Raw genomic sequence first — 115,343 nt, forward strand, 5'->3', positions numbered from 1 at the left:
GGCCGCTCCGACTCGCTCACCAAGGCCTTCGCCGAGGAGTCCGAGCAACTGGTCGACCTCGAAGTGAGGTCGAACATGGCCGGCCGCTGGCGCATGGCCGTCATCACCATCGTCATGGCCGCCATGCCCGCCTTCATCTACTGGACCGCGGGAATGGCCCTCCAACTCGGCGGCCCACAGGTCTCCATCGGCACGATCGTCGCCTTCGTCTCGCTCCAGCAGGGCCTGTTCCGGCCGGCCGTCAGCCTGCTGTCCACCGGCGTCCAGATCCAGACCTCGCTCGCGCTCTTCCAGCGCATCTTCGAGTACCTCGACCTGCCCATCGACATCACCGAGCGGAAGGACCCCGTCCACCTCGACCGCGTCAAGGGCGAGGTCCGCTTCGAGAACGTCGAGTTCGACTACGACGGCAAGGGCGACGCCATCCTCGACGGCATCGACCTCACCGTCCCGGCCGGCGGCAGCCTCGCGGTGGTCGGCCCGACCGGCGCCGGGAAGTCGACGCTCGGCCATCTCGTGCCGCGGCTGTACGACGTGACCGGCGGCCGGGTCACCCTCGACGGGGTCGACGTGCGCGACCTCGACTTCGACACCCTCGCCCGCGCGGTCGGCGTCGTCTCGCAGGAGACGTACCTCTTCCACGCCTCCGTCGCCGACAACCTGCGCTTCGCCAAGCCGGACGCCACCGACGAGGAACTGCACGCGGCGGCACGGGCGGCCCAGATCCACGACCACATCGCGGCGCTGCCCGACGGCTACGACACGGTCGTCGGCGAGCGCGGATACCGCTTCTCCGGCGGTGAGAAGCAGCGCCTGGCCATCGCCCGCACCATTCTGCGCGACCCTCCGGTCCTCATCCTCGACGAGGCGACCAGCGCCCTGGACACCCGCACCGAGCACGCCGTCCAGGAGGCCATCGACGCCCTGTCGGCCAACCGCACCACCGTCACCATCGCGCACCGGCTGTCCACCGTTCGGGGTGCCGACCAGATCGTGGTGCTCGACGCGGGGCGGGTCGCCGAACGGGGCACGCACGAGGAGTTGCTGGCGCGGGAGGGGCGCTATGCGGCGCTGGTCCGCCGGGATGCGCAACTGGAGCCGACGGGGTGACGATATGCCAGGTTTGTGAGCATGTGCGGGTTACCGTGCCCGCATGTACTTGAACACTCCGCCACGGAGCACGATTCGACTGACGCCCCGGGGACGTATGGCCCTCATCGCCGCCGGCGCCGTCGTGGCCGGCACCGCCGTGGCGGTGCCGCTGCTGGTCATGGGCGAGGAGGAGGCGGCCCGGCCGACTTCGCTGGTGATCCCGGAGGGCTGGCGGGCGAGCCAGGTCTACGCCGCCGTCGACAAGGCCCTCGCCCTGCCGTCCGGCACGACGAAGAAGTCCCTCGCGAAACTCGACCTCAAGCTGCCGAACGACGCCGACGGCAACCCGGAGGGCTACCTGTTCCCGGCGACGTATCCACTGGAGGAGAACGGGAAGAAGGCGACGCCGGACTCCCTGCTGTCGGCCATGGTCGACACCGCCAACAAGAAGTTCAGCGGCGCCCCGATCGCCGCCGGCGCGCAGCGCAACGCCATGAACGTCTATCAGGCGGTCACCATCGCCAGCATCGTCCAGGCCGAGGCCGCCACCAAGGCCGACATGGGCAAGGTCGCCCGGGTCATCTTCAACCGGCTCGAACGCGGCATGCCGCTCCAGATGGACTCCACCATCAACTACGCGCTGAACCGCTCCACGCTCCGCACGACCGAGGCCGACACCCGGATCGAGAGCCCCTACAACTCGTACCAGCGCATGGGCCTGCCGCCCACGCCGATCGACAACCCCGGCGACGACGCCATGCGCGCGGCGACCAGTCCGGCCGCGGGTGACTGGCTGTACTTCGTCACGGTCAAGCCGGGCGACACCCGCTTCACCGCCGACTACGCGGAACACCAGCGCAACGTCGCCGAGTTCAACGCCCAGCAGAAGGCGAGCCCGAAGCCGGCCAAGTGAGCCGACGGGACGTCATACGGTCCCGGTCCGTCCAGTGCCCTACGCGGCCACCGGCTCCTCGGTCAGCAGCCGCCTGATGTCCCGTACGGCCGCGCGGCCGGCCCGGTTGGCGCCGATCGTGCTGGCGGAGGGCCCGTAGCCCACCAGGTGGACACGGGGGTCGGCGACCGCGCGCGTGCCGTCCACCCGGATGCCGCCGCCCGGCTCCCGCAGGCGCAGCGGGGCCAGATGGTCGATCGCGGCCCGGAACCCGGTCGCCCACAGGATGACGTCCGCGGCCACCCGCCGCCCGTCCTCCCATTCCACGCCGTCCGGTGTGATCCGGTCGAACATGGGCAGCCGGTCCAGGACGCCGTCCGCGAGCCCCTGCCGCATGGCGTCGTTCAGCGGCAGCCCCGTGACCGACACGACGCTCTTCGGCGGCAGCCCCTGCCGGACCCGCTCCTCGACGAGCGCGACCGCCGCGCGGCCCACGTCCTCGGTGAAGGGGCCCTCGCGGAAGACGGGCGGACGCCGCGTGACCCAGGTCGTGGCCGCCGCGTACGGGGCGATCTCCAGCAGATGCTGAGTGCCGGAGGCCCCGCCGCCCACCACCACGACCCGCTGACCCGCGAACTCCTGCGGGCCGGGGTACTGAGCGGTGTGCAACTGCCGTCCCCGGAACGTCTCCTGACCTCGGTAGCGCGGCCAGAACGGCCGGTCCCAGGTGCCGGTCGCGTTGATCAGCGCCCGTGTCACCCACGTCCCCGCCGAGGTCTCGACCAGCAGTCGGCCGTCCGGTCCCTCGCGCACGGCACGCACGTCGACGGGCCGCCGGACACGCAGGTCGAAGGTGCGCTCGTAGGCGTCGAAGTACTCGGCGATGACCTCGGACGACGGCCGCCCGGGATCGGCGTCGGTCAGTTCCATGCCGGGCAGCGAGTGCATCCCGTGCACCTTGCCGTACGTCAGCGACGGCCACCGGAACTGCCAGGCGCCGCCCGGACCGGGGGAGTGGTCGAGGACGACGAAGTCACGGCCCGGTTCGAAACCGGTGCGCCGCAGGTGGTAGGCGCTGGCGAGCCCTGCCTGGCCGGCGCCCGTGACGACTGCGTCGACTTCTTTGACTGCCCCAGTGTCGTTCACGCTTCTACTAACTGCCGGGAAGACGCGGATCTTCCCGACGCGTGAACTCCCGTGCATGGGTGAGGATGGAGGGCATGTCAGACGCCTTCACCACCCGAGTCCTGAACGTCGCCTCCGGCTCCTCGGAGCGGGTCGTGGACATCACCCGCGACTGCGAGGCCTTCCTGCGGGAGGCGGCGGCCGACCGCGACGGCCTGCTGAACGTCTTCGTGCCGCATGCGACGGCCGGTGTCGCGATCATCGAGACGGGCGCCGGCAGCGACGACGACCTCCTGGCCGCCCTGCACACCCTGCTGCCCGCCGACGACCGCTGGCAGCACCGCCACGGCAGCCCCGGCCACGGCCGCGACCACGTCCTGCCGGCCATCGTCCCGCCGCACGCCACGCTGCCGGTGCTGAGCGGGCGACTGGAACTCGGGACGTGGCAGTCGGTGTGCCTGGTGGACACCAACCGGGACAACCCCCATCGGCAGGTGCGGTTGTCGTTCCTTGCGTGACGAGGGTGCCGACTGTAGGTCTGAAGTCCGGCAGAACCAAACGAGTCTGGCTCGCACTTCGCAGTCCACCCGCAGCTGACATCGAGCAATGCGGTTAACGATGAAGCCGAAGGCGGGGGTGCTGCTGTTTTGTCCGAGCAGCGTGCCTTGTCTCTGTTCGGCCGTGGTTCGGATGGGCTGGACGTAGCAGCGGACTCATAATCCGTCGGCCGTGGGCTCGAGTCCCCCGCCCTACCCGTGCAGGGCTGTGACCTGCGAAAACGTTCCTTGTGAGGTGTCGGACCGTCAACTTTGGCTCAGCAGGGAAAATCCGCTCCGCGTTCTTGGGAGCGCCGTGTCACGTGCCCCTCGCGCTGAAGCACGACTCTGTGACCTGCGGCGATGTAAGCGATCAATGTTGCTATTGGCCTCGGGGTTGGCGATTGTCCGGCTCGAAACCAAGATCGAGGGACCGTACAGGGACCAGGACGGCGCTGGCGTGCCCGCGCGGTCGGGCCGGGAGGCAGTTCGTTCTCTGACCTGCTGCTGCGGGCCTTGCCGGTGCTGACGAACGCCGAGTTCTCCCGGTGACCGACGATCACCCCGCGACGATCACTGGCCCGCTGGCCGCAGCATCCCACCCCGAATGCTCACACCAGACCCGTGATCTGCGACTTCAAGATACAAGATCGTGAATGCCCTCATGTCTTGGCGGAAGCGAGCTTCCGGTTGCGGGAAGCTCGCTTCCGCCAAGACATGAGGGCAAGGTCTAGTGCCAGTTGCTGATCTTGACGTCGTGCGGCGCGGGTTCGCCCTTCCCGGTTTCGATCAGTTTCTTGAGGCTCATCAGGAAGGTCGCCCACTTGGTGCTGCAGTGGTACATGAACTCCACCGGCTCCTTCCAGCCTTCGTGCCGGAACAACACGATCGTGAAGCCGTCCTCCTGCTTGATCTCGAAGCGGATCTGCGTGCCGATCCACTCCTCGGGTCCGTCGACGACCTCCCAGCGCACGCGCTCGGAGGGCTGAGCCTCCAGGACCTTCATGTCGAACCCGCCGGGCTCGAAGCGGAACCGGATTACTCCCCCGACATTGCCGTCGCCGTCCGTGTCCTGAGTCCACCAGCTCGCCAGCCCATCGACCGTGGTCAAGGCTGCGTAGACAGCGTCGGGAGACGACGTGACTCCGATCCTGTGCAGGATGTCCACCATCTCCATACCTCTTTCTCGTACCGGCGCCCGCAATCGGGCGCGGTTCACCAGTGCCGCCACGGATGTGGCGACGTTTGTTCGTGAGGGGTCAGCCCTCCTGGCTGCGCTGTATGGCTTCGGCGATCCGCTTGATGCGATGCAGCCGGGCATCCCAGCTGGCCCCGACCGACGACAACTGCGCGACCGCGCGGGCGAGCTGGGCCTCGTCCACCTCGTAGAGGCGCTCGCGTCCGGACGGCGTGACGTGGACCAGCCCGACCCGGTGGAGTACACCCAGGTGTTTGGCGACCGCCTGCCGTGTGACCGGCAGCCGCTCACTCAGCGTGGTCGCCGTCCCGCCGCCGTCCCTCAGCAGCAGGTCGAGCATCCGCCGCCGGGTCGGGTCCCCCACCGCCGACCAGAGCTCGTCGTCAATGGTGACGCTCATGGTGCCGACACCAGCCGAGCGACGTACGTGACGAGGCGGGGCAGGAAGTAGTCCCAGCCGGTGACATGCTCGCGGTACTGCTCCTCGAGCACGGCCGCCTCCCAGCCCTTCTCCCGGAACCCCGTCTCGGTGAAGCGCAGCAGCGTGCTCGTACCCGAGGGGACGAGCACGAAGGTCACCAGGAGCGAGTTGGCCGGTGTCGCGGCCTCATCCTCGTCGTACACCCACCGGAAGGAGAACCGCCGGGGTGGGTCGGCCTCGATCACCGTGATCGGTACGACATTCGCCTCCGGCGCAGTCCTGTCGCCGAACGAGATGACCCCGGTCGCACCGGGCACCGGCTCGAGCTCTGCTTCGTCCGGCCACCACTCCCGCAGGTGTTCGGGTCTGCTGATGACCGCGTAGACCACCTCGGGCGTGGCTTCGATGCGGATCTCCCGCTCGATGCTGCCGTACTCCATCCCGCTCTCCTCATCTCGCAACCTTTGGTTGCGTATAACTGTAGAGCCTTCCTTCAGTATGCGCAACCTTTGGTTGCTCTAAGGGTTCGCCGGCAGCAGATCCGTCGTCTGCGTCGCCGCTGCCCCTCGTGGTACTCAACACGCACCTCGATGGCCACCTCGCGAATCCGGTCGAGCGCAATCCCGTCGCACTGGATGGCATCCAGGGCATCAGCGAGCAGCGAGCGCGACACCCTTGCGTACGCCGGTGCCGGAACACGTCGGACTCTTCGGAGCGCAGGGGAGTGACTACCGGTCGCGTCGGTGGTCCGGGGGTCCGTGGCCTGACCTGACGGACGATTACCCCGGAGCGATCACGCCATCGACCAGCCGAAGCATCCCACTTACTGCTCACGCCAGAGCCGTGGTCTGCACCTTCAAGAGGAAACAGGCCCAGTGGGAGATGTCGCCGAGCATCCGTCGGAAGGCTTCCACGTCATCAGGCCGAATACCTCTGCCTCGAGGTGGCAGGGCCGCCAACGGCCACGGCCACGGCCACGGCGGCGTCGGGGCGGCGCGCGGGCTCGCCGCAGATGTGGGGCGGTGTTGCTGGTGTCGGTCGCAGAGAACATCGCCCTGGGCACCGTGTATCCGCGGCGCGCCGGACTGATCTCCTGGCGGCGCCGCCTCGTCAGCCAAGGCTCGCCGGCGGACCCCCCGCCCGCCTGGGGCACGTCATCGGCGAGGAACCGGCTGACCACCGCCTCACCACGGTCCCGCCCGGCGGCCCGGCCATCCTGGCCTTCGGCAGCGTCCAGCGAGCAGAGCACCAGGCGGCCACCGTGCCCGAACTGCTGTCTCCGCAGCGCCGGCAGACCGTCGACGAGTTCAACCAAGCCTTCTCCGACCGTCGGCCAGCGGATATGTGGCCCCCTTCCACATCACTACGGCCGCCGACAGGGACAGTGCCAGGACCTGGGACCGTCGAGTTACCAGGGGGCGTACCGGAAGATCTGGGCAGGGGACACCGGGGTTCGGAGAGCCTGCTGCCTCACGGCGACGGGCCGGAGTCGGCGTGCGCGGACGCCGGCTTTGTCGCCGTCTGCGGTGGCGGGGCGTACTCGGTGAGCAGGAGTGCGATGTCGTCCGCCCTGTCGGCGGAACGGCGGGCGTTCCGCAGCAGCGCGTCGGCCAGATCCTCCAGGCGGCCCCCGCCCATGCGGGCCAGTGACGCCCGGAGCCGGTCGATGTCGGAATCGATGTCCGAGTCACGCCTCTCGATCAGTCCGTCCGTGTACAGGGCCAGGACCGACCCGGGTACGAGGCGCAGCGCCGACTCCGGAAAGTGTGCCGCTGGGTCGATGCCGAGCAGAGGGCCGCCGGGCACATCCAGGACTTCGGCCCGGCCGTCGGGCAGGCGTAGCAAGGGCAGGGGGTGGCCGGCACGGACGATGCGCACGACCCCCGAGCGAGGACGGAGGCGGGCGTAGCAGCAGCTTGCGAGGAGCGCCGGGTCGAGGTCCATGTGGAGCCGGTTGGTGTTGGCGACGACGTCGCTCGGCCGGTGGCCGGCGGTGGCGAAGGCACGCACCGCGCTTCGCAACTGGCCCATGGCGGCCGCGGCGGCGACGTTGTGCCCCTCGACGTCCCCGACGATCAGCGCGACCTCGTCGCCGGTGGGGATGACGTCGTACCAGTCGCCGCCGATGTCCATCCCTCGGGTGCCCGGAAGATAGCGCCCGGTGACGTCAAGGCCCGGCAGTGCGGGCAGCCGGTGCGGCAGCAGCGCGTTCTGCAGGCCGCGGGCGAGGGCGAATTCCGCGTCGTAGAGCCTGGCGCGTTCCAGGGCTTGGGCGATCAGGCCGCCCAGTGCGGTGAGCACGCCGCGTTCCTCGTCGGGAAATCGGTGGACGTCGTTGAAGCCGAGCAGGCAGACGCCGACCGGGCGGTTCGAGGCGATCAAGGGCAGGAACGCCCAGGAGTTGGACTGACTGACCATGATCCCGGGGTACGTTTCGAGAAGCTCCTCACGCGACTCGACGAACAGCGGGGCACCGGAGGTCAGCGCGTCGGTCACCGGCAGCCGGGCATGCAGCGGAGTGCCTTCAAACCGGGCGAGAAAACGCTTCGAGTAGCCGCGCTGATCGAGCAGGTGCAGGCGCCGCTCCTCCACCACGGCGATCGCCAGCTTCTGACCGCCGAAAGCGGGCAGCAGCTGCTCGGCGACGGCCTCGAACACCTCGTGCGCGGTGACCGCCTCGGTGAGCGCGCTGCCCAGCGTGAGCACCCGGTAGAGGGAACCCACGCGCGGGGCCGCGGGCGGAGGCGACCAGGAGGCGGGCGGCCCCCCTTCCCCGAGGGGTGCCCCGGGTCCGGTGTCGGCCGGTACCGGCTGTCGCACGGGTGCCGCCCACCCCGTCATGCCCTGAGCGCCCGGGTGGAGGGAGAAGACCAGCCATGTGGCCGGTGGGCGGCGGACCAGGAAGGAGACCGCTTGCTGGGAGATCAGGGCGGCCCGGTAGCGGTCCTCGTACACGGGATCGGCCAGCCAGGGCAGGACGTCCCAGGGGCGTCGGCCGAGCAGTTCGTCCTGGCGGACCCCTAGCAGATCCTCCATGCTGTGGTTGGCGTAGGCGACGCGTCCGTCGGGTGAGAGCGCGAAGAAGCCGTCCGCGAGCCGCTCGATCGCCGCCACGGCGGCCATGCGGCTCCCGGAGTCGAGTACGGCGCCGACCATATGGGCCGGGGCCTGACGGTCGGCAGGGCTCTCGGGCACCCTGCCCCACAGCTCGACGGTGTGGTGGCCTCCGCGGCCGTCCCGGATGCGCAGGCAGTGTGCCAGTACGTGGCGTTCCTGGACCGCGGCACGGGCAGCGGACCGGAAGCCGGGCAGATCCGCGGGCTCGATCATGGCCGCCAGGGTGGCCGCCCGTCCGTCGAACTCGCGGAGCGGCATTCCGAAGATCGCGCACAGCTCGTCGTCGGCCGTGAGGGCTCCGGTGCCGAGATTCCAGTCGAACAGGCCCACCCGGATCACCGGAGTGGATGGCAGCGGGACCACTACCGGGGCCGTCCGTTCGTCGTACTCACCGAGCGCGCCGCGGGCCCGCAGTCCGGCGAGGGTGGTGCCCAGCCGGTCGGCCGCGGAGCGCAGCATCCGGCGTTGCGCCCTCGACAGCCCTGCCCCGTCGGGCTTGGCCGTCCACACCACGGCCATGGTGCCGAACGTCCGCTCGCCCGCCCGTACGGGGACCGATGCAGAACCGAACGGGTAGGGCAGGGCGACCGAGAGCTGCGGGAAGCGCCGCATCGTCTCCTCCGCGCCGGCCAGATGGACCATGCGCCCGGAGCGGTACGCCTCCGCCACTGGCAGACCGCTGTTCACCGGGATCCGACGCCACCCGCTGAGCAGGGAGGGCGGCGACCCGCACGACGCGGCCACTATGAGCGAGCGGTGGTCGCCGGAGAGCAGAAACACGCTTCCGGTATGCGCTCCGGTCCGCTCCACGGCACCGACGATGGCCCTGACCAGCGCTTCGTCGCGCTCGGGCGCTTCGCCGACACTTGCGGCGCCGAACGGGTACAAGTTCGATGCCACACCGTTGGCCGACACGTTGCCCTCGATCATCGATGGATAATTTGTTCCATTTTAGGACTGTTCATAGCTCCCCGTGGGCAGGAGCCGGGCCGGGAAGGCCGTCCAGCGTCCGCGGACCCAGCGGCAACCGGGAGGCGTGATTCCGATGACGTATCCCGTGGAGATCCCGCGGCCGGATACCTTGGTGGTTGTCCTAACGGAGTTTGGCGGACACCAACCGGGACAACCCCCATCGGCAGGTGCGCCTCAGCTTCCTGGGCTGAGCGACCGGCGCGCGGCCGGGCGCGGCCGGGCCGGCACTCCCGCACGCGTCACCCGGTGACGTACTCGCGCACCAACTGCGGGCGGCCGAGCGGCCGTTCCGTCGGCGTGGGCCGGCCGTGCGCGGCGGGTGCGCCGTGCCCCTGGAGGCGGGACAGTTCGCCCGCGCAGCGCTGCAGGGCCACTTCCAGGACCTCCGGCATGTTCAGGGCGCCGGTGCCGTCCGGCGGGACGAGCCAGCGCAGTGCGCCCCAGCGGCAGTGCGGGGCGGGCGCGGCGATCCACGTCCCCGCACTGAGCAGCCGCACGCCGGTGCCGATCCACACGGTCTGCGGCTCCGGGGGCAGCAGGAAGCCCACATGGCGGCGCCGGGCGTCCAGGAGACAGGGGCCCGATTCGAGCAGCGGCAACTCCTCCAGGAGGTCGGCGACCCGCAGGCCCAGTTCCTCCGGCACGATCAGCACGTCCCAGAAGCGGCCCGCCTCCAGAAGCGCGATCCCGGTGCTGCCGTTCTGCCACTCCTGCTTGCAGGCGCCGGGGTCCTCCGACGCCGCGGCCAGCCACTCCATCGACCTCGTCCACTCCGTGAGTGCCATAAAGAGCCTCCCTGTGGTGCGCTGACGCCCGGTTGATGCCTTAGTGCACCGGGTGGCAGGTGTCACGGCCATACGGCGGGAGCCAATTCCCCGTATGGGGCGAGCGCCCGCGCTTCAAACAGGCAGGTAGCAGGGCGTGCGCCCCCGTACTGACGGAGCGCGCCGGAGCCGGTCGCGGGCGGCGGGGGCGCCGGGCGATCCGTGCACCGTCTGTGAAGGTTTTTCCCCGTTCTAGGGTGTTTGTTGTGGTGCGCTGGTTCCAGTCGTTTCATCGACGGCCGACGGTGCGGCCCGTCGCCGCCTCCGGCGACGTACCCGAGCAGGACCTCGCCGTGCCGACCCGGCTCGCCGCGCTGCGCCCCGCCCTGGCCGGGATCGGCACCACGCTGGACGAGGGCGCCACCTGCGCCGAGCTGACCCGGGAGGCGGTCCGGCAGGTGGGCGGCGCGGCCGCGGTGCTGGGTGTCGCCGACGAGCCCGGGGTGGCGTACGAGGCCGTCGCGGGGGATCCGGCGCTGCTGCCCGACATCCGGTGGGCCATGGCCGCGGCGCGGCAGGAGAGCGCCCTGGGCGAGGCCGCCCCGCCCATCCCGTACGCCTCCCACGGGGGCGCCCGACCCGGGCTCTGCGTTCCGCTGGCCACCGACGGACATCCCTACGGCGGGCTGGTCTGCGCCCGCGAAGGCACACCGTTCACCGCGGAGGAGGCCGAGTCGCTGGCCCTCCTCGCCGAACGCGCCGCGTCCCACATCCGGCATGCCCGGGAGCACGAGCGCGTCAGCGGGATCGTCGGCGATCTCCAGCGGGCCCTGCTCGCCGAGCCCGGCCGCCCGCACCCGAACCTGGACGTCGCCATCCGCTACATGCCCGTCGGACAGAGCGCCCTCGTCGGCGGCGACTGGTGCGAGACCGTCCGGCTGCACTTCGGCCGGACGCTGCTCGTCGTCGGCGACGTCATGGGGCACGGTCTCGAAGCGGCCGTGGACATGACCGCGTACCGCTCCTCGCTGCGCTACATCGCCTCCGCCGACCTGCCCCCGCACCGTGTGCTGCGCCAGCTCGACGACAGCGCCTCCGCGGAGCCGGACCGCCGCCCCGCCACCTGTCTGATCGCCCGCGTCGACCCCAACCGCGCCCAGGTGACCCTGGCCAGCGCGGGCCACCTTCCCCCGGCGGTGATCGACGAGAAGGGCCGCACCTCACTGCTCCCGGTTCCGGTCGGCCCACCCCTGGGCACGGGCCTCGGCGGCTACGAACCGGCCACCTACCAGCTGGACCCGCCCCAGACGCTGGTGCTGTTCACCGACGGGCTCGTCGAGCACCGCGGCGAGGACATCGACCATTCCCTGGACCGGCTGGCGAGCGTCGACTTCGAGGCCGCCGCGGGCGTCGAGCAGGTCATCGACACGGTGCTGGCCCGGCTCGATGCCCGGCACGCCGAGGACGACGTCGCCGTACTCGCCGCCCGGCTGCGACGGCGCGACCCGCGCGACGGCGAGGCGCGCTGAGCTCAGTCGTCGCCGTCGTACTGGGCTCCCGAGACATACGGGTCGTGCCGACGCGACGCCGACTTGGACGGCCGGCCCGTCGGTGGCAGGCTCGCCTCCCGCAGCGCGTCGCACCACGGGCAGTCGACGGTCTCGTCCTCGCTGTCGCTCGGTTCCATGCGATCGGCTCCTGTCTCTGTTCGAGGGCGAGCGGTCCGCCCTGCCGCCATCCGAGGGATGTGCTCACTCGACTGGGTGGTGGTGGGGGCGGCCGGCGTACCACCGGCGCACGCCTTGGCGTTGCCCCGGCATGGACAGCACTGATCCGGCGCGGCGCGTCCTGGGAGGCGATGCCGCACCCGTGTCATACGTCGTACCGGCCACCGGCATCCGGGGCCGGCCGTCGATCTACGCGGAACTGGTCGCCGAGTGGCGTGCCAAAGGGCGCGCCGTTCCGGGCCGCCGCGACACGGCCTGGGACCACGCCACGGCCGCCGACGGCCGGCCGACCGCCGTCACCTCCTCGGCGGTCGGGCCGTGCGCCGGCCTGGCCCCGGCCGCCGACGCCGAACCGGCGGGTGAGCCGCACGCCGACGAGCCCGGGCACGTACCGGCGATCCTCGTCCCCCGGGGCCTTCCCGGGCCGGTGTTCGTGTGGGAGGGGAGCGCCTGCGGCGGACGTGTCGGCGTCGCCGGCCCACTCAAGGCCGACTGACGCGCACCGGCGCGCCGCGCACGCCGCCGGCCTTGCGCAGCGCCAGCCGGACGGCATCGGGGTCGTACAGGGCGCCGGTCCCGTCGGGCGGCAGCAGCCACTCCAGGCGCCAGCCGCCGGACTGGTAGGGCGGCGGTACGGCGACCCACGACCCCCTGCGGACATGGCGGACCCCGGGTCCGGGCCACTCGGTGGCCGGTGCGGGCGCGATGAAGAAGCCGACGCGGCGTGCCCCGCAGTTCATCAGGACGGGTCCGGACGCCCGCCGCCGCGTACGTCCGAGCAGCTCCAGGGCGCCCAGGCCGAGGTGCTCGGGGACACTGAGCACGTCCCAGAGCCGCCCCGCCTCCAGCAGCACCGCGTCCTCGCCCCGGTCCCACCGCTGCTTGCACGACCGAGGATCCGTCGCCGCCGCCGCGAGCCACTCGACGGCCTGCTTTCCCATGGCGCGCTGCATGTCCTACCCCCAGCACTCTCAGCTCTCCCCGCCGTTCAGGGCCCCTCATGCTGGTGGATATTTCTATGTGCCGGAAGGGGTGGCGTGGCCTGGCGTTTGCACTCGATCCGTACGACCGTCGCAGCCCTGTTCGACTGCGGCGCGCCACGTCTGCGTGTAGCTGACGAGTGAGACGATTCAGGCGCTTTACGGTAGTTCGATGCGACTCGTTCCTAGATGGGCTCTGTTCTCGTCGGGATGCGCGCCGGTCGTACTGATCGGCGGCTGGACGGTCGCGGCGCGGCTGGAGGGTCCCGCCTACGACCCCGCCACACAGACGATCAGCGTCCTGGCGGCCTACGGCGCCGCGGGATTCTGGGTGATGACTTCGGCGCTGGCCGCCCTCGGCATCTGCCATCTGCTCACCGCCCTGGGGCTGCGCGCGGCCGCACTGCCCGGACGGGTGGCGCTGGGCGCCGGGGGAGTGACGGCGTTCGTGGTGGCCCTGCTCCCGCCGCCGAGCAGCGGAGGCTCCCTGCGCCACGGCGCGGTCGCCGCCGTCGGCTTCGCCTTCCTCGCCCTGTGGCCGGTCCTGGCCGCCGATCGCCGCAGGGCCGCACCCTGGGGGCTGCGGCTCGTGCCCTCCACCGCGGCGACCCTGCTGATGGTGGTCAGCGCCGCCTGGTTCGTGGTCGAGATGCACTTCGGCGATGCGGCCGGCACCGCCGAACGCCTGGTGACGTCCATCCAGTCCCTGTGGCCGTTCGTGGTCGTCGCCTCCTGCCTCCGGCACCGGTACGACACCGGGCCCGCGCGCTGACCGCAATGGCCCGCGAGGTCCGGGAACTCCCTGCCCGGCGGACCCGACTCCTGTAGCGGTACGCACGTCAGGAGGCCGGTGATGAAACAACCCCAGCAGTCCTCTCGCGGGGCGGGCACGGTGCTGCGCGCACTCGCGCCGCCGCCCGCCCTCTGCGGGTTTCTGCTGCTGCTCGCCCTGATCTTCACGGTGTCGTACGCCGTCGGAGCCACCGCCGGGCCCGTCGCGCCCGGCATGCACCGCTCCGGAACGAGCGGCGGCACGGACATGGGAGACATGGACATGCGGCACGGGAGCGGCGGCTGATGGCCACGGAGCCGGCACCCGCGGTCATCACCACGACGGACCTGACCGTCGGCGGAATGACCTGCGCGGCCTGCGTACGACGGGTGGAGAAGAAGCTCGCCAAGCTGGCGGGCGTGACCGCCACGGTCAACCTGGCCACCGGACGCGCCCGGGTGAGCCATCCGCCCGACGTCAGCCCCGAAGAACTCGTGGCGACCGTGGAACAGGTGGGATACACGGCCGCGTTGCCCGAACCGCCCAAAGCGGCCGAGCCCCGGGGTGAAGGAGGCGGCGCGGGCGGGGAGAAGTCCGAGGACATCCGGCGGGAGCGGGACCGGCTGCTGGTCACCGCCCTGCTCGCGGTGCCGGTGCTCGTGCTGTCGATGGTGCCGGCGTGGCAGTTCCGCAACTGGCAGTGGCTGTGCTTCGCGCTGGCCGCGCCGGTCGCCCTGTGGAGCGCCTGGCCGTTCCACGTCCGGGCGCTGCGCGGGCTGCGGCACTCGACGGCGACCATGGACACGCTGGTCTCCCTGGGAGTGGCGGCGTCCTTCTCCTGGTCGGCGTACGCCCTGTTCCTCGGCGGCGCGGGCGCGCCCGGGATGCGGATGCCGTTCAGCCTGCTCCCCTCCGCCTCGGACGGCATCGCGCACGTCTACCTCGAAGCGGCCGTAGGCGTGCCGCTGTTCGTGCTGGCCGGCCGGTTCCTGGAGGCGCGGGCGCGGTCCGGCACCGGGGCGGCGCTGCGCTCCCTCGCCCGGCTGGCCGCGAAGGAGGTGTCGGTGCGCGAGGACGACGGCACCGAACTCCTCGTGCCCATCGAGGAGCTGACCGTCGGGCGGGTCTTCCTCGTCCGGCCCGGCGAGCGGGTCGCCACCGACGGTGAGGTGGTGGAGGGCAACTCCGCCGTGGACCTGTCGCTGGTGACCGGGGAGAGCGAGCCGGTCGAGGCCGGGCCCGGGTCGGCCGTGGTGGGCGGCGCCGTCAACGCCGGCGGGCTGCTGCTCGTACGGGCCACCGCCGTCGGTGCGGACACCCAACTCGCCCGGATCACCCGGCTGGTGACGGAGGCCCAGGCCGGAAAGGCACGGGCGCAGCGGCTGGCCGACGCCGTGGCCGGGGTGTTCGTGCCCGCGGTGCTGGCGCTGGCCGTCACCGTGCTCGGGTTCTGGCTCGGCGCCGGGGCCGATCCGCAGGCGGCGGTCACCGCATGCGTGGCCGTCCTGGTCGTGGCGTGCCCCTGCGCGCTGGGCCTGGCCACCCCGACCGCGCTGATGGCCGCCACCGGGCGCGGCGCCCAGCTCGGCGTCCTGATCCGGGGCCCGCAGGCACTGGAGGGGCTGCAGCACATCGACACCGTCGTCCTCGACAAGACCGGCACCCTCACCTCCGGGCACATGAGCGTCGCCCGCGTCACGGCCGTTCCCGACGGGCTCGGCACGCGGGCCGCGCTGCGGCTGGCCGGGGCGGTGGAACAGGGCTCGGAACACCCGCTGGGCCGTGCGATCGTCGCGTACGCCCGCAGGACGCTGCCCGAACAGGGGCCGCTGCCCGAGGTGCGCGACTTCCGGGCCGAGGCGGGCCGGGGCGTGCGCGGCCGGGTCGAGGGCCGGATCGTCGAGGTCCTCGCGCCGGACGACGAGTTGCCCACGGCCCTCGCGGACGCGCTCCCGGCGGCCGAGGCGGCCGCGCACACGCCCGTCCTCGTCTGTGTCGACGGGGTGACCGAGGCGCTGATCGAGGTCGGGGACGTGGTACGCCCCGGCAGCTACCGGGCCGTGCACCGGCTGCGCCGCCTCGGCGTGCACCCGGTGCTCGCCACCGGCGACCGGGAGGCACCGGCCCGGGCGGTCGCGTCCGCGCTCGGCATCGACGAGGTGCACGCCCGCCGCACCCCCGAGGACAAGGCCGACCTCGTACGGGAGCTGAGGGAGCGGGGCCGCCGGGTCGCCGTCGTCGGGGACGGCGTCAACGACGCGGCGGCGCTGGCCGGCGCCGACCTCGGCATCGCGATGGGCAGCGGCACGGACGTGGCGATCGGCGCCGCCGACGTGACCCTGGTGCGCGGCGACATCGAGGCGCTCGGGGACGCCGTACGGCTCGCCCGGCGCACCCTGGCCACGATCCGCGTCAATCTGCTGTGGGCCTTCGGCTACAACGCGGTCACCGTGCCGCTCGCCGTGGTCGGCCTGCTCAACCCCATGGTCGCCGCGGTGGCCATGTCGCTCAGCTCACTGCTCGTGGTGGGCAACAGCCTGCGGCTACGGGCCTGGCAGCCGGCGCCGGCGCACAGCCGTCAGCATGCCGCGCGCCCGGGCCGAGAGACCGTCGCGGCCGGAGGTGGCACCCGATGATCCTTCCCACGGCCGGACCCACGGCAGAACCCACGACCGACTCCACGGCCGACTCTATGGCCGATCGAGCGGCCGGTCCCACAGCCTGGCGCCCGACCCGCCGCCGGATCACCGACGGCCTGCTCGCCGCGCTCGCCCCGATCGCCGCGTGCGCCGTCGCCCTGGGCGGCCTGACCACCTGGGTGGGCTCGGGCAACGCGGGCAGCCCGGCGCGGGTCGCCGTCACCGACGGGCAGGTCTTCCTGCCGTACGGCGATGTCCGGGACACCGCCGCGTTCTTCCGGATCACCAACACCGGGGGTGCCGACGACCGGTTGCTGAAGGTGACGTCGTCCGCCGTCGGCGGCGACATGACGCTCAGCCGGCACCGCATGACCAACGGCAGGGCGGCGTACGCGCAGACGGTGGACTCGGCCCGCGTCCCGGCCGGAGGCGGTCTCGAAATGTCCCCCTTCGGGCTGGACGTGACGCTGCGGGCCGAACCCGAGTGGCGGACGGGCACCTATGTGCCGTTCACCCTCCACTTCGAGCGGGGCGGGCGGATCGAGGTGCGGGCGAAGGTCGTCCGCCCCGGCGAGAACGGGTGATGAGTGTGGACAGCCCACACCTTTAGTCGTCGGTCGATGCGCGTGCCCGGTTCCCTCCCGTTGATGTGTCCTGTATCACTCTGCTGGGCTTGAGTGCGGGACGGGGGTGTGGTGCGTACCCACCCGTGACGCGTGGGCCCAGGATGCGAGGATGAGGGCCGTCATGACTGCTGGGTGGTGTGTGCGCACGATACGGGCCGCGGTGTTCGCGTCCGTCTGTGTGCTGCTCGCTGCCCTCGGCCACGTCCTGATGTCGGGCGTGACCGTCCCGTGGTGGACGCTGGCCGCCGGTGCTCTGGTCACGGGCGGCACGGGCTGGTGCCTGGCGGCCCGGGAGCGCGGCCTCCCCCTGGTCATGTCCGTCGTGGTCGTCGCCCAGGGCGGGCTGCACGCGGCCTTCGAGTTCGCGCAGTCGTCGGCCGCGACCGGGCACGCCATGGGCTCCATGCCCATGGACCCCACGTCCATGGATCCCCTGCCCATGGCCTCGATGGGCGCCATGGGCAGCGGGCACACGGGTGTGGGCCACATGAGCGTCGGCCACATGAGCGTCGGCGACATGGGTGCGGGCCACACAGGGCTCGCCACCACAGACCTCGGCCACACGGACCTCGCCAACATGGGTCTCGGCCATACGGGCATGGGCCACGACATGGGCGGCACGTCGTCGCTCGCCATGTTCGCCGCCCACACCCTCGCCGCGCTGCTGTGCGGCCTGTGGCTGGGCCACGGCGAGCGCGCCGCGTTCCGTATCCTGCGGGCCGTCGCCGGATGGCTGGCTGCCCCGCTGCGGCTGTCGCTCGCCCTGCCGGCGCCGCCGCACCGTCCGCGGCTGCGTCCGCGGCGCACCCGCTCCGACCGGGCGCCGCGGCTGCTTCCGCTCGTCCACACGATCACCTCTCGGGGGCCGCCGGTGGGGATCGCTGTCGTCTGAGACAGCCGGTTCCCCGAGGCCGCACGGACACGGACGTCGCACCGTCGACGCCGCCGGTGCCTCGGGCCCCGGCCGTACCTGTCGTACGGCCGCATCCCTTGCTTCCCCGGACTCTCCGGTACGGCGTGCCCGCACGTGTCGCGCGGCCGGGCCCCGCGCCCGGCGGTGACGCCGTCGTGCCCGCCTCCGTGCCGGAGTCCGGACTACCCGAGAAGGAACCAGGTGATTACTCCTGCCCTGCCCTCCCGCGACGAGTCGACGACCGCGTGGGCGCTGGCCGCCGGCGGAGGCGACCCGGAGGCGACGGACCGTTTCGTCCGCTCGCTGCACCGCGACGTCGTGCGCTACGTGGCGCATCTGTCCGCCGATCCACAGGCCGCCGACGATCTGGCGCAGGACACGTTCCTGCGTGCGCTCGGCAGCCTGCACCGGTTCGAGGGCCGCTCCTCGGCGCGTGCGTGGCTGCTGTCCATCGCGCGTCGCGCGGTCATCGACAGTCACCGGTACGCGGCCGCCCGGCCGCGGCTGTGCGACACCGACGACTGGGCGCTGCTGGCGGAACGCGCCCAGCCGACCGGTCTGCCCGGCTTCGACGACGGCATCGCCCTGCTGGACCTGCTGGACACGTTGCCGGAGGAGCGTCGTGAGGCGTTCGTCCTGACCCAGCTGGTGGGCCTGCCCTACGCGGAGGCGGCCGAGATGAGCGACTGCCCGGTCGGCACGGTCCGCTCCCGCGTGGCCCGCGCCCGGGCGACCCTCGTCGAGCTGTTGATGGAGGCCGAGCCCGGGACGGAGGTCGCGGCCGACGCCGTCGCCGCCTGACCGGGAACCCGGTGTCCGTTCCCCCGCCGGGAACTGGCACCGGGTTCGCCCCGACTACTGGATCGGGCGGCGGAGATCCGCCGGCGCCTTCAGTGGATCAAGGGGAGTTTCGATGCGTTCTCGTGTGGGGCGGGCCACGACGGCCGCGGTGCTCGGCGGCCTTCTGGCGGCAGGCTGCGGCAGCGGGAACAGCGACCCGGCGAGCTCCGCCGCCGGCCAGGGCGACTCCGCGGGCCACCCGGTCACCGTCACCGACTGCTCGGGCGCCGAGACCACCTTCACCAAGGCCCCCGAGCGCATCGTCACCAGCAACGCCTCCAGCCTGGAACTGCTGCTGCGGCTCGGTGCCGGGGACAAGGTGATCGGCACCGGCTTCCCGCCCGGCGCGGGCACCCTGCCGAACGGCCTCGACGCACAGGCGCGGCAGGTGAAGGTGCTCAGCGAGACCGTCATCCCCAAGGAGAAGCTCCTCGGCTCCGGCGCCGACCTCTACATCGACACCTTCGCCGCGATGAACATGGGCGGAGGCATGGGCGACACGCCGACCGAGGAGGAGTTCAGGGCGGCCGGCATCAAGCACACCTTCCTGAAGTCCACGGCCTGTGCCGCCCTGAGCAAGAGCCCCGTCACCGACCTGTCCGCCGTCGAGGACGACATCACCTCCCTCGGCGCGATCACGGGTACGAGCGCGAAGGCGAAGGAACTCGTCGACGGGATGAAGGAGAAGGTGGCCGCCGTCCGGAAGGCGGTCGGCGACACCCCCGAGAGGGAGCGGCCGACCTACTTCTTCTTCGACTACGACGCCGGCACCAAGCAGCCCATGGCCGTCTGCAACCGACAGGTCGCCAATGCGGTCATCACCCTCGCCGGGGCCCGCAACGCCTTCGCCGACTGCGACGGCGACTACAAGCAGGTCGGCTGGGAGGACGTGATCGCCAAGGACCCGGACTGGATCCAGCTCGGGGTGCGCGACCGGGGCAGCGAGGCGGCGAACGACAAGGCGTTCGACGAGGCGCAGAAGTGGCTGGAGTCGAACGCCGCGACCAAGGGGCTGAAGGCCGTCAAGGAGGGCCACCTCCTGCGCATCGGCTCCGAGCGGACCACCATCGCCGGCGTCACCAACGCCGACACGGTCGAGGCGATCGCGAAGCGGCTCCACCCCGGCAAGGTCGGCTGACCGTGCTCGACACCCTGGTGAGCCGTCAGGACACCGCGGATCGGCACCGGCGCTCCCTGCCCGCCGCGCCCCTCGCCCTCGCCCTCCTGCCGGCCCTGCTCGCCGCCCTCACCGCGGCGGTCTCCTGGGGCTCGACGTCCATCCCGGCCGGCGAGGTGTGGAGCGTGGTCGGGCGACGCCTGTCCGGCGAGGCACCCCGCCCCGGCACCGACGACCTGATCGTCTGGCAGCTCCGCGTCCCCCGCGCCCTGTTGGCGGCCCTCGTCGGCGCCGGGCTCGGTCTCGTCGGTACGGCGATGCAGGCCCTGGTGCGCAACCCGCTGGCCGACCCGTACTTCCTGGGCATCTCCAACGGTGCCTCCCTCGGGGCGGTCGCCGCGATCGTGCTCGGCCTCGGCACGGGCGGCGCGCTGGGACTCGGCCTGGCCGGCGCGGCCTTCGCGGGCGCCCTGGCCACCTTCGCACTGGTGTGGACGGTGGCCCGGCGCCGCGGCGGATTCGCACCGCTGCGGCTGGTGCTCGCCGGAGTGGCGATCGGGCAGTTCCTGTCCGGGTTCACCAGCTACCTGGTGCTCCAGGCCGGCGACGAGCAGCAGACCCACAGTGTGCTGTTCTGGCTCATGGGCAGCCTGAGCGGCGCGAGTTGGCCGCTGCTGGCCGCGCCCGCGGTCGCCGTGCCCGTCACACTGCTGTGGCTGCAGGCACGCGCCCGCCCGCTCAACGCCCTGATCATGGGCGACGAGACGGCCGCCGGGCTCGGCGTCGACGCCACCCGGCTGCGCCGGGAACTGTTCACCCTCACCAGCCTGCTGACCGGCGTACTCGTCGCCGTCTCCGGCGCCATCGCCTTCGTCGCGCTCATGGTGCCGCACGCCTGCCGCCTGGTCGTCGGCGGCGACCATCGCCGGCTGCTGCCGGTCTCGGCGCTGTTCGGGGCGCTGCTCCTGGTCGTGGTCGACATCGTGTGCCGTACGGCCATGGACACACAGGAGCTGCCGGTCGGCGTGGTCACCTCGCTCATCGGGGCTCCGGCCCTGCTGTACCTGCTGGACCGGCGTCTGGGGAGGGGAAGTTGAGGGGCTGGAGCGAGCCGACACAGACGACGCGGGGGAGCGGACGTTGAGAATCGAGATCGAGGACCTGCACGTCGCCTACGACGGCCGCACGGTCGTCTCCGGCGCCCGTCTGGTCGCCGCCGAAGGCGAGATCACCGGCCTCGTCGGTCCGAACGGCAGCGGAAAGTCCACCCTCCTGCGCACCGTCTACCGCCATCTGAAGCCGACCGCCGGCCGGGTCCTGCTCTCCGGCGCCGACCTGCGCCGGCTGAGCCCCGCCCAGGCGGCCCGCCATGTCGCCGCTCTCCCGCAGGAGCGGGGCGGCGACTTCGAGCTGACCGTCCGCGAGGTCGTCGCCATGGGCCGTACCCCGTACAAGCGGGCGTTCGCCGCGGAGGACGCCACCGACCGGGACGTCGTCGCCCGCGCCCTCGCGGACGTCGGCATGGCGCACCACACCGGGCGCCGCTTCACCGAACTGTCCGGCGGCGAACGCCAACGCGTCCTGCTGGCCCGCGCCTTCGCCCAGCAGCCGGACGTCCTGGTCCTGGACGAGCCCACCAATCACCTCGACATCCGCCACCAGGTGGAACTGCTCGCCCTGCTGCGCGAGCGGCGTCGCACGACCCTGGTGTCGCTGCACGACCTCAACGCCGCCGCCTCCGTCTGCGACCGGCTGCACGTCCTGCACGAGGGTCAGGTGGTCGCCTCGGGACCGCCCCGGGAGGTGCTGCGACCGGCCCTGCTGGCCGAGGTGTTCGGCGTACGGGCGACGGTGGTGGACCATCCGCTCACCGGCGACCCACTGATCGCCTTCGACCACCGGGCCCCGGCCGGGACGGAGGCGGGGCGTCCTTCAGCGGCGGCGGCAAGCTGAGCCAAGTCACCGGGCCGCCGCCCATGTACCCCCGCATTCCCCGCGTTTCCGGCCAAAACCGGGAACTCAACCCCAGGCCCTCCCGACCTCTGAGACGAGGCCGCCATCCGGCGGCCCGCATGACGAGAGGGCGCGAGAGTGACCAACCAGGGTCCGGGCGCGGACACGGGGCGACCCGGTCACATAGCGGCGGTCGAGGACCGTTGGCTGCTCGTGGCCGTGGCGGGCGCGCTGTCGTTCGTGGCCATGCTCGACATGAACATCGTCAATGTGGCGCTGGCCGACATCGCCGACGGCCTGCACGTCCCGGCCGGCACGGCGCAGTGGGCGGCGCTGGGCTATCAACTCCCCGTCGTCGCCCTGCTGCTGCCGGTCGGGCGGTGGCTGGACGGCGGGGGTGCGAGGCTCGCGCTGTGCGCGGCGACCGGCGGCTTCGCGCTGTGCGGGGCGCTGGCCGGGCTCGCTCCCTGGGCGGCCTGGCTGATCGCGGCCCGGATCGGGCAGGGCGCCTGCGCGGCGGTGCTGTTCGTGCTGATGCCGGTGCTGGTGATCCGCGCCGTACGGCCCGAGGTGCGCGGCCGGGCCATGAGCGTGCCCGCCACGCTCGGCCCACTGGGGGCCGTGACCGGCCCGGCGGTGGGCGGGCTGTTGCTGGACCACCTGGGCTGGCGCTGGGTGTTCCTGGTCAAGATCCCGTTCTGTCTGCTGGCCCTCGTCCTGGCCTGGAGGGCGATGCCCGCGGACGGTGCGCCACGCCTGCCCGACCGACGGTCCCTGGCCGACGCGCTGCTGGTGGGCGGCGGGCTGGCCCTGCTGCTGCTCGCGCTGACCCGGGGTTCCGGGCGACCGCCGTGGGTCCTGCTCGCGGTCGCCGCCGTACCGCCGTTGTGGTGGTGGCTGCGCGGGCCGGGCGGCCGTGCGGTGGCCGGCGTCCTGCGGTCGGCGGGACTGGTGCGGCCGCACGGCGCGGTCCTCGCGTCGGCGGCCGGGTTCGCCGCCATGCACTACGTCGTCGCCCTGCACCTGCAGCGCGACGAGGGCGTCAGCGCCACCGCGACCGGGCTGACCGTGCTCGCCTTCCCGCTCGGCATGGGGCTGGCCGGACCGATCGGCGGCCGGCTCGCGGACCGGTACGGGCCACGGCCCGTCGCCGTCACCGGGGCCGCGCTCACCGCGGTCGGCCTGCTCCTGCTGATCCCGCTGGGCGACGCCTGGTCGCCGCCCGATGTGGCCTGGCGGCTGACGCTGGCCGGCGTCGGCATGGGCCTGGGCGGCGGCCCGACCCAGGCCCTGGTCATGGGCGCCGCTCCGGTGGACCGGACCGCCACCGTCGGCTCCACGGTGCAGGTCGCCCGCAGCCTCGGCTTCACCCTCGGCCCCGCCCTGGCCACCGCGGCCTGGTCCGGCACCGGCACCCGGGCGGCGCTGACCCTCGCCGCCGGGGCCGCCGCCCTCGCCGTACCCCTGCTCGCCCTGCCCGTCCGGCGGAAGCCCACCGGGCCTGATCGGACGACCATCCCCGCGCCCCCTTGATCCACCCGCCCGTACCCCTGCTCGCCCTGCTCGCCCTGCGCGTCCGACGGCCCGACCGGACCCGAGCGGACCACCGACCCCGTCACCCCCTGATCCAGGAGCACCCCATGTGCGGAATCACCGGCTGGGCGTCCTTCCACCGCGACGCCCGCACCCAGGCCCCGGTCATCGAGGCCATGACCGCCGAACTGTCCCGGCGCGGCCCCGACGCCGGGGGCGTATGGCTCGGCGAGCGGGCCGCCGTCGGACACCGCCGCCTCGCCGTCATCGACCTCGAAGGCGGCACCCAGCCGATGACCGACCGGCCGCACGAGCCCACCGCCGTGCTCACCTACAGCGGAGAGATCTACAACCACCACGCACTGCGCGCCGAACTGCGCGGCCGCGGACACCGGTTCCGCACCCGCAGCGACACCGAGGTGGTACTGCGCGCCTACGCCGAGTGGGGTGACGATCTCGCCGAGCGTTTGGAGGGCATGTTCGCCTTCGCCGTCTGGGACGAACGCGACCGGCGGCTGCTCCTCGTCCGCGACCGGCTCGGCGTCAAACCGCTGTTCTGGGCGGCCGTCGACGGCGGCCTGGCCTTCGCCTCCGAGCCCAAGGCGCTGTTCCGGCACCCGGAGATCCGGCCCCGGGTGGACGCCGACGGGCTGCGGGAGGCGTACAGCCTGCTGTTCAACACCGGGCCGACGGTGTGGTCCGGCGTACGCGAGGTCGAACCGGGCGGACTGCTCGTCCTGGACCGGGACGGCGTCCGCGAGCACCGCTACTGGCAGTTGGAGGCGGGTCGGCACGAGGACGACCGGGACGCCACCGTGGAGCGGATCGGCAGCCTGGTCGGCGGCGCCGCCCGCGGTCAGCTGGAGGCCGACGTCCCGCTGTGCAGCCTGCTGTCCGGCGGCCTGGACTCCACCGTCCTGACCGCCCTGCTCGCCGACGAACTCCGGCTGCGCGAAGGCCCGGACGCCCGCATCCGCTCCTACGCCGTGGACTACAGCGACCAGGCCGAGCGCTTCACCGGTGACGTCCTGCGCACCGGCCACGACACCCCGTACGCCGTCGAGGCGGGCGCGTTCGTCGGCACCGACCACAGCACGGTCGTACTGGACCCGCTCACCCTGCTCGACCCCGAGCACCGCAGGGCCGTCGTCGCGGCCCGCGACTCGCCGATCGGCGTCGGCGACATGGACACCTCGCTGTATCTGCTGTTCGGACAGATACGACGGCACTCGACCGTCGCCGTGTCCGGCGAGGCCGCCGACGAGGTCTTCGGCGGCTACCCCTGGTTCCACCACCCCAGGGCGCTGGCCGCCGGCACCTTCCCCTGGCTGCTGGTCACCGGCGACGAGGCCGCCATGCCCCTCGACCCCGAACTCGACCTGCGCATCGGCGAGTTCCGCGACGACACCTACAGCGGCGCCCTCGCCGCCGTACCCCACCTCGACGGCGAGAGCCCCGCCGAGCACCGGCAGCGCGAGATGCAGCACCTGTCCCTGACCCGGTGGCTGCGCCAACTCCTGCACCGCAAGGACCGGTTGAGCATGGCCCAGGGACTGGAGGTCCGCGTCCCGTACTGCGACCACCGGCTCGTGCAGTACGCCTTCGACACGCCCTGGGCGCTGAAGAGCTTCGACGGCCGGGAGAAGAGCCTGCTGCGGGCCGCCGGAGCGGGCCTGGCGCCCCACTCGGTGCTGCACCGCTCCAAGAACCACTACCCGGCCACCCACCACCCCGACTACAACCGTGGGCTGCAGGACCTGGCCCGTGACGCCCTCGCCGTCGAGCAGGTCCGGGCGCTGGCCGACGAGACCCGCCTCAAACCCTGCCTCGACGCCCCGCCCGAGCAGGTGGAGTGGAGCCACCGGATCCGCCTCGAACGCGTCGTCGACCTCGCCCTGTGGCTGGACCACCACCGGCCCGAACTCGCCCTCTAGGAGCCCGCGCATGCCCCTCCAGGAACCCATGCCGGCCGTGCACCCCGAACCGCTGCCCGACCCGGTGCCGCTGACGGGCTGTCCGTACAAGGCCGACCCCTACCCGCTGTACGAGCGGATGCGCGAGGCTGGACCCGTCCACCGGGTCCTCTTCCCCAGCGGCGTTCAGGCCTGGCTCGTCACCGGATACGACGCCGCCCGCGCCGCCCTGAACGACGGCCGCCTCGGCAAGAACCACGACCGGGGCAACGACCACTGGCGCGCCCGCGCCTCGATCATGCCCGAGCCGCAGCATTCGCAGCTCCAGGCCCACCTCCTCCATCAGGACCCGCCGGTCCACACCCATATGCGGCGCTTCGTGACGGACGCCTTCACACCGCGCCGCATCGAGCGACTCGGGCCGCGCTTCCAGGAGCTGGCCGACGCTCTGGTCGACGCGCTCCCGGACACCGGTCCCGCCGACCTCGTCAGCGGCTTCGCCGCCCGCTTCCCCTTCCAGGTCCTCGCCGAAGTCATCGGACTGCCGGGCGAGTTGGCCGCGCGCTTCGACCGCGACTGGGGCAAGGTCGTCCAGCCGGTCGGTCCGACGGACCCGGGGCGACCCCTGTACGAGGCCCGGCTGCACGGTCTGCAGAGCTACATCGCCGAGGTCGTCGCGCACAAGCGCCGGCACGGGGACGACGACCTGCTCGGCCGGCTCGTCGTGGCCCGCGACCGGGGCGAACTGTCCCAGGCGGAGCTGGACTCGATGATCTTCCAGCTGCTGGTCGCCGGCCAGGAACCGGTCACGAACCAGATCACGACCGCCCTCATCGCCCTGTTCCGCCACCCCGACCAGCTCGCCCGGTTGCGCGACGACCCGGACCTGCTGCCCCGCGCGGTCGAGGAACTCCTGCGCTACGACAGCGCCTTCGAGCTGACCACCTGGCGCTTCTTCGACCGGGACAGCGACCTGTACGGCACCGGGGTCCCGGCCGGCGACTCCGTGATCGTCTCCCTGTGCGCGGCCAACCGCGACCCGCGCCGCTTCCCCGACCCCGACGCCCTGGACTTCGAGCGATCGCCGAATCCGCACCTGGCCTTCGGCCATGGCATCCACTTCTGCCCCGGTGCCGCCCTCGCCCGCACCGAACTCCGGATCGCCCTCGGCACCCTGCTCACCCGCCTGCCCGGACTCCACCTCGCCATCAGGGACGAGGACATCGAGTGGATCCCGGCCGTCCTGGGCCGCGGCACGAACCGCCTGCCGGCCGGCTACGACCGACGGCTGTGAAGCGCCGAACCGCCATGCCCGCACGCCCACCGGAGGAACGACATGCTGCTGACGACCGCCCCGGGCACCCTTCCCCGGAGCACCGGCGCACAGATCCTGAACCTGCTCCTGCCGCACCACCGCACCACCGACCAGCCCCAGGCCACGGCGGCCGACGCGTTCCCCCATCAACTGCGCCGGATCAACGACTTCCTCCGCAAGGACGCCCCCGTCGTCCTCACCCTGCCCGGCTTCCCCTGCAAGTCACCCAACCCGGCCAAGACCCTCGGCCACCTCCCCGACATGGGCGAACGTCTCTCCCTCACCTTCCTCGACACCCTGTGCGCCGAGATCGAGAAGATCCACCCACCCGGCGCCCAGGTCGTCATCTGCTCCGACGGCCATGTCTTCGGCGACCTGATCCGCGTCCCCGACGAGCACATCGACGCCTACGCGGACGAACTGCGCGCGCAGATCAGGGAGTCGGGCCTGCGCCGCCTGACCGTGTTCGACCTGCGCGACGTCCTCGGCGACCTCCCGCACGACGGCAAACGGGCCCACGTCCACGACCGCTACGCCCCCACCCTGGACGCCCTGCGCGCCGAGGTCCGCACCGACGCGCCCACCCTCGCCCTGTACCGGGGCATCACCCGCTTCCTCGTCGAGGACACCGCCGAGTTCCCCGGCACCCGCTCCGCCCTGCAACGCGAGTGCCGCGGACGGGCGTACGGCGTCATCCAGCGCAGCCGCGCCTGGGGCCGGCTCATCGCCGATCACCACCCGCGCGCGGTACGTCTGTCCATCCATCCCCAGCCCGTGGGCGCCGCCAAGTTCGGCATCCGGCTGCTCGACGCCCCCGACGTGTGGACCACGCCCTGGCACTCCGTCGCCCTGCGCGAGACCGACGGCCGCTGGACCCTCATGCCCCACGCCAGGGCGCGGCGCCTGGGCCGGCTGGTGCACCGCGACGGCAGACCGAGCCACTACCAGCGGGCGTGACGGCGCACCCGGGGCGTTGTCAGTGGGCCGTGTTATCCAGGTGGGGATCTGGGAGGTGACTCGATGCTGATCGAAACGACCGCTCCACTGGCCCGCGCCACCGAGGAGGCGATCCGCACCGGCAACGTGGCGGCGCTGCGGGACCTGCTCACCGCGCATCCGGGGCTGGCCACGGCGCGGGTGGGCAACATGAAGACCACGCGGACCCTGCTGCACATCGCCACCGACTGGCCCGGCCACCTGCCCGGCGGCCCCCGGACGGTGACCGCGCTGGTCGCGGCCGGCGCGGAGGTGAACGCCCGGTTCACCGGCGCGCACCGCGAGACCCCGCTGCACTGGGCGGCGAGCTGCGACGACGTGCCCGTCCTGGACGCCCTGCTCGACCTGGGCGCCGACATCGAGGCCGACGGCGGGGTGATCGGCGACGGCACACCCCTGGCGGACGCGGTGGCCTTCGGGCAGTGGAGGTGCGCGCGACGCCTGGTGGAGCGCGGCGCCCGCACCACCCTGTGGCAGGCCGCCGCCCTCGGCGAGGCCGACCGCGTCGCCGACTGCTTCTCCTCCGACTCCGACCGGCCCGGAGCCGAGGACGTCACCGCCGCCCTGTGGTGCGCCTGCCACGGCGGGCAGCGCGACATGGCCGACTACCTGCTGCGACGGGGCGGTGACATCAACTGGATCGGCTACGACCGGCTCACCGCGCTGGACGCCGCCCACCGCGCGGGCCACCGGACGCTGGTCGGATGGCTGCGCGAGCAGGGGGCGAGGTCCGCCGAGGAGTTGGTCTGACACCGGCCGAGATGCGGGCGGCCGGGCAGGGGTGAAGACTGGGACTCGGCGGGGACGCTGCGCCCTGCCGACATCGACACGTCGATACATCCACACGAGGTGCGAACGGATCCGCGCACCACGCCCCCGCAGCCCGCCCGGACGTCAGGCGCCGCCATCCGTCCGCGGCTCACCGTCCTCACACGGAGGGAGCCGGCCATGGGCGGCATCAACGGAACAGCAATGGAGGGCCTGCGCGAGGGGATGCGGGGACCCGTCATCACCGCGCGGGACCCGGGTTACGACGAGACCCGCGCCATCTACAACGCCATGATCGACCGGCGCCCCGCGGCCTTCGCCCAGTGCGTGGACGCCGCGGACGTACGGACCGCGATCTCCTTCGCGCGGGACAACGCAGTGGAGCTCGCGGTGCGCGGCGGCGGCCACAGCGGACCCGGCCTGTGCCTGGTCGACGACGCGCTCGTCCTGGACCTGTCGACCATGCGCGGCGTACGCGTGGACCCGGGCACGATGACCGCACAGGTGTCCGGCGGCGCCCAACTGGGCGACCTGGACCACGCGACCCACACCTTCGGCCTGGGCGTGCCGGCCGGCATCATCTCGATGACCGGCGTGGGCGGCCTCACCCTCGGCGGCGGCCACGGCCACCTCACCCGCAAGTACGGCCTGACCATCGACAGCCTGCTGTCGGCGGACGTGGTCCTCGCCGACGGAACGTTCGTCACCGCCTCCGAGGACGAGCACCCCGACCTGTTCTGGGCGCTGCGGGGCGGCGGCGGGAACTTCGGCGTCGTCACCTCGTTCACCTTCCGGCTGCACCCGGTCGGCACGGTCGGCGTCGCGGTGACCGTGTGGCCGGTCGACCGCACACCGGAAGTACTGCGCTGGTACCGCGAGTTCATCCCCGCCGCGCCGCAGGACCTCAACGGCTTCTTCACCCTCTTCGCCATCCCGCCCGGACCGCCGTTCCCCGAGCCGATCCACGGGCAGAAGATGTGCGGTGTCGTCTGGTGCTACACCGGCGACCTGGAGGGCGACCGGCTGGAGCAGGCGCTGGCCCCGGTGAACGAACCGGCGCCGTCCGCCTTCCACTTCACCACGCCCATGCCCTACCCCGCCCTGCAGGCCATGTTCGACGAGCTGATCCCCAAGGGCTACCAGTGGTACTGGCGCGGCGACTTCTTCGACACGATCTCCGACGCCTCCATCGACGTCCACCACAAGTACGGCGAGAACCTCCCCACCGAGCTGTCCCTGATGCACCTGTATCCCGTGGACGCCGCGGCCCACCGGGTCGGCGCCGACGACACGGCCTGGGCCTACCGGGACGCCCTGTGGTCCGGAGTGATCGCCGGGGTCGACCCGGACCCCGCCAACGCCGGGCTGATCCGGCAGTGGTGCGTCGAGTACTGGAGCGATCTGCATCCGCACTCCATGGGCGGCGCCTACATCAACTTCATCGGCGAGGGGGAGAGCACCGACCGCGTCCACGGCACCTATCGCGGCCACTACGACCGGCTGGCCGCGATCAAGCAGACCTACGACCCCGACAACTTCTTCCACGCCAACCAGAACATCCCGCCGACGCCCGGCTGATGTCCCTCGCCCCGTCGTTCACCCGGAGGCACCGCCTGGGGTAAGGTCCCCAGGGTTGTTCGGCTACTGACTGGTAGTGCGCCGGTGCGGGGAGTGTCGGAGGGCGGCAGAACGATGGAATCCCAGTTGGGCGAGGGCGGATCCGTGGGCGTCGACGGCACCCGCCTGGAGGAGATGGCGCCCGAACCGCTGCTGACCCGCGACTACGAGACACGCCCCTCCCTCGTGTACGAGCGGCTCAGGCAGCGGCACGGCCCGGTCGCCCCGGTCGACCTGCTCGGCGTTCCCGCCTGGCTGGTCCTCGGCTACCGCGAGGCGCTGCAGGTGCTCCAGGACGACGAGGGCTGGCCGAAGGGGCTGGAGAACTGGCGGGCCCGCACCGACGGCGAGGTCCCCGCCGACTGGCCGCTCGGGCCCAGCCTGGAGGTCAACCACATCCTGATCCAGGGCGGCCCCGGATACGGATCGCTGCGCACGGCGTGGGACGCGGCGCTCAAGCCGTTCCAGGATCCCTCCCACCCCCAGGCGAAGCGGCTGAAGGCGGCCGTCACCGCCTACGCCGACGAACTGATCACCCTGGTCGGACAGGGCGGCGGCACGGGCGTCGCCGACCTGTCCGCGCAGTTCTCGCGGCCGCTGCCGCTGATGGTGGCCAGCCACCTCCTGGGCTTTCCCGGATCACAGGGCGACGACGCCCTGATGGACATGTGGCGGGTCCTGGACGCGGGCCCGGACGCCGAGCCCGCTCTGGAGCGGCTGCTGGCGACGCTCGCGGAACTGGCGGCCGTGAAGCTGAAGGAGCCGGGCGACGACTTCCCCTCCCACCTCCTGGCCGCCCACCCCGGTCTCTCGCTCGACGAGCTGGCCCGCGAGCTGTTCATGCTGCTCGGCATGACCTCCGACCACGTCGGCATCCTCATGTCCAACACCGTGGTCGAGGTCATCTCCGGCGACGGCGACGGCGTGCGCGCCAGTCTGTCCGCCGGAATGATCCGGGAGACCATGAACCGCGTCGTCATGCGCAAGCCGCCGCTGGTGAACTTCGTGCCGCGGTTCGCCGCCAAGGACACCCCGCTCGGCGCCTACACGATCCGCGCCGGCGACCCGGTGTGGGTCTCCTCCGCCGCCGCGCACGCCGACCCGCTCTTCGCCGACCATGTCGCATCCGGCAGCACGATCAGCACCCGGGCCCATCTGTCCTGGGGCGCCGGCCGCCGCCAATGCCCGGCGCGCGAGCTGGCCTCCACGGTCGCGGCGGTCGGCGTGGGCCGGCTCTTCGAGCGGTTCTCCGATCTGGAGCTGGCCCTGCCGGCCGACCAACTGCCCTGGCGCTCCTCGCCGTTCATGCGCGGCCTGCGCTCGCTGCCCGTACGGTACGAACTCGCCCCGATGACCGAGCGGCCCACGACGCCCGGGCACGCGCCGGCCGCGCAGTCGGCGCCGGAGTCGGAGCCCGAGAACGCCGAGCCGGTGCTGCCGGACCAGTCCGCCCGGCAGCGCTCGTCGCTGTGGCGCTACCTGACGGGCCTGATCCGCGGCGGTCGTTGATCCGGGGCGGTACGCACCGGGCCGCGCGGTCGACTCCATGATCGACTGGAGGGCCGTACGGCACCGGCGTACGGTCGAATGGTGGCGGGAGCCAGTCACCGAACACCCGCCCACGGCGCACTGCCATGAGCAACCCGGAGCCGACACCCGAAGCACGGGCCACCCCGCAGGAGACGGAGCGGGGCGAGGGCCGGGGCAGCGGTATGGCGCTGCTGGTCATCGCGTCCTGTCAGCTGATGGTGGTGCTCGACATCACCATCGTGAACATCGCCCTGCCGCACATCCAGCGTTCGCTCGACTTCTCCACGACGAGCCTGTCCTGGGTGGTCAACGCCTACACGCTCACCTTCGGCGGACTGCTGCTGCTCGGCGGCCGGATGGGCGACATCCTCGGCAGACGGCGCGTGTTCATCTTCGGCGTGCTGCTGTTCGTGCTCGCCTCGCTGCTCGGCGGAATGTCCCAGAACTCCTGGCAACTCCTGGCCGCCCGCGCTCTGCAGGGCGTCGGCGGCGCCATCGCCTCCCCGACCTCCCTCGCCCTGATCAGCACGACCTTCCGTGAAGGACCCGAACGCAACCGGGCGTTCGGGGTGTTCGCCGCGGTCTCGGCGGGCGGCGGCGCGATCGGGCTGCTGGCGGGCGGCATGCTGGTCGAGTGGCTCAACTGGCGCTGGGTGCTGTTCGTCAACGTGCCCATCGGGCTGCTCATCGCGCTCGCCACCCCGCGCTGGATCCGTGAGTCCGAGCGCCACCCCGGGCACTTCGACCTGGCGGGCGCGCTCACCTCCACCGTCGGCATGGTGCTGCTGGTGTACGGGTTCATCCGGGCCGCGCAGGACGGCTGGCGGGACGCGCTCACCCTGGCCGCGTTCGGGGCGGCCGTCGTGGTGCTGCTGCTGTTCGTGCTGGTCGAGCAGCGCTCCAGACAGCCGATCACACCGCTGCACATGTTCGCGGACCGCAACCGGGCGGGCACGTACGGCATGATGCTGAGCCTGGCCGCGGCGATCTTCGGCATGTTCTTCTTCCTCACCCTCTTCGTGCAGAACGTGCTGGACTTCAGCCCGCTGCAGGCCGGTCTCGCCTTCCTGCCGGTGAGCGCCGTCATCGCGGTGGGCGCGGGGCTCGCCTCCCAACTGCTGCCGAAGTACGGGCCCAAGCCGTTCATGGTGACGGGCGCGATCCTGGCCGCCGCGGGCCTGGCCTGGCTGACCCTGACCGACGTCCACTCCACCTACGCGGGCAGCATCCTCGGGCCCATCCTGGTCTTCAGCCTCGGCATGGGCATGGAGTTCGTGTCCCTGACCCTGATGGCGCTGTCCAACGTGGCCACCCAGGAGACCGGTGCCGCCTCGGGGCTGCTCAACGCCACCCAGCAGGTGGGCGGTTCCCTCGGGCTGTCCATCCTGGTCACGATGTTCGGCACGGCCAGCAACAACGAGGCCGACAAACAGATCCCGGCCTTCCTGTCCCGGGCCACCCCGCCGGAGCGGCTGCGCTTCGAGCGCACGGGGCAGCTTCCGCCGCCGTACGCTGACGAGGTCCTGACCGCCGGTGTCTCGGCCACATTCATCATGGCGGCGATCTTCACGGTGATCGCCGCGGTGATCGCCCTGCTCGTGATCCAGGTCCGGCCCTCCGACCTGGAGCGGCTGCAGGGCGGCGGGATACCGACCCCCTGAGGCGTTCGCCACGCAGAGTGACAGATCCCATGCCTCGCGTGCCCACAGTGACAGTTCTGACGCCCCATCCGATGTGTGACTCGTGGGGAAGGTGCGCACAACTGGTGCGCCTGGTGTGACGACCTTCACCCCGATGTGGCGGAAAGTGATGAATTCCTTACGCAAGAAGCGCGTAAGGGACGGTAATGCAGACAACGTCCGTGGAGGTTTCGAGTGCGACCGTTCACCCTCAACTACGCGTCTCCCCGAGGGCTTCCGATCGCGGTGACGCCGTATCACTTCGACCCGGCCCGGCAGCTGAACGTGCTGCCCGACGGCCGCCCCGCCGTCAGTGACCCCGAACTCCTGCTCGCGGTCGGCACGACGACGTCGACCGCCGGGTCCGCGACTCACTTCGACGACTGACGAACCGGGCGCGCATGACGGTTCTGATCCTCACGTCCGAGGAGGACGTGACCGCCGACATGGTGGTGACCAGACTGCACGGGACGGGCACGCCCGTGCTGCGGCTGGACCCCGCCGACCTGCCGGGCAAGGCCGTGCTGTCCGCCGACTACGCGCACGGTGACTTCGACGGGCATCTGTCGGTCAACGGACATGTGCTCAGCATGGGCGGCCTGCGCTCCATCTGGGTGCGCAGGCCGGGGGAACCGGCCGCGCACGCCGCCGACCCCTCACCGTGGCTGACCGCCGAGACCCGGCAGGCGCTGTACGGGATGCTCCACTCCGCCGCCGCACGGTGGATGAACCATCCGCGCAACGCCGACCAGGCCCGGCTGAAGCCCTGGCAGCTGCGGGTCGCCCACCTCAGCGGCTTCGCCGTGCCACCGACGGTCTTCACCACGGCACCCCGGCTGGCCCGGGAGTTCGCCGAGGAGCACCGGGAGGTCGTGGTGAAGTCCGCCTCGGGTCCGCCGCCCGGCGACGACCCGGCGCTGGCCCTGCCCACCACCCTCATCGGCCCCGACGCGGACTTCTCCGCCGTCGCGGCCGGGCCCGCGCTGCTCCAGCGGTACGTGCCCAAGCGGGCCGACATCCGCCTGACCTGCGTCGGCCCCCGCCTGTTCGCCGCGCGCAAGACCGCCGAGCCCGGCCAGGTCGACGGCCGCTACGGCGACACCGAGCACTCCTGGGAGCCGGTCGAGGTCCCCGAGCGCATCGGCAAGTCGGTGCACGAGTACGTCACCCTCGCCGGACTGGCCTACGCCGCCTTCGACTTCGCCGAGGACGAGGACGGCATCTGGTGGTTCCTGGAGTGCAACCAGGGCGGCCAGTTCGGCTTCGTCGAGCTGGAGACCGGGCAGCCGATCTCGGAGGCCGTCGCCCATTGGCTGGCACAGCGCAGGCCGGACCGCCGCGGCGGGTGAGCCGGCCGGCCACTCCCGCTGGACTACCTTGAGGAGCACAGGCACACCGGTCGCGGAACACGGGAGGGCACGCGATGACCACGCGGCGGGCGATCGCGCCGGAAGAGCTCGACACGCTGAACCTGGCCGATCCGCGGTTGCACGCCGAGAGCGATCTGTCCGCCGTGTGGCGCCATCTGAGGGAGCATCGGCCGGTCCACTGGAATCCGCCGACCGACACCGCCCCCGGCTTCTGGGTGGTGACCCGGCACGCCGACGTCACCTCCGTGTACCGGTCCAGCGCACGCTTCACCTCCGAGGGCGGCAACGTCCTGGAGACGCTGCTCGCGGGCGGCGACACCGGGGCCGGGCGGATGCTCGCCATCACCGACGGGGAGAGGCACACGGGGCTGCGCCGTGTGCTGATGTCGGCGTTCTCGCCGCGGGCGCTGGAGCCCATCGTGGAGAGTGTGCGGCGCACGGTGAACCGGCTGCTGCGGGACGCGCTGGAGAAGGGCCGCTGCGACTTCGCCACCGACGTGGCGGCCGGGATACCTCTCGGCGCCATCTGCGACCTGCTGGGCGTTCCCGACCGCGACCGGGCCCATGTGCTGAGCCTGACGTCCTCCGCGCTGGGCTCGCACGAGGCGGACAGTACGGCGGTGGACGCGTGGATCGCCAAGAACGAGATCCTGCTCTACTTCGCGGGCCTCGCCCGCGACCGGCGCGACAGCGGCCACTCGGACGTCATCGCCCTGCTGGCGGGGAGCGAGGTGGGCGGGCTGCCGCTGGACGACGACGAGATCATCCTCAACTGCTACAGCCTGATCCTGGGCGGCGACGAGACGGCCCGGCTGTCCATGGCCGGCGCCGCCCTCGCGCTGCTGGACCACCCCGACCAGTGGCAGGCCCTCAAGTGCGGCGACGCCGGCATCGGCACCGCCGTCGAGGAGATCCTGCGCTGGACGACCCCCGCCCTGCACTCCGGACGCACCGCGACCGCCGACACCGAGGTCGGCGGCCGGCCGGTCGGGGCAGGGGAGATCGTCACCGTGTGGAACGCCTCCGCCAACCATGACGAGCAAGTCTTCGACACACCGGCCGAGTTGCGCCTGGACCGCACCCCGAACAAGCACGTCACCTTCGCCTACGGCCCCCACTTCTGCCTCGGCGCCCATCTGGCCCGGGCGGAGATCGGGGCGGTACTGGCCGGGCTGCGGGACCTGGTGGCGCAGATGGAGCAGACGGGCCCGGCCAAGCCCGTCTACTCCAACTTCCTCAGCGGCCTCAGCGCCCTGCCGATCGCGCTGAAGGCCGCCTGAACCGGGCGTACCGCCTACCCGGCCAGCTCCTTGCGGATGCGGTCCAGCATGAACGCCGAGGACTCCTTGGCCCGCTCCTCCCAGGCGAAGACGCAGGCCGTGGCGACGCCGTCGAAGTTCAGCTCGCGCAGCGTGCCGAAGAAGGCGTCCCAGTCGACCTCGCCCTGCCCGATGTCCAGGTGCTGGTGGATGCGGGCCGGGGTGCCGGGCGGGTTGAGAATGTAGCGCAGGCCGGACGAACCCTTGTGGTTGAAGGAGTCCGCGATGTGCACGTGCTGGAGCTTGTCACCGGCGTAGCGCATCATCGCCGCGATGTCCGCCGTCGGGTCCGCACCCGACAGGTGGAAGGAGTGCGGGGCGCAGTAGAGGTAGTTCACCCACGGCTTGTTGATCGCGCGGACCAGGTCGACCGCGGGGGTGTTCTCCTCGCAGAAGTCGTCCGGGTGCGCCTCCAGGTTCAAAGCGATGCCTTCGCGCTCGAACACCGGCAGCAACTCCTCCAGCGAGCGCCAGAAGGCCGCCTCGCTCTCGGCGGCCCGCTCGGGACGGCCGTTGAACTCGCTGTTCATGAGCGGACACTCGAGGTCGGAGGTGATCTCGATCATCCGCTTCCAGTAGCGGACGGCCGCCTGCCGCTCGGTCTCGTCCGGCGAGGACCACTTGTACAGCGGCAGCACGGACGAGAGCTGGACGCCGTGGGTGCGCAGGGAGTTCTTCAGCTCGGCGATCCGCTCGTCGTCGGCGCGCGGGTGCAGGAAGAACGGCATGAAGTCGTCGCGGGGCGACAACTCGATGTACTCGTAGCCGAGTTCTGCGACCGTGCGCACCATCTCGTCGATGGGCAGTGCGCGGAGCATGTACGGGTCGAGGGCGATTTTCACGCGGCACCTCCGTAGCAGGCGGGACGGGGCTTGAGGTCGGTGGCGACGACGCGGCCCGACTCCAGGGCCTCGACGGTCGCCGCGGTGATGACGGTGGCGGCGTAGCCGTCCCAGGCCGAGGGTCCGGTGGGCTCGTCGCCGGCGGTGAGGGCGGTGATCCACTCGCGGAACTCGGTGTCGAAGGCGTCCCGGAAGCGGCCCACCCAGTCCGTGAGCACCTCGGTGCTGTGCCGGGCGGCGGTGCGCACGCCGACCGCGGCGGGGTCGGGGAGGCGGACGAGGCCCTCCTCGCCGACGGTCTCGCACTGGATGTCGTAGCCGTACTGGCAGTTGACGAAGACCTCGAGGTCGATACGGACGCCCTTGGCGGTCTCGAACAGCATGATCTGCGGGTCCTTGAGGTGCTCGAACCGCTTGCTCGTGGCGCGCGGCAGGACCACCTGAGCGGAGATGATCTCGTCGTCCAGCAGCCAGCGCAGGACGTCGATCTCGTGCACGGCCGTGTCGAGGGCGGCCATGTCGGAGGTGTACGACTGCGGCACGGTGGGGTTGCGGTGGGCGCAGTGCACGATCAGGGGTTCGCCGATCCGGCCGGAGTCGATGACCTGCTTCAGCTGCCGGTAGCCGGCGTCGTAGCGGCGCATGAAGCCGACCTGGACCAGACGGCGGCCGTGGGCCATCTCGGCCTCGACGATCTTCAGGCAGTCCTCGGCGGTGGTGGCCAGCGGCTTCTCGCAGAACACCGGCTTGCCGGCCGCGATGGCGTTCAGCACGTGCTCGGCGTGGGTCGGGCCCCAGGACGTGACCAGCACCGCGTCCACGTCGTCCGCCGCGATCACGGCGGCACCGTCGGGCAGCACTCGGGCGCCGACCGGGGCCGCCGCGTCCTCGGCGCGGGCGGCGTCGATGTCGGTGACCGCTGTGACACGGGCGCCGGTGACGGTGTCGGTCAGGCGCCGGATGTGCTCCTTGCCGATCCAGCCGGCGCCGATGACGCCTACTCGCACAGTCATGGGTGGTGGTCCTTTCTGCGGTCCCCGGCCGCGACGGACCCGGGGACGGGGTGTTCAGGAGGAGCAGACGGGGTGTTCAGGAGAAGCAGGAGAGAGCTGGTGACCAGGTCCTCGGTGAAGGGTGTGAGCCCGAGGTCCTCCGGGCGGCCTCCGTCCGCGTGACCGTGCTCTCTGCGACGTCCGTCATGGGCCGCTTCTCACTTGCTGACCGTGGGGCGCCGGATACCGGTCAGGCCGCAGCCCGCCAGGTGCTCACGGGTGCTGACGGCGATGGGCAGCGGCACCTCGGGTGCGCACGGGTACAGGTCCTGCTCGACGATGACGAACAGCTCCGCGTCGAGCCGGGCCAGTTCCGCGACCACGTCGGCGGGCCTGGGCACGCCCGCGGGCGGCGACACGCACACACCGCGCCTGACGGCCTCGCCGAACGACAGGTCCTCGGCGGCGACCTGGGCGAGGATCTCCGGGTCCATCTGCTTGATGTGGACGTACCCGACGCGCTCGCCGAAGCGGCGGATCAGGTCGAGGTTGTCGCCGCCGCCGTAGGCGACATGGCCGGTGTCCAGGCAGAGGTTGGTCCAGCGGGAGTCGGACTCGTTGAGCAGGCGCTCGATCTCCGGCTGGGTCTGGATGTGGCTGTCGGCGTGCGGGTGGACGACGAGGCGTACGTCGTACTCGTCGAGGAGCAGCTTGCCGAGCCGGTCGGCGGCCTTGCCGAAGCCCGCCCACTGCTCGGCGGTCAGCTCCGGCGACTCGGTGAAGGCGCCGGTCTTCTCGTCGCGGTACATGGGCGGCAGGAGCACCAGGTGGTGGGCGCCCGCGGCGGCGGTCAGCTCCGCGACCCGCCGGACATGGGCGAGCGTCTCGTCCCAGGCCTCGGGCCGGTGCAGAGCGCCGAAGGCGGTGCCGCCGGAGACCTGCAGCCCGCGCGCGTCGAGCTCCTCCCTGAGCTGCTGCGGGTCGGTGGGGAGGTAGCCGTACGGCCCGAGTTCCAGCCACCGGTATCCCGCCGCGGCGAGCTCGTCCAGGAAGCGGGTGTACGGGACCTGCTGGTCGTCCTCGGGGAACCAGACTCCCCACGAGTCGGGGGCCGAGCCCAGGCACAGGTTGCCCGCGGTGGTGCGGAGCGAGGTTGGCACCGTTGCCATGACAAGTCCTTCGGGGGAGGCGGCGGTCGTCGGCGGACGTATCCACGGATCTTCTGTCGCGCTCTACTAGCGCGCTCTAGTGCGAGTACGATGACTCTGGTCCAAATGTCATGTCAATAGCTTGCTGCTGGGAGATTTCGAGCGCTGGTTAAGGTGAACGGCGTCGAAGGGTGGGTTCACAGGTGGATGCGTCAGGCCGTCAGCGGCCCACGATGGCGGACGTCGCCGAGAAGGCCGGAGTGTCCCGAGCGCTTGTCTCGATCATCTTCCGCGATCTTCCGGGCGCCGGTCGCGAGACACGCGAGCGGGTGCTGCGCGTCGCCGACGAGATCGGCTACCGCCCGGACAACGCGGCCCGGCTGCTCGCGCGCGGCCGCAGCCGCACCCTCGGTGTGATGTTCACCGTCCACCAGACCTTCCATACGGACCTCATCGCGGGCATATACCCGGAGGCCGAGCGGCTCGGCTACGACGTCCTGCTCTCCGCCGCGGCCCAGGGCCGCAGCGAGGAGAAGGCGGTGGAGGCGCTGCTCGGCCACCGCTGCGAGGCGGTGATCCTGCTCGGCCCCGACGCGGACCCCGGCTACCTCGACGCGCTCGGCCGCCGCACCGTCGCCGTCTCGGTGAGCCGCCGGGTGCCCCATGCGCGCGTGGACTTCGTGCACAGCGCCGAGGGCAAGGGCGCCCGGCAGGCGATGGACCACCTCGTGGAGCTGGGCCACCGGCGGATCGTGCACATCGACGGCGGGCGCGGCCCCGGCTCGGCCGAGCGGCGACGGGCGTACCGGGCGGCGATGCGCAGGCATGGGCTGGAGGCCGAGCTGCGGGTGATCCCCGGCGCGCACACCGAGGAGTCCGGCATCGAGACGGGGCGCCTGCTGCTGGCGGAACGCGACCAGGGGCGGCCGCTGCCCACGGCGGTCCTCGCGGGCAACGACCGCTGCGCGATGGGCCTGTTGATGACGTTGACCCGGGCGGGCGTCGAGGTGCCGCGCGACATGTCGGTCGTCGGCTACGACGACAGCCACCTCTCCCACCTGATGCCGATCGGCCTGACCACCGTCCGCCAGGACGCGGTCCTCATGGCCGAGCACGCGGTCCGCTTCGCCGTGGAGCGGCTGGAGGACCCGGAACTGCAGCCGCGCGAGGCGGTGCTGGACCCCAAGCTCGTGGTCCGGGGCACGAGCGGGCCGGCCCCGCAGGAGCCGGCCTGAGAACAAACAGCGGCGGTGCCGACCGTGCCCCGTCGCGGTCACGGCCGACACCGCCTGTCCATGGACGCGCCTAGCGCGTGCCCTTCGCGGCGAACTCGGCCACCGCGTCGACGTTGTCCTTGGTGATGAAGGCGGGCCCGGTCAGCACCGGAGCGGTGCCGCCGCCGCTGAAGTTGCCGTTGGTCTTGTACAGCCACAGCGAGTCGACCGCCAGGTAACCCTGCAGGTAGGGCTGCTGGTCGACGGCGAACTCGACCTTGCCGTCCTGCACTGCCGTCACCAGTTCCTTGTTGAGGTCGAACGTCGCCACCTTGGCCTTGCTGCCCGCGTCGGACACCGACTGCACGGCGGTCAGCGCGAACGGGGCGCCGAGCGTGACCACCTGGTCGATGGAGGAGTCCTGCTGGAGCTTGGCGGTGATCGTCGACTTCACCGACGGCATGTCGGTGCCGTTGACGTACAGGATGTCGGTCTTGCCCTTGAACCCCTTCTTCAGACCGGCGCAGCGGGCCTCCAGCGCCACATGGCCCTGCTCCTGGATGACACAGACGGCGTGCTTGGCACCCGTCTCGTTGAGCCGCTCACCGAAGGCGTTGCCGGCGATGTTCTCGTCCTGGCCGAAGTACTCGAGCATGCCGAGTTCCTTCCAGTCGTCCAGGCCGGAGTTGAAGCCGACGACCGGGATGCCGGCCGCCGTGGCCTTGGCCACCACGGCCTTCATGGCGCTCGGCTTGGCCGCGGTCAGGGCGATGCCGTCGACCTTCTGGTCGATGGCGTTCTGCACCAGGTTGGCCTGGTTGCCGGCGCTCGGGTCGCTGGAGTAGACGAGCTTGACGTTGTCCTTGGCCGCGGCGGCCTCGGCGCCCTTGCGGATCAGGTCCCAGAAGGTGTCGCCGGGGGCCGCGTGGGTGATCATGGCCACGGTCATCCGAGGAGTGTTGGCCTTGCCCGCCGAGGCGTCCGCCGAGCCCTCCTCGGACTCCTTGCCGCCGGAGCTGCTGGAGCATCCTGCGGCGAACAGGGTGGCGGCCAGGGCGGCGGCCGTCAGAGTGGCGGCTCGGTGGTGTCTGCGCATGTCCCATGCACCTCGCTGTGCTAGTAGGGGCGGGTTCTCAGGTGGGGGGAGGTTCACGGGTACCGCCCGTTGGATATCGACTGGAGCGCTGCACTAGCGCGCTCTAGTGGCAGGTACTATGCGGCTGTCCGCAGATGATGTCAATGGCTTTGTCAGGACGTATCGACAAAGGAGATGCGGCAGGGGGCGTCACGGGGTGCGGACGGCCCGCCGGCCAGGGGCGACGCGCGACCACCCCGCCTCGAAAAAGACGGGGTGGTGACGTCCGGGCGGGTGACTGCTCAGGCGGGCCGTATCGCGCTGTGGATCGCCGACTCGCCGGCGTAGTGGATCGACTCCTCGCGGATGATCGCACCCGGTCCCGGGGCGTGGATCATCATGCCGTTGCCGGAGTAGATCCCGACGTGTCCGACGTGGAAGAGCACCAGGTCACCGGGCTCCAGGTAGGCCAGGGCGACCCCCCGTCCCGCCGACGCCTGCTCCTGGGCGGTGCGGGGCAGCGTGATGCCGGCGGCCTTCCAGGCGGCCTGGGTGAGGCCGGGGCCGTCGAACGCCTCCGGGCCGGTCGTGCCCCAGACACAGGGCTTGCCCAGCTGTGCACGAGCGAACTCCAGGGCGCGGACGGCCCGGGTGTCCTGCGATCCCGTGGAGGTGAGGGCGGTGCTCGGAGCCAGTGCTGCGCCCGGGTCCGGCGTCAGGCTCAGGACGGGAGCAGTGAGGGGGTCGGCGATCGGGGCCGGGGCGGGTGTCGGCCAGGCCGTCGCGCCGGGCGGGACCGTGGTGAGGTCGGCTGCCGACTGGGCCCGCAGTGCCTGCCACTGCTCCTCGGCCGACGGCTCGAGCCGGGCCGGTGCGGCACCCCAGGCGTCGGCGGCGGGCAGGGCGGCGGGCGCCGTGAGCGGATCCGCCGTGAGCGGATCGCTCTGTCGCGTGGCGTACAGGGACAGCAGTTCGCGGGCCAGGTCCAGCTTGCGCTGGTTCTGCTCCTTGGTCGCCCGCAGCCCGGACCGCTGCTGGAGGTCGGCCGCCGCCGGTTCGGTGGCCGGGGCGGCCGAGGGGGGCAGGGCGGGGATCGCCGGCATGACCTGGGTGGCCTGAGCGTCGGCCTCCGGAGCGGCCGGCAGGGCGGCGAGCGGGTCGGCGGGCAGCTCCGCCAGGGGATCCGTGCCGGTGGTCGGTGCGGCCGTCAGCTCCAGTGGCGCGCGACCGGAGGCCCCCAGCGCCAGGTCGGTGCCGTCCGCCGGCCGCGCGGGCCTCGACTGGGCGGGACGGTCCGGCATTCTGTCGCTCGGCAGCACCGCCGGGACGATCGGACCCAGATTCGCGCGCGCACGGTCGAACCACTGCCGGGCGACGCTGTCGAGGGAGCGGTCGCCGCGCCGGCTGTCCGCCTCCCGGGGCGGGGCGGCGGGTGCGCGTCCGGCGTCGGCCGATGGGGCGGCGCGCCCCGGCGGTCCCGCCGACGACGCACGGGTGGCGTTGAAGGTTCCCGAGTCGGTCTCGGCCCGGTCGTAGAGAGCGGCGACTCGTCGGCTGACCTCCTCGCGGCTCGGTGACTCGTCCGCGAGGGAGGGGGTGGCGCCCGCCGTCTGGCCGAGCAGGGCCACCGAGGTGAGGGCCGCCGACGCGAGTGCGGAGTTGCGCATGCCGGGCAGGCTGAGAGCCCCCGGCCGCGCGGTGCCTTCCGGCGCCATGGGCGACGTACTCCTTCCGTACTCCGCCTACCGAGTTAGCTGACGGGTTCGGGCGGTCGGTCCGGAAGGTGTGCCCTACGGCCCTTGCCCCGAAAGGCGGTCGGGCCGATTCACCCCAAGTTCGGTTGGGTCCCCGGCTCCGGTGAACCTCGATGGCGCACCGGACTCGGCGGAGGCCGCGCGTCCCGACGGGGTTCGCCGGAGGTCGTCGTGCGGCCTGATCCGTAACCTAGCCAACTTGTGCGCCTGCCGTGAAGGTTGAGGCGTTAAATGTCCGATACGTTTTTGTGACCTTCGACGCTTGGAGGGGAATGGCCGCCCGCTTCACTTCGCGGTGCTTCGGCGCCGCCACGCTTCGTAGTGATCCAGGATCGTCTGCTCGATCGGGCGGTAGCTGATGCCCAGTTCGCCGATGCTGCGGCTGTTGTCCACTCGGAACCGGATGCCGAGGTGTTTGCGGATGTGATCCTGCGTCAGTCCGAAGGCGGGGCCGAGGACGCGAACCGGCCAGTGCGGGAGTGCGGTGCGCGGGAGGCGGAGGTCGCGCGGGTGGCGGGTGCGCAGGATGCGGGACATCTCGTGGAACGACGTCATGGTCTCGGCGGCCACGATGTAGCGGCCCTTGGCGTCCGGGTTCTCGGCCGCCGCGATGTGCGCGTCGGCCACGTCGCGCACGTCCACCGTGGTGAAGCTGAAGTCCGGGGCGCCGTAGAAGAAGTAGCCCCTGAACAGCTCCTGGAGCAGGAACAGGCTGCCGGACTCGGAGGCGGGAGTGAGGGACGGCCCCAGGATCAGGCCGGGGTTGACCGACACCATGCGCCAGCGTCCCTGGGCGGCCTCCGCCTCCCATGCCGCGCGTTCGGCGACCGTCTTCGCGTAGTGGTACGGGTTGTTCTCCACCGTGCTGGTGGTGTTGAAGTACCGCTCCGAGAGCACCTGGTCGTCCATGTCCAGGACGTCCGCGTAGTCGCCGAAGATCGCGCCCACGGTGGAGGTGAACACGAGCCTGTCCACCGTGGGCGTCCGCTCGATGGCCGCCAGCACATTGCGGGTGCCGTGCAGGGCCGGCTCGACCATCTCCCGGCGGCCGTCCTTGATCTTCTCCGGCATACGGAACGGCGAGGCCACATGGAACACCGTCCGGCATCCGGCCATCGCCTCGTCGAAGGAGCCCTCGGACAGCAGGTCCGCCTCGAACAGCGACAGTTGACCGGGGTGTGCCTCCTGCATCTCCCGCAGCGGCCGCAGCTTCGCCGTGGCGGCCGTGTCGCGCACCGTGGCGTGGACCCGGTGGCCGCGCTCCAGGAGCCGCCTGACCAGATGACTGCCGACGAAGCCGCTGCCGCCGGTCACCAGCACGGCCGCCGAACCGTCCGAGCCCACGCCCCTCACCCCTCACATCGTGCGGTCGGGGGTCACCCTATGGCGCCGTGTCACCAGCGCGGGAGCCGCGGCTCGTACTCCGGGTGGATCCGCCGCATGTAGCCCGTGTCGTCGCGGGAGCGCACCCCCGACTCGACGTACAGCCGGTGCAGCCGGTCGAGGGCGTCGTGGTCGAGTTCGACACCGAGCCCCGGGCCGGTGGGTACCTCGACCGCACCGTCGCGCAGTTCGAGGGCGCCGGGGGCGATCACGTCGTCGGCCGAGTTCCACGGGTAGTGGGTGTCGCAGGAGTGGTCGAGGTTGGGGATGGCCGCCGCCACATGGGTCATCGCGGCGAGGCTGATGCCCAGGTGCGAGTTGGAGTGCATCGACAGCGCGATGCCGAACGCCTCGCAGACCGCCGCCAGTTCACGGGTGCGGCGCAGCCCGCCCCAGTAGTGGTGGTCGGTGAGCAGCACCTGGATCGCCTGCTGCTCGATCGCCGGCTTCAGATGCTCCCAGGCGATCACGCACATGTTGGTGGCGAGGGGAAGCGGCGAGCCCTTCGCCACCTCGGCCATGCCGGGGATGGTCGCGGTCGGGTCCTCCAGGTACTCCAGCACGCCGTCCAGCTCGCGGGCGACGTACCCCGAAGTCTCCACCGTCCAGGCCGTGTTGGGGTCCAGTCGCAGCGGCTGCCCGGGGAACGCCTCCGCCAGTGCCCGGATCGCCGCGATCTCCTCGTCGGGCGGGAAGACACCGCCCTTGAGCTTGAACGAACGGAAGCCGTAGCGCTGTTGCATCAGCCGGGCCTGCTCCACGATCCCGGCGGCATCCAGCGCCTCGCCCCAGTCGTCGCCGACCGCCGGGCGGCCGTCGAGCGCCGGGTGCCGCGCCCACTTGTAGAAGAGGTACGCCGCGAAGGGCACCGAGTCCCGGACCCTCCCGCCCAGCAGATCGCTGACCGGGCGGCCGAGCAGCCTGCCCTGGGCGTCGAGGCAGGCGACCTCCACCGCCGAGGTCGTCCAGCCGCGTTCGTGGGAGCTGGGCACGGTCGGGAGCAGGGCGGCGTCGATGGCCGTCGCGATGGCCGTCGTGTCGAAGGCGTCCATGCCGACGACCGCCTTCGCCGCTGCCTGAAGTCGCTCCAGACGGGCGGTGCCGCCCGGGGACTCGCCGAGGCCCACCGTGCCGTCCTCCAGGACGAGTTGGAGGACGATGCGCAGGGCCAGCGGCTCGTGGACGCCGCCCGAGTTGAGCAGGGGCGGGTCGCGGAAGGCGATCGGCGTGATGATCAGCTCGCGGATGCGGGTGCCGAGGGCGGTGCTCATGCGCGGACCGCCTCCAGACCGCGGTCGACGAGTTCGGCGAGCCGGGCGACATGCTCCGGCGTGGGGTCGAGCAGCGGTGCCCGTACGCCGCCGACGTCGAGGCCGCGCAGGGTCACGCCGGCCTTGACGAGCGCCACGGCGTATCCCGGGACCTCGTCGCGGAGGGCGACGAGGGGGCCGTAGAACTCGTCGAGGAGGGTCGTCACCAACTCCTCGTCACCCTTGGCCAGCGCCTGGTGGAAGGCGAGCGCGATCTCCGGCGCGAAGGCGAACACGGCCGAGGAGTACAGGTCGACGCCGATGCCCCGGTAGGCGGGCGCGGTCATCTCGGCGGTGGGCAGCCCGTTGAAGAACTGGAAGTCCGCACCGCCGGGTACCGCGCGCACGGCACGCACGACGCGGTGCATCAGCTCGATGTCGCCGATGCCGTCCTTGAGGCCGACGACCCCGGGCAGCGCGGCGATCTCGGCCGCCGTCGACTCGGTGAGGCGGGCGCTGCCCCGCTGGTAGAAGATCACCGGCAGATCGGTCGCGGCGGTGACCTCCTCCACGTACCGCACCAGGCCCCGCTGCGGCGCCGTCACCAGGTACGGCGGCAGCAGCAGAAGGCCGTCGGCGCCGGCGCGCGCGACCCGGGCGGCCTGGTCCCGGGCGACCGGCGGCGGGCCGCCCGCCGCGGCCAGGACGGGCACCCGCCCGGCGGTCGTCTCGACCGCGACCCGCGTGGCCCGCTCGATCTCCTCGGGCGTCAGCGCGTGGAACTCGCCGGTGCCGCAGGCGACGAACACCCCGCCGGCGCCCGCGGCCACCCCGGACTCGATGTGCTGAGCGAGCCGTTCCGTGTCCAGCGAGCCGTCCGCGGTGAACGGCGTGACCGGGAAGAACAGCACTCCTTGGAACTTCATTTCTCCCTCGTAACTACGGTGGGGTCAGCCCTTGGTGGCCCCGGCGGCGATGCCGGTGACCAGCGAGCGCTGGAGGAGCAGATAGACGATCAGGCTGGGGAGCAGGGCGATGACCGCACCGGCCAGCACCACCCCGGAGCCGACCTCGGGGTCGGTGCGCAGGATGGACAGGGCGACGGTGACCGTGTAGTCGGTGGGGTCCTTGGAGGCGATCAGGGGCAGCAGGTACTGGTCCCAGATCATGATGAAGCCGAGGACGCCGGCCACGCCGAGCGCGGGCCCGCACAGCGGCAGGACGATCTGCCACAGCATCCTCAGCTCCCCGACGCCGTCGAGCCGGGCGGCCTCCTCGATCTCGTCGGGGACGTCCCGCATGAACTCGGTCAGCATCATCACCGAGAAGCCCCAGGCGCCCAGCGGCAGGATGACGCCCCACACCGTGCCCTTGAGGTCCAGGTGGACCACCGGGACATCGCCGAGGACCAGCGACAGCGGGATCGCGATGACCTCCTCGGGGAGCATCATCGTCAGCATGAACAGGGTCAGGACCAGCGCCTGGCCGCGGAACCGGTGCCGGGCCAGCGCGTAGGCGGCGAGCGTGCACACCACGAGCTGGAGCAGCAGTCCGCCGCCCGCGATGACGAGCGAGTTGGTGAAGTAGTCCCAGATGCCGCGCTCGCCGGCCACCTTGAAGTTCAGCAGGGTGCTGTCGTGCGGCAGGAACGACAGCGAGGAGCCGCCGGCGTTGGTCGTGAACGCTCCCGAGAGGATCGTCAGGAAGGGCGCCGCGAAGACGCCGAGCGCGATCAGACAGAGCAGGATCCGGAAGGTCCAGGCGGGCCCCGGCCGGTCGCTCCAGCCGAGGGCGGTGTCGAAGCGGGCCGGGGTGGTGCGCCGCGGCCGGGCGCCGGGCCGGGCCGGGGAGCCGGGGGCCGTGGGCCGGACGGGGTCGATGACGGGGGCGCTCATCGCACGTCTCCCCTCCTGCGGAAGTAGTTGACCGTGACGGTGAGCAGCAGCGTCACGCAGAGCAGCACGACGGAGGCCGCCGAGGCGCCGCCGATGTCGTTGCGGGTGAAGCCCAGGGTGTAGGCGCGGGTCATCCAGACCTCGGTGGATCCGGCCGGGCCGCCGCCGGTGAGGACGTAGACCTCGGTGAACACACGCAGTCCGCGGATCGCGGCGAGGGTCAGGACGATGCCCAGGGCGGGGCGGATCGCGGGAAGCGTCACGTACCGCAGCCGCTGCCACAGCGAGACGCCGTCCATCGCGGCGGCCTCGTACAGCGAGCGGTCCACGCCCGCCAGGCCGGCGAGGATGATCACCATGTTGTACGGGGCCCAGATCCAGATGCCCATGGCCATCGTCGAGTACAGCGCGATGCCCGGGTTGTCGAGGAACTGGACGGGGCCGAGCCCGAGCAGGTGCAGGCCGCCGTTGAGGAGGCCGTCGGAGGTCGGGTAGTACAGCAGCCGCCACAGCTCGCCGACGACCGCCGTCGCGGTCACCGCGGGCAGGAACACGGCCGTGCGGATGATCTTCAGCGAGCGGGCCTGGCCCTCGAGCAGCAGCGCCAGGACGAAGCCGAGCAGGATGGCGCCGAGCGACTGTCCCATGCCGAGGATCAGGGTGTGCCCGATGGCGTCCTGGAAGCGGTGGTCGGTCAGGACGCGGGCGTAGTTGTCCAGGCCGATCCACTGGTCGCCCAGGAAGGGCCGTACGTCGAAGAAGCTGAGCCAGACGCCCTTGGCCATCGGCCAGAACTTGAAGACAAGCGCGAGCAGCAGCCCCGGCGCCAGGAAGAGCCAGGGGACGACGGCCTTCCTGCCGAGGACCCTGGAGGGCCTGCGCGTCGCGGGGGTGGTCACGGTAGCGGTCATTTCAACAGGTCCTGGTCCTTGAGGTCGCCGGCGAGGGTCTCGTCGAGCTCCTCGAGCTGGGAGCGGACGTCTCCGCCGCAGTACGTGAAGATCGCGTTGAGCGCGTCGGCGGTGTCCTGCTTGACGGGGGCGAAGTCCGGGGCGTTCGGGAACTCCTGGGAGGCTTCCTCGTACGCCTTCTGTACGACGCTCCAGCGGGCGTCGTCGCGGACCTTCGCGGCGTCCAGCGTGGAGTTGACGGGGATGCGGACGACGGGCTGGTGACCGTCGACGCTGGTCATGGCGATCCGCTGGCCCTCGGGCGAGACCAGGAACGCGGCCAGCGCCAGCTCCTGTTCGTCATTGCCGGTCTTGGCGCCCAGGTAGACGTTCTCGCCGTCGGCCAGCACATCACCGCCCGCCGGACCGGCCGGGGCGGGGACGACCTCGTACTTGTCCCGGCCGAGGGTCTGGTCGAAGGTGACGATGTTGTACGGGCCGGTCATGTACATCCCGGCGTTGCCGTCCTGGAAGTTGGTCGCCGTGGCGGTGACGGCGGTCAGGGCGCCGGGCTGGGTGACACCCTTGTCGCCGCAGAAGAGGTTGTCCTTCATCCAGGTCACGGTGTTGACCGCGGCCGTCGAGGTCATGGCCGGCCGGTAGGTGCCCGCGCCGTCCGGCTCGATGATCTCGGCGCCGCCCTGCCAGAGGAAGCTCGCGCCCCACCAGGCGGCGTAGCCGTTCTGGGCGCTGCCGGGCGCGACCATGCCGTAGGTGTCGGCCTTGCCGTCGCCGTCCGGGTCCCTCGTGGCGAAGGCCCTGGCGACGGAGAGCATCTCCTGCCAGGTCCTGGGCGCCTTCAGACCCAGTCTCCTGAGCCAGTCGGTGCGGATCATCAGGGTCTGGGCCTGGCGGGAGTACGGGATGCCGTAGTGCCTGCCGTCGATGCCGACCGTGGAGGCCCAGGTCCTGTCGGTGATCTGGTCGCCGCCCTCGATCGACGCGGGGTCGATGGGCTTGAGCAGGCCCTGGCTCTGGTAGCTGCCCATGAGCGCGGTGTCGTTGATCATCACGTCCGGCAGGTCCTTGGTGGACGCCCGGCTCTGCAACTGCTGGTCGAAGTTGATGACCGGCTGGTAGTCGATCTTGATGCCGGTCCTCTTGGTGAAGGCGGTGAAGACCCGTTCGTAGGTGGCAGCGGAATCCGGATTGCTCCGGGTCCACACCTCCAGCATGTTCGGGTCGTCGCTGCCCGCGCTGCCGGAACCCGAGCCGCATGCGGCCGTTCCGAACGCGAGCGCCGTGGCGACGAGCAGGGCGGCCGGGCGGCGACTTCGTCGGTGATCCCGCATGGGCACACTCCGTGGATCCGCTGCAGTTCATGTACGTGAACCAACTTCACGCATCTAAATGATCGGCCAAGCTACGAATCGTTTCAGTCGTATGTCAAGACATGGCCGCCAGATTTCACCGACCCCACAAGGGCGGGCGCCAACAGGGCGCATTCGCGTCACCCCTGGAAAACCAGCCACGAAGGGTTGTGTGCGACTCGCGGAGGTCGCACGTACGTGCGACCAGTCGAACGGGGTGGGTGAGGGGCCTCTGCGGCGGGTCGGGGGTGGTTCGCCGCTCTGTCGCCGCACCCGCTGTGCAGGATCTGTGAACCACCCGGCCGGGGCGCGCAGGCACGTTGTGCGGATGCGGGGAGGGCGCCTTCACCAAACCCCCTCCCTGGGTGGCCTGAAGGCGCCTTGCTCGGTCAACTTCGAACACACCAAGGTGGGTTGCGCACTTGAGCATCAGGAGTCACAAGCGCGTTGCTTGGCCCGGGCGACCGACAAGCCCGGGGTACTGACGGGGGACTGATGCGGTGCGCGCCGCCGCCGCGATCGACTCGCGGGGGCCGGTCGCGCACCCGTCCGGCACTTCTCCCTGTGCCGCCTCTTGGTGCCTGAAGTCCCGGTGCCCGAGACAGGGATAAGGAGGGGGAATGCCGATGAGCGCGGTGAGCGCCGCCAAGCCGACGTATCCCGGCGTCTACGTCGAAGAGCTTCCCAGCAGCACCCGTACGATCTCGACCCTGACCACGTCCGTGACCGCCTTTGTGGGCCACACCCGACGCGGTCCGCTCAACGAGCCGGTACGCGTCACCAGCTTCGCGGAGTTCGAGCGCCGCTTCGGCGGCCTGAGCGCACAGAGCGCCGTCGGCTACGCCGTCCACCAGTTCTTCGGCAACGGCGGCACCGTCGCGGTGATCGTCCGCGTCGCCAAGGCCGGCAGCGGCAAGGCCGCCTGCGTCACCCTCAAGTCCACCGAGGGCCACAGCGAGGGCCCGGTCCTCGAGGTGCACGCCAAGGAGCCCGGCGTCTGGGGCAACGGCCTGCGCGTCGCCGTCGACCACGACACACCGTGCCCCGACGAAACCTTCAACCTCAGGGTCTACGACGCCAAGGGCGACGCCCGCGAGAGCTTCACCGGCCTGTCCATGGACCCGGCGAACGGCCGCTACGCGCAGACCGTGATCAACGCCGGCTCCAAGCTGATCCGCGTCGAGGTCGTCGGCGAGGGCCGCCCCGACCCGTCCGGCACCGTCTCCAAGCCCTTCGGCGACGAACTGCCCGACCTGGCCGTCGACCTGACCGTCAAGATCGGCGAGGTGGAGCGCGAGTTCACGCTCTACGACCCCGACTGCGACGGCGAAGCCCCGTGCAGCGTGGCCGAGTTGGCGCTGCTGCTGGAGCGCAAGCTGCGCGCCCTGCCCGACGCGCCCGGCAAGCACGCCTTCGCGGGCGCCGAGGTCACCGCCTTCGGCCGCCGCATCCAGGTCGTCGCGGGCTCCACCGACCCCGAGGACGTCGTCCGCTTCCTCGGCGAGTGCGCCAACGACCTCGGCCTGGAGGCCTCCGTCAACCCGCCGGTCTTCCCACTGGAGGGCGGCGAGGACGGCGAGGCCCCCGGACCGCGCGATCTCATCGGCTCCGAGGGCGACAAGTCCGGCATCCAGGCGCTGCGCGGCGTCGCCGACGTCAACCTGCTGGCGCTGCCGGAGCTCGCGGCGTACGAGAAGACCGAGGACGCCCTCACCGTCATCTCCGCCGCCCAGCGGCTGTGCGCCGAGCGCCGGATCTTCCTGCTGGTGGACGCGCCGAGCACCTGGGTCAGCGTCGACACCGCACGCGCCGGGCTCGCCGCCTTCGACGCGGTGCGCGGCAACCACGCGGGCCTGTACTTCCCGCATCTGCAGCTCACCGACCCGCTCACGGGCCGGCTGCGCTCCTTCCCGCCGTCCGGCGCGATCGCCGGCGTCATCGCCCGCACCGACTCCGAGCGCGGTGTGTGGAAGGCCCCGGCCGGCACCGAGGCGCGGCTCGCCGGTGTGCGCTCGCTCACCGTCAACCTGACCGACCGCGAGACCGGCCTGCTCAACCCGCTCGGCGTCAACTGCCTGCGCACCTTCCCGGTCACCGGCCCGGTCGTCTGGGGCGCGCGCACGCTGGAGGGCTCGGACGCGCTCGACAGCGAGTGGAAGTACGTGCCGGTGCGCCGGCTCGCGCTGCACGTCGAGGAGAGCCTCCAGCGCGGCCTGCAGTGGGTGGTCTTCGAGCCCAACGACGAGAACCTGTGGCAGCAGATCCGGCTCGCCGCCTCCTCGTACCTGCACACCCTCTTCCGCCAGGGCGCCTTCAAGGGCGGCACCCCGCGCGAGGCGTACTTCGTCAAGTGCGACAGCGACACGACGACCGCCGAGGACATCGAGAACGGCATCGTCAACGTCCTCGTCGGCATCGCACCGGTGCGGCCGGCCGAGTTCGTGATCGTCAAGATCCAGCAGACGTCCGGGCAGTTCGCGCTCTAGGCGCGGGGAATCGTGGAGAACTGAAGGAATCCGATGGCTGAGTTCACGGTCAACGCGCATCGCTTCGACCCCTACAAGAACTTCAAGTTCCTGGTCCTGTGGGACGGTCGCACGGTCGCCGGCATCAGCAAGATCAGTCCGCTCAAGCGGACGACGGAGGTCGTCAAGCACCGGCACGGCGGCGACCCGTCGTCGCCCCGCAAGTCGCCCGGCCGCTCCGAGTTCGAGGGCATCACCCTGGAACGCGGCGTCACCCACGACCCCGAGTTCGACCGCTGGGCCAACAAGGTCTGGCAGGTCGGCGCGGGCCTCGGCTCCGAGGTGTCCCTCGCCGACTTCCGCAAGGACATCGTCATCCAGGTCCTCAACGAGGCCGGCCAGGTCGCCGTCTCGCACAAGCTGTACCGGACCTGGCCGAGCGAGTACCAGGTCCTCGGCGAGATGGACGCCAACGCCAACGCGGTGGCCATCCAGTCGCTGAAGCTCGAGTGCGAGGGCTGGGAGCGGGACTACGAGGTGCCCGAGCCGGAGGAGCCCTCCTTCCTCAACCCAGCTTGAGCAGTGGGTGACTGAGGGGGGACGAGATGGCGATCACGGGGGCGGCCGAACTGCTGGCCACCTGGGAGGCGGGCCTCGCCGAGGCACCGACTTCACGCGCGCTGCTGCTGCACCGCACGGCCCGACCGGACGTCGACTCCGCGGCCCTGCCGGTCCTGCCGGTCGGGGAGCGTGAGGCCGACCTGTTCGCGCTGCGCCGCGCCCTGTTCGGGGAGCGGATGCAGGTGCGGCTGGGCTGCGCGGCGTGCGGGGAGGACATGGAGTTCGACCTGGACGCCGGGGAGTTCGCCCGGTCGCTGGGCGGACCGGGCGACTCACTCGTGCGCGTCGAACAGGACGGCTGGGACGTGGAGTTCCGGCTGCCCGGTGTCGCCGACCTGACGGCGGCGGCCCGGGCGGCGGACCCGCGCGCCGCCCTGCTCGCGCGCTGCCTGGTGACGGCGGTGCGCGACGGCGCGGCCGTGGCCGCCGCCGATCTGCCCGCCCCGGTCCAGCGCCGGATCGCCGAGGCCGTCGAGGCCGCCGACCCGGGCGCCGACGTGACGCTCAACATCGCCTGTCCCGAGTGCGGCGCGGCCACCCGGGCCGAGCTGGACATCGCCTCCTACCTGTGGACCGAACTGGACGCCTGGGCGAGGGACCTGCTGCTCGACGTCCATCTGCTCGCCACGTCGTACGGCTGGAGCGAGCCGGAGATCCTGGCGCTCAGCCCGCTGCGGCGCCGCTACTACCTGGAGCTGTGTGCGGATGTCTGACGCCGACGGGGCGCCGGTGCCCGACTTCCTCGACCGCCTGATCGCCCGGCACGCCCCGGCCGCCGCCGGTCCGCGCCCGGACGTGGTGCGGGTACGCCCCCGGCTGCCCGGCCCGTTCGAACGCATCGAGGCCGTACGCGGCACCGCACCGGAACCCGACGACGGCTCCGACCCGCTGTGGCCCGCCACCACGCCGACGCACGTACGGCCGGTCCCGGCGCCGCGTCCGGCGCCGCCCGCCGCCCGGCTGCACACGGAACGCGAGCGGACGGTCGTACGCACCGAGCGGGCCCCGGCCGACCCGGCACCGCACCCCGCCCCGAGGCCCCTGCCCGAGGCCCCGCTGCTGCGCCCCGTCACGCCGATCGCGCCCGGACCCCGGCCGGCACCGGACGCCGGGCAGCGGGCGGCGGGCCGAGGACGCTCGGAGCGGAGCGCCACCCAGAGCGCGGCGTCCGTGCCCAACCCCCCGGGCGCGGACGCCGCTACCTCCGCCGCCGTGTCAACCCCCCTGCGGCCCAGCGCCGCGGACACGGCGGCGGCCCGGGACGCCGTACGACAGGCCGCCGCCCGGCGCCCCGCGCGGGCGCCCGAGCAGGTGGTGCAGGTGCAGATCGGACGGCTGGAGGTGACGTCGGGACCGACGCCGGCCGGCGGCTCACGGCAGCGGACGCCGGCGGCGGAACGGCCGGGGGCGGCCCTGAGCCTCGCGGAGTACCTGGCGCGAGGGCGGAAGTGACATGGAGCCGCTCAGGCAGGACGAGGGCCCGCGGCACAGCGGACCGGACGACGAGACAGACCGAGGAACCGAGGAACCGACGCCATGAGCAACGCACTCGCCATCGCCCATGTCACCCAGGCCCTCGCCCTGCTGCTCGCGTCCAACGTGGGCCCGGAGTTCGACGAGGCCGTGAAGGTGGAGCCGCACAAGCCACCGACGGAGCCGCCGGACCACCCCACCCTCAACGTGTTCCTCTACCAGGTCACGCCCAACACGTCGCTGCGCAACAACGACCTGCCGACCCGGGCCGCCGACGGCACCCTGCTGAAGCGGCCGGCCGCCGCGCTGGACCTGCACTTCCTGATCAGCGCGTACGGCGACGAGACGAAACTCGTGGGACAGCGGCTGATCGGCTCCGTGGTGCGGACCCTGCACGAGATTCCGATCCTGCCGAAGGACGTCGTCGAGCAGGCGGGTGAACTGCCGCACCTCGCCGGCAGCGACCTCGCCGAGGCGGCGCAGCGGGTGCGGTTCACGCCGACCGTGATGGACATCGACGAGACGTCGAAGCTGTGGGGCATGCTCCACCAGACGCCGTACGCCCTGTCGGTGGTCTACCAGGCGGCCCTCGTCTTCATCGACGGCCGTGAGACGCCGGCGCCGGCGAAGCCGGTGGAGCGGCACACGGTGCGCGTGCTGCCGTTCGGGGCGCCCGGGGCGCCGGTGCCCCCGGGCAGCCCGGCGGAGGCGTCGCGCGACGGTGAGAGCGAGCCCGTCCCCGCCGAGAGCGGGACTTCGGCTTCGGCAGAAGGGCAGGCCCGGAAGGCGCTCGGGAAGGCGCCCGCCAAGTCGGTCGCGAAGGCGCCCGCGAAGACTTCGGCCAAGGCGCCCGCCAAGTCTGCGGCCAAGGCGCCTGCGAATGCCGCCGCGAAGACGCCTGCCCGCGCCCGGAAGGAAGCGCAGTCCGGCAAGGCGGCGCAGTCGGCCAAGCCCGCGCGTGGCGCGGCCAAGAGCACGGGTGCCGTGCCCCCTTCGGACGCGTCACCGGGCTCCACCCCGGCGGGTGGCCCCGAGGGCGCGGAGAGCTGAGGCGGTATGGGGACGACGGGGGAAGGCGAGGACATGGGGACGCAGCGGACGGGCACCGCGAACGCACCGGGCGGCAGCCCGACGCTGACCGCGGAGATCCGGCGCGTCCTGGCCCGTGTCGACGCCCACGCGGCGCGCGTGGCCACACCGGGCACGGCAGCGCGGCCCGAGGACGGCTCCCGCGACCGTGACACGGCCGTGGACCACGTGCAGGACCCGGCGGCCCCCGCGACCGCGCCCCTCGACGCGCTCGTCACCTGCTTCGGTCTCACGGCCTTCGAACGCGACGTCGTCCTCCTCACCGCCGCCTACGAACTGGACCCCACGACCGCCGCCCGGTGCGCCGCCGCCAGCGGTGACCCGGAGCGGGCGTACCCCACCTTCTCGCTCGCCCTGGCCGCCCTCGCCGAACCGCACTGGAGCGCCCTCACCCCCGTGGCACCGCTGCGGCGCTGGCGCGTCGTGGAACTGGACGACGCGTCACGCCTCACCCTGTCCCGGCTGCGGCTCGACGAACGCATCCTGCACTTCCTGCTCGGCTCGCCCTACCTGGACGCCCGGTTGCACGGCCAGTTGCGCCGAACCCCGGTGCCGGAGGAACTGCCGCCGTCGTACGACCTGGCCGCGAACCGGGTCGCCGCCGGCTGGACCACCGCCGCGCGCCCGGACGCGCCGCTGCTCGTCGAGGTGGTCGGCGGCGATCTGCAGAGCCGGGCCGAGATCGCCGCCGCGGCGGCCGCGCGGTCCGGGCTCGGGCTGTACGCGATGAGCGCCGAGGACATCCCCACCGACGCGGCGGAGCGCGACCTGCTCGCCCGACTGTGGCAGCGCGAGGCGATCCTGCTGCCCGCCGCGCTGCTCGTGGAGGTCGCCGAGCTCGACCGTGACCAGCAGGCGGCCACCGAGGCGTTCCTGACCGGGGCCGCCGTTCCCGTCGTCGTGTCCAGCGGCGATCCGCGGCAGTCGGACCGGCCGCACGGCGAGCGGGTGACCGTGCCGCGCCTGGACGACGAGGAGCAACTCGGCCTGTGGGAGGGCGCGTTCCGGGACGTCGTCGACATCGGGGAGGGTGAACTGCGCTCGCTGATCGCACAGTTCCAGCTGCCGCCGCACGTCGTACGGTCCGCCGCGGCCGCCGTACGCCGTGATCTGCCCGGCGAGGACGAGCTCGACGCCGCCGGACTCGCCTGGCGGGCCGGACTGAACGAGGCCCGGATCGGGATGGACGAACTGGGCCGCCGTATCGAGCCCGAGGCAGGCTGGGACGATCTCGTCCTGCACGAGCGGCAGACGAGCGTGCTGCGGGAGATCGTCGCGCATGTGCGGCAGCGGGCCACCGTCCACCAGGAGTGGGGGTTCGCGGCGACGCTGCGGCGCGGCCTCGGCGTCACGGCCCTGTTCGCGGGCGGCTCCGGCACGGGCAAGACCCTGGCAGCCGAGGTCATGGCCAAGGAACTGGGCCTGGACCTGTTCATCATCGACCTGTCGCAGGTGGTCAGCAAGTACATCGGCGAGACGGAGAAGAACCTCCGCAGGGTCTTCGACGCCGCCGAACGCGGCGGCGCGCTCCTGCTCTTCGACGAGGCCGACGCGCTGTTCGGCAAGCGCAGCGAGGTGAAGGACAGCCATGACCGGTACGCCAACCTCGAGGTCAGCTATCTGCTGATGCGGATGGAGGCCTACCGGGGCCTCGCCATCCTCACCACCAACATGAAGAAGGCCCTGGACACGGCCTTCATGCGCCGTATCCGCTTCGTCGTCGACTTCCCGTTCCCGGCCGAGCACGAGCGCGCGGAGATCTGGCGGCGGGTGCTGCCGCCGCAGGCCCCGGTCAAGGACATCGATCCGCAGCTGCTCGCCCAACTGACCGTCGCGGGCGGCTCGATCCGCAACATCGCCCTGTCCGGCGCGTTCCTCGCCGCCGAGGAGAACGACCGGCTGCAGATGCGGCACATGCTCGCTGCGGCCCGCACCGAATACGCCAAGCTGGAACGCCCCTTGACGCCGACGGAGGTCCGCGGATGGGTGTGAACGGGCCACATCGGCAGAGCCCGGCCGGTCGTCCCGAGCCGCGCGAGATCCGCGTCGACATCGGCGAGCTGGTCCTGGACGGCTTCGGCCCGTCCGTGGACCCCGGCCGCGTATCGGCGTCGTTCGAGCGGGAGTTGACCCGTCTCGTACGGGAACACGGGGTGCCGCTCGCCGCGGACGGCGCCGTGACGGTGGACGAGCTGTCGGGACTGCCCCCGATGCCCGCCGGGTTGTCCGCGCGCCGCCTCGGCCAGGAGCTGGCCCGCGCCGTGCACGCGGGGCTCTCGGGCCGTGGGGAGGTGACGCGATGACGACCTCCGCCGCTCAGGACTCCCAGGCGGCCGAGCAGGCCGCCGCCGACCGCCGCCGCAAACGCAAGGAGCGCGCGGCGAAGAACCGCGCACCCGAGCCGAAGAACATCGTCAGCGGGGCCGGACAGCCGCTGGACGCCGGTGTGCGCCGGGAGCTGGAGGAGCAGCTCGGCCACGACCTGGGCTCCGTACGCCTGCACACCGACCGCGACGCGGCCGCCCTCACCGGCATGCTGGGCGCGGACGCGGTGGCGGTGGGCCGGGACATCTTCTTCGGCGAGGGCCAGTACCAGCCGGGCACGGAGCAGGGCCGCGCCCTGCTCGCCCATGAGCTGCTGCACACCATCCAACAGCCCTTCACCAGCGGCCCGTTGACGGCGGGCCGCGATCTGGGCCAGGTCAGCGCGCCGCACGAGGCGGCCGAGCGCGCCGCCGAGGACACCGCCCAGGCCGTGGCGCGCGGTGAGCAAGTACCCGAGATCGCCCCGGAGGCCCACACCCCGGCGTGGATGCGGTACACCACCGTCCACGCCGACCGCAATCGGCTCGAGCACCTCGACCCCGCCACGCTGGTCGACCGCCTCGCCAACACGGTCGTCCGGTCGCTGCGCACCGACCCGACGGACAGCACGCAGCGCGTCCGCGCCGCCCTGGCCCCGCTCTCGGAGGAGCTTCAGGAGCGCGTACTGGACCGCCTGGAGCACCGGCTGCTCACCTCCGAGCACGACTTCGTGGTGGACCTGGTCACGGAGATCGACGAGGACGGCCGGGCGGAGAGCGAGGCCACCGCCCGACAGCGCGGCCTGCTCGCACCGGAGGTCGAGGAGGACACCGCCGAGGACGTACACGCGGAGCGGGAGAAGGAGCAGGAAGCCGCCCAGGAGGAACAGCGGCGCGCCGAGCGGACGGGGCCCGCGCCCGGCCCCGAGAAGCAGTCCGTGGACGGGACCGGGGCGAGGGACACCGCTCCCGCCGCGGGCAGTACGCCGGAGAACACCGCCGGCACCGTGCCGCAGGGCGGCACTCCGGGTGCGGACGCCGGGAAGGCCGAGGACGAGAAGAAGTCCGACCCGCGGACGGGTGGGGACGCGTCCAGCCCCAAGGGGGATGGCGAGCAGCCCATGTCGCCCGCCGCGCAGTCGGAACAGCAGCAGGCCGGGGCCGGCGGGACGGGCGGTGCGCAGGCGCAGGCGGCCGGGAAGCAGGGCGAGAAGGCAGGCGCCGGTGCCGAGCAGAGCGGACAGCAGGGGCAGGGGCAGCAGGGGCAGCAGCAGGACAAGGAGAAGCAGGGCGGCGGGAAGGACGACGACCGGGCCGGGGCGAAGCAGGCCGAGGAGAAGGCCAAGGAGGAAGCCGGCCAGGAGGAGGCGGCGGGCCCGCGCGCCGAGGACGAGGCCGCCGCCAAGGCCCGCGAGAGCGCGGCCGCTGCCGAGGCGGCCAAGCGGGACGAGCCGGGCCGCGACGAGGGCATTCCCACGGAGGCCGGCAAGGACCAGGGGTTCCCCGGCCGCACGAGCACGCTGGACGGGGCCCGCGCCCAGGACCAGGAGGGCGAGGAGGAACAGGAGGAGTCCGCCGGCCAGGGCGGTGACTCCGAGGTGGAGGTCGGTGGCGGGGAGGAGAGCGCCTGGGACATCAAACTCAGGCCGGAGGACTTCCTTCCCGAGCAGGACCTCGATGTGTCGAACGTTCCGACCTCCGACCAGATCGATGAGTCCGCCGCGAACTCCGCCCCGCCCACCCCCACCTTTCCCGCCCCGCCGCCGACCAGGGCCGACAAGGTCCGGGCGCAGCGCGAGCAGGAGGACGCGGAGGACGCCGAGCGCGAGGCGGCGGCGGAGAAGGAAGACCCGGGCACCGACGACTCCCCGCCCGTGCCGGGCGCCGAGGAGGAGGCGGCGGAGCAGTCGCGTCGTACGGAGAGCGAGCTCGACCCCGAGGAGAAGAACGAGCCGAAGCCCGCCCCGGGCGTCGCCTCCAAGGACCCCAAGCAGGGCGACGACCCCAAGGCGGGCCCGGCCGCGGCCGAGGCCAACGTCCAGGAGGCCAAGGACCGTTCGAAGGAGACGGGCGGCGATACGGCGGAGCAGGCCGCCAAGGAGGAGAAGGGCACGCCCGCCGCGGGCGGCCCCGGCGACAAGTCCTCGGGCGGCGGCGAGAAGGGCTCCGCGCAGGCCCGCTCCGACACCTCGGCCACCGCGTCCCCGTCGGACACGGCAAAGAAGGGTGCCGAGGGCGAGAAGGCGGCCTCCGACGAGGGCGCCACGGGAGCGTCGAAGGCCGAGGAGTCCCCCGGTCCGCAGGAGTCGAAGGGGCCCAAGGAGCAGGGTGGCAGCGGCACTTCGGACGGCTCCGCGTCCGGCGCCCGGACGACCGACTCCGAGAGCTCGGCCGAAACCGGGGCGACCCCGTCCTCCGGCTCGACTTCCAGCCCGCCTTCCGGTGGAGCCACCTCTTCCTCTTCCTCTTCCCCTTCCCATTCCTCGGACACCGGAGGCTCAGCCTCGCCTACGGAGTCCCGCTCCTCTGCCCGTACGGAGAAGCCGAGCCCGAGGGCGCAGGAACCGCGCACGGAGAAGCCGCAGGAGCGGGCTCCGCAACCGGAGAGCAGGGCGGAGACCAAGGCCGACGCCGGGGGCGAATCCGGCTCACGGCCCGCTCCTGCGGCGGCACGCGGTGGCGGCGGCGGTGGCGGGGCGGCCTCGAAGAGCAGCTCCAGGGGCGGGGGCAAGGGCTCCGCCGCCAAGGGGAAGAAGGCGTCCAAGGCGGCGCCGGACCTCTCCGGTGTCTCCCCTGAGGAGGGCCTTTCCACCGCGTCGAACCTCAAGCCGCACCAGGCCGTCGAGGCGATGGACAGTGTCGGCGGCGCCGTCGACAAGGACGTCGGCAAGGAACACAAGCAACTGGCGGCCAAGCCGCCCGCCATGGACCGCCCCTCCGGCGCGCCGCGGACCCTGCACGGCAAGCCGGACGCCGAGGAAGCCGCGCAGTACAACCAGGACAAGGCCCAGCGCGCCGAGGACGCCAAGGACGAGAAGGCCGAGGTCAAGGGCGAGAAGAAGCCTGAGGGCAAGATCGAGGCCGAGGAGATGGAGGAGCCCGACTTCTTCGACCAGGTCGGGATGATGGTCGGTTACGCCATCGGTGGGATCGGCGACTGGCTCGGCTTCGATGTGACGGCGGAGGACCTGGCCGCGCAGTTCGCCGGGATGCCCACCAAGGACGAGGCCATGAAGGAGGCGCAGAACGGCACCGCGCCGGGCGTCGACATGAAGGGCCAGGCCGACGACAAGGCCACGGAGCAGGGCGGCAACACCGACGACAAGAGCCAGGAGGCCGCCGAGACCGGCGCCGACGACGCCGGTCGCAAGATGGGCGAGGACCAGGTCTATCCGGACGCGCCGAAGGAACGGCTCGAAGGGAAGGTGCCGGCCGAGCAGGGCGGCAAGGCGCGCGTCGGCGGTGGCGGTGCGGGCACCGGTGCCGTACCTCCCGAGGCGGCCTCGGAAGTGGCCGAGCACGAGCGCAAGCCGCAGTTCAAGAAGGCGCTCAGCGACGGCCGCCAGGACATGGGCAAGGGCCGGGAGAAGAAGAACCAGGACACCCGCACGTCCCAGGAGAAGCACAAGCGGCAGGTCGACAAGGAAGTCCAGTCCAACACCAAGGAGCAGACGGGCAAGCGCGAGGGCGTCCTGACGGACGTCGACAAGCAGCGCTCCGACTGGACCAAGGAGCAGGACGAAGAGCTCAAGAAGCTCGGCACGAAGAAGTCCGACCGTGAGAAGAAGGTCCGCGACGACGTCAAGAAGGAAGAGGAGGACACCGACAAGGACGTCGGCAAGCAGAAGGAGACCAGCGACAAGGAGGTCAAGGACAAGGGCGACAAGGCCGAGGAGGACGCGGAGAAGAAAAAAGACGAGAACGTCAACGACTCCAAGGGCTGGCTGTCCAAGACGCTCGAATGGATCAAAGAGAAGTTCATCGAGCTGCGGGACAAGGTCGTCCAGATCATCAAGGACGCCCGTGAAGCGATCGTCGAGGCGCTGAAGAACTTCAAGGAGACGGTCGAGGGCTGGATCAACGCGGCCCGCGAGGGCATCGTCGAGATGATCAAGCAGTTCATCGAGGACCTGATCGAGTTCGTCGTGTCCTTGGTGGAAGCGGTCATCGAGATCGCCCGCCGCATACGCAAGTTCATCACGGACCTGATCAACGCGGCGCTCGCGCTCGTCAACAAGCTCGCCGCGATGCTGAAGCAGATCATGAAGGATCTGCTGGAGTCCATCGCGAAGCTTCTCAGCGACATCCTGAACGTCCTGAAGAAGATGCTCCTCGACGTCCTGAAGGCCTGCAAGGACGCCCTCAAGGCGGTCCTCGACTTCGCGACGAAGTTCATCGCCGCCTTCGGCGAGTTCATGATGATCCTGGTCGACATCCTCTCCGATCCCGGCGGATGGCTGAGCGGCGCGAAGAACTCCGCGTTCGACGGTGCGAAGAACCACCTCTTCAACGAGGTCAAGAGCGCCGTGAAGCAGTGGTTCAACGACAAGGTCAAGGAGATCACCGGCCTGACCGAAGCCGTCTGGAACAAGCTCATGAAGGGCGGCTGGACCCTAGAGAAGATCGCCAAGGAGGTGTGGGACGCGATCGTCCCCCAACTCCCCTTCATCATCGGCGAGATCGTCATCACAAAGGTCCTCGCGAAGCTGATCCCCGGCGCCGGCTGGGGCGCGGCCATCCTGGAGGCCATCCAGGCGGCGATCGGCTCACTGGGCGAGATCCTCAAGGCCATCGGCGCGGTCATCACCTGGCTGAAGTCGGTACGCCAGGGCGGCGCGGGCGTCCTCTTCGCGAAGGCGATAGCGGCGGGCATCGTGGTCCTGCTCGAAATGGCCTACGAGCTGATCCTCAGCGGCATCGGCAAGTACGTGTCGAAGGTGGGCAGGCGGCTGAAGGGCGTGGCCGCGAACCTGGGCAAGGACAAGGCCGGCGGCACGGACAAGGGCAAGGACGGGCAGGGCGGGGACGACAAGGGCGGCGACAAGGGCGCGCCGACGTCGACGCCTCCCAAGACACAGACGTCCACGACACCCCCCATGACGCAGACGTCAACGACGCCGCCCGGGAAGAAGTCCGAGGCCACACCGGACAAGCCGAAGGATCAGGACGGTCCGGCGAAGCCGAAGGATCAGGCAGGTCCGGGCAAGCCGAAAGACCAGGCCCCTCCCGCCAAGCCCAAGGACCAGGCTGGCCCCACCAAGCCGACGGACAAGGACGCTCAGGGCACGTCCACCAAGCCCATCAACAAGAACAATAAGAACAACAAGAACGAAGGAAACGACAAGACTCCCAGCAACAACTCCACCAAGCCCACCGCTCCTACCACCAAGGACAAGAACGGCAACCCCAAGAACAAGGACCGGGAGTCGGACAGCGACAAGTCGGACACGAAGCCGACCCCGACCCCCAAGCCGAAACCGAAGCCTCAGCCCAAGCCCAAGCCGGAAACCGACAAGGACAAGACCGATCCGGACGGCTCGGGCAAGAAAGATACGGAGAGTAACAGTAACAAGGACAAGGATCCCGACAGTAACAAGGACAAGAACGGAGACGGCTCGAGTAGGAAGGACTCCGACAACAACGGCAGCAAGGACAAGGACGGGGGCAGCAGCAAGAAGGACCCTGACGGCAAGGGGGACAAGGACAAGGGGGACGACAAGGACGGAAAGAAGGACGACGACACACCCGGCAGGCCGAAGAGCGACAAGGCCAAGAAGGACAGGGACGACGAAGAGAACTCCGACATAGAAAAGTCGAAGCGACTTGCCCTGATCGTCGCCAGAATCAGGCCGATCATCAAACGGAACACGAAGCACGGCATGCCCGACGGAGAATTTCGTGCCCTGCTCACAAGGCTTCGCCTGCACTATCGCCTAAAGCGGCTTTACGGCGTGGGCTCTCCACGAATGATGCTGTACGCCGGGCTCAGCCCCGCAACACCCTTCGAACCTCAGTATGAGGAACGGCCGAACGACCAAGAAGGTGAGCTGGAGCCGGGCGCAGAGGGAGCAGGCACAACCAACCATGACAATCCGCCGGCCAAGGAAGAACCGCCGGTCAAAAAGGATCAACTGCTTCATGCGTTCCAGAACGGCAACAAGTACACCGGAATAGTCGAAAAGGTAGGTAAAACCAAATTCTCATTTTACGGACATGGGAAGGATGGAGCTCTCAGTAAGTGGATACCCCACAAGAGCGCCCCGTCGGAATGGAAGAAGAATAGCAGTCTCAAGTTCTGGCAGAAGGTGTGGGATTATCAATTCGGAAAGGACTTCGACGCGATACGCAGTCTGTCCCTCTGGCCGAGGTATGACCATGCCCGGCAGACACTCAACTATCGGAAGCGCGGAGAGTTCGACAATGAGCCCGGCCACGACTGGCATCACATCCACGAGCGCAGGACTGGAGGGCAGAATTCAGTAGCGAACTTGGCGCTCGCTCCGAGAATGCTGAATCAGCGTAAGAAGACAAACCGCCACAATAACTTCGTCGACTGGTTCGAAGACCCTCGACACGGATTCTTCCATGGTCGGATCTTCAACGGAGAATCTGTTCTGGAATATCTGGACGGAAAGCCGAGATCGCTGTATGAAAAGTGGGGTCGATGGTGTCTTGATGACTTCAACTTGACCATTCAAACTGTCGACGATGGCCGTGGTCCGTTCCAGGAACTGGTTTAGCTCACTCCGCGCATCGAAAGGGATCACCAATGGAGACGATCTACGGCCTTTACGTAGAGGGCTCGAAGGGGCAGAGCGACATCGCGTCCTTCCTGTTGGCCGAGGGTGCAACGCGCAGCCCAGACCCCCACAATCCATCCTATTGGTACGTGCCAGCTGCCGCTCGGGGTCCGATCAAAGAATGGCTGGAGAACCGGTCGATCAGTTTTATCTCAACCTACGAGTTCCAAGCGACATCGACCGACATCGTGGAAGATCTTGCGGGGCACTTGGGTTTGAGTCTTCTTTCCGCAGAGGCGGCTCGGCAATCAGCTCCACTGATGGCAAAGGACCCGGACGACTTCAGAATTATCGTCAACAATAGGATGCTGGAACTGCTCGCGCCCATCACTCAAGAAGTTATATGGGGCCGCTACGAGCAATATGCCGAACTGTCCTTCCTCCGCTCCGCTCCCGAGCTCCCGGATCCTATACAGCTTTCCGCTGCGTTGAGCATTGAGTGCTTCGATGGCGACCGATGGGACGTGTCAGGTGATGGGCGTTCCATAATGACCCGTCGCAACCTGGACACGCTGAATCGGGTCGGGATCGCCTACTCGACCGCCCAGTCCGTGAACGGGAATGTGTATCCACGCGAGAAGTTTCCCACTTTCAGCGGGAGAGTCATCCAGTCAGCGAAACAGGCCGGTGTTGATCTGGTCATTTATCTGCCCCCCGAAGGCCTGGAGATCAAACCATGGTAGGAGATGGTAACCAGCGCCAGGAAGGAAAAGGAAACGCATGACCCGCTACGCCGACATCCCCAAGCCCATCCGCTCCGGAATAGTCCTGGTCGACCCCGAGCTCGGCACCCCCCAACGCATCATCGTGCTCCAGTTCAATCCGGACACCCTGGAACGCAGCCTCTCGCCCCAGTCCGCAGGAGGCAGCGGTGATTCCGGTGGCGGGGGCAGTGGGAGTGGGGACAGAAACGAGGCCCTCCGCCTCAAGGGGCCCGCTCAGGAAACCTGGAAGTTCACCGCCGAGATCGACGCGACCGACCAGTTCGAGATCGCCGCTCCCGACGGAATCCACCCCCAGCTCGCCGTTCTCGAGATGCTGGTGCAGCCCACCTCCACGCAGCTGCGCGAGGCCAGCCGGCAGTCGCAGAAGGGGACCATCGAGATCTCTCCGATCGAGATGCCGCTCACCCTGTTCACTTGGGGGAGCAAGCGGGTGATGCCCGTGCGGCTCACCGAGCTGTCCATCAACGAGTCCGCCTTCGACGTGAATCTCAACCCGATCAGGGCCTCGCTCAGCATCGGGCTCAAGGTGCTCACCGTGAGCGATCTGCCGTTGGGGCACCCGGGTGCCGAGCTGTACTACGCGCATCTCGCGCAGAAGGAACGCCTCGCCGCTGCCGCGCGCACCGCGGGGGTCGGGTCGCTGGGGCTCGGCTCCGGCGGCATCGGGGTGGGAAGGGGCTGAGGAGCGAACGCCATGGCTGAGATCGAACCGTACGAGAACGCGTTGGACGCGATACCGGGGGCCCACCCGTACCCCCGGTCGAGCCGTTACCACGATGCCGACATAGGCGTACACCGGATGCCGGACGGGACCGAAGTCCGGTACACCAAGCGGCGGTTGCTGCCTCCGCTAGAGGAGGCCGGCGACGGCACCCGGACACACGCCGTCCGCACCGGTGAGCGGCCCGATCTGCTCGGGCAGCGCTATTTCGGCGACCCCGGCCAGTGGTGGCAGATCGCCGACGCCAACCCGGTCCTCGACCCACAGGAGCTGACCGACGAGCCGGGGCGGGAGATCGAGGTCCCGCTCGCCGGACACTTCCCGCAGGGAGTGCGGCGTGGCTGAACTGCCCGTGGGGCGCGGCCCTGTTCACATCACCCTGCACATGGGGCCGAAGCTGGCCAAGCCCGTGCCCGCGGAGGTCGCCGAGGCGTTGCTCTCCGCCCAGATCACCGCCACCGCGGGCGAGCGCAGCGGCTTCCAGCTCGCCTTCGACCTCACCAAGAACGGGCTGATCAGCCGCACCCTCCTGCCGGAGGGCTTCTTCGACCCGAAGACCCGGCTCATCGTGACCGTCACCGTCCGCGGCACCCCCGAAGTGCTCTTCGACGGGCTCGTCGTGCGCCAGGAGGTCGGGGCCAGCAACCAGCCGGGGCACTCCACACTCACCGTCACCGGCGAGGACCTGTCCCTGCTCATGGACCTTGAGGAGCGCACCGACCGGTACCCGAACCTCCCGCCCTCCCAGCGCGTACTGGCCATCCTGCGCCGCTACTCCGACTACGGCATCCGGCCCGACGTCTACACCGAGAAGGTGAGCCAGCCGCCGCACCAGGACCTCCGCGTCCACTACCAGACGAGCACCGACCTGCAGTACGTCAACGACCTCGCCCGCGCGAACGGCTACACGTTCTACCTGGAGCCGGGCCCCAACCCGGGCCAGTCCTCCGCCCGTTGGGGACCCGAAGTGCGCCTCGGCATCCGCCAGCACGCCCTCAACGTCAACATGGACGCCAACTCGACCGTGGACCAGCTGACGTTCGCGTACGACGGGACGGCCCGCGAGGAGCCGCAGGCCCGTTGGCAGGACCCCGGAACCCGGCAGTCCACCCTCCTGCCCCAGCCACCGATCAGCCCGCTGCGCCCACCGCTCGGCAAGCGCCCCACCCCGGCCCTCAAGCGCAAGACCCTCTCCGGCACCGCCAAGCACCAGCGCGAACAGGCCGAGGCCGAACTCCTCGCGCGTGCGGCCGTGTCCGCGGACGTCGTCTCCGGGTCCGGCTCGCTCGACGTGAACCGGCACGGCTACATCCTGCAGCCGCGTCAACTGGTCGGCGTGCGCGGCTCGGGCCGTACGTACGACGGCGACTACTACGTCAAGTCCGTCACGCACATCCTGCGGCCGGGGTCCTTCCAGCAGAACTTCACGCTGTCGCGGGAGGGGCTCGAAGCGCGCAGTTCCCACGTCAGGCCCTGACACCCACCGACCCTCACCAGCACCCGGCACCAGCACCACCACGCCAAGCCCCACAGACCAGGAGCAGTTCACATGGCGGCACCCAGCAATCGCTACCTCGGCAAGTTCCGCGGCCGAGTCGTGGACAACAACGATCCGCTGCACATCGGCCGGATCACCGTCGAGGTACCCGACGTCCTGGGGGATGAGCCGTCGACCTGGGCGCTGCCCTGTCTTCCGTTCACCGGGCCGCAGGCGGGCCAGTTCGTGGTGCCGGCACCCGGCGCCGGTGTGTGGGTCGAGTTCGAGCAGGGCGATCCCAGCTTCCCGGTGTGGACGGGCTGCTGGTACGGGGAGGAGGGCGAGCTGCCGCCGGATGCCCGCCGCCTCGTGCAGCCGGCCTCGCAGGCCAAGCCCGTCGTGGTGCAGACACCCGAGGCGCACAAGATCGTGATGAGCGACCCGGCGGGCCCCGATCAGGGGATCCTGCTGCAGGCCCAGGGCGGGGCGTACATCCGCATCACCAAGGAAACCATCGTGATCTCCAACGGCCTCGGCGCGGAGGTCATCCTGCGCGGAAACCAAGTGGACGTGAACGAGGGCCAGTTGACCATCGCGTCCAAGCGATAGGAACGGGGGAAGGAAGAACGTGTCCGGGACATCCGGGATTCTGCTCGACGCCGACACCGTGATCGGCTGCCCGCACGGCGGCCGCGTCACCGCCGCCACCTCACCGTCCGGCGGTGTGAGCATCACGGGCGCCGCCGTCGCCACAGCCGCCCACAGCTACGTCGTCACCGGCTGCCCGCACACCGTCGACGGCGTGCCCGCGCCGTGCGTGACGGTCCGTTGGACCGCCGACGGCACCGGCATCACCGTCGACGGCGCGCCGGTGCTGCTCGACACCTCCGCGGCCGAGTGCTTCTCCGCGGCCTTCGTGCCGCAGGGCCCGCCCGTCGTCCAGGCCGCGCAGCGAAAGGTCACCGTCCGATGAGCCGCCACACCAGCAGCCGCCCCCGCGGCGACATCGCCTTCCCCTTGCACGCCGACCGCCGGGGCCGTACCGCGCACGCCACCCGTGGCGAGCACGTCCACGACCTCATCGAGCAACTGCTGTTCACCAGCCCCGGCGAACGCGTGATGCGCCCCGACTTCGGCTGCGGTCTCCTCGACCTGGTCTTCGCCCCGACCAGCCCCGAGCTGGTCAGCACCCTCGAACTCTCCGTCCAGGCCTCGCTCCAGCGCTGGCTCGGCGACCTCATCGACGTGGAGGCCCTCGACGTGGTCAGCGAGGACAACGTCGTCCGTGTGCAGCTGTCGTATGTCGTGCGCGCCGACGGCGCCCGCCGCGACGACGTCTTCGAAGGGAGGGCCGCGGCATGACCGGCACGACCGTCACCTCCCGCCGCGCCAAGGTCCGCGCCGCACAGCTGGGCGGTGTCGACTCCGTGGAGGTCAGCGACGACGGACTGCTGCTCACCGTCAGCTTCCTCGGCAAGGCCCCGCACGGCCTCGGCCCCGAGAACGTCCGCGTCGACGGCGGCCGGCGCATCACCGGCATCACCGCCGTGGACGTCAGCGTGGAGCGCGAGGAGGACCCCGAACTCGACGACCGGCTCTACGTCACCCTCGACCGGGCCGGCGACACCTCCCGCTACCGGCTCTCCCTGGTCGAGACCGACCCGTACGGCCGGCCCGGCACCGAGCCCTACCGCGGCTTCGACCAGCGCTACCACAGCGCCACCTTCGTCTTCCGGCCCGACTGCCCGACGCCCTTCGACTGCAAGGAGGACGAGCGGGCCGGCACGGACTTCCCGGCCGCCCCCGTCATCGACTACACCGCGCGCGACTACGACACCATCCGCAAGCTGCTCCTCGACCGGCTCGCGCTCACCACGCCCGACTGGGTGGAGCGCAACCCCGCCGACCTCGGCATGACCCTCGTCGAACTGCTCGCGTACACCGGCGACCAGATCAGCTACCAGCAGGACGCGGTCGCCACCGAGGCCTACCTCGACACCGCGCGGCGCCGCGTCTCCGTACGCCGGCACGTCCGGCTCATCGACTACGCGATGCACGACGGCTGTACGGCGCGCGCCTACGTCGCCGTCGAGACCGCCGGCGACCACACCCTCGCCCCGGGCACCTACCGCTTCGCCTCCGTCGACGTCCGCACCCTAGACCCGCACGACCGCCCCGAGCCCGGCACGGTCATCGACGAGGCCGACCTCGGCGACCTCGACGAGCGCGGTTCGGTGGAGGTCTTCGAGCCCGTCGTGACCGCCGACCCGCTGCCCCTGCGCGTCGCGCACAACGCGATCCGGCTGTGGACGTGGGGCGGCGAGGTCTGCACCCTGCCGAAGGGCGCCACCGCCGCCACCCTGCGCGACGCGTGGGTCGACCCGGAGACCTGCCGGGACCGTCGACTCGACCTCCGGCCCGGTGACCTGCTGGTCCTGGAGGAGGTCAAGGGCCCGCGCACCGGCACCCCCGGCGACGCCGACCCTGGCCACCGGCAGGCCGTCCGCCTGACCTCCGTCACCCCGGCCGTGGACCGCATCGAGGACCAGCCGGTCCTGGAGATCACCTGGGCCGCCGAGGACGCCCTGCGCTTCCCGCTCTGCCTCACCACGCGCGGCGGCCGCGACTGCCTGCCCGTCGAGGACGTGACCCTCGCCCGCGGCAACATCGTCCTCGTCGACCACGGCCGTACCCTGCACGGGCTGCCCGAGACGTTCACCGTCCCGCAGGTGCCCGCCGAGGTCGCCCCGTGCGACCCGCCCGCGTTCGGCTGCCACGACCCGGAAGAGGGCAACGCACCCGCCCGGCTCATCAACTCCCTGACGGACAAGGCGGAGTCGGGTGAGGCACTGACATCCGACGACGTCCGCGAGCTGTTCCAGGTCGTCGGCGAGGGAGCGACCGGGAGAGCCGGAATCGGTCTGGAGCGCGCCGGTCAGCGGCACGAGCGCGTCGTGCCCGGCACCGCGTACGCGCAGGCCGCTGCCCTGCGCACGCTGCTCGCCCAGTCCGTGTACCCGGGTATCCAGCCCCGCTTCCGTCCCGTCCTCGGCCGCGCGCCCGTGGTACAGGCGGTGCCGTTCCCGGATCTCGGCACCGTCGCCGCCGGGCAGGCCGAGCGGATCGGTGCGATTCCGGGGCGGGTGCGGCAGCGGCTCGTCGAGCTGTGGCGCAGCGCCCGCGACCGGGACGGCCTCGCCGAAGAGGAGATCTCCGAACTCACGGTGATCTACGGCCTGCGGATCCTGGAGCGCATCGAGCTGCGCCGCCACCCGGTCCGTGCACTGCGCGAACTCCTGCACCGCAGCGACGAACTGCTCGACGCCAAGCTGCGCCGGATCGAGGTCCTCACGGCACGGGCCCGCGCGGGCACCGTCCTGGACGGGCACATCGCGTGGGAGATCGCCCACAGCTGGGGGCCGGCGTACGCGGCCGGCCTGCACCCCGGGGAACTGGTGCTGCGCGGCTCCGCGACCGCCGCGCTCGACCAGGACCCGCGCCGAGCCCTGCCCGCCGTACGCCTCCACAACGGGGAGGACGAGGTCTGGGCGCCGCGCCGCGACCTGCTCGACAGCGGCCCCCGCGACCGGCACTTCGTCGGCGAGCTGGAGGACGACGGCCGTCTCGCCCTGCGCTTCGGCGACGGGCGGCACGGCGCCCGGCCGACCCCGGGATCACGGCTCGCCGCGCACTACCGCCTCGGCGGCGGGACGGCCGGCAACGTCGGCGCGGAGGCCATCAACCACCTGGTCGTCCAGTCCGACTGCGAGCAGCCGCCCGCCGCCGTGGTCCGCAACCCGCTGCCCGCAGTCGGCGGCACGGAACCCGAACCCGTCGAGCAGGTACGCCAGTTGGCCCCGCTCGACCTGCGCCGCACCAGGCTGCGCGCGGTCACCGCCGAGGACTACGCGGCCCTCGCCGGCGCCCTGCCCGGCGTCCAGCGGGCGGCGGCGGACCTGCGCTGGACCGGCAGCATCCAGGAGGCGCACATCGCGGTCGACGCGTACGGCACCGGCGCCCCGTCCGCCGAACTGCTGGCATCGGTCGAGCAGGCCCTGGAGCCGTACCGGCGCATCGGGCACGACCTCGTGGTCGGCGCCGCGCGGCTGGTGCCGCTGGACATCGCGCTGACCGTGTGCGCCGCGCCCGGCCACCAGCACGGGCAGATCCTGGCCGGGCTGTACCGCGTGCTCGGCAGCGGTGTGCGGGGCTTCTTCCACCCGGACGAGCTGACCTTCGGCGAACCGGTGCGGCTCAGCCGCCTGGTCGCCGTCGCGGCTGCCGTGCCCGGCGTGGAGAGCGTCCAGGTCACCCGGCTGCGAAGGCTGTTCGAGCCGGACCGAGGAGAGAGGGAGGACGGCGTGCTGCGGCTCGGCCCGCTGGAGATCGCCACCTGCGACAACGACCCGGACCGGCCGGAGAACGGCCGGCTGGCGATATCCCTGGGAGGTGCCCGATGACCGAGGGCACGATCACCGACGACTGCGGCTGCGGCGGCGCCTGCCGCAGCGGCCACGACGAGCGCCTCGCCCCGGCCCCGGTGCACAACCCGCCCGGCCGCACGGCGCTCGACTACCGCGTCGGCGAGTACGGCTCCTTCCGGGCCGCCCTGCTCGACCGGCTCGCGTCACCGGCGTACCCGGCCCTGCGAGGCCTGACCGTGCGCACCCCGGACGACCCCGCGATCGGCCTCCTCGACGCCACCGCGGTCCTGGGCGACCTGCTCACCTTCCACTCCGAGCGCATCGCCGACGAGGCCTACATCCGCACGGCCAACGAGCACCGCTCGCTGGTCCTGCTCGGCCGCCTCGTCGGCCACCGCCCGCGCCCGGGAGTCGCCGCCGCCACGCATCTGGCGTACACCCTGGAACGCGACCCGCGCGCCGAGACGCTGCCCGTGCTGATCCCGCGCGGCGCCCGCAGCCACAGCGTGCCCGCCTCCGCCGACGAGCAGTCCCTGACCTTCGAGACCGCCCGAGACCTGACGGCCCGCTGGGACTGGAACGAGCTGAAGGTACGCCGCCGGCGCCCCTCCCTCGTCACGCCCGAGGATCTGGAACGCCGCTCGGAGATCTTCGTCGAGGGCACGGCGAACTCCCTCAGGACCGGCGACCAGTTGCTCTTCGTCTTCGGCGAACAGGCGGGCGGCAAACGCAGGTTGCTGCCCGTCGCGAAGACGCGTGTCGACCGGGAGGACGAGATCACCGCGATCTCCCTGCCGAAGTCGGCCCCGCCGACCCTGAGGGAGCTCGTCGACGAGGTACGGCGCTGGACCGCCGCCCCCGCGGCCCCGGGTGAGCCGGGCGACGAGCCGCCCACGCCCGAGGTGCCCAACCCGCGCCCCGTCAGCCGGCTGATCGAGGACTTCGAGGACCAGGTCCTGCAGCCGCTCCGGGACGATCTGGACGGCATCAAGACCCCCGAGCGGCTCGCGGCACGCCTGGCCGAACCCGTCGCGCGGCTCGGCGAGGCACAGGTGCTGGCCGAGCCGTATCCGGATGTGGCGGCCTGGTTCGAGCAGCTGGAGGCCGTGCTCGCCGAACTCGCCGAGCGGGCCATGGGGCTGGCGCCCGCCCAGCCCGACGAGAGCGAGCCGGTGCCGGCCGCGACGAAGAGCGCGGTGGATCCGCGTGCGGCCGCCCTGCGGACCCTGGGCGCCGTCCTGCCCGCCCTGCGCGCAGCGAGCCCCGCCCCGCAGGGCGGCGCCGGCACCCGGCGTCCGGGCGGCGACACCGCCCGCCTGCTCTCCGCCCTGAACCCCGGCCTCGGCACCCTCTACCCGGCGTGGCGCACGGCCGCCGCCCCCGGCACCCCGCAGCTCCTGCGCGAACTGCTCGCCCTGCGGGTCACCGCCGCACCCTTCGGCGCCACGGCCCCGCTCAAGCCGGTCCAGGACGACCGCGGCCGGGTCATCCGCACCGCCGACTGGCCGCTCACGGGCGCCGTACTGGCGAGCATGCGCGTCGTGTACGACACGTCGGGGCGCACTCCGGTCCGGGCCGAGTTCCAGTACGTCGAGGGCAGCGGCTCCGACCAGCGTGCCGAGAACCTGACCGGCGCCCAGCCGGTGACCTTCCCGCTCGGCACGGGCCAGGTCGAGCTGTCGGTGCGCTCCAGCCAGGACCGCGACCTCAACTGGCTCAACCGCCGCCCCACCGACTCCCAGGAACCCGGCGTCACGGCCCGTCTCCACTCGGGCCTGCCCGAGCGCACCCTGTTCGTGTCCCGGCCGGACGACGAGGGCCTGATCCACGTCGGCGTCCACAACGGCACGTCCGAGCAGATCGCGCTGCGGCCGAACGCGAGCGAGCAGTTCACCCACGGCGAGTACGAGGTCACCCTCAAGTACACGGTGGGCACCACCGAGCCCAACGTCGAGGTGGTCATCGCCAGCAAGCCCGAGCCCATCAACCGCCGCGTCCTGCAACTGGACACCGTCCACACCGGCATCACGGTCGGCAGCTGGGTCGCCGTCCAGCGGCCCGCCAAGGGCGCCCAGAACGGCATCCCCGGCGATGACAAGCTCGCGTTCGTCACCACCCAGGTCGTCGCGGCGCGTACGGCGGCGTACACCAACTACGGCATCACCGGGCGCGGCACCGAACTCACCCTGGCCGACCCGTGGCTGGACGAGTTCGACGTCCTGCTCTCGCACATCCGCGACACCACCGTCCACGCGGCCGGCGAACCGCTGCGCCTGGCCGGCGAACCGCTCGGCGAGGACGTCCACGGCAACGAGATCGAACTCGCCGAGCTGTACGACGGGTTGCGGCCCGGACGCACGCTCATGGTGAGCGGCGAGCGCAGCGACATCCCGGGGACCGCGGGCGTCAGGGCCACCGAGGTCGTCACCATCGCCGCCGCGGACCCGGTCGTCGACCCCCGACTGCCCGGCGACCACGTCCACACCCGCCTGACCCTGACCGCCGACCTCGCCCACCGCTACCGGCGCGAGACGGTCAGGATCCTCGGCAACGTCGTCGAGGCCACCCACGGCGAGAGCCGCGAGGAGGCCATCGGCAGCGGCGACTCCGACCGGGTGAACCAGACGTTCGCGCTCTGGCAGTCCCCGCTGACGTGGCTCGCCGACGACAACCCCCTCGGCGCCACCCCGGTCCTTGAGGTCCGGGTCGACGGCGTCCTGTGGCACGAGGTCGACAGCCTGGCCGGACGCGGTCCGGGCGAGCGGGTCTACATCACCGGGTCCACCGCCGACGGCCGTACGACGGTGACCTTCGGCGACGGCGTCAACGGCGCCCGGCTGCCCTCCGGACACGAGAACGTCCGCGCCCGCTACCGCTTCGGCACCGGCAAGGCCGCCAACGTCGCCGCCGACCGCGTCACCCAGCCCCTCACCCGGCCGCTCGGCGTCACCCAGGTGACCAACCCGCGCCCGGCCAAGGGCGGTGCGGACGCGGACGGCCCCGGCCTCACCCGCCGTACGATCCCGCTCGCGGTCTCCGCGCTGGACCGCCTCGTCTCCGATTCCGACTACGAGGACTTCGCCCGCTCCCGCGCCGGCATCGGCCGGGCCGCCGCCCGCGAACTCTTCGACGGGCGCCGGCGCGTGCTGCACGTGACGGTCGCGGGCACCGACGACGTGCCGATCGACGGCGACTCCGACACGCTCAAGGCCCTGCGCGGCGCGCTCACCGAGTACGGGGACATGAACCTCCCGGTCCGGGTGGACGTGCGCGAGCTGGTCCTGCTGCTGACCGCCGCCAAGGTGAAGGTCGCCCCCGACCACGCCTGGGAGATCGTGGAGCCGCGCCTGCGCGCAGCCCTGCTCCGCCGACTCGGCTACGAGGGACGGGAGCTGGGCCGCCCCGCCCGGCTCTCGGACGTCCTGGCCACCGCCCACAGCGTGCCCGGCGTCGACTACGTGGACGTCGACGTCTTCACGGGCGTCCCCGCGTCCGCCACGCCCGAGGAGCTGACCGGGATCCTCACCGACCCCGGCCCGCCGAAGCCGTCGGTCCCGGCGCACCCGGCGACATACGACGAGAAGATCCACACCGTCCGCGCCGCGAACGGCGAGACGCTGTCGGAGATCTGCGCGAAATACGGTGTCCCGCTCGCCGAACTCCTGCGCCTCAACCCCGACATCACCGACACCCGCCGCCTGGCGAAGGGCCGCTCGGTGTTCGTCTTCCGCGGTATCCGCCCGGCCCAGCTCGCGATGCTGTCGCCGAAGGCCGCGGACACCCTGATTCTGACGGAGGTCAAGTGATGTCCCCGGACGTCCAGTTCGAGACGCAGACCCCTGCGACGACGTCCAGGGAGCCGGACGGGCTCGCCGCGCTGCTGCCCCGCTGGCACCTGCTGCGCGACGCCGAGGAGGGCGAGCCGCTGCGCGCGCTGCTCGCGGTGATCGCCGAGCAGCTCGACCGGGTCCGCGACGGCGTCCAGCAGGGCTACGAGGACCTGTTCGTGGAGACCGCGGCGCCCTGGGTGCTGCCGTACCTGGGCGACCTGGTCGGCTATCGCACCCTGCCCGGCTACGAGCGTGTTCTGACGACCGGCCTGCACGAGGGTGGCCGCGCCGCGCTCGCCGAGGCCGTCGCCCCGCGCCGCGAGGTGGCCGCCACGGTCGCCAACCGGCGCCGCAAGGGCACCCTCCACCTCCTGGAGGAACTCTCCGAGCAGGTCACCGGCTGGCCCGCCCGCGCCGTCGAGCTGTCCCGGCAGGTCGCCCACACCCAGCCGGTGAAGCTGGGCGCAGGTCACCGTACCCACCGCGGCCGGCTCGTCGACCTGCGCGACAACTCCGCCCTCGACCTCGCGGGCGGGCCCTTCGGCGCCACAGCCCGCACGGCCGACGTGCGCCGCGCCGACTCCCGGCACCGACAGGGCGGTTGGACGCCGGCCGGGGTGGCGCTGTTCGTCTGGCGGCTCAAGGCGCACTCGCTCACCCAGTCGCCGGCGTACTGCATCGACCGCGCCCGCAACCTCTACACCTTCTCGATCCTGGGCAACGACACCCCGCTGGTGACGAAGCCGTTCCCGGAGCCGTCGCCCACGCACATCGCGACCATCGACAACGTTCCGGCGTTCGTCACTCGCCGTCAGCTCCACGACCGGCTCACCGACTACTACGGCCCCGGCAAGAGCCTCGTCATCCGGCGCGACGGCGAGGACCAGCCCGTGCCGCCGTCCGACATCGTGGTAGCCGACCTGTCCGACTGGCGTTACCGGCCCAAGCGCGGCCAGGTCGCCGTCGACCCGGAGCTCGGGCGGATCGCGTTCGGGTCCCGCTCGGCGCCCCGGCAGGGCGTGTGGGTGGACTACCACTACGCGTTCGGCGCCGACATGGGCGGCGGCGAGTACGACCGCCCCGACCGCGAGGCGCGTCCCGACGCCGAGGTGTACCGAGTGGGGCCCGGGCAGCCGTACCGCCAGATCATGGACGCCTACCGGGCCTGGCAGCACGACCGCCGCGCCGGGCGGACCGGCCCCGACGGCATCATCGAGATCACGCACAGCGGCGCCTACCAGGAGCAGCTCGACTTCGACCTCGACCCCGGAGACCGGCTCGAAGTGCGGGCCGCCGAGGGCACCCGGCCGGTGATACGGCTGCTCGACTGGTACAGCAACCGCCCCGACGCCCTCAACATCCGCGCGGTGTCCGAGGACTGCGCCCCACACGAGCGTCCCCGCGTCGTCCTCGACGGACTGCTGGTCGCCGGACGCGGCATCAACGTCACCGGCCCCATGGGCGCCGTCGTCGTACGGCACTCCACGCTCGTGCCGGGCTGGTCGCTGGAGCCCGAGTGCGACCCGCACTCGCCCGAGGAGCCCAGCATCGTCCTGGAGCGCACCACCGCGTGCCTCCAGATCGAGCACAGCATCCTCGGCACCATCGAGGTCATCGGCGACGAGGTGAGCGAGGACCCCCTCGACATCCACCTCCGCGACAGCATCCTCGACGCCACCGGCCCCGGCCGCGAGGCGCTGTCCGCGCCGGACTGCCGGCACGCCCACGCGGTGCTGCGGCTGCATCGCACCACGGTCATCGGCGAGATCTTCACCCACGCCGTGGAGATCGCCGAGAACTCGATCCTCACCGGCAGGCTGCACGTGGCCCGGCGCGGCATCGGCTGCCTCAGGTACTCGTATGTGCCGCCCGGCTCGCGCACCCCGCGCCGCCACCGCTGCCAGCCCGACCTGGCCGGGCCCGAACAGGCCGGTCGCGTACGGCCGTTGTTCACCTCCGAGCGCTACGGGACGCCCTGGTACGGGCTGCTCGCCGACCGGTGTGCGGAGGAGATCCGGCGCGGCTCGGACGACGGAGCCGAGATGGGCGCCTTCCACGACCTGTACCGGCCGCAGCGCGAGGACGGCCTGAGGGCACGGCTCGCGGAGTACACCCCGGCGGGCACCGATGCCGGAATCCTCTTCGTGACGTGAGGCGAGACATGAGCCCTGAGGCGCGCGCCGCCGTAAGCCCTACCCGCACTTTCCTGAACCAGGGGGACCCCCTTCATGCACGCTGACCTCTCCCGCCTCACGTTCCGCCCGCAGCGGCGCTACTCGGCGGTCATCGCCCAGCAGGGGCGTGTCCAGCTCGACGCCGACATCAACGAGCAGACCGCGATCCAGCTCCACCAGGCCCGCACCCTCGCCGCCGACCTGATCGGCCGGCACGGCGGGCCGCGCGACGCCGCGGGCTTCAGGATCGACTACGTGGGCGGCAAGCACGACATCGACACGCTCCACATCCACGGCGGCCGCTACTACGTCGACGGCATCCTGTGCGACGCGACCCGCCCGGCGCCCGGCGTCCCGGTCCCGGACGAGGACGCCGAGGACTCCGCGGAGCAGGACGCCGCCGCCCCGCCCGCGTACTGGACCTACTGGGACCAGCCCGACGGCTTCCGCGACCCGGAGAAGCCCGGCGACCGGCTGCCGTCGCCGGCCATGTCGCCGTTCGTGGTCTATCTGAGCGTGTGGGAGCGCGCCGTCTCCGCAGCCGAGGACCCGGCCCTGCGCGAGGTCGCGCTCGGTGCCGCGATGCCGGACACGGCCGCCCGTGTGAAGGTCGTCTGGCAGGTGCTGCCGCTGTCGCTGGCCGCGCTGGACATCGAGGAGACCGACCCGTCCAAGGAGGTCGTGCGGGCCGCCTTCGACAAGTGGGCGCGGAAGCAGGCAGTGTCGACCGCACGGCTCGCCGCCCGCAGCGAGCGGCCCGACCACGCCGACGAGGACCCCTGCCTGGTCAAGCCGGACGCCCGCTACCGGGGCCAGGAGAACCAGCTCTACCGGGTCGAGGTGCACGCGGGCGGCGAGGCGAAGGACGCCACCTTCAAGTGGTCCCGGGAGAACGGCTCGGTGGTGTTCCCGGTCGACGAACTCGACGGCACCTGGGTGCGGTTGGCGTCCCTCGGCCACGACGACAAGCTGGACCTGGACGTCGGCGACCACGTCGAGCTCGTCGACACCGCGTACGCCTCCCGCCTGGAGCCCCTGCCGCTGCTGCGGGTCGAGGAGCTGGACCTGCCGGGCCGTCGCGTCCGCCTCAGCGCCGAGCCCGACCCGTCCGTCGGCCGGCTGCCCCACCTCAACCCGTTCCTGCGCCGCTGGGACCACCACGAGGGACCCAGGCGCAAGGGCCGTACGACCGCGCTGAAGGGTGGCGCGGTGCCGGTCACGGAGGGGGAGTGGCTGCCGCTGGAGGACGGCGTCGAGGTGTACTTCGCCAAGGGCGCCGCCTACCGCACCGGCGACCACTGGATCGTCCCCGCCCGCAACGCCACCGGCGGTGTCGAGTGGCCCACGGACGCGGCCCGGCGGCCGCTGCTCCAGGGCCCTTCCGGCATCGTCCGAGGTTTCGCCCCGCTGGCCCTGGTCAAGGGCGAGGGCGGCACGGTCGATCTGCGCCTCGCGTTCCCCCCGCTGGCCAGCAGCATCCCGGCCGCGGACGAGGCGACGCTGGCGGCGGAGGAACAGGCGCGCCGCGAGGAGCGGTTGGCGGAGGACCCGTCGGGCGGCAGGTCGCAGACGACGGCGGAAGCGGAGGCCGCGGCGGAAGGAGACGAGTAATGGCCAAGCCCCTGAGCGCGTCCAAGATGGTGGAGATACTCCGTGCGGAGGGCCTGACGGTCCACGAGGTCCGCAGCTGGCGCACCCACAACCGCAACAGCAAGGGCCGCTGGGGCCCGGTGAACGGCGTGATGATCCACCACACCGTCACCAAGGGCACCGAGAGCTCGGTGAACATCTGCTACAACGGCTACTCCGGGCTGCCCGGCCCGCTCTGCCACGGCGTCATCGACAAGAAGGGCCACGTCCATCTCGTCGGCAACGGCCGCGCCAACCACGCCGGCCTCGGCGACAGCGACGTCCTGCGCGCCGTGATCAACGAGTCGAAGCTGCCGCACGACAACGAGGCGGACACCGACGGCAACGCGCGCTTCTACGGCTTCGAGTGCATCAACCTCGGCGACGGCAAGGACCCCTGGCCCGAGGCGCAGAAGGAGGCCATCGAGAAGGTCTCGGCCGCGATCTGCCGGCACCACGGCTGGAGCGAGCGCTCGGTCATCGGCCACAAGGAGTGGCAGCCGGGCAAGACCGACCCGCGCGGCTTCACGATGGACGGGATGCGCAAACGCATCGCGCAGCGGCTCAAGGGCGGCGGGGGAGGCAAGCCCGAGCCGGACCCGAAGCCCGCGCCCAAGCCGAAGCTGGAGCCCTTCCCGGGCAGCGGCTTCTTCCGCATCGGCCAGAAGTCCCCGATCATCACCGCGATGGGCCGCCGCCTGGTCGCCGAGGGGTGCAGCCGCTACGAGGTGGGGCCGGGCCCCGAGTGGTCGGAGGCCGACCGCCGCTCCTACGCCGCCTGGCAGCACAAGCTCGGCTTCAAGGGCAAGGACGCGGACGGCATCCCCGGCAAGGTCAGCTGGGACAAGCTGAAGGTGCCCAACGTGTGACGGCGCCGGCTGGCACCGAAGCGGCCCAGGTACCCCGTGGGGGTGCCCTGGGCCGCTTTTCGCGCGCCGGGAGGGTCTTGCTCCCCTGGCGGAAACACGTCACACTGGATACCGAACGAATGGTCGGTTGGGAAGCGGGATTCGATGACGACTGCACACTCCGCCGAGGCGCCCCCCGAGGAGCCGCTCCAGCGGCATTTCGACGCGACGATCGCGCGTGACCAGCGGATCGAACCGCGGGACTGGATGCCGGAGGGCTACCGCAGGACGCTGATCCGGCAGATCGCGCAGCACGCCCACTCGGAGATCATCGGGATGCAGCCCGAGGGGGAGTGGATCACGCGCGCGCCCTCGCTGCGCCGCAAGGCGATCCTCTTCGCCAAGGTGCAGGACGAGGCCGGGCACGGGCTGTACCTGTACTCGGCGGCGGAGACCCTGGGCGCCGACCGCGCGGACCTGACCGACCGGCTGATCGAGGGCCGCCAGAAGTACTCGTCGATCTTCAACTACCCGACCTTGAGCTTCGCCGACGTCGGAGTGATCGGCTGGTTCGTGGACGGCGCCGCGATCTGCAACCAGGTGCCGCTGTGCCGCAGCTCGTATGGGCCGTACGCGCGCGCGATGGTGCGGATCTGCAAGGAGGAGTCCTTCCACCAGCGGCAGGGCTACGAGCTGCTGATGACGATGATGCGCGGCACCGAGGCCCAGCGCGAGATGGTGCAGGACGCCGTGAACCGCTGGTGGTGGCCCTCGCTGATGATGTTCGGCCCGCCCGACGACGCCTCGCCCAACTCGGCGCAGTCGATGGCCTGGAAGATCAAGCGGCACAGCAACGACGAGCTGCGCCAGCGCTTCGTCGACATGACCGTCCCGCAGGCCGAGAAGCTCGGCGTCACCCTGCCCGACCCGGAGCTGCGCTGGAACGCCGAGCGCGGCCACCACGACTTCGGCACCCCCGACTGGGACGAGCTGATGCGGGTCATCAAGGGCGACGGACCGTGCAACGCCCAGCGGATGCAGCGGCGCAGGAGCGCCCATGAGGAGGGCGGATGGGTGCGCGAGGCGGCCACCGCCCACGCGGCCAAGCAGGCCGCCCGTGCCGAGAAGGGAGCGGCGGCATGAGCGCCGGGAAGCAGGACTGGCCGCTGTACGAGGTGTTCGTGCGCGGCAAGCGCGGGCTCAACCACGTCCACGTGGGCTCGCTGCACGCCGCCGACGACCGCATGGCGCTCACCCACGCCCGCGACCTGTACACGCGCCGCAACGAGGGCGTCAGCATCTGGGTGGTGCGCTCCGAGCACATCGCCGCCTCCACCCGCGACGAGAAGGACCCCTTCTTCGCGCCCAGCGCCGACAAGGTCTACCGCCACCCGACCTTCTACGACATCCCCGACGACGTCCCGCACATCTGAAGGAGAGGGCATGAGCGACGACCACGTCTACCTGACCCTCGCCGAGGGACACGAGGACGACACCCGCTGGGCCTACGGCACCGGATTCGAGGACCCGCTGCACGGCGTCGACACCACCCTGCCCGAGGGCGTCGACGCCGGTGAACTGGCCGCCGTCTGCGTGGCGTTGGCCGACGACGCCCTGGTCTCGGCCCAGCGCCTGGCCGAGTGGATCACCCGCGCCCCCGAGCTGGAGGAGGAGGTGGCGCTGGCCAACATCGGCCTCGACCTCCTCGGCCAGGCCCGCCTGCTCTACTCCCGTGCCGGCCAGGTCGACGGCACCGGCCGCGACGAGGACGCCTACGCCTACTTCCGCGACGCCGACGCGTTCCGCAACGTACGCCTGGCCGAACTCCCGGGCGGCGACTTCGCGTTCTCCATCGTGCGGCTGCTGGTGCTCTCCAGCTGGCGGCTCGCGCACTTCGAGCGGCTGGCCTCGCACCCGGACCCCGTGCTCGCGGCGATCGCCGCCAAGGGCGTCAAGGAGCTGGCCTACCACCGGCAGTACGCGGCGGAGTGGGCGGTGCGCCTGGGCGACGGCACCGAGGAGTCGCACCGCAGGATGCGCCGTGCCCAGGACCGGGTGGCGCCGTATCTGGGCGAGCTGTTCACGGCGTACGACGTACGGGACGAGGTCGTGGCGGTGCTGCAGCAGGTCACCACGGCGGCCGGACTGCCCATGCCGGTGTACCGGCCGCTGCCCGGATCCGGCCGCGACGGCGAGCACACCGAGCATCTCGCCCCGCTGCTCGCCGAGTTGCAGGGCGTGGCCCACGCCCACCCGGAGGCGACATGGTGAGCACGCTGCTCGACGCCCGGCGCGCCCGGCACCTCGCCGAGCAGGTGCCGGACCCCGAGCTGCCCATGCTCACCCTGGCCGACCTGGGTGTCCTGCGCGACGTCGAGCTGACCGAGGACGGCACGGTGGTCGCGAGCCTGACACCGACGTACTCGGGCTGCCCGGCCATGGCCGAGATGCGGGCGGACGTCGCCGCACGGCTGCGGGACGCCGGGTACCCGCGCGTGGAGATCCGTACGGTCCTCGATCCGCCGTGGACCAGCGACTGGATCACCCCGGCCGGCCGCACCAAGCTCGCCGAGCACGGCATCGCCCCGCCCGGCCCCGCACCCCGCGGCGGTCCCGTCGCGCTCGTGCTGTCGCCCACCCGGCACGCGGTGACCTGCCCGCGCTGCGGCTCGGCGGACACCGAGGAGACCTCTCGCTTCGCCGCCACCTCCTGCAAGGCGCTGTGGCGCTGCCGCGCCTGCCGTGAGCCGTTCGAGTACGTCAAGGAGATCTGAATGGAAGGCCTCACCGAAGCAGGGACGGCCGCCGCGCCGCGCCCGCGCACCCGGCGCCGTCCGGCCTTCCACCGCCTGCGCGTGGCCGCCGTACAGCCGCTGTGCTCGGACGCCGTCGCCGTCGGCTTCGACATCCCGGCCGAGCTGGCCGAGGAGTTCGCCTTCGAGCCCGGCCAGTCGCTGACGCTGCGACGCGAGATCGACGGGCGCGACGAGCGGCGGTCGTACTCGATCTGCTCGCCGGTCGGCACCAGCCCGCGCATCGGCGTACGGGTCGTGCCCGGCGGCCTGTTCTCGTCCTGGCTCGTCAACGACGTCCACCCCGGCGACACCGTCGAGGTGATGGCCCCCACCGGCGCCTTCACCCCCGACCTCACCACGCCCGGCCACCATGTGCTGATCGCGGCGGGCTCCGGCATCACGCCCATGATGTCCATCGCCGAGTCCGTCCTGGCCGCCGACTCCCGCTCCACGGTCACCCTCTTCTACGGCAACCGCCGCACCGACACCGTGATGTTCGCCGACGAGCTGGCGGACCTGAAGGACCTCTACCCGGCGCGGTTCCAGCTCGCCCACGTGCTCTCCCGCGAACCCCGCGAGGCCGAGGTGCTCTCCGGCCGTATCGACGCCGAACGGCTCGCCACGCTGATCGGAGCCCTGGTCGAGGTGCGGACCGCCGACCACTGGTGGCTGTGCGGACCGCACGGCATGGTCCGGGACGCGCAGGGCGTGCTGGCGGGACTCGGGGTGCCGGACGAGCGCGTCCACCAGGAGCTGTTCTACGCCGACGACGAGCCCGTACGGGAGGTGCACCACGAGGAGGGCGGCCCGCAGGGGCCCGTCAGCCAGGTCACCATCACCCTCGACGGCCGCTCCACCACCGCCGACCTGCCGCGCGAGCGGACCATCCTCGATGGTGCCCAACGCACCCGCCCCGACCTGCCGTTCGCCTGCAAGGGCGGCGTCTGCGGCACCTGCCGGGCCCTGGTCACCGACGGCAAGGCCGACATGCGGCGCAACTTCGCGCTGGAGACGGCCGAGGTGGCCGCGGGCTATGTGCTGACCTGCCAGTCCTACCCGGTCTCGGAGACGCTGGCGGTCGACTACGACAGCTGAGCCGGGTGGTGGGAGTTGAGTGGCGAGGAAAGCGAAAGGACTAGTTCAATAAGGAGTTGAGAAGGAAGTCCCTTCATGGCCTCGCCACCGCCGACTCTAACAGTCACGCCGGGATCAGGTCGCGCAGGTTTCCGGGGACGACGATCCGCGACTCGGGGTGCAGCCCCTCGGGCCGCTCCAGGCCGATGTAGGTGACGGGACCCTCCGGGACGGTCCTGCCGTCCCACAAGGTCGTCGTCGAGGCGTCCATCAGGCCCGTGAGATAGCGCACGGTGAGCTGCTCGCGCTCCACGATGCCGCGCAGCAGCGTCGCCACCGACACCTGGTTGGCCTCGACTCGGTTGGCCGACGGGGTCCCCTTCAGATACAGGTGCAGCCACTTGGCGCGCCAGCGTCCGTCGAGGCCGCGCAGGAACGCCAGCGGCAGCGCCACCCGGCCCGGCCCGCGCAGACCGGACTTCATACGCACGGTACGCGGCTCGAACGGACGGCCCCGCTGCCCGGCGTCCCGCAGCATGAACCCGAAGAACGACTCCTCGACCTCCTCGAAGCCCTCCCCGGCGAAGATGTTGACCTGCGGGACGACGAACGCGCCGCGCACGGCGCCGAGCCGCAGGTCGATGAACTCCGAGGCGCCGTCGGGTGCCTCGGTGATGTCACCGGAGTGCTCGCCCTCCAGGTCCGCGAGGTTGGTGTACGCCAGCCAGCACACCGTCGCGTAGCCGGGGTCCAGCATCAGCGCCGACAGGTCGTAGTCGGTGCGGTGGGCGGCCTGCTTCCAGTACACGAAGAAGCGCAGCAGCTCGCCCTCCACGGCGGACACCGAGCCGCGGGGCAGCACACCGAGCCCGGCCGGGGCCGCCCGGCCGCTGAGCGGCAGCGCGACATCCAGGACGTCCGGGTCGATCAGCAGATGGTCCGGGGCGGGCAGCCGGCGTCGCAGCTCCGCGTCGAGGACGGCCACCAGGCGCTCCCGCTCGGGCGGCAGCACGGGCGGACGCTCGTCCTCGGTGACCCAGGCGCGGCCGAGCCGGTTCACGAACACGCGGGGCTCGCCGGTCTCCCGGGCGCGATTGGCGAGGTGCTCGCGGACCGACAGCAGGACCCGTCCGGAGACCTCGGCCACGACCTCCTCGGCGGCGGCCGCGACCGCGGTGCGCTCGTCCTGGTCGAGGGCCATGCGCAGCAGCCGGTCCAGGGACCGGAACAGCTTTCCGGGCGCGGACTTCAGCAGCCGCGCGGCGCCGGTGACGTCGTGCATGCCGAGCAGCTCCTCGACCCGGCTGTCGAAGGAGCGCGCCTCCTTCTCGCCCCGGGCGACCGCGAACACGTCGGCGGCGTGCGGCCACTGCGGGTACTCGTGCGGGTGCAGCCGCTCGCCGAGCCGCTTGAAGTCCTCGCGGTACGGGTGCACGTCCGCGAGCTTGGCGGGCGCGGCGGCGACCACCGAGTCGAGGCCCGCCAGCAGGGCACGGCGCACCGGCCGGGACAGCCCCCGGAACCGCGTGGCCGTCACCAGCGTCACATCGCCGTCCGACAGCGCGCAGGCCAGCCGCAGCACATCGGTGACGGTGTCCAGCAGCGGCGGCGAACCGGCCCGCAGCCGGGCCCGGTTGATCACGGCGCGGCTCTCCCGGACCGGGATCTCCTCGGGCTGCGGCCCGTCCACGCACTTCCCGGCGAGCGCCTCGAGGTCCCGCAGCGCGTCCTCGCCCAGCGGAGTGCCGCTGCCCGCCAGCGCCAGGTACAGGGCGGTGACTTCGTCGTCCGCGTCGCCGCCGAGGTGCAGGACCGTCATACGGTCGCCCGCCGCGGCGATCAGCTCCTCGTGGTGGCCGAGCATCTCGGTGTACGAGTGCTGGTAGCGGCCGTACGACGGCAGGGTGAGCAGATCGACGACACCGTCGCTGAGCTGCTCCAGAACGCTCGCCCGCGCTCCGTCGTCGGCGAGGGCCTCCGCGACGCAGCGCATCCAGAAGTCGTACGTGTCCGGCACGTTGGCCGGGAAGTCGACGAAGTAGACGTTGTGCCGCACATGGTCGCCGACCATCTCGCGCACGGTGCCCAGCGTCCGCACGGCGGTGTCGACGACCGTGCCCTCGCTCAGCGCCGACAGCCGCTCCAGCAGCTCCGCCGAGAGCTTGAAACCCACGGACAGCAGCGCGGCGTCGAACTGCCGTGCCGCGACGGCCCCGTCACCTGCGGGTCCACAGGGGCGGGGGATGCGACGGGTGTGCCGGACGACCAGGGGTTCGAGACGGTGGACCATGCCGGGATGATCCCAGATCCGCACGAGCGTTCGCATGCGGATTTTTGCGGTCGAACCGGCCGGAACTCACTGCGCACATGCCCCGGAAGGGCGTGAAATCGCCGGGTATCGTTCGCCGTTCGGCCGGGCATCGTTAGGTGGCGGGGTCCGAGGGTGAGAGGGGAACCATGCCGTCATCCAAGCCGTCGTCCATACGCTCGGCCGGTGCACTGCCGCAGCCCGTGCTGAGTCAGCCGGCACCGGTCGCGGTGTTCCTGGTGGTCACGATGGAGCCTGGGGGAGAGCCCGCGGTACGCGATCTGCTGGCCGGCCTCGCGGGACTCGTACGGGCCGTCGGTTTCCCCAGTCCCGACGGGGGCCTGTGCTGTGTGGCCGGCGTCGGATCCGCGGCGTGGGACCGGCTGTTCGAGGGCCCGCGTCCCCGACGGCTGCATCCCTTCGAGGAGTTGGAAGGACCCCGGCATCGCGCCGTGGCCACCCCGGGAGACCTGCTCTTCCACATCCGCGCCGCGCGCACGGATCTGTGCTTCGCCCTGTCCGCCGAGATCATGAAGCGGCTGCGCGGCGCGGTCACCGTCCAGGACGAGGTCCAGGCCTTCGCCTACTTCGACTCGCGCAACCTCCTCGGCTTCGTCGACGGCACCGAGAACCCGGTCGGCCGGGCCGCGGCCGAGGCGGCCGTCGTCGGCGACGAGGACCCCACCTTCCGGGCCGGCAGCTATGCGATCGTCCAGAAGTACGTGCACGACGTCGACGCCTGGGAGGCACTCGCCGTCGAGGCCCAGGAGAAGGTGATCGGCCGCTCCAAGCTGACCAACATCGAGCTCGACGTCCCCGGCTCCCACATCGACGTGAACACCGTCACCGGCCCGGACGGGGAGGAGCTGGAGATACTGCGCGGCGCCATGCCGTTCGGCAGGCCCGGCCACGGCGAGTTCGGCACGTACTTCATCGCCTACGCCCGGACACCCGGGATACCGGAGTCCATGCTCCGCAACATGTTCCTGGGCGGCCCCGAATCCGGCCCCGACCCGATCCTGGACTACTCCCAGGCCGTCACCGGAACCCTCTTCTTCTGCCCCTCGGCGACCTTCCTGGAGGCCATCCCGGAAGAGGACGACCCGGACTGACCGACCGGGACGGCCCGGCCGGGGTCAGGACCCCTGCGCCTCGCGCTCGGCGTTCCGCTTCTTGACCCGGGCCGCCTCCTTGCGCACCTCGGCCTGGGTGGCGCGCTCCTTGACCAGCCACTCAGGCTGCTCCTGCTTCAGCGCCTCGATCTGCTCGGTGGTCAGGGGCTCGGTGGCACCGCCGCGGGCCAGCCCCGCGATGGAGACGCCGAGCTTCTGCGCCACGACCGGGCGCGGGTGCGGGCCGTCGCGTCGCAGGTCGCGCAGCCACTGCGGAGGGTCGGCCTGGAGCGCGTTCAGCTCCGCGCGCGTGACGACCCCCTCCCGGAACTCGGCGGGGGTGGCTTCGAGGTACACACCCAGCTTCTTCGCCGCGGTCGCGGGCTTCATGGACTGGGTGCTTTGGTGCGACGTCATGGTCCCAGGGTATCGACCGAGTGAACGATCGCCGACCACGGCCGGTAACCTGGCCAGGTGACAGGCTCGGAAGCATCCCCGTCCTCCCCGCAGGCAGCGCCGTCGTTCCGGCTCGCATACGTCCCGGGAGTGACCCCCTCGAAGTGGGTGCGGATCTGGAACGAGCGCTTCCCCGACATCCCCCTCACCCTGCACTCGGTGACCGCCGCGCAGGCGCCCGAACTGCTCCGGGAGGGCGGCGCGGACGCCGGTTTCGTACGGCTTCCGGTCGACCGTACGTTCTTCAGCGCGATCCCGCTCTACACCGAGACCACGGTGGTCGTCGTCCCGAAGGACCACGTGATCGCGGCGGTCGAGGAGGTCACCGCCGAGGACCTGGCCGACGAGGTCGTCTTCCACCCCCTCGACGACGTCCTGGGCTGGGAGCGGCCACCGGGGGAGCCCGCCTTCGAGCGCCCCGCCACCACCGCGGACGCCGTCGAACTCGTCGCGGCGGGCGTCGGCCTGCTCGTCGTCCCCCAGTCGCTGGCCCGCCTCCACCACCGCAAGGACCTCACCTACCGCACGCTGGTGGACGCCCCGCAGTCGAGCATCGCCCTGTCCTGGCCGGAGGAGGCGACCACCGACCTGGTCGAGGACTTCATCGGCGTCGTCCGCGGCCGAACGGTCAACAGCACACGGGGCCGTACGACGTCCCAGCCCCCGGCGACCACGGACCAGCCGAAGCGCAAGCGCCCCGACACCGGGGCCGGCGCACGCCGCCAGCCGGGGACCGGGACCGGGACCGGCGGCGGCCGGCGCGGCGGCGCCAAGGGAGCAAAGGGAGCCAAGGGCGCGCGGCGCGGGAAGCCCCGGCGCAGGTCGTAGCGAGCGGGCCGGTCGAGGTCCCGCGGTGCAGAGCGCATGGCAGGACCCCGGGACATGGGGGTTCCCCGGGGCCCTGGGCAGGTGGCGGCTCAGGGGGCGTACGTCGCCCGCTCCGCCGTGCGTACGACCGTCTGCCCGTCGGCCTGGCTGAGCAGCCCCGCGGCGACCCATGCGTTCACGGTGGACCGCACCCGTGTCACCAGCGCACCCTTGGCGGCGAAGGGCGCCCCGGCCCAGATCTCGTCCAGCAGCGTGGTGCCGTCGGACTTGGCGGGGTTGGCGACGCCGGAGTCGGTGTCGCCGAAGATCACCCTGGGTTCGGAGCGCCGGAAGTAGGCGTGCGTCGGGTCCTCGGTGCCCTCGAAGAACGGGGCGAACTCGGTGCCGTCGAGGGTGTGGTGAAGCGGCTTGCCGTTCACCGGGGTGAGCGAGGGCAGCAGGTCGCCGGACAGGCCGGCGTTGCGGTACAGGCCCAGCCGCAGGTAGCTCGTCGACGAGTCGCGGGCGACGAGATTGACCGGGCCGTGGAACAGGGTCTGCAGCGAGGGATCGTCGATCGCCTTCTCCACGCGCAGCCGGAACGGCATGGAGATCCGCACGGTGTCCCCGCCGCGCCACGTCCGCGACACGCTGAAGTAGCTGCCCGGCGTCGGAGTGCCGCTCACCGCGCTGCCGTTGACCGTCACCCGGAACCCGGCGGTGGCCCACGACGGCACCCGCAGCCTGAGGGCGAAGGCCGCGCTGCCGCCGCCGATGGTGAGCGTGGTGCTCTGCTCAAGCGGGAACGTGGTGCTCTGCGTGACCGTCACGCCCTTCTCCGCCCAGTCCAGCCGGGACGGGCTGTACAGGTTGACGTACAGCGCGCCGCCGTCGGCGGCCTTGAAGTACACCGAGTCCTGGTACTTGGTGGCGCTCTCCATGCCCGTGCCCTCGCAGCAGGTCGTGCCCTGCTTGGGCGTGTAGTCGCGCACATGGCCCGGCGTCAGCCCGATGAAGTACGTGACCAGCGGCTTCTCGGCGTCCGCCCGGTCCTGCTTGGAGCCGAGGACCTGGTTGTACAGGGCCCGCTCGTAGTAGTCCATGTACTTCGGCCGCTGCTCGTGGAAGAACAGCGTCCGGCTGAGCTTCAGCATGTTGTACGCACAGCACGTCTCGGCGTCGGTGGCGCTGATCGTGCCCGCGATGACGTCCCGTGCCTTCCAGAACTCACCGGTGCTGGTGCCGCCGATGCCGTACATGCGGTGCGGCACGACCATGCCCCAGAAGTTCCGGGCGGCGTCGAGATAGCGCTGCTCGCCGGTCGCGTCGTACAGCCGCAGATAGCCGGTGAAGATCGGTATGTGCTGGTTGGCGTGCAGCCCGTCGAGGATGTCGGTGTTCGCGGCGCAGTTGTCGATGAGCCGGTCGAGGTCGAACAGCTGGGCCAGCGCGAGGTGTTCGGGCTTGCCGGTGATCGCGTGCAGATCGCAGATCGCCTCGACGATGCCGCCGAACTCGCCGCTGGAGAACAGCCCCCACATGCGCTGCAGGGTGGCCTCGGGCAGCTTCGACAGCCGTGCGTACATCCAGTCGCACATGCCGGACGCGAGGTCGAGGGCGCGGTCGTCGTCGGTGGCGAGGTAGGCGTCCAACACGCCGCGGAGGATCTTGTGCGCGGTGTAGTACGGCGCCCAGACCTTGGTGTAGTCGCTGGTGGTCCTCGACTCCAGGTCGATGAACTGCGTCTCGGGGTACGCGGCCAGGAACCCGGGGTGGCTGGGCCCGCCCCAGGTGCGGCGCAGGGTGGCGGTGAGCCCGCGTCCGGAGGCGTCGGCGAACGTCCCGCCGGAGGTCTCGTCGAAGCCGTACGACGCCAGATCGCCGCGCCCGGCGGAGGCGTCCGCCGCCCGCCGGCCCTGCAAGTCGCCGATCTCGGCGGCGCTCAGGGCACGGGACCAGACGTTGAACTCGTCGTAGGCGCCCGCGAAGACGGGGTCGGTGGCGAAGTTGGAGCGGCCGAGCCAGTTGTTGGCGAGGGTGCCGAGGGCGGCCGGGGTGAGGGTCATCGCCGTGTTGCGGGCCACGGCCGTGCCGTTGACGTACAGCGTGCCGGTGCCGCCGGCGATGGTGACCGCGAGGTGGCTCCACTGGTTCAGCGGCAGCGGGGCGGTGCCGTCGAGGCCCTGTTCGCCGCCCGGTCCGCGGGTCGTGATGGCGAAGCGCGGCACACCGCCGGCGTTGCGGGCGGCCAGGTACAGGTACCGGGTGTTGTTGTCGCCGAAGTCGAAGACACGCGCCCAGTTGCCGTCGTGGGTGGGCTTGACCCAGGCGGACAGGGTGATCGCCGAGGCGCCCGCGAGGACGGCGGCGGGCAGATCGACGTACTGGTACGACCCGCGGACGTTCTCGGCGGCCGTGCCGAACTTCCCACCGACGCTCAGCACGGCCGGGTCCTTCCGCAGCGCCGCGCGCACCTCGGTCAGCGCCCCGACCATGGTGCGGATCCTGTCGATGAACACCTGCTCGCCGGTGCCGGCATACGCCTGCGACAGCATGGTCAGGAAGTGCCCGGTGTAGTGCCCGCGCAGATTCCCGTTGGCCTCACCGTCCAGCCCCTCCCAGCCGCCGGGCGCGACGGCGCCACCGGTGGCGAGCCCGGCGTTGGCGCGGAAGACCTGGAGCAGCCGGTTCACGTCGTAGCCGCGGGCGTGATCGAGCATCAACTGCCGTTTGTCCGCGAAGAGTCCGGGCCTGAGGGCCACGTCGTCGAGGGCGAAGGGCTGCACGGTCCAGGCGGCCGGGGCAGCGGCCGCCGCGGCCTGTGTCGCCTCAACGGCGGCCGCGGCCCGGCCGGTCGCCGGGTAGCCGATCGCGGGGGTCGCGGCGGCGAGGGCGGCGGCATGGAGAAGGGATCGTCTGGAGAGGGGCGGTGCCATGTGGTGCTCCTCCGCATGGGGGCTTTTGTTCGTTATGTCGAACAATGTGCGAGTAGTCGACCAGACGATAAGGAGGAGACGGGTGAGGGTCAACGGGGCCGGAGCGTTTTGATCGGAGTGGACCGTCAACTCGTCCGGCACAGCCAGTCGTACGCCGCCCGCGCCGCGGCCGCGCCGGGGGCCGCGTCCTCCACGACCACGCAGTCGGCGGGCGCGACCCCCAGTCGGCGGGCGGCCGCCAGGAAGACGTCGGGGGCCGGCTTGCCGCGCTCGACCTCGTCGGCCGAGACGACGGTGCGCAGGCGGGCGTCCAGGCCCGTGCCGGACAGGATCGCCGTGATCGCCTCCCGTGCGGAACCCGAGGCCACCGCCATCGGGACGCCCTCGGTCGCCAGCAGTTCCACGAACCTGCGCATCTCGGGGTACGCGCGCGTGGTGGTGCGGGCCAGTTCCAGGTAGCGGCGGTTCTTGGCGGCGAGCAGTTCGTCGACGGTGGCCCGAAGGCCGTACTCCCGCTTCCAGAGCGTGACCGTCTCCAGGGTGCTGATACCGACGTAGCGCTCGTGATCCGCCCAGGTGAAGTCGGGGACGCCGTGTTCGGCGAGGAGCCGGCGGCCCGCCTCGTAGTAGTTCGGCTCGCTGTCCACGAGTGTTCCGTCGAGATCGAAGATGACCGCAGTGCCGCCGAGACCGCTCATGGGGTCAGGATGTCAAAGGTCATCTCCGGACCGCGGCCCGCCCGATCGACTCCACCAGGGGCAGCAGCCGGTGCGTGACACGCTCACGCAGGGCCATCTCGGTGCGGGTGCGGACCACGCCGGGCAGGCTGATCAGCTTCTGGATCACGTCCTCCAGGTGGGCGTTGTCGCGGGCCACCACCCGGGTCAGCAGATCCCCGCCGCCCGTGATCGAGAAGGCCTCCACGATCTCCGGCACGGCGGCGAGCGCGTCGCCCACGTCGTCCAGATGACCCTGGGTGACCTCGATGTGCACGAACGCCAGCACCGGGTGGCCGAGGGCGGCGGGGGAGAGCGTCGGCCCCGTGCCGGTGATCACCCCGTCCCGCTCCAGCCGGTCCAGCCTGGCCTGGAGCGTGCCGCGCGCGACGCCGAGGACGCGGGCGTACTCGCGCACGCTGGTGCGGGGCTGCTCCAGCAGCAATCGCAGGATCCGGGTGTCGAGCTCGTCCACGGGCATGGTGTCCCGGCCTTTCTCCGCGTGTGGTCCGTTGGCTCGTCGATGGACGTCCGAGGACCGTTATGTCTGTGCCAATGGCCCAGCGTATTCGAGAGCACTTGAGCCAGTCTCCTCGGTGATGCTGCAATGGGGCGGTCGATGGCGCTGCGGAACCCCGCGGCGCCTTTTTCATGCCGGTTTTCCAAAGGGGCGGTGAGTGGTGCTGAAGAGGGTGTTCGTGGCGCCGGACCCGGGGCGGGCGCGGCTGCGCTTCGCCGTGCGGGCCGTGCTCGGCATCGGGCTCGCGGTGGTGGTGTGCGCGCTGGCCGGACACTCCCTGGTCGGTGCCGTCACCGGCGGGCTCGCCGCGCTGCTCGCCCTGTTCACGGTCACCGACGCCACGGTCCGCGGACAGGCGGTCACCACCGCGCTGCTACCCCTCGTCGGCCTGCCCGTCCTCGCGGCGGCGGCCGGGCTGCACGACCACCCGGTCGCCCGCGACCTCACCTTCCTCGCCGTCGTCGGCGCCGGCGTCTACGCCCGCCGCTGGGGGCCGCGCGGGCACAGCCTCGGCGTGTTCGCGTTCATGACCTTCTTCGTGGCGCAGTTCCTCCAGGCGACCCCGCGGCAGCTTCCCGAGCTCTACGCCGCCGTACTGCTGTCCCTGCTCACCGCCGCCGCGGTGCGGTTCGGGCTCTGGTGCTACGAGCGCCGGATGCCCCCGGCCCCCGTACCCGCGGCGCCGGGCGGCAGTGGACTGGCCCGGGTGACCACACGCCAGGCGATCCAGGCCACCGCCGGCGCGGGCTTCGCCCTCGTCGTGGGCCAGCTGGTGTCCGGGCAGCGCTGGTACTGGGCCGTCGGCGCCACCTGGTGGATCTTCGTCAACACCACCTCGCGCGGCGAGACCCTGGTCCGCGGCTTCCGCCGGGTCCTCGGCACCGTGATCGGCATCGGCCTCGGCCTGCTCGTCGCCGTCCCGCTGGAGGGCGCGGGCGTGCCGACGGCGGTGCTGCTCACCGTCTGCGTCTTCGGCATCTTCTACACGGCCGCCGTCTCGTACACCTGGATGATGCTCTGCGTCACGGTCCTGGCCGAACTGCTCTACGGCCTGCTGGGCGTCCTCGACCCCGCCCTGCTGGCGCTGCGGCTCGCCGAGACCGGTGTCGGGGCGATCGGCGCCGTCCTGGCCGTGCTGTTCGTCCTGCCCGTCACCACCCACGCCATCACCGACACCTGGATCCAGCGGGCTCTGCGCTGTGTCCACGCGGCCACCGCCGAGGCCGCCGCCCGCCTCGCCGGGGACGAGACCGCGGACCCGGCCCCCCGGGTGGCCGAACTGGAGCAGTCGCTCGCCCGGGTACGGCTCTCGCTGGCCCCGCTCGTGCACCCGCTGAACCCGATGCCGGCCCGCAAGCGGCGCGCCCGCCACGTCCTGGCCCTGCTCGACGACTGCGCCCGGGAGATCCGCGGCCTGGTCGCCGTCGCCGCCGACCCCGAGGCCTCGCACGACGCCCGCCTGGCCGCCGCGTGCTGGCGGGTCGAGGCCGCCGTCGAGGCCCTGACCGGCGGCGCGGACATGACCGCCCCCATCGCGCAGCCCACGGCGACGGACCCCGCGCTGGCCCATCTGCACGGCCTGGAGCGAGCGCTCGTCGAACTCGCCACACCACTACGAGCACCGTCGGGCTCACCGCTCGTCGGCGCCTGAGGGAGCCGCGCGGCCGTTTGGTCTAGTCGGCCGGCTGGGGGGTGGGTCAGGCCGTGTGCCTGGTGACCCCGCATCGGATCCATCGGGCCGCGAGTCGAATCCATGTCCGAATTCGCCACACGCTGCGAGCGCCGTCGGGCTCGCCGCTCGTCGGCGGCTGAGGGCCTGCGCGGTACCGCCTTGAGCAGCCGGTTGGCCTTTGTCGGCCACCTGAGGGTGGAGCAGGCCGTGTGCCTGGTGACCCCGCACCCGACCCGCCGGGCCGCGAGCCGAAACCATGTCCGAACTCGCCGACGATCAGGCGACCTTGGTCTAGACCGATGATGATCCGCTGCTACCGTCGGCCCGGACGGCACCCGACCGGAAGGGGACAGCGTTGGCAGACGTCGACAGGCGGGGGAGAAGGGCCTACATCGGGTCGTTCACGGCGGCCGGAGGTCATGGCATCACGACGGCCTCGGTGGCGGACAACGGAGCGCTGACCGTCCTGAGCGGCGTGCGCGATGTGCCCGACCCCGCGTACCTGGCCCTGTCGCCACAGGGCGACACGCTCTACGCGGTCAGCGAGACGGCCGAGGGCGCGGTGGCCGCCTACCGCGTGCACGCGGGCAAGCCGGAGCTGCTCGGATCGCCGGTCCCGGTGGGCGGCAGCGGCCCCACGCACCTGAGCCTGTTCGCGGGCCACGTCCTGACCGCCAACTACGGCTCCGGCAGCGTCACCGCCCTGTCCGTGCGCCCCGACGGCACCCTCTCGGACACCCCGCCCATCGTCCTGCGGCACACCGGCTCGGGCCCGCACACGCCGCGCCAGCAGGGCCCGCACGCCCACCAGGTGCAGCCCGACCCCAGCGGCCGCTGGGCCGTCAGCGTCGACCTGGGCACCGACTCGGTGCGGGTGTGCACCCTGGCCGACGGCACGTTCGAGGTACACCGCGAGAGCGCCCTGCGCCCCGGCTCGGGCCCCCGCCACCTGGCCTTCCACCCGCACGGCCGGTACGCCTACGTCGTCAACGAACTCACCCCCACCGTCACCGTCTGCCACTGGGACGCCGACGACGGCACACTCAAGCCCTTGGCCGAGGTCCCGGTGCTGCCGGACGCCCCGGTCGGCGACGCCTACCCCTCGGGGATCGTCGCCTCGCCCGACGGCCGCTTCGTGTGGACGGCCACCCGCGGCGAGGACGTGCTGTCCACCTTCGCCGTCCAGGGCGAGGAGCTGCGCCTGGTCGCCACCGTCGCCTGCGCCGGTCACTGGCCACGCGCGCTCACCGAGGCGGGCGGCTTCCTGTACGTCGCGAACGAGCGCTCCGGCGACGTGTCCTGGTTCGCCGTGGACCCGGACCGGGGACTTCCGCGCCACGAGGGCTCGATCGAGGTGCCCGCGGCATCCTGCGTGGTCATCGGCCCGGACGCCGACGAGGTGTGACCGCATGCCGAAGGGCCCGCTCCTCGCACGGGAGCGGGCCCTTCGGCGTTACGGCGGTGACGTGCGAGTCAGCGGACCGGCGTGCCCTGCGCCTGCTGCGGGGTGATGCCCAGCGCCGTCGTGTACTTCGACAGGGCGAGCTTGCCGATCGCCGGGTACGGGCCGAGCGGCTCGGCGGCGGAGCAGCCCGCCTCCTGCGCGGCCTGCGCGATCAGGCTCGGGTCGATCTCCGGCCCTATCAGGTACGGCGCCAGCGCCAGCTGCTGCGAGCCCGAGGACCGCAGCTGCTCGGCGACGGCCGTGATCGAGCCGTCCTGGTCCAGGGCCGCAGCCATCACCGGCACGGCCAGACGCGCGGCGAGCAGCATGCCGGTGATCCCGGCCGCCTGCACGGCCTCCTCGCCACCGACCGAGGCCAGGATGATGCCGTCCGCGGCGGTGGCCACGGTGAACAGGCGGGCGCGGTCGGCGCGGGCCAGACCGGCCTCCGACAGGCGCACGTGCAGCGCCTCGGCGAGCAGCGGGTGCGGGCCGAGCACATCGGTCAGGTCGGCCGCGACACGGCTGTCCATCACGGCCTGGCGGATGACGCGCAGCAGCGCGCCGTCCGGGCCGGCGAGCAGCGGCACGACGACCGCGACGGGGCCCTCGGGCTCCTTGGCGTCCACACCCGCGGCGAGCGCCTGCTCATAGCGGGCGGTGCGCTCCTCGGCGGCGTGTACCAGCACCGACTGGAGCGTGGGGAACTCCGCGTCGTCACCGTCGACGTACCCGATCCGGGCGTCGAGGCCGGGGAGCTCGGAGCGGGCGATGCTCACGACCTCCTCGGCGAGGCCACGGGTCGCGGCGCTCGGCGTGCCCGGCACCGCGAGGACGAGCGCGGGCGCGCCCTCGGGAGCCGCCAGGGGCTCGGGTCGGCGGTGCCGCCCGGGCTGGCGGGGGCGCGGCATTCGTACTGGCAGGCCGGACGCGGGCCCAGTGGGGGAGCTCATGGCGCCGCATGTTACTGGTTTCCTGGGCTCCCCTGTTCGGGGAGGGTGCAGGTGAGCGGTATCCGTCCGCTTTTGTCTGATTGAGTTACATGCGGTGCGGAACCATCTGACGTAGGTGGATCAGTCCCTCCGCCCGGTCACCACACAGAGCATCGCCTCGTCACTCGGCAGCGTCAGCGCGCCCGCCGTCAGATCCGTCGCGATGCGCACCGACCCCTCCAGCGGATCCCCGGCGGCCGGCACCCGCCGTGCGTGCGGCAGCCGCTTCGACAACTCCTTCTCCAGAGGTACGGCCAGCGCGGCACCCATGTTCAACAGGCCACCGGTCAGCGCGACTTGGGGTTCCCCCGAGGCCGGGCAGACGGCGGCCGCGGAGTCGGCCATGTGCCGTGCGGCGGCGCGCAGGATGTCCGCGGCCACCGCATCGCCGTCGGCGCAGGCGGCCACCTGGGGAGCGAAGGAGGCGAGGACGGCGGGCCGGTCCGGGCGTGGATAGAGCCTGCCGGGCAGTCCGCGCACCGGCCCGAACAGTTCCTCGGCGCGGGCCAGCAGTTCGGCCGACCCCTCGGCCCGCCCGTCGTACGCCCGCATCGCCGCCTCCAGCCCGGCCCGCCCGATCCAGGCACCGCTGCCGCAGTCGCCCAGCAGATGCCCCCAGCCGTCCGCCCGGCGCCAGCGCGTCAGGTCGGTGCCGACCGCGATCAGCCCCGTACCGGCCGCGATCACGGCACCGGGCCGGGGCCCGAGGGCGCCGACATAGGCGGTGACGGCATCGGCGGCCAGGGCAACCCGCCGGATGCCGAACTCCCGCTCCAGCGCGGCCGGCAGCTCGGCCCGCAGACCGTCCCCCAGACTGGCGAGCCCGGCTGCCCCGACGGCCACCGCACCGAGCCCGGCGATCCCGCCCTCGGTCATCGCGTCGCGCACCAGGGGCACCAACCGCTCCATGAAGTGCCCGGCGTCGATACCTCGTTCCCCGGTGCGCACGGGCTCACGGGACTCGCGACGGGCCAGCACACCGCCGTCGACCGTACCGACGGCGATCCGCATGCCGGAGCCGCCGGAGTCGACCGCGAGGAAGCCGGCGGCGCCGGTCACGGCAGGCGCCAGTCCACCGGCCGGCCTCCCTGGCCGACCAGGAGGTCGTTGGCGCGGCTGAACGGGCGGGAGCCGAAGAAGCCGCGGTCGGCGGACATGGGGGACGGGTGCGCCGACTCCACCGAGGGGAGGTTGCCGAGCAGGGGGCGGAGGTTGCGGGCGTCGCGGCCCCAGAGAATGGACACCAGTGGCTTGCCGCGTGCGGCGAGGGCACGTATGGCCTGCTCGGTGACCTCCTCCCAGCCCTTGCCGCGGTGGGCGCCCGGCTTGCGCGGGGCCGTGGTGAGCGCCCTGTTGAGCAGCAGCACGCCCTGCTGGGTCCACGGCGTCAGATCGCCGTTGGACGGCTGCGGCAGCCCCAGGTCGGTGTTCAGCTCCCGGTAGATGTTGATGAGGCTGCCGGGCAGCGGTCGCACCTCGGGCGCCACCGAGAACGACAGCCCCACGGCATGTCCGGGTGTCGGGTACGGGTCCTGTCCGACGATCAGGACCCGTACGTCGTCGAAGGGTTGCTGGAAGGCCCGCAGAACGTTCGGCCCGGCCGGCAGATAGGTGCGTCCCGCGCCGATCTCCTGGCGCAGGAAGTCGCCCATCGCGGCGATCCGTTCGGCGACGGGTTCCAGGGCCTTCGCCCAGCCCGCTTCGACGATTTCATGCAAGGGTCGTGGTGCCACGGGCGTCACCCTACTGCCGCACGGGCAGCACTGATCAACCAGTGGCCAAGGCCGGGCGGTAAGCCGCGACCGCTCATGCGACCACCGCGGCCCTGACGCACAGCACGTCCGGCAGATGCGACGCGAGCTGCCGCCAGCTGTCGCCGTCGTCGGCCGAGGCGAAGACCTCGCCGTTGCGATTGCCGAAGTACACGCCCGCCGGGTCCGCGTCGTCCGTGCACATCGCGTCGCGCAGCACCGTGCCGTAGTGGTCCTCCTGCGGCAGCCCCGCCGACAGCGGTTCCCAGCTCTTGCCCGCGTCCGCCGTGCGGAAGACACGACAGCGGTGGTCGGCCGGGACGCGGTCCGAGTCGGCGTTGATCGGGAAGACGTACGCCGTCTCGCCGCGGTGCGGGTGTGCGGCCGCCGCGAAGCCGAAGGTCGACGGCAGGCCCTCGCCGATGTCCGTCCAGTGCGCGCCCGCGTCGTCGCTGCGGTACACGCCCCAGTGGTTCTGGAGGTACAGCCGGTCCGAGTCCGCCGCGTCCTGTGCGATTTTGTGGACGCACTGGCCGAACTCCGGGTTCGGGTCCGGCAGGAACACCGCGGAGACCCCGGAGTTGGACGGCGCCCAGCTCGCACCGCCGTCGGACGTCCTGAACACCCCCGCGGTCGAGACGGCGATGGTCACGGCCCGCGGGTCGCGCTTGTCGGTGATGACGGTGTGCAGGCCCTCACCGCCGCCGCCCGGCACCCATTTCGACCGGGTCGGGTGCTCCCACAGCGGGCGGACGAGCTCGAAGGTCTCGCCGCGGTCCTCGGAGCGGTACAGCGCCGCCGGTTCCGTGCCCGCGTACACCACGTCCGGCTCCGCGGCCGCCGGGTGCAGCTGCCACACCCGCTCCAGCGAAGCCTCGGTGTCCTGCGGGAACTTGACGGCCGGCTTGGCTGGTTCGGTCCAGGTGCGGCCCAGGTCGTCGGAGTGGAACACGGACGGGCCCCAGTGCGCGCTGTCGCCGCCGGCCAGCAGCCGGGGACGCTCGCCCCGGGTGTCGATGGCGACCGAGTACACGGCCTGGGCGTTGAAGTAGGGACTCTCGTCGAACTCCCAGGTCTCACCCCTCCTCCGCCCGATGAACAGGCCCTTGCGTGTACCCACGGCGAGCAATACCTCGGTCATGCCGATCACCTCCGCGACGCCTTTGTCTCAGACACGGGCCAGTCTGCACCCCGCCACTGACAGTCACCTCTGGAAAGGGTGACGTCGCAGGTCAGGACGGCGGTGACAGCCCGGCGCCACGAGCCGCGGGGCCCTTGCACCGAACACGGCCGACCGGGGTCCGTGACGCGTGCCACCGTCGACTCCGGCGGGTGTCGTGAGCATCCGCCCGCCCTGTGCCGTATGGGAGGGAGGTCGGTGCGGCATGTTCGTGTGCTCATGAGGAGGAAGCCCTCGATGGCGTTCCGTGGTCCGAAGGTGTGGCTGTGGCGGTGGCGGCGCAATCCGCTCAAGCGCCGGGCCGACGCGGTGGAGGCCTGGGTGCTGCTCGCCACCTGGGTGCTCACCGTGCTCGCCGGAGTGCTCGCCGGGCTGACGACGGCCCGCACGGTGGAGCAGGGCATGGCCAGGGAGCGCGTCGAGTGGCGGCCCGTGGTGGCCCTGCTCGCCGAGCAGGCGCCGGGCACGTCCGACGCGCGTTCGCGCACCACGACCGCCGAACAGGTGTGGGCCAAGGTCCGCTGGAGCGCGCGGGACGGCTCCACGCACACCGGCCAGGCCCGCGTCCATCCCGGCAGCGGCGTCGGCACGCCGGTCACCGTCTGGACCGACCCCCAGGGCCGCCTGGTGACCAGGCCCGCCACCCCCTCCGAGGCCCGCACCCGGGCCACCCTGGTGGGCGGCCTGGCGGGCGTGTGCGCCGCGTTCGTCCCGTTCGTGGCGGGCCGGGCGCTCCGCAGCCGCCTGGAGAGCCGGCGTATCGACCAGTGGGGCTACGAGTGGGCGCGGTTCGGACCGCTGTGGGGCGGGCGGATGCGGGGCACCGGTTGACGCGCACCGGCACCCGGCACCGGCACCGGCCCCTCGGTGCCCGCTCGCTCGGCGCGGCGATCTCACCCGTGATCCGGCAGCGCCCTTTCCGGAATCGGGTCTACGTCGGTCGTGTCGGGCAGTGTTCTGATGGTGTGCCTGTAGTGGTGGCGGTGCTGGGGCGTGTGGGACGGGCACCGTCGGCGGCAGTGGTCCCTTGGTGCCTGCTCGCTGCGCGTGGCGATCTCACCCGTGATCCGGCAGCGCCCTTTCCGGAATCGGGTCTACGTCGGTCGTGTCGGGCAGTGTTCTGATGGTGTGCCTGTAGTGGTGGCGGTGCTGGGGCGTGTGGGACGGGCACCGTCGGCGGCAGTGGTCCCTCGGTGCCTGCTCGCTGCGCGCGGCGATCTCACCCGTGATCCGGCAGCGCCCTTCCCAGGATCCCGTCCACGTCGGCCCCGTCGGGCAGTGTCCCGAACGCGTGCCCCCAGTCGCCGCCGAGGCGGGTCGCGCAGAAGGCGTCGGCGACCGCCGCGGGGCAGTGCCGGACCAGTAGGGAGGCCTGGAGGGCCAGGGCCATCTGCTCGACCAGGCGACGGGCGCCGGCCTCGGAACCGGCGGCGAGCATGCCCTTCAGCCGGGTGACCGCCGCGTCCAGCCGGGCGTCCGCGCCCCGCGCCGACGCCAGTTCGGTGAAGAGCGCCTCCGCCGTGCCCGGCTCCCTGCTCAACGCCCGCAGCACATCGAGGGCGTTGACGTTCCCCGAGCCCTCCCAGATCGACAGCAGCGGAGCCTCACGGTAGTGGCGGGGCATGCCCGACTCCTCGACATAGCCGTTGCCGCCCAGGCACTCCAGGGCCTCGGCGGTGAAGGCCGGACCCCGCTTGGTGACCCAGTACTTGCCGACCGCGGTGGCGATCCGGCGGAACGCCGCCTCGGCCCCGTCCGCGTCGGCTCCGCGCACCGTTCGGTCGGCGGCTCCGGCCAGCCGTAGCGTGAGCGTCGTGGCCGCCTCGGACTCCAGCGCCAGGTCGGCGAGGACGTTGCGCATCAGCGGCTGGTCGATCAGCCGGGCACCGAACGCGCTGCGGTGGCCGACATGGTGCCCCGCCTCCACGAGCGTCTTGCGCATCAGCGTCGCCGACGACATCACACAGTCCAGCCGGGTGCAGTTGACCATCTCGATGATCGTCTTGACGCCCCGCCCCTCGGGCCCGACCAGCCAGGCGACGGTCCCGTCGAACTCGGGCTCGGAGGACGCGTTGGAGCGGTTGCCCAGCTTGTCCTTCAGGCGCTGGATGCGGAAGGCGTTGCGGCCGCCGTCCGGCAGGACGCGCGGCACGAGGAAGCAGGACAGGCCACCCGGAGCCTGGGCCAGCACCAGGAAGACGTCGCACATGGGCGCCGACGTGAACCACTTGTGCCCGCGCAGCGTGTACACGCCGGGCTCGGCGGTCGGCCACGCCGTGGTGGTGTTCGTACGGACGTCGGAGCCGCCCTGCTTCTCGGTCATCCCCATGCCCGCGAGCAGGCCCCGCTTCTCGGTCGGCACCCGCAGCCCGGGATCGTACTCCCGGCTGGTCAGCAGGGGCTCGTACACCTTCGCGAGCTCCGGCTGGCGGCGCAGCACGGGGACGGCGGCGTACGTCATCGACGTCGGACAGCCGTGCCCCGCCTCGGTGTGCCCCCACACCAGCCCGCCCGCCGTGCGGGCGACATGCGCGCCGGGCCGCTCGTCCGCCCAGGGCGCCGCCGCGAGGCCCTCGGCGACCGCGACCCCCATCAGGTGGTGCCAGCTCGGATGGAACTCGACCTCGTCGACGCGATGGCCGTACCGGTCGTGCGTCCGCAGCTCGGGCTCGTGGCGGTTGGCCTGCTCGCCCCACTCCTGCGCCTGAACGCTCCCGGCCCGCAGGCCGAGCCGCCGGACCTCCTCCTCGGCCCATCCGGCGCCTTCCCGGCGCAGCCCTTCGAGCAGCGCCGTGTCCTCCGACGCGTCGTACGGCGTCAGAGGCGGGGGCTGGTTGGTGACGTCGTGCGTGGCGTACTGCCCGGACTGCTCCTGCGCGGGTATCGAGACCATGCGCCCATGTTGCATCACCGCTGCGGTTGCAGCAATCCTGTAATACGCCGGATCGGCACGTAAGGTACCTGGCCATGCGCAACAACGCGGCACTGACGGCCGACGAGGTGGAGCTGCGCCCGCTGTCCGCCCGCTCGGTGGTCCTGAGTCTGCTGCTGGGGCTGCATCCGCCCGAGCTTCCGGTGAAGGACCTGGTGGGCGCGGTGGAGCCGTTCGGGATCGCGGGATCCACGCTGCGGGCCGCGCTCAGCCGGATGGTGGCGGCCGGCGACCTGCGCCGCGCGGACACGGTCCACCGGCTCAGCGACCGCCTCCTGGAACGACAGCGACGCCAGGACGACGCCGTCCACCCCGAGACCCGGCCCTGGGACGGCGACTGGGAGATGGTCGTCGTCACGGCGACGGGCCGGAGTGCCGCCGAGCGCGCGGAACTGCGCACCGAGCTGACCCGGCTGCGGCTCGCCGAACTCCGCGAGGGCGTCTGGCTGCGACCGGCCAACCTGCGCCGCGCCCTGCCGGACGGTCTGCGCGACGTGGCGCAGTGCTACACGGCCCGTCCCGACCGCCCAGCGCGGGAGCAGGCCGCGGACCTGTGGCCCCTGGACGCCTGGGCCGACACGGGGCGCGCCCTGCTGGCCCATGTCGCCGCCGCCCGCCGCCCGTCGGAACGCTTCACCGGCTTCGCGGCCGTCGTACGGCATCTGCTCGCCGACCCGGTGCTGCCGGCTCGACTCCTCCCGCCAGACTGGCCCGGCGAGCCGCTGCGCACCGCGTACGCGGACTACCGGCGGGAGCTGGTGGAGGACGTACGCGCGCGGGGCCGTCAGGAATGACGGCGGCCTTCGGGAACGACGCGAGCGGCCGCACGAAGCGCCGTGCGGGGACGCTTCGGACGGCCGCCTTCACCGTGGGGGGCTACCGGAGGGCGCGGGCGATCACCTGTAGGTGATGTCCGAGCTGGAGTACCGGCAGTTCGTGCTGTCCGGGCCCGTACCCACGGCGTCGTTGTTGTTGTACTTCTGGCAGGGGATGACCTTGCGGCTGGAGTCGTTCAGGATCGTGATGCCGCGCAGCGTCGCCACGTCGTCCCGGTTGACGTTGATGCCGACGAGGCGGGCCGTGGACCCCGTGCCGGTCACCTCGATGTTGCTGAGATTGACCTTGCGCGTGTGCTGTGTGGAGCAGTCGCCGCACGAGCGGTACAGCGTCTTGAACTCGCTGACCGCGAAGTTGGAGATGTTCACCGTGCCGGGCCCGTTGTGCTGGAAGACCTTGTCGGCCGCCTTCTTGGCGCCGCCGCCGGTGACGGTGTAGGTCGAGCCGCCGCGGAAGGTGGCGGCGTCCTCGCCGACGTCCTCCCACCACACGTTCTGCAGGGTGCAGTTGCCCTCGCAGTGGATGCCGTCGGCGCCGGGCGCGCCGATGATGACGTTCTTCAGCGTCGCGCCGGCCGCGAGCTTGAAGATCGGGTCCTGGCCCTCTTCCTGGCCGTCGCCGGCCAGGTCGCCGCTGCCGTAGTAGCGGACCATGCCGCCGTCCCGTACGCCGGACACGTCGATGGTGGAGCTCACCGGCTGGCTGCTGGTGGGCCTCGGCCACGTGGCGGCGCTCGCCGGCGGTGCTCCGACTGTCGTGATCATGACAGACGAGAGCCCGAGTGCGGCCAGGCCGCCGGTCAGTGCGCGCCGGCGGGCGCGGGGATTCGCTGGGGAAGTCATGTCCCGATGCCTTCTTCCGGTTGGGGGGTGGTCAGAGCTTTCCGGCGCCCGCGCCGGACGTCACCGAGGCGACGACGCCGGACGCGGGCTCCGCGGTGTAGCTGTAGGGCGGCGTGGTGAAGCTGCCGGACTGCGAGATCTCGGTCGCGGCTCCACCGAGATCGTTGCCGCGCAGATTGGCGTAGCCGTCCTCGTCGCTGCTGCGGTTGGTGGTGACGGCGAGCTTGGTGTCGCGGAAGACGTTGTTCTCCACGAGCATCTGGGCGCCCATGCGCGAGTGGCAGGCGGTGTCCGCGCCGGCCACGTAGTTGTTGTAGAAGTGCCCGGTGCCGAAGCGCAGGCTGGGGATGCGCGAGTAGACGTCGCTGAACTGGTTGTGGTGGTACGTCACCTTCAGGTGCCCGGTGTCCTCGCTCGCGTTGTTGTCGCTGTGGCCGACGAGCGAGCCCTTGAAATGGTCCTTGAAGGTGTTCCAGGACACCGTCACGTCGTCCGAGCCGTGATTGATGTCCAGCAGGCCGTCGTAGTAGTCCTTGTCGTGATCACGGTCGGCGGAGAAGGAGTTGTGGTCGATCCACACCTTCGTCGACGCCTGGACCGTGATGCCGTCGGCCGGCGCCACCGGCTTGCTGATGTTCAGGTTGCGTACGACGACGTTGGAGACGTTCTTCAGGCGCAGCCCGCCGCCGGTGAACCCGGACGACGAACCCACGCCCAGCACCGTGGTGTTGGAGCCGACGTCGACCTGACCGCTCAGCGGGATCAGTCCGCTCACCCGGACGACCTTGGCCGAACTGCCGGTCACCGCCGCCTTGAAGGCGTCCAGCGTGGAGACGGTGACCGCCGAGGCGCTGCCGCCGCCGGTGGTCCCCGCGCCGAAGCCGATCGGCGAGGTCTCGGCGGCCCCGGCCGGCTGCGGCAGGGCGAGGGCGACCGCGGTGGCGAGGGCGGCCGCGGCGGCTGCCACCGGCGCGGTTCTTTGCGGGCGTGCATGTGGGGGGAGAGTTCGCATGCGGGTGCGTCCCTTCGAGAGGAGCGACACGATCATGTACATGAACTTTGTGCGTCATGTAGAACGCCGCGCGCGGGCAGTGTGGCCCTGTGGGGGTGCGATGATGCGGCTCGGTCACACTGCTGAACGGAACGTAGGGGGCAAGCGCTTTCTAGTCAACGCTTTGCGCAGAAGAATTCGGTCAGGCCTACTGGAGGCGAGGGCTCTCGGGGGTACTGGCCGTGGGAGCGCTTCCATGCTGAGCGTGTCCATGCCACGATGCCCTCTCGTCGCACTGCCCGCACCACGTCCACGAGCCGCGACCAGAAGGGACAAGGACGTGCCCACCCCCCTCCGCACGACCGTGAGAAGACCGCTCCGGACGCTGTTGGCCGCCCTCCTGCCGCTGCTCGCGGCACTCCTCGCCGCCGCCCCCGCGGCCGCCGCCCGCACCGAGGCCGCCGACGCGGTCCCCACCGCGACGCTCACCGAGGTCACCGACTTCGGCACCAACCCCAGCGATCTGCGGATGTACGTGTACGTGCCGGACAACGTGAGCGTCGACCCGGCGGTGCTGGTGGCCGTGCACTGGTGCACCGGCTCCGGCCCCGACATGTACAACGGCACCGAGTACGACACCCTCGCCGACCAGTACGGCTTCATCGTGCTGTACCCGTCCGTCACCCGCAGCAGCAAGTGCTTCGACGTCTCCTCGCCGCAGGCCCTGAAGCGGGGCGGCGGCAGCGATCCGGTCGGCATCAAGTCCATGATCGACTGGGTCACCGACACCTACGACGCCGACCCCCGCCGGATCTACGCCACCGGCATCTCCTCCGGCGCGATGATGACCAACGTCCTGCTCGGCGACTACCCCGACGTGTTCGCCGCGGGCGCCGCATTCTCCGGCGTCCCCTTCGGCTGCTTCGCCACCACCGACGGCTCGGAGTGGAACAGCGCCTGCGCCCAGGGCACGGTCACCCGCACCGCGCAGCAGTGGGGCGACATCGCCCGCGCCGCCTACCCCGGCTACACCGGGCCCCGGCCGCGCATGCAGCTCTGGCACGGCACCGAGGACGACGTCCTGCGCCACCCCAACCTAGGCGAGATGATCAAGCAGTGGACGAACGTCCAGGGCGTCGCCCAGACCCCGGCCGCCACCGACACACCCCAGACCGGCTGGACCCGCACCCGCTACGGCGGCACCGGTGACCGGGCCCCCGTCGAGGCGATCAGCCTCCAGGGCGTCGGCCACAACCTGTACAGCTACGGCATGGCCGCCCGCGTCCTCACCTTCTTCGGCCTGGACAGCGGCGGCCCCGCCCCCCAGCCGCAGCCCGGCGCCTGCAAGGTGACCGCCACGACCAACGCCTGGAGCACGGGCCTGACCGCCTCCCTGACCATCACCAACACCGGCACGACGCCGGTCAACGGCTGGCGGCTCGGCTTCACGCTGCCCGCCGGCCAGACCATCACCAACGGCTGGGGAGCCACGTACGCCCCGGCCTCCGGCGCGGTGACGGCGGCCAGCGCCTCGTACAACGCGGTGCTCGCGCCAGGTGCGAGCGTCAGCGTCGGCTACCAGGCGAACCACACCGGGAACGGCGCGGCGCCGGGCGCCTTCACGCTCAATGGGACGGCCTGCGCGGCCGGCTGATCGCCCCGGGCCGCGTACGGGCGGATGACATGCCGTTTTGCGGGAACCCGGGCGCACAGCAGGAGATGTCTCCACACGACCGGCTGAGAGTGATCGATGGTTCTCGGACTTCTCACCCCCGCCCTGACACATCCGGCGTCCGCCGCGGCCGATCTGCTCACGGCCGGGCCCAGGCTGCTGGCCAAAGGAGCCGCACCCGCGGTGGGAGCCGCCGCGGGTGCGGTGGCCGGCACCGCCCGGGCGGGGGTGCGAAGCGCCGACGCCGCGGTACGTGTGGTGCGCGTCGCCCGCAGCACACTGACCCCCGGCTCGCACCCCTGGCGATCCGGCGCCCGGGCCCACCTCGCGCTGCGCCCCGAGGAGCCGGAACGCGTACGGCGCGCGGGCGGGACGGAGCGCGCGGCACGCAAGGTCGCCGCGGCGCTGGCCGAGCGGCCCGACGTGGCCCTCGCCTACTGGGACGGCGGACTGCGCCGGCTCGTGGTGACCGCCGTCGAGGAGTCCGTCAGCGACCGGGTGCTGGACAGGGCCGCGCAGCTCGCCGCCCGGCACGGTCTGGCCCGGACCGACGACGCGGTGGAGGACATCGCGCACCCCGCCGACCCCGCCGGAGTGCGGGCCGCCGCGATCACGGTCGCCGCCGACGGGATCGGCATCGCGACCGCGCTCGCCGGATACGTCCTGCGCCTGCCCTCCTCGCCCCGGTCCGTGACCGCGCTGGTGACGCTGGCGCGGGAGAACCCGACCTTCCGCGGATGGCTGCGCGCGAGGATCGGCCGCCGCCGGATGGACATGGCGCTGGCCATCGCGAACGCCGCCGCCCACGGTGTCGGCCGCACCCCGACCTCCCTGGTGCTCGACGGCACGCTGCGCAGCCTCCAGCTCGCGGAGACGGTGGCGCGCGCGACGGCGTTCGACAGGGCCCACGACGAGTTCTGCGCGCCTGAGCGGTGCAGCGTGGCGGGGGAGGAGTTCCCCCGCCCGCCGCTGAGCACCTCACCGGCCCAGCAGTACGCCGCACACGCCGAGACCGGCAGCCTGGTGGGCGCGGCGGCCACCCTGCTGGTCAAGCACGACGGCACCGAGGCCGCGGAGGCGGTGCTCGCCGGATCCCCCAAGGCCGCGCGCTACGGGCCCGCCGCCTTCCACGCCGTACTGAGCTCCGCACTGTCGCGCACCGGCGTCCTCGTACGGGACACCGAGCGGCTGCGACAGCTGGAGATGGCCGACACGGTCGTACTGCACCCCAGCGCGCTGCGCACCCCGGACGCCGGCGCGGACCCGTGGGCGGAGGCCGTGCTGGACGCGGCGCGGCGGGCGGGGCTGCGGGTGGTGATGGTGGACGACCCGGCCCTGGCCGATTTCACGACCCTCGCGGACCAGGTGGTGCGCGAGGAGCGGTCGCTGAGCGACGTGGTGAACGAACTGCGCGGCGAGGACGGCGTCGTCGTCACGGTCGCCCGGCCCGGGCCGGGCGACGAGGACGTGTTCGCCGGGCTGCTCGCCGGCGACGTGGCCGTCGCCCTCACCGACCAGGACGGCGCCGTCCTGTGGGGAGCCGATGTGCTGGCCCCGCACGGACTGTCCGATGTGTGGCGGCTGCTGCGGGCGGTGCCGGCCGCGCGCGGCGTCGGCCGTAGGTCGCAGACCCTGGCCCGGTCCGGCGCCGCCCTGTCCGGGCTCCTGGTGGCCATCGGCAAGTCCGCCCGGGGCCGCCGTACGCCGTGGCCCGGGCTGCGCCACACGCCGGTCGACGCCGGCGCCGCCTGGGCCCTGCTGGCCGGCACACGTGCGGCCGTCGGCGTGGCCCTGGCCCGCGCGCCCCACCCCCGGCCGCGCGTGGCCTGGCACGAACTGGAGCACACCGAGGTCCGCGACCGGCTGGAGCAGGTACCGGGCCCCGAGCCGACCCTGTCCGAGCAGCTCACCGACGGGGTGCGCAGGACGCTCCGGACGATGGGCCGCCGACGCCTGTTCACCCCGCTGAGCGGGCCACTGCGCCTTGGCCGCGCCGTGCGCAGCGAGCTCGACGACCCTCTCACCCCGGTGCTGGCCGTCGGCTCGGCCGCCGAGGCGATCCTCGGCTCGGTCCTGGACGCCCTGCTGGTCGTCGGCGCCCTCGACCTGAACGCGCTGCTCGGCGGCGTGCAGCGGATGCGGGCCGAGCGGGCGCTGTCCGGCCTGCTCGCCAAGCAGAAGCAGAAGGCGCGCGTGGCCACCGAGGACGACGAGGCCGAGCCGCACGTGGTGGACGCCACCAAGCTGCGGCCCGGCGACCTGATCGAGCTCCGGGTGGACGACGTCGTGCCCGCCGACGCCCGCCTGGTGTGGGAGGACGGCCTGGAGGTCGACGAGTCCGCGCTGACCGGCGAGTCCCTGCCGGCCGACAAGGCCATCGACCCGACGCCGGACGCCGCCGTGCCGGACCGGCGCTGCATGGTGTTCGAGGGGACGACCGTGGTGGCCGGGAACGCCCGGGCCGTCGTCGTGGACACCGGCAAGCGCACGGAGGCCGCCCGGGCCGTGGCCCTCGCCGCCCGCAGGCCGCCGTCCGCCGGAGTCCAGGCCAGGCTCCGGGAACTCACCGACAAGGCCCTGCCGTTGACCCTCGCGGGCGGCGCCGGGGTGACCGCCCTGTCGCTGCTGCGCGGCACACCGATCCGCCGGGCCGTCAGCGGCGGGGTGGCGGTGGCCGTGGCCGCGGTCCCGGAAGGACTGCCGCTGGTCGCGACCGTGGCGCAACTGGCCGCCGCCCGCCGGCTCAGCCGCCGCGGCGTCCTGGTCCGGGCCCCGCGCACCCTCGAGGCGCTCGGCCGCACCGACACCATCTGCTTCGACAAGACCGGCACGCTCACCGAGAACCGGCTGCGCCTGGTGCGCGTCACCGACGCCGACGGCACGGTCCGCAAGCCGGACGAGAAGGGCGCCGACGCCACGCTGCGGGTCGCGGCCCGAGCCTGCCCCCGGCTTAACGGCGGCTCGGACCGGCCGGTGCACGCCACCGACGAGGCCGTCCTGGACGCGGCCGACCCCGACCCCGAGTGGACCCAGGCCGAGAGCCTGCCCTTCGAGGCCGCCCGCGGCTACGCCGCCGCCGTCGGCCGGGCCGGGGACGGCACGCCCGTGCTCGTGATCAAGGGCGCCCCCGAGACGGTGCTGCCCGCCTGCTCCGACCTGCCCTCCTCGGTGTCCGAGGCGGCACAGGCACTGGCCGGCGACGGCCTGCGGGTGCTGGCGGTGGCCAGTCGCCCGCTCGACCCGGCCGACAAGGCGACGGACGTCCTCGAACAGGGCCTGGCGGACCTGGAGTTCACCGGCCTGCTCGCGCTCGCCGACGTACCGCGCGCCACCTCCACGGCCCTCGTCACGGGCCTGCGCGAGGCAGGCGTACGACCCGTCATGCTGACCGGCGACCATCCGCAGACCGCACGGGCGATCGCCGCCGAGCTGGGCTGGCCCGAGGACACCGTCGTGATCACGGGTGACGAACTGGCGTCCGCGGAACGGGAGGAGCGCGTGCGGATGCTGCGCGACGTCGGAGTGGTGGCCCGGGTCGCTCCCGAGCAGAAACTCCAGGTCGTCGAGGGGCTGCGGGACGCCGGCCGGGTCGTCGCCATGGTCGGCGACGGAGCCAACGACGCCGCCGCCATCCGCGCCGCCGACATCGGCGTCGGCATCAGCGCCCGTGGCTCGGCGGCCGCCCGCAACGCGGCCGACCTCGTCCTCACCCGCGACGACCTGACGGTCCTGATCGACGCGATCGGCGAGGGCCGGGCGCTGTGGCACAGCGTCGGCGACGCCATCGCCATCCTGATCGGCGGCAACGCGGGCGAGGTGGGCTTCGGCCTGCTCGGCACGGTCCTGTCGGGCTCGGCCCCGCTGTCGACCCGTCAGATGCTGCTGGTGAACCTGTTCACGGACCTCTTCCCGGCGATGGCGGTGGCGGTGACCCCGAAGGAGGCGGAGGAGGCGGCGGAGTCGGCGGAGTCGGGCGAAGGACCCGCGTCCGAGCCCGAAGCCACCGAACCCCTCGGCACCTCACTCCTCGGCGCCCCCCTGATCCGCAAGATCCGGCACCGCGCCCTGACCACCACCCTGGGAGCCACGTCCGCCTGGCTGTTCGGCCGCTTCACCCCGGGTACGGCCCGCCGCTCCACCACGATGGCGCTGTGCGCGGTCGTCGGCACCCAGCTCGCCCAGACCCTGGCCGACCGGCGGGGCAGCCCGCTGGTACGGGCCACCGCCTTCGGCTCCGCGGCCGCCCTCGCGGTGCTGGTCGAGACGCCCGGCGTCAGCCACCTCTTCGGCTGCACGCCGCTCGGCCCGGTCGCCTGGGCGGGCGTGGCCGCGTCGATCGCCATCGCGGTGGCCGGCCAGCGTGCCGTGCCGCATCTGGAACGGACGGTTCTGCGGCATCTGCCGACGGGCCCGCGGTGACCGGTGACGCGTCGGCGATCACACCGACCGGTGGTACTGGTCCGGCACGTGCACGTCGCCGCCCAGCTCCCGGGCCGCATGCCGCGCCCACGACGGGTTGCGCAGCAGTTCGCGGCCGAGCAGCACCGCGTCCGCCTCGCCGTTCGCGAGGATCTTCTCGGCCTGTTCGGCTTCGGTGATCAGCCCCACCGCGGCGACCGGCAGCGACGTCTCGGCCTTCACTCGCGCGGCGAACGGCACCTGATAGCCCGGCCCGACGGGGATGCGGACGCCGGAGGCGTTGCCGCCGGTGGACACGTCGAGCAGGTCGATGCCATGGGCCTCGAGGTCGGCCGCGAAGCGGACCGTGTCGTCGGCCGTCCAGCCGTCCTGCTCCAGCCAGTCCGTCGCCGAGATACGGAAGAACAGCGGCTTGTCGTCCGGCCACACCTCGCGCACGGCGTCCACGACCTGGAGGGCGAAGCGGGTGCGGTTCTCGTAGGAGCCGCCGTATGCGTCGGTGCGGTGGTTGGAGTACGGCGAGAGGAACTCGTTGATCAGATAGCCGTGGGCGCCATGGATCTCGGCGATCTCGAAGCCGGCGGCGAGTGCCCGGCGCGCGGCGTCCGCGAACTGCCCCACGATCTCCTGGATCTCGGCGACCGTCAGCTCGTGCGGCACGGGGTGCCCGTCGGCGAACGCGATCGCGCTGGGCGCCACCGGCCGCCAGCCGTACGCGTCCGGTCCGAGCGGCGCACCGCCCTTCCACGGCCGGTCGGTCGACGCCTTGCGCCCGGCGTGGGCGAGCTGGATCGCCGGCACCGTGCCCTGCGACTTGAGGAACCGGGTGATCCGGCGGAACGCGGCGACCTGGGTGTCGTTCCAGATGCCCAGGTCCCACGGCGTGATCCGGCCCTCGGGGCTGACCCCGGTGGCCTCGACGACGATCAGCCCCGTGCCGCCGGCCGCGCGGGCCGCGTAGTGCGCGAAGTGCCAGTCGTCGGGGGCGCCCGTGTCGGGGCCTTCCGGTGCGGCCGAGTACTGGCACATCGGGGGCATCCACACCCGGTTGGGGATCGTCACATCACGCAGGGTGCGGGGCTCGAAGAGCGCGCTCACGGCGGACTCCATTCATCGCGGGGACCAGCGGTCGACTCGTACGATAACCATCGTAGTACGAGAAGTGTCAAACTACGAGAGGTCTCGTACAATGAGGGAACCCGAGTGAAGTGGAGCCGCCGTGACCAGCCCCGCTGTCAGCAGCCGAGACCTCCCGCACCCGGCGCGCGAGGAGATCCGCCTGGAAGGCGTGCTGCACGCGCTGTCCGACCCGCTGCGGTTGCAGATCGTGCGGGAGCTCGCCGCGGTCGACGACGAGCTGTCCTGTTCGCACTTCGACCTGCCCGTCACCAAGTCCACCACCACGCACCACTTCCGGGTGCTGCGCGAGAGCGGGGTGATCCGGCAGATCTACCGGGGCACGGCCAAGATGAACGGCCTGCGCAGGGACGACCTAGACGGTCTCTTCCCGGGACTTCTCGACGCCCTCCTCGCCTCCGCCGCCCGCCAGGCCGTCCGCCTCGGCGCCTGAACCGGCCCTCGCGGGCAGGTGGTTGAAGAGCAGGTTCAGCACGATCGCGGTGAGGCAGCCCGCGCTGATGCCACTGTTCATCACCGTCTGGAACCAGTCCGGGAACTTCTCGTAGATCGTCGGCACGCCGACCGGCAGCATGCCCACGGCCACGGAGACGGCCACCACCGTCAGGTTGTCGTTGCCCTTGAAGTCCACCCCGGCCAGTGTCCTGAGGCCGCTGGCGGCGACCGTCCCGAACATCACCAGGCCCGCGCCGCCCAGCACCGGCGCCGGTATCGCCGCCACCACCGCGCCCAGCTTGGGCAGCAGGCCCAGCAGTACGAGGATGCCGCCCGCGGTGGCCACCACCCACCGGCTGCGCACGCGGGTCATGCCGACCAGTCCCACGTTCTGGGCGTACGCCGTGTAGGGGAAGGTGTTGAAGACACCGCCCAGCACCGTCGACAGGCCGTCGGCGCGCAGGCCGTCGGCGAGGGAGCGCGGCTCGACCCTGCGGTCCGTCATCTCGCCGACCGCGATCAGGTCACCGGTGGTCTCGGTCATCGTCACCAACGCGACCACCAGCATCGACACGATCGCCGAGAACTCGAAGGTGGGCGCCCCGAAGTGGAACGGCGTGCTGATCCCGAGCCAGTCGGCCTCGCCCACACCGCCGAAGTCCGTGAACCCGAACGGAACCGCGACCGCGAGCCCGACCGCTATGCCGATCAGCACGGCGACCCGGCTCAGATACGCCGGCGCGAACCGCTGCACACCGAGCACCACCGCGAGGACGAACCCGGCCAGCGCGAGGTTCTCGGGCTCCCCGAAGTCCGCCGAACCGACGCCGCCGGCCGCCCAGTTGCCCGCGACCGGCAGCAGGGACAGCCCGATGATCAGGATCACGGTGCCCGTGACGAGGGGCGGGAAGAAGCGCAGGAGCCTGCCGAAGACGGGTGCCAGCAGGACGATCGCCAGCCCCGCGACGATGACCGAGCCGTAGATCGCGGGCAGGCCCCCGCCCGTCGTGCCGATCAGCACCATCGGGGAGACCGCGGCGAAGGTGCAGCCCTGCATGATGGGCAGCCGCACGCCGAAGCGCCAGAAGCCGACGCACTGGATCAGGGTCGCGATACCGCACACCAGCAGGTCGGCGGTGATCAGATACGCCAGGTCCGCGGGCGGAAGTCGCATCGCGCCGCCGACGATCAGAGGGACGGCCACGGCGCCGGCGTACATCGCCAGCACGTGCTGGAGACCGAAGGCGGCCAAGTGGCGGGCGGGGGGAACTTCGTCGACGGGGTGGAGCGTTGAGGTCATGCGCGGACCGTAGACTCCTTGAACAGATTGTTGATTTCGGGGGTGTTGCCGGTTCGTTTCTCCCCCGAAGGGCGTTCCTGATGGGCGTTCCTGGAAGGGCGTTTCTAAAGGGTGTCGCCGTGCGCGGCGGTGAGGAGCGACTCCCAGTCCGGGAGCTTCACCACACCCCGCCCCAGCGATGCCCCCAGCGCCGCCTCGGCCCGCTCGATCGACTGCCAGCCGGACCACTCGACGGGCTCGACGCCCTCCGCGCGCAACGCCGCGAGCGGGTCCCCGGGCAGTTCCCTCCCCGCGAGGACGGCGGCATCCTCCAGCAGTGACGTCACCGTCTCCTTGGCGCACGGGCGATTGGTGCCGATGACCCCGGTCGGGCCCCGCTTGATCCAGCCGGCCACGTACTCGCCCGGCGCCACGAGGCCCTCGCGCAGGACACGACCCGCGAGGTGCGGCACCGTGGCGGTCTTCGGGTCGAACGGCAGCCCCTCCAGCGGCACTCCGCGATAGCCCACCGAACGCAGCACCAACTGGGCCTCGATGTCCTCCCAGCGGCCCGTGCCGGTCACCCCTCCCCGGCCGTCCGGCGCCGTCCGCTCGAAGCGCACCGCGCCCACGCGCCCCGCGTCGGCGAGGAGTTCGACCGGGCGCAGGAAGAAGCGCAGGCGGATGCGGTGCCCGGCGTTCCGTGCCGGGGACTCGGCCCAGCCGCGCAGCACCTCCACGTTGCGGCGCTGCGGCGCGGGCAGGCCGGAGGGGTCGGCGTAGGCCGGGTCCAGCGCCAACTCCTGCGGATCCACGCTCACTTCGGTGTCCGGCAGGGTGCCCAGCTCCCGCAGCTCCTTGGTGGTGAAGCGGGCCTGCGAGGGGCCCCGGCGGCCGACCATGCTGACCTCGGTCACACG

93 protein-coding genes, 1 pseudogene and 1 riboswitch (2 of these 95 running past the window's edge) are annotated in these 115,343 nt (G+C 71.9%); of the genes and pseudogenes, 60 read left to right on the forward strand and 34 right to left on the reverse strand.

Annotated elements, in window-relative coordinates; translation table 11 throughout:
• Both IM697_RS17410 and mltG read left to right on the forward strand, forming a co-directional pair.
• Positions 1–1,110: the 3' portion of an ABC transporter ATP-binding protein gene (locus IM697_RS17410; RefSeq protein WP_194048602.1), read on the forward strand. Its footprint begins 693 nt before the window's first position; only the last 1,110 of its 1,803 coding nucleotides appear in the window; the start codon falls outside the window, past its left edge; its stop codon occupies positions 1,108–1,110.
• A 43-nt stretch (positions 1,111–1,153) separates the two neighbouring features.
• Positions 1,154–2,005 (forward strand): endolytic transglycosylase MltG, encoded by an 852-nt coding sequence (mltG, locus tag IM697_RS17415; protein ID WP_194048603.1) that lies wholly within the window; start codon positions 1,154–1,156, stop codon positions 2,003–2,005.
• A gap of 39 nt (positions 2,006–2,044) precedes the next feature.
• Here the strand turns inward: mltG and IM697_RS17420 are convergent, their stop codons facing one another.
• Entirely contained in the window at positions 2,045–3,130 is a 1,086-nt protein-coding gene (locus IM697_RS17420; protein WP_194048604.1) for an NAD(P)-binding domain-containing protein, read from the reverse strand.
• A 74-nt stretch (positions 3,131–3,204) separates the two neighbouring features.
• On the opposite strand from IM697_RS17420, the gene IM697_RS17425 reads away from it, so the two are divergent.
• Positions 3,205–3,627: a secondary thiamine-phosphate synthase enzyme YjbQ gene (locus IM697_RS17425; RefSeq protein WP_194048605.1), complete on the forward strand. Its 423-nt coding sequence runs from the start codon at positions 3,205–3,207 to the stop codon at positions 3,625–3,627.
• Positions 3,628–4,375: 748 nt separating this feature from the next.
• Here the strand turns inward: IM697_RS17425 and IM697_RS17430 are convergent.
• The 5 genes from IM697_RS17430 to IM697_RS17450 all read right to left on the reverse strand — a co-directional run bounded on the left by IM697_RS17430 (position 4,376) and on the right by IM697_RS17450 (position 10,138).
• The gene (locus IM697_RS17430; protein ID WP_265582721.1) at positions 4,376–4,756 is read right to left on the reverse strand and encodes an SRPBCC family protein; all 381 of its coding nucleotides are present in this window, start codon (positions 4,754–4,756) and stop codon (positions 4,376–4,378) included.
• A 148-nt stretch (positions 4,757–4,904) separates the two neighbouring features.
• Positions 4,905–5,243: an ArsR/SmtB family transcription factor gene (locus tag IM697_RS17435; protein WP_194048606.1), complete on the reverse strand. Its 339-nt coding sequence runs from the start codon at positions 5,241–5,243 to the stop codon at positions 4,905–4,907.
• Entirely contained in the window at positions 5,240–5,704 is a 465-nt protein-coding gene (locus IM697_RS17440; RefSeq protein WP_194048607.1) for an SRPBCC family protein, read from the reverse strand. Before IM697_RS17440 ends, IM697_RS17435 begins: the two co-directional genes overlap by 4 nt.
• A 1,030-nt stretch (positions 5,705–6,734) precedes the next feature.
• Entirely contained in the window at positions 6,735–9,311 is a 2,577-nt protein-coding gene (locus IM697_RS17445; RefSeq protein WP_194048608.1) for a SpoIIE family protein phosphatase, read from the reverse strand.
• A 281-nt stretch (positions 9,312–9,592) separates the two neighbouring features.
• On the reverse strand, positions 9,593–10,138 hold the full coding sequence (locus tag IM697_RS17450; RefSeq protein ID WP_228044719.1) for a hypothetical protein: 546 nt from the start codon (positions 10,136–10,138) through the stop codon (positions 9,593–9,595).
• 245 nt (positions 10,139–10,383) lie between these two features.
• On the opposite strand from IM697_RS17450, the gene IM697_RS17455 reads away from it, so the two are divergent.
• Positions 10,384–11,646: a PP2C family protein-serine/threonine phosphatase gene (locus IM697_RS17455; protein ID WP_228044721.1), complete on the forward strand. Its 1,263-nt coding sequence runs from the start codon at positions 10,384–10,386 to the stop codon at positions 11,644–11,646.
• Positions 11,647–11,648: 2 nt separating this feature from the next.
• Here IM697_RS17455 and IM697_RS17460 read toward each other — a convergent pair whose 3' ends face one another.
• Positions 11,649–11,804 (reverse strand): hypothetical protein, encoded by a 156-nt coding sequence (locus IM697_RS17460; protein ID WP_194048609.1) that lies wholly within the window; start codon positions 11,802–11,804, stop codon positions 11,649–11,651.
• A gap of 182 nt (positions 11,805–11,986) precedes the next feature.
• Between IM697_RS17460 and IM697_RS17465 the strand changes: the two genes are divergently transcribed.
• Positions 11,987–12,340, forward strand: a complete 354-nt coding sequence (locus tag IM697_RS17465; protein WP_194048610.1) for a hypothetical protein — start codon at positions 11,987–11,989, stop codon at positions 12,338–12,340.
• Here IM697_RS17465 and IM697_RS17470 read toward each other — a convergent pair.
• Positions 12,327–12,785, reverse strand: coding sequence for a hypothetical protein (locus IM697_RS17470; protein WP_228044722.1), 459 nt, complete (start codon positions 12,783–12,785; stop codon positions 12,327–12,329). The two genes, IM697_RS17465 and IM697_RS17470, sit on opposite strands and share 14 nt — an antisense overlap.
• A gap of 211 nt (positions 12,786–12,996) precedes the next feature.
• Between IM697_RS17470 and IM697_RS17475 the strand changes: the two genes are divergently transcribed.
• The 20 genes from IM697_RS17475 to IM697_RS17570 all read left to right on the forward strand — a co-directional run bounded on the left by IM697_RS17475 (position 12,997) and on the right by IM697_RS17570 (position 35,685).
• A complete protein-coding gene (locus IM697_RS17475; RefSeq protein ID WP_194048612.1) occupies positions 12,997–13,596 on the forward strand; it encodes a DUF998 domain-containing protein in 600 nt (199 codons plus the stop codon).
• 81 nt (positions 13,597–13,677) lie between these two features.
• The gene (locus tag IM697_RS17480) at positions 13,678–13,902 is read left to right on the forward strand and encodes a hypothetical protein (RefSeq protein WP_194048613.1); all 225 of its coding nucleotides are present in this window, start codon (positions 13,678–13,680) and stop codon (positions 13,900–13,902) included.
• Positions 13,902–16,232 carry a heavy metal translocating P-type ATPase gene (locus tag IM697_RS17485; protein WP_194048614.1) on the forward strand — a complete coding sequence of 777 codons (2,331 nt, stop codon included), beginning with the start codon at positions 13,902–13,904 and terminating at the stop codon, positions 16,230–16,232. Before IM697_RS17480 ends, IM697_RS17485 begins: the two co-directional genes overlap by 1 nt.
• Before the next feature lie 56 nt (positions 16,233–16,288).
• Complete coding sequence (locus IM697_RS17490) at positions 16,289–16,819, forward strand: copper chaperone PCu(A)C (protein ID WP_194049752.1); 531 nt, start codon at positions 16,289–16,291, stop codon at positions 16,817–16,819.
• Between the two features lie 163 nt (positions 16,820–16,982).
• Complete coding sequence (locus IM697_RS17495) at positions 16,983–17,753, forward strand: hypothetical protein (protein WP_194048615.1); 771 nt, start codon at positions 16,983–16,985, stop codon at positions 17,751–17,753.
• Positions 17,754–17,975: 222 nt separating this feature from the next.
• A complete protein-coding gene (locus tag IM697_RS17500; RefSeq protein ID WP_194048616.1) occupies positions 17,976–18,575 on the forward strand; it encodes a sigma-70 family RNA polymerase sigma factor in 600 nt (199 codons plus the stop codon).
• Positions 18,576–18,687: 112 nt separating this feature from the next.
• Complete coding sequence (locus IM697_RS17505; RefSeq protein ID WP_194048617.1) at positions 18,688–19,752, forward strand: ABC transporter substrate-binding protein; 1,065 nt, start codon at positions 18,688–18,690, stop codon at positions 19,750–19,752.
• A gap of 2 nt (positions 19,753–19,754) precedes the next feature.
• Complete coding sequence (locus tag IM697_RS17510) at positions 19,755–20,828, forward strand: FecCD family ABC transporter permease (RefSeq protein WP_228044724.1); 1,074 nt, start codon at positions 19,755–19,757, stop codon at positions 20,826–20,828.
• Between the two features lie 43 nt (positions 20,829–20,871).
• Positions 20,872–21,684: an ABC transporter ATP-binding protein gene (locus IM697_RS17515; RefSeq protein ID WP_194048618.1), complete on the forward strand. Its 813-nt coding sequence runs from the start codon at positions 20,872–20,874 to the stop codon at positions 21,682–21,684.
• A gap of 138 nt (positions 21,685–21,822) precedes the next feature.
• Complete coding sequence (locus IM697_RS17520) at positions 21,823–23,217, forward strand: MFS transporter (protein ID WP_194048619.1); 1,395 nt, start codon at positions 21,823–21,825, stop codon at positions 23,215–23,217.
• A 107-nt stretch (positions 23,218–23,324) separates the two neighbouring features.
• A complete protein-coding gene (gene asnB / locus IM697_RS17525) occupies positions 23,325–25,151 on the forward strand; it encodes an asparagine synthase (glutamine-hydrolyzing) (RefSeq protein WP_194048620.1) in 1,827 nt (608 codons plus the stop codon).
• 10 nt (positions 25,152–25,161) lie between these two features.
• Positions 25,162–26,424, forward strand: coding sequence for a cytochrome P450 family protein (locus IM697_RS17530; protein WP_194048621.1), 1,263 nt, complete (start codon positions 25,162–25,164; stop codon positions 26,422–26,424).
• Between the two features lie 42 nt (positions 26,425–26,466).
• The gene (locus IM697_RS17535) at positions 26,467–27,402 is read left to right on the forward strand and encodes an L-tyrosine/L-tryptophan isonitrile synthase family protein (protein WP_194048622.1); all 936 of its coding nucleotides are present in this window, start codon (positions 26,467–26,469) and stop codon (positions 27,400–27,402) included.
• A 63-nt stretch (positions 27,403–27,465) separates the two neighbouring features.
• Positions 27,466–28,191, forward strand: coding sequence for an ankyrin repeat domain-containing protein (locus tag IM697_RS17540; RefSeq protein ID WP_194048623.1), 726 nt, complete (start codon positions 27,466–27,468; stop codon positions 28,189–28,191).
• A gap of 198 nt (positions 28,192–28,389) precedes the next feature.
• Entirely contained in the window at positions 28,390–29,787 is a 1,398-nt protein-coding gene (locus tag IM697_RS17545; RefSeq protein WP_194048624.1) for an FAD-binding oxidoreductase, read from the forward strand.
• Positions 29,788–29,901: 114 nt separating this feature from the next.
• Positions 29,902–31,335 (forward strand): cytochrome P450, encoded by a 1,434-nt coding sequence (locus IM697_RS17550; protein ID WP_194048625.1) that lies wholly within the window; start codon positions 29,902–29,904, stop codon positions 31,333–31,335.
• Positions 31,336–31,538: 203 nt separating this feature from the next.
• Positions 31,539–33,017, forward strand: a complete 1,479-nt coding sequence (locus tag IM697_RS17555; protein WP_194049754.1) for an MFS transporter — start codon at positions 31,539–31,541, stop codon at positions 33,015–33,017.
• Positions 33,018–33,230: 213 nt separating this feature from the next.
• Complete coding sequence (gene tgmA, locus IM697_RS17560) at positions 33,231–33,422, forward strand: putative ATP-grasp-modified RiPP (protein WP_194048626.1); 192 nt, start codon at positions 33,231–33,233, stop codon at positions 33,420–33,422.
• Between the two features lie 14 nt (positions 33,423–33,436).
• Positions 33,437–34,384, forward strand: coding sequence for an ATP-grasp ribosomal peptide maturase (gene tgmB / locus IM697_RS17565; RefSeq protein WP_194048627.1), 948 nt, complete (start codon positions 33,437–33,439; stop codon positions 34,382–34,384).
• A gap of 74 nt (positions 34,385–34,458) precedes the next feature.
• On the forward strand, positions 34,459–35,685 hold the full coding sequence (locus IM697_RS17570; protein WP_194048628.1) for a cytochrome P450: 1,227 nt from the start codon (positions 34,459–34,461) through the stop codon (positions 35,683–35,685).
• Between the two features lie 14 nt (positions 35,686–35,699).
• On the opposite strand, the gene IM697_RS17575 is transcribed toward IM697_RS17570, so the two are convergent.
• The 3 genes from IM697_RS17575 to IM697_RS17585 form a co-directional block, all read right to left on the reverse strand.
• The gene (locus IM697_RS17575) at positions 35,700–36,566 is read right to left on the reverse strand and encodes a sugar phosphate isomerase/epimerase family protein (protein ID WP_194048629.1); all 867 of its coding nucleotides are present in this window, start codon (positions 36,564–36,566) and stop codon (positions 35,700–35,702) included.
• The gene (locus IM697_RS17580) at positions 36,563–37,579 is read right to left on the reverse strand and encodes a Gfo/Idh/MocA family oxidoreductase (RefSeq protein ID WP_194048630.1); all 1,017 of its coding nucleotides are present in this window, start codon (positions 37,577–37,579) and stop codon (positions 36,563–36,565) included. Before IM697_RS17580 ends, IM697_RS17575 begins: the two co-directional genes overlap by 4 nt.
• A gap of 197 nt (positions 37,580–37,776) precedes the next feature.
• Positions 37,777–38,727: a TIM barrel protein gene (locus IM697_RS17585; RefSeq protein WP_194048631.1), complete on the reverse strand. Its 951-nt coding sequence runs from the start codon at positions 38,725–38,727 to the stop codon at positions 37,777–37,779.
• 212 nt (positions 38,728–38,939) lie between these two features.
• Between IM697_RS17585 and IM697_RS17590 the strand changes: the two genes are divergently transcribed.
• Entirely contained in the window at positions 38,940–39,941 is a 1,002-nt protein-coding gene (locus tag IM697_RS17590; protein WP_194049755.1) for a LacI family DNA-binding transcriptional regulator, read from the forward strand.
• Positions 39,942–40,011: 70 nt separating this feature from the next.
• Here IM697_RS17590 and IM697_RS17595 read toward each other — a convergent pair whose 3' ends face one another.
• The 8 genes from IM697_RS17595 to IM697_RS17630 form a co-directional block, all read right to left on the reverse strand.
• The gene (locus tag IM697_RS17595) at positions 40,012–41,016 is read right to left on the reverse strand and encodes a sugar ABC transporter substrate-binding protein (protein WP_194048632.1); all 1,005 of its coding nucleotides are present in this window, start codon (positions 41,014–41,016) and stop codon (positions 40,012–40,014) included.
• A gap of 281 nt (positions 41,017–41,297) precedes the next feature.
• Positions 41,298–42,710, reverse strand: coding sequence for a C40 family peptidase (locus IM697_RS44635; protein WP_228044726.1), 1,413 nt, complete (start codon positions 42,708–42,710; stop codon positions 41,298–41,300).
• Positions 42,711–42,718: 8 nt separating this feature from the next.
• Positions 42,719–42,892, reverse strand: a riboswitch (cyclic di-AMP (ydaO/yuaA leader).
• Between the two features lie 142 nt (positions 42,893–43,034).
• Positions 43,035–44,093 carry an NAD-dependent epimerase/dehydratase family protein gene (locus IM697_RS17605; RefSeq protein WP_194048633.1) on the reverse strand — a complete coding sequence of 353 codons (1,059 nt, stop codon included), beginning with the start codon at positions 44,091–44,093 and terminating at the stop codon, positions 43,035–43,037.
• 50 nt (positions 44,094–44,143) lie between these two features.
• On the reverse strand, positions 44,144–45,403 hold the full coding sequence (locus tag IM697_RS17610) for a glucarate dehydratase family protein (RefSeq protein ID WP_194048634.1): 1,260 nt from the start codon (positions 45,401–45,403) through the stop codon (positions 44,144–44,146).
• Entirely contained in the window at positions 45,400–46,308 is a 909-nt protein-coding gene (locus IM697_RS17615; RefSeq protein WP_194048635.1) for a 5-dehydro-4-deoxyglucarate dehydratase, read from the reverse strand. The genes IM697_RS17610 and IM697_RS17615 overlap by 4 nt, the downstream gene beginning before the upstream one ends.
• Before the next feature lie 24 nt (positions 46,309–46,332).
• On the reverse strand, positions 46,333–47,277 hold the full coding sequence (locus IM697_RS17620; protein WP_194048636.1) for a carbohydrate ABC transporter permease: 945 nt from the start codon (positions 47,275–47,277) through the stop codon (positions 46,333–46,335).
• Positions 47,274–48,188 carry a carbohydrate ABC transporter permease gene (locus IM697_RS17625; protein WP_194048637.1) on the reverse strand — a complete coding sequence of 305 codons (915 nt, stop codon included), beginning with the start codon at positions 48,186–48,188 and terminating at the stop codon, positions 47,274–47,276. Before IM697_RS17625 ends, IM697_RS17620 begins: the two co-directional genes overlap by 4 nt.
• Positions 48,185–49,519, reverse strand: coding sequence for an ABC transporter substrate-binding protein (locus tag IM697_RS17630; protein ID WP_194048638.1), 1,335 nt, complete (start codon positions 49,517–49,519; stop codon positions 48,185–48,187). The genes IM697_RS17625 and IM697_RS17630 overlap by 4 nt, the downstream gene beginning before the upstream one ends.
• A 638-nt stretch (positions 49,520–50,157) precedes the next feature.
• Here IM697_RS17630 and IM697_RS17635 point away from each other — a divergent pair.
• The 25 genes from IM697_RS17635 to paaE all read left to right on the forward strand — a co-directional run bounded on the left by IM697_RS17635 (position 50,158) and on the right by paaE (position 84,006).
• Entirely contained in the window at positions 50,158–52,023 is a 1,866-nt protein-coding gene (locus IM697_RS17635) for a phage tail sheath subtilisin-like domain-containing protein (RefSeq protein WP_194048639.1), read from the forward strand.
• Between the two features lie 33 nt (positions 52,024–52,056).
• Positions 52,057–52,581 (forward strand): phage tail protein, encoded by a 525-nt coding sequence (locus IM697_RS17640; protein WP_016434446.1) that lies wholly within the window; start codon positions 52,057–52,059, stop codon positions 52,579–52,581.
• Positions 52,582–52,607: 26 nt separating this feature from the next.
• Positions 52,608–53,336, forward strand: coding sequence for a T4 family baseplate hub assembly chaperone (locus IM697_RS17645; protein ID WP_194048640.1), 729 nt, complete (start codon positions 52,608–52,610; stop codon positions 53,334–53,336).
• Complete coding sequence (locus IM697_RS17650) at positions 53,329–54,075, forward strand: hypothetical protein (protein ID WP_194048641.1); 747 nt, start codon at positions 53,329–53,331, stop codon at positions 54,073–54,075. Before IM697_RS17645 ends, IM697_RS17650 begins: the two co-directional genes overlap by 8 nt.
• Positions 54,076–54,159: 84 nt before the next feature.
• A complete protein-coding gene (locus IM697_RS17655) occupies positions 54,160–55,146 on the forward strand; it encodes a Pvc16 family protein (protein WP_194048642.1) in 987 nt (328 codons plus the stop codon).
• Positions 55,147–55,179: 33 nt separating this feature from the next.
• Positions 55,180–57,177, forward strand: a complete 1,998-nt coding sequence (locus tag IM697_RS17660; RefSeq protein WP_194048643.1) for an ATP-binding protein — start codon at positions 55,180–55,182, stop codon at positions 57,175–57,177.
• Positions 57,168–57,488 carry a hypothetical protein gene (locus IM697_RS17665; protein ID WP_194048644.1) on the forward strand — a complete coding sequence of 107 codons (321 nt, stop codon included), beginning with the start codon at positions 57,168–57,170 and terminating at the stop codon, positions 57,486–57,488. Before IM697_RS17660 ends, IM697_RS17665 begins: the two co-directional genes overlap by 10 nt.
• A complete protein-coding gene (locus IM697_RS17670; protein ID WP_194048645.1) occupies positions 57,485–64,228 on the forward strand; it encodes an eCIS core domain-containing protein in 6,744 nt (2,247 codons plus the stop codon). Before IM697_RS17665 ends, IM697_RS17670 begins: the two co-directional genes overlap by 4 nt.
• A gap of 29 nt (positions 64,229–64,257) precedes the next feature.
• Positions 64,258–64,971 (forward strand): hypothetical protein, encoded by a 714-nt coding sequence (locus IM697_RS17675; RefSeq protein WP_194048646.1) that lies wholly within the window; start codon positions 64,258–64,260, stop codon positions 64,969–64,971.
• A 37-nt stretch (positions 64,972–65,008) separates the two neighbouring features.
• On the forward strand, positions 65,009–65,695 hold the full coding sequence (locus IM697_RS17680; RefSeq protein ID WP_194048647.1) for a hypothetical protein: 687 nt from the start codon (positions 65,009–65,011) through the stop codon (positions 65,693–65,695).
• Between the two features lie 12 nt (positions 65,696–65,707).
• Entirely contained in the window at positions 65,708–66,079 is a 372-nt protein-coding gene (locus IM697_RS17685) for a LysM peptidoglycan-binding domain-containing protein (protein WP_194048648.1), read from the forward strand.
• Positions 66,072–67,211, forward strand: coding sequence for a hypothetical protein (locus IM697_RS17690; protein WP_194048649.1), 1,140 nt, complete (start codon positions 66,072–66,074; stop codon positions 67,209–67,211). The genes IM697_RS17685 and IM697_RS17690 overlap by 8 nt, the downstream gene beginning before the upstream one ends.
• Positions 67,212–67,283: 72 nt before the next feature.
• The gene (locus IM697_RS17695) at positions 67,284–67,820 is read left to right on the forward strand and encodes a phage baseplate assembly protein V (protein ID WP_194048650.1); all 537 of its coding nucleotides are present in this window, start codon (positions 67,284–67,286) and stop codon (positions 67,818–67,820) included.
• Positions 67,821–67,839: 19 nt separating this feature from the next.
• Positions 67,840–68,184: a hypothetical protein gene (locus tag IM697_RS17700; protein WP_194048651.1), complete on the forward strand. Its 345-nt coding sequence runs from the start codon at positions 67,840–67,842 to the stop codon at positions 68,182–68,184.
• Positions 68,181–68,573: a GPW/gp25 family protein gene (locus tag IM697_RS17705; RefSeq protein WP_194048652.1), complete on the forward strand. Its 393-nt coding sequence runs from the start codon at positions 68,181–68,183 to the stop codon at positions 68,571–68,573. Before IM697_RS17700 ends, IM697_RS17705 begins: the two co-directional genes overlap by 4 nt.
• Positions 68,570–71,671, forward strand: coding sequence for a putative baseplate assembly protein (locus tag IM697_RS17710; protein ID WP_194048653.1), 3,102 nt, complete (start codon positions 68,570–68,572; stop codon positions 71,669–71,671). The genes IM697_RS17705 and IM697_RS17710 overlap by 4 nt, the downstream gene beginning before the upstream one ends.
• Positions 71,668–75,441 carry a putative baseplate assembly protein gene (locus IM697_RS17715; RefSeq protein ID WP_194048654.1) on the forward strand — a complete coding sequence of 1,258 codons (3,774 nt, stop codon included), beginning with the start codon at positions 71,668–71,670 and terminating at the stop codon, positions 75,439–75,441. Before IM697_RS17710 ends, IM697_RS17715 begins: the two co-directional genes overlap by 4 nt.
• Positions 75,441–77,618, forward strand: coding sequence for a hypothetical protein (locus IM697_RS17720; RefSeq protein WP_194048655.1), 2,178 nt, complete (start codon positions 75,441–75,443; stop codon positions 77,616–77,618). The genes IM697_RS17715 and IM697_RS17720 overlap by 1 nt, the downstream gene beginning before the upstream one ends.
• 75 nt (positions 77,619–77,693) lie before the next feature.
• Positions 77,694–79,250, forward strand: coding sequence for a DUF6519 domain-containing protein (locus IM697_RS17725; RefSeq protein WP_194048656.1), 1,557 nt, complete (start codon positions 77,694–77,696; stop codon positions 79,248–79,250).
• Positions 79,250–80,137 carry a peptidoglycan-binding protein gene (locus IM697_RS17730; RefSeq protein WP_194048657.1) on the forward strand — a complete coding sequence of 296 codons (888 nt, stop codon included), beginning with the start codon at positions 79,250–79,252 and terminating at the stop codon, positions 80,135–80,137. Before IM697_RS17725 ends, IM697_RS17730 begins: the two co-directional genes overlap by 1 nt.
• Before the next feature lie 144 nt (positions 80,138–80,281).
• Positions 80,282–81,259, forward strand: coding sequence for a 1,2-phenylacetyl-CoA epoxidase subunit PaaA (paaA, locus tag IM697_RS17735; RefSeq protein ID WP_194048658.1), 978 nt, complete (start codon positions 80,282–80,284; stop codon positions 81,257–81,259).
• Entirely contained in the window at positions 81,256–81,549 is a 294-nt protein-coding gene (paaB, locus tag IM697_RS17740) for a 1,2-phenylacetyl-CoA epoxidase subunit PaaB (protein ID WP_194048659.1), read from the forward strand. The genes paaA and paaB overlap by 4 nt, the downstream gene beginning before the upstream one ends.
• 10 nt (positions 81,550–81,559) lie before the next feature.
• The gene (gene paaC / locus IM697_RS17745; RefSeq protein ID WP_194048660.1) at positions 81,560–82,387 is read left to right on the forward strand and encodes a 1,2-phenylacetyl-CoA epoxidase subunit PaaC; all 828 of its coding nucleotides are present in this window, start codon (positions 81,560–81,562) and stop codon (positions 82,385–82,387) included.
• Positions 82,381–82,890, forward strand: coding sequence for a 1,2-phenylacetyl-CoA epoxidase subunit PaaD (gene paaD, locus IM697_RS17750; RefSeq protein WP_194048661.1), 510 nt, complete (start codon positions 82,381–82,383; stop codon positions 82,888–82,890). The genes paaC and paaD overlap by 7 nt, the downstream gene beginning before the upstream one ends.
• Positions 82,891–84,006 carry a 1,2-phenylacetyl-CoA epoxidase subunit PaaE gene (gene paaE / locus IM697_RS17755; protein ID WP_194048662.1) on the forward strand — a complete coding sequence of 372 codons (1,116 nt, stop codon included), beginning with the start codon at positions 82,891–82,893 and terminating at the stop codon, positions 84,004–84,006.
• 103 nt (positions 84,007–84,109) lie between these two features.
• Here paaE and IM697_RS17760 read toward each other — a convergent pair whose 3' ends face one another.
• Positions 84,110–86,275: a TerD family protein gene (locus IM697_RS17760; RefSeq protein ID WP_194048663.1), complete on the reverse strand. Its 2,166-nt coding sequence runs from the start codon at positions 86,273–86,275 to the stop codon at positions 84,110–84,112.
• Between the two features lie 167 nt (positions 86,276–86,442).
• On the opposite strand from IM697_RS17760, the gene IM697_RS17765 reads away from it, so the two are divergent.
• Entirely contained in the window at positions 86,443–87,405 is a 963-nt protein-coding gene (locus IM697_RS17765) for a Dyp-type peroxidase (protein ID WP_194048664.1), read from the forward strand.
• Between the two features lie 24 nt (positions 87,406–87,429).
• Here IM697_RS17765 and IM697_RS17770 read toward each other — a convergent pair whose 3' ends face one another.
• Entirely contained in the window at positions 87,430–87,822 is a 393-nt protein-coding gene (locus IM697_RS17770) for a DUF5997 family protein (protein WP_194048665.1), read from the reverse strand.
• A gap of 57 nt (positions 87,823–87,879) precedes the next feature.
• Between IM697_RS17770 and IM697_RS17775 the strand changes: the two genes are divergently transcribed.
• Positions 87,880–88,689, forward strand: coding sequence for a LysR family substrate-binding domain-containing protein (locus IM697_RS17775; RefSeq protein ID WP_194048666.1), 810 nt, complete (start codon positions 87,880–87,882; stop codon positions 88,687–88,689).
• A gap of 89 nt (positions 88,690–88,778) precedes the next feature.
• Here IM697_RS17775 and IM697_RS17780 read toward each other — a convergent pair whose 3' ends face one another.
• From IM697_RS17780 to IM697_RS17790, 3 genes and pseudogenes are all read right to left on the reverse strand, one after another.
• Entirely contained in the window at positions 88,779–91,604 is a 2,826-nt protein-coding gene (locus IM697_RS17780; protein WP_194048667.1) for a beta-L-arabinofuranosidase domain-containing protein, read from the reverse strand.
• Positions 91,605–91,756: 152 nt separating this feature from the next.
• Positions 91,757–92,302, reverse strand: a pseudogene (locus tag IM697_RS17785) (HAD family hydrolase); the annotation flags it as partial.
• Positions 92,303–92,321: 19 nt separating this feature from the next.
• A complete protein-coding gene (locus IM697_RS17790) occupies positions 92,322–92,801 on the reverse strand; it encodes an Lrp/AsnC family transcriptional regulator (protein WP_194048669.1) in 480 nt (159 codons plus the stop codon).
• A gap of 199 nt (positions 92,802–93,000) precedes the next feature.
• Between IM697_RS17790 and IM697_RS17795 the strand changes: the two genes are divergently transcribed.
• A complete protein-coding gene (locus IM697_RS17795; RefSeq protein ID WP_194049757.1) occupies positions 93,001–94,491 on the forward strand; it encodes an FUSC family protein in 1,491 nt (496 codons plus the stop codon).
• Positions 94,492–94,867: 376 nt separating this feature from the next.
• Positions 94,868–95,917, forward strand: coding sequence for a lactonase family protein (locus IM697_RS17800; RefSeq protein ID WP_194048670.1), 1,050 nt, complete (start codon positions 94,868–94,870; stop codon positions 95,915–95,917).
• Between the two features lie 68 nt (positions 95,918–95,985).
• On the opposite strand, the gene IM697_RS17805 is transcribed toward IM697_RS17800, so the two are convergent.
• From IM697_RS17805 to IM697_RS17820, 4 genes are all read right to left on the reverse strand, one after another.
• A complete protein-coding gene (locus IM697_RS17805) occupies positions 95,986–96,909 on the reverse strand; it encodes a sirohydrochlorin chelatase (RefSeq protein ID WP_194048671.1) in 924 nt (307 codons plus the stop codon).
• Between the two features lie 120 nt (positions 96,910–97,029).
• Positions 97,030–98,007, reverse strand: a complete 978-nt coding sequence (locus IM697_RS17810; protein ID WP_194048672.1) for an N-acetylglucosamine kinase — start codon at positions 98,005–98,007, stop codon at positions 97,030–97,032.
• Positions 98,004–98,681 (reverse strand): uracil-DNA glycosylase, encoded by a 678-nt coding sequence (locus IM697_RS17815; RefSeq protein WP_194048673.1) that lies wholly within the window; start codon positions 98,679–98,681, stop codon positions 98,004–98,006. Before IM697_RS17815 ends, IM697_RS17810 begins: the two co-directional genes overlap by 4 nt.
• A gap of 73 nt (positions 98,682–98,754) precedes the next feature.
• The gene (locus IM697_RS17820; protein ID WP_194048674.1) at positions 98,755–99,840 is read right to left on the reverse strand and encodes a WD40/YVTN/BNR-like repeat-containing protein; all 1,086 of its coding nucleotides are present in this window, start codon (positions 99,838–99,840) and stop codon (positions 98,755–98,757) included.
• A 276-nt stretch (positions 99,841–100,116) separates the two neighbouring features.
• On the opposite strand from IM697_RS17820, the gene IM697_RS17825 reads away from it, so the two are divergent.
• Complete coding sequence (locus IM697_RS17825; RefSeq protein WP_194048675.1) at positions 100,117–100,710, forward strand: Rv1733c family protein; 594 nt, start codon at positions 100,117–100,119, stop codon at positions 100,708–100,710.
• A 388-nt stretch (positions 100,711–101,098) separates the two neighbouring features.
• Here IM697_RS17825 and IM697_RS17830 read toward each other — a convergent pair whose 3' ends face one another.
• Positions 101,099–102,772: an acyl-CoA dehydrogenase family protein gene (locus IM697_RS17830; protein ID WP_194048676.1), complete on the reverse strand. Its 1,674-nt coding sequence runs from the start codon at positions 102,770–102,772 to the stop codon at positions 101,099–101,101.
• Positions 102,773–102,846: 74 nt separating this feature from the next.
• Between IM697_RS17830 and IM697_RS17835 the strand changes: the two genes are divergently transcribed.
• Positions 102,847–103,605: a PaaX family transcriptional regulator C-terminal domain-containing protein gene (locus tag IM697_RS17835; RefSeq protein WP_194048677.1), complete on the forward strand. Its 759-nt coding sequence runs from the start codon at positions 102,847–102,849 to the stop codon at positions 103,603–103,605.
• A 102-nt stretch (positions 103,606–103,707) separates the two neighbouring features.
• On the opposite strand, the gene IM697_RS17840 is transcribed toward IM697_RS17835, so the two are convergent.
• Together IM697_RS17840 and IM697_RS17845 are read right to left on the reverse strand one after the other, a co-directional pair.
• Complete coding sequence (locus IM697_RS17840) at positions 103,708–104,490, reverse strand: pectate lyase (protein WP_194048678.1); 783 nt, start codon at positions 104,488–104,490, stop codon at positions 103,708–103,710.
• Between the two features lie 31 nt (positions 104,491–104,521).
• Complete coding sequence (locus IM697_RS17845; protein ID WP_194048679.1) at positions 104,522–105,502, reverse strand: pectate lyase family protein; 981 nt, start codon at positions 105,500–105,502, stop codon at positions 104,522–104,524.
• 319 nt (positions 105,503–105,821) lie between these two features.
• Here IM697_RS17845 and IM697_RS17850 point away from each other — a divergent pair, with 319 nt between their 5' ends.
• Positions 105,822–107,135 (forward strand): extracellular catalytic domain type 1 short-chain-length polyhydroxyalkanoate depolymerase, encoded by a 1,314-nt coding sequence (locus IM697_RS17850; protein WP_228044727.1) that lies wholly within the window; start codon positions 105,822–105,824, stop codon positions 107,133–107,135.
• 96 nt (positions 107,136–107,231) lie between these two features.
• Positions 107,232–111,572 carry a cation-translocating P-type ATPase gene (locus IM697_RS17855; RefSeq protein WP_194048680.1) on the forward strand — a complete coding sequence of 1,447 codons (4,341 nt, stop codon included), beginning with the start codon at positions 107,232–107,234 and terminating at the stop codon, positions 111,570–111,572.
• Positions 111,573–111,590: 18 nt separating this feature from the next.
• Here the strand turns inward: IM697_RS17855 and IM697_RS17860 are convergent, their stop codons facing one another.
• On the reverse strand, positions 111,591–112,670 hold the full coding sequence (locus IM697_RS17860) for an NADH:flavin oxidoreductase/NADH oxidase (RefSeq protein WP_194048681.1): 1,080 nt from the start codon (positions 112,668–112,670) through the stop codon (positions 111,591–111,593).
• A gap of 121 nt (positions 112,671–112,791) precedes the next feature.
• Between IM697_RS17860 and IM697_RS17865 the strand changes: the two genes are divergently transcribed.
• Entirely contained in the window at positions 112,792–113,142 is a 351-nt protein-coding gene (locus IM697_RS17865) for an ArsR/SmtB family transcription factor (RefSeq protein ID WP_194048682.1), read from the forward strand.
• On the opposite strand, the gene IM697_RS17870 is transcribed toward IM697_RS17865, so the two are convergent.
• Positions 113,065–114,444 (reverse strand): nucleobase:cation symporter-2 family protein, encoded by a 1,380-nt coding sequence (locus IM697_RS17870; protein WP_194048683.1) that lies wholly within the window; start codon positions 114,442–114,444, stop codon positions 113,065–113,067. The genes IM697_RS17865 and IM697_RS17870 overlap by 78 nt on opposite strands.
• Before the next feature lie 104 nt (positions 114,445–114,548).
• A protein-coding gene (locus IM697_RS17875) for an FAD-dependent oxidoreductase (RefSeq protein ID WP_194048684.1) crosses the window boundary here: on the reverse strand, positions 114,549–115,343 show its 3' portion. The gene runs 549 nt beyond the window's last position; the window shows 795 of its 1,344 coding nt (coding positions 550–1,344); its start codon lies off the right edge, out of view; its stop codon occupies positions 114,549–114,551.

Source organism: Streptomyces ferrugineus (assembly GCF_015160855.1).
GTDB lineage: Bacteria > Actinomycetota > Actinomycetes > Streptomycetales > Streptomycetaceae > Streptomyces > Streptomyces ferrugineus.

Excerpts from the sequence above, each read along its gene's own strand:
- IM697_RS17445 (WP_194048608.1), bottom strand. The coding sequence starts at position 9,311 with ATGATCGAGGGCAACGTGTCGGCCAACGGTGTGGCATCGAACTTGTAC.
- IM697_RS17640 (WP_016434446.1), top strand. The coding sequence starts at position 52,057 with ATGGCTGAGTTCACGGTCAACGCGCATCGCTTCGACCCCTACAAGAAC.
- IM697_RS17615 (WP_194048635.1), bottom strand. The coding sequence starts at position 46,308 with ATGAAGTTCCAAGGAGTGCTGTTCTTCCCGGTCACGCCGTTCACCGCG.
- IM697_RS17675 (WP_194048646.1), top strand. The coding sequence starts at position 64,258 with ATGGAGACGATCTACGGCCTTTACGTAGAGGGCTCGAAGGGGCAGAGC.
- IM697_RS17665 (WP_194048644.1), top strand. The coding sequence starts at position 57,168 with ATGGGTGTGAACGGGCCACATCGGCAGAGCCCGGCCGGTCGTCCCGAG.
- IM697_RS17595 (WP_194048632.1), bottom strand. The coding sequence starts at position 41,016 with ATGCGCAGACACCACCGAGCCGCCACTCTGACGGCCGCCGCCCTGGCC.
- IM697_RS44635 (WP_228044726.1), bottom strand. The coding sequence starts at position 42,710 with ATGGCGCCGGAAGGCACCGCGCGGCCGGGGGCTCTCAGCCTGCCCGGC.
- IM697_RS17660 (WP_194048643.1), top strand. The coding sequence starts at position 55,180 with ATGGGGACGCAGCGGACGGGCACCGCGAACGCACCGGGCGGCAGCCCG.
- IM697_RS17480 (WP_194048613.1), top strand. The coding sequence starts at position 13,678 with ATGAAACAACCCCAGCAGTCCTCTCGCGGGGCGGGCACGGTGCTGCGC.
- IM697_RS17470 (WP_228044722.1), bottom strand. The coding sequence starts at position 12,785 with ATGGGAAAGCAGGCCGTCGAGTGGCTCGCGGCGGCGGCGACGGATCCT.
- IM697_RS17715 (WP_194048654.1), top strand. The coding sequence starts at position 71,668 with ATGACCGAGGGCACGATCACCGACGACTGCGGCTGCGGCGGCGCCTGC.
- IM697_RS17845 (WP_194048679.1), bottom strand. The coding sequence starts at position 105,502 with ATGCGAACTCTCCCCCCACATGCACGCCCGCAAAGAACCGCGCCGGTG.
- IM697_RS17670 (WP_194048645.1), top strand. The coding sequence starts at position 57,485 with ATGACGACCTCCGCCGCTCAGGACTCCCAGGCGGCCGAGCAGGCCGCC.
- IM697_RS17620 (WP_194048636.1), bottom strand. The coding sequence starts at position 47,277 with ATGAGCGCCCCCGTCATCGACCCCGTCCGGCCCACGGCCCCCGGCTCC.
- IM697_RS17460 (WP_194048609.1), bottom strand. The coding sequence starts at position 11,804 with ATGGAACCGAGCGACAGCGAGGACGAGACCGTCGACTGCCCGTGGTGC.
- IM697_RS17580 (WP_194048630.1), bottom strand. The coding sequence starts at position 37,579 with ATGACTGTGCGAGTAGGCGTCATCGGCGCCGGCTGGATCGGCAAGGAG.
- IM697_RS17820 (WP_194048674.1), bottom strand. The coding sequence starts at position 99,840 with ATGACCGAGGTATTGCTCGCCGTGGGTACACGCAAGGGCCTGTTCATC.
- IM697_RS17535 (WP_194048622.1), top strand. The coding sequence starts at position 26,467 with ATGCTGCTGACGACCGCCCCGGGCACCCTTCCCCGGAGCACCGGCGCA.
- IM697_RS17830 (WP_194048676.1), bottom strand. The coding sequence starts at position 102,772 with ATGGTCTCGATACCCGCGCAGGAGCAGTCCGGGCAGTACGCCACGCAC.
- asnB (WP_194048620.1), top strand. The coding sequence starts at position 23,325 with ATGTGCGGAATCACCGGCTGGGCGTCCTTCCACCGCGACGCCCGCACC.
- IM697_RS17770 (WP_194048665.1), bottom strand. The coding sequence starts at position 87,822 with ATGACGTCGCACCAAAGCACCCAGTCCATGAAGCCCGCGACCGCGGCG.
- IM697_RS17705 (WP_194048652.1), top strand. The coding sequence starts at position 68,181 with ATGAGCCGCCACACCAGCAGCCGCCCCCGCGGCGACATCGCCTTCCCC.
- IM697_RS17680 (WP_194048647.1), top strand. The coding sequence starts at position 65,009 with ATGACCCGCTACGCCGACATCCCCAAGCCCATCCGCTCCGGAATAGTC.
- IM697_RS17570 (WP_194048628.1), top strand. The coding sequence starts at position 34,459 with ATGACCACGCGGCGGGCGATCGCGCCGGAAGAGCTCGACACGCTGAAC.
- paaD (WP_194048661.1), top strand. The coding sequence starts at position 82,381 with ATGGTGAGCACGCTGCTCGACGCCCGGCGCGCCCGGCACCTCGCCGAG.
- mltG (WP_194048603.1), top strand. The coding sequence starts at position 1,154 with ATGTACTTGAACACTCCGCCACGGAGCACGATTCGACTGACGCCCCGG.
- paaB (WP_194048659.1), top strand. The coding sequence starts at position 81,256 with ATGAGCGCCGGGAAGCAGGACTGGCCGCTGTACGAGGTGTTCGTGCGC.
- IM697_RS17440 (WP_194048607.1), bottom strand. The coding sequence starts at position 5,704 with ATGGAGTACGGCAGCATCGAGCGGGAGATCCGCATCGAAGCCACGCCC.
- IM697_RS17590 (WP_194049755.1), top strand. The coding sequence starts at position 38,940 with ATGGCGGACGTCGCCGAGAAGGCCGGAGTGTCCCGAGCGCTTGTCTCG.
- IM697_RS17645 (WP_194048640.1), top strand. The coding sequence starts at position 52,608 with ATGGCGATCACGGGGGCGGCCGAACTGCTGGCCACCTGGGAGGCGGGC.
- IM697_RS17855 (WP_194048680.1), top strand. The coding sequence starts at position 107,232 with ATGGTTCTCGGACTTCTCACCCCCGCCCTGACACATCCGGCGTCCGCC.
- IM697_RS17435 (WP_194048606.1), bottom strand. The coding sequence starts at position 5,243 with ATGAGCGTCACCATTGACGACGAGCTCTGGTCGGCGGTGGGGGACCCG.
- paaE (WP_194048662.1), top strand. The coding sequence starts at position 82,891 with ATGGAAGGCCTCACCGAAGCAGGGACGGCCGCCGCGCCGCGCCCGCGC.
- paaC (WP_194048660.1), top strand. The coding sequence starts at position 81,560 with ATGAGCGACGACCACGTCTACCTGACCCTCGCCGAGGGACACGAGGAC.
- IM697_RS17625 (WP_194048637.1), bottom strand. The coding sequence starts at position 48,188 with ATGACCGCTACCGTGACCACCCCCGCGACGCGCAGGCCCTCCAGGGTC.
- paaA (WP_194048658.1), top strand. The coding sequence starts at position 80,282 with ATGACGACTGCACACTCCGCCGAGGCGCCCCCCGAGGAGCCGCTCCAG.
- IM697_RS17505 (WP_194048617.1), top strand. The coding sequence starts at position 18,688 with ATGCGTTCTCGTGTGGGGCGGGCCACGACGGCCGCGGTGCTCGGCGGC.
- IM697_RS17650 (WP_194048641.1), top strand. The coding sequence starts at position 53,329 with ATGTCTGACGCCGACGGGGCGCCGGTGCCCGACTTCCTCGACCGCCTG.
- IM697_RS17630 (WP_194048638.1), bottom strand. The coding sequence starts at position 49,519 with ATGCGGGATCACCGACGAAGTCGCCGCCCGGCCGCCCTGCTCGTCGCC.
- IM697_RS17780 (WP_194048667.1), bottom strand. The coding sequence starts at position 91,604 with ATGGCACCGCCCCTCTCCAGACGATCCCTTCTCCATGCCGCCGCCCTC.
- IM697_RS17475 (WP_194048612.1), top strand. The coding sequence starts at position 12,997 with ATGCGACTCGTTCCTAGATGGGCTCTGTTCTCGTCGGGATGCGCGCCG.
- tgmB (WP_194048627.1), top strand. The coding sequence starts at position 33,437 with ATGACGGTTCTGATCCTCACGTCCGAGGAGGACGTGACCGCCGACATG.
- IM697_RS17490 (WP_194049752.1), top strand. The coding sequence starts at position 16,289 with ATGGCCGATCGAGCGGCCGGTCCCACAGCCTGGCGCCCGACCCGCCGC.
- IM697_RS17450 (WP_228044719.1), bottom strand. The coding sequence starts at position 10,138 with ATGGCACTCACGGAGTGGACGAGGTCGATGGAGTGGCTGGCCGCGGCG.
- IM697_RS17840 (WP_194048678.1), bottom strand. The coding sequence starts at position 104,490 with ATGACTTCCCCAGCGAATCCCCGCGCCCGCCGGCGCGCACTGACCGGC.
- IM697_RS17555 (WP_194049754.1), top strand. The coding sequence starts at position 31,539 with ATGGCGCTGCTGGTCATCGCGTCCTGTCAGCTGATGGTGGTGCTCGAC.
- IM697_RS17635 (WP_194048639.1), top strand. The coding sequence starts at position 50,158 with ATGCCGATGAGCGCGGTGAGCGCCGCCAAGCCGACGTATCCCGGCGTC.
- IM697_RS17685 (WP_194048648.1), top strand. The coding sequence starts at position 65,708 with ATGGCTGAGATCGAACCGTACGAGAACGCGTTGGACGCGATACCGGGG.
- IM697_RS17540 (WP_194048623.1), top strand. The coding sequence starts at position 27,466 with ATGCTGATCGAAACGACCGCTCCACTGGCCCGCGCCACCGAGGAGGCG.
- IM697_RS17610 (WP_194048634.1), bottom strand. The coding sequence starts at position 45,403 with ATGAGCACCGCCCTCGGCACCCGCATCCGCGAGCTGATCATCACGCCG.
- IM697_RS17550 (WP_194048625.1), top strand. The coding sequence starts at position 29,902 with ATGGAATCCCAGTTGGGCGAGGGCGGATCCGTGGGCGTCGACGGCACC.
- IM697_RS17695 (WP_194048650.1), top strand. The coding sequence starts at position 67,284 with ATGGCGGCACCCAGCAATCGCTACCTCGGCAAGTTCCGCGGCCGAGTC.
- IM697_RS17655 (WP_194048642.1), top strand. The coding sequence starts at position 54,160 with ATGAGCAACGCACTCGCCATCGCCCATGTCACCCAGGCCCTCGCCCTG.
- IM697_RS17530 (WP_194048621.1), top strand. The coding sequence starts at position 25,162 with ATGCCCCTCCAGGAACCCATGCCGGCCGTGCACCCCGAACCGCTGCCC.
- IM697_RS17825 (WP_194048675.1), top strand. The coding sequence starts at position 100,117 with ATGGCGTTCCGTGGTCCGAAGGTGTGGCTGTGGCGGTGGCGGCGCAAT.
- IM697_RS17485 (WP_194048614.1), top strand. The coding sequence starts at position 13,902 with ATGGCCACGGAGCCGGCACCCGCGGTCATCACCACGACGGACCTGACC.
- IM697_RS17710 (WP_194048653.1), top strand. The coding sequence starts at position 68,570 with ATGACCGGCACGACCGTCACCTCCCGCCGCGCCAAGGTCCGCGCCGCA.
- IM697_RS17495 (WP_194048615.1), top strand. The coding sequence starts at position 16,983 with ATGACTGCTGGGTGGTGTGTGCGCACGATACGGGCCGCGGTGTTCGCG.
- IM697_RS17720 (WP_194048655.1), top strand. The coding sequence starts at position 75,441 with ATGTCCCCGGACGTCCAGTTCGAGACGCAGACCCCTGCGACGACGTCC.
- IM697_RS17805 (WP_194048671.1), bottom strand. The coding sequence starts at position 96,909 with ATGAGCTCCCCCACTGGGCCCGCGTCCGGCCTGCCAGTACGAATGCCG.
- IM697_RS17765 (WP_194048664.1), top strand. The coding sequence starts at position 86,443 with ATGCCGTCATCCAAGCCGTCGTCCATACGCTCGGCCGGTGCACTGCCG.
- IM697_RS17545 (WP_194048624.1), top strand. The coding sequence starts at position 28,390 with ATGGGCGGCATCAACGGAACAGCAATGGAGGGCCTGCGCGAGGGGATG.
- IM697_RS17725 (WP_194048656.1), top strand. The coding sequence starts at position 77,694 with ATGCACGCTGACCTCTCCCGCCTCACGTTCCGCCCGCAGCGGCGCTAC.
- IM697_RS17835 (WP_194048677.1), top strand. The coding sequence starts at position 102,847 with ATGCGCAACAACGCGGCACTGACGGCCGACGAGGTGGAGCTGCGCCCG.
- IM697_RS17870 (WP_194048683.1), bottom strand. The coding sequence starts at position 114,444 with ATGACCTCAACGCTCCACCCCGTCGACGAAGTTCCCCCCGCCCGCCAC.
- IM697_RS17790 (WP_194048669.1), bottom strand. The coding sequence starts at position 92,801 with ATGCCCGTGGACGAGCTCGACACCCGGATCCTGCGATTGCTGCTGGAG.
- IM697_RS17425 (WP_194048605.1), top strand. The coding sequence starts at position 3,205 with ATGTCAGACGCCTTCACCACCCGAGTCCTGAACGTCGCCTCCGGCTCC.
- IM697_RS17585 (WP_194048631.1), bottom strand. The coding sequence starts at position 38,727 with ATGGCAACGGTGCCAACCTCGCTCCGCACCACCGCGGGCAACCTGTGC.
- IM697_RS17730 (WP_194048657.1), top strand. The coding sequence starts at position 79,250 with ATGGCCAAGCCCCTGAGCGCGTCCAAGATGGTGGAGATACTCCGTGCG.
- IM697_RS17760 (WP_194048663.1), bottom strand. The coding sequence starts at position 86,275 with ATGGTCCACCGTCTCGAACCCCTGGTCGTCCGGCACACCCGTCGCATC.